111 protein-coding genes (2 of these 111 only partly in view) are annotated in these 111952 nt (G+C 64.5%); 52 read left to right on the plus strand and 59 right to left on the minus strand.

Going from position 1 to position 111952, the window contains the following annotated elements:
- A protein-coding gene (nhaA, locus tag CVS48_RS07480) for a Na+/H+ antiporter NhaA (RefSeq protein WP_100853891.1) crosses the window boundary here: on the minus strand, window positions 1–1135 show its 5' portion. Its footprint begins 95 nt before the window's first position; 1135 of the gene's 1230 nt are visible here — the first part of the coding sequence; the start codon lies at window positions 1133–1135; its stop codon lies off the left edge, out of view.
- A 389-nt stretch (window positions 1136–1524) separates the two neighbouring features.
- On the opposite strand from nhaA, the gene CVS48_RS07485 reads away from it, so the two are divergent.
- Both CVS48_RS07485 and CVS48_RS07490 read left to right on the plus strand, forming a co-directional pair.
- Entirely contained in the window at window positions 1525–1902 is a 378-nt protein-coding gene (locus tag CVS48_RS07485) for a hydrogenase (protein WP_100853892.1), read from the plus strand.
- A complete protein-coding gene (locus CVS48_RS07490; RefSeq protein ID WP_100853893.1) occupies window positions 1899–3062 on the plus strand; it encodes a glycosyltransferase in 1164 nt (387 codons plus the stop codon). The genes CVS48_RS07485 and CVS48_RS07490 overlap by 4 nt, the downstream gene beginning before the upstream one ends.
- A 69-nt stretch (window positions 3063–3131) precedes the next feature.
- On the opposite strand, the gene CVS48_RS07495 is transcribed toward CVS48_RS07490, so the two are convergent.
- The 4 genes from CVS48_RS07495 to CVS48_RS07510 form a co-directional block, all read right to left on the minus strand.
- A complete protein-coding gene (locus CVS48_RS07495; protein ID WP_100853894.1) occupies window positions 3132–3596 on the minus strand; it encodes an HIT family protein in 465 nt (154 codons plus the stop codon).
- The gene (locus tag CVS48_RS07500) at window positions 3593–4042 is read right to left on the minus strand and encodes a GNAT family N-acetyltransferase (RefSeq protein WP_100853895.1); all 450 of its coding nucleotides are present in this window, start codon (window positions 4040–4042) and stop codon (window positions 3593–3595) included. The genes CVS48_RS07495 and CVS48_RS07500 overlap by 4 nt, the downstream gene beginning before the upstream one ends.
- Before the next feature lie 46 nt (window positions 4043–4088).
- Window positions 4089–5555, minus strand: a complete 1467-nt coding sequence (gene pap, locus CVS48_RS07505) for a polyphosphate:AMP phosphotransferase (RefSeq protein ID WP_100853896.1) — start codon at window positions 5553–5555, stop codon at window positions 4089–4091.
- Window positions 5556–5640: 85 nt separating this feature from the next.
- Window positions 5641–6495: an MBL fold metallo-hydrolase gene (locus CVS48_RS07510; protein ID WP_100853897.1), complete on the minus strand. Its 855-nt coding sequence runs from the start codon at window positions 6493–6495 to the stop codon at window positions 5641–5643.
- A gap of 100 nt (window positions 6496–6595) precedes the next feature.
- Between CVS48_RS07510 and CVS48_RS07515 the strand changes: the two genes are divergently transcribed.
- The 3 genes from CVS48_RS07515 to CVS48_RS07525 are packed head-to-tail and all read left to right on the plus strand — an operon-like array spanning window position 6596 to window position 7780.
- Window positions 6596–6931, plus strand: coding sequence for an ArsR/SmtB family transcription factor (locus tag CVS48_RS07515; protein WP_100853898.1), 336 nt, complete (start codon window positions 6596–6598; stop codon window positions 6929–6931).
- Entirely contained in the window at window positions 6928–7359 is a 432-nt protein-coding gene (locus CVS48_RS07520) for a YeeE/YedE family protein (protein WP_100853899.1), read from the plus strand. Before CVS48_RS07515 ends, CVS48_RS07520 begins: the two co-directional genes overlap by 4 nt.
- 1 nt (window position 7360) lies before the next feature.
- Window positions 7361–7780 (plus strand): YeeE/YedE family protein, encoded by a 420-nt coding sequence (locus CVS48_RS07525; RefSeq protein WP_100853900.1) that lies wholly within the window; start codon window positions 7361–7363, stop codon window positions 7778–7780.
- Window positions 7781–7873: 93 nt separating this feature from the next.
- Here the strand turns inward: CVS48_RS07525 and CVS48_RS07530 are convergent, their stop codons facing one another.
- The 7 genes from CVS48_RS07530 to CVS48_RS07560 all read right to left on the minus strand — a co-directional run bounded on the left by CVS48_RS07530 (window position 7874) and on the right by CVS48_RS07560 (window position 16536).
- Window positions 7874–9142: a phenylacetate--CoA ligase family protein gene (locus CVS48_RS07530; RefSeq protein WP_100853901.1), complete on the minus strand. Its 1269-nt coding sequence runs from the start codon at window positions 9140–9142 to the stop codon at window positions 7874–7876.
- 82 nt (window positions 9143–9224) lie between these two features.
- The gene (locus CVS48_RS07535) at window positions 9225–10079 is read right to left on the minus strand and encodes an ABC transporter ATP-binding protein (protein ID WP_100853902.1); all 855 of its coding nucleotides are present in this window, start codon (window positions 10077–10079) and stop codon (window positions 9225–9227) included.
- A gap of 60 nt (window positions 10080–10139) precedes the next feature.
- Entirely contained in the window at window positions 10140–11480 is a 1341-nt protein-coding gene (locus tag CVS48_RS07540) for an ABC transporter substrate-binding protein (protein WP_100853903.1), read from the minus strand.
- A 244-nt stretch (window positions 11481–11724) separates the two neighbouring features.
- Window positions 11725–12789, minus strand: a complete 1065-nt coding sequence (locus tag CVS48_RS07545) for a branched-chain amino acid ABC transporter permease (protein ID WP_100853904.1) — start codon at window positions 12787–12789, stop codon at window positions 11725–11727.
- A 26-nt stretch (window positions 12790–12815) separates the two neighbouring features.
- Entirely contained in the window at window positions 12816–13745 is a 930-nt protein-coding gene (locus CVS48_RS07550) for a branched-chain amino acid ABC transporter permease (protein ID WP_100853905.1), read from the minus strand.
- A gap of 11 nt (window positions 13746–13756) precedes the next feature.
- Window positions 13757–14554, minus strand: a complete 798-nt coding sequence (locus CVS48_RS07555; RefSeq protein WP_100853906.1) for an ABC transporter ATP-binding protein — start codon at window positions 14552–14554, stop codon at window positions 13757–13759.
- Between the two features lie 5 nt (window positions 14555–14559).
- Window positions 14560–16536, minus strand: coding sequence for an AMP-dependent synthetase/ligase (locus tag CVS48_RS07560; RefSeq protein ID WP_100853907.1), 1977 nt, complete (start codon window positions 16534–16536; stop codon window positions 14560–14562).
- Window positions 16537–16704: 168 nt separating this feature from the next.
- On the opposite strand from CVS48_RS07560, the gene CVS48_RS07565 reads away from it, so the two are divergent.
- The 3 genes from CVS48_RS07565 (at window position 16705) to CVS48_RS07575 (ending at window position 18540) form a co-directional block, all read left to right on the plus strand.
- Window positions 16705–17412, plus strand: coding sequence for a Crp/Fnr family transcriptional regulator (locus tag CVS48_RS07565; RefSeq protein ID WP_100853908.1), 708 nt, complete (start codon window positions 16705–16707; stop codon window positions 17410–17412).
- Between the two features lie 68 nt (window positions 17413–17480).
- A complete protein-coding gene (locus tag CVS48_RS07570; RefSeq protein WP_100853909.1) occupies window positions 17481–17942 on the plus strand; it encodes a MarR family winged helix-turn-helix transcriptional regulator in 462 nt (153 codons plus the stop codon).
- Between the two features lie 172 nt (window positions 17943–18114).
- Window positions 18115–18540, plus strand: coding sequence for an organic hydroperoxide resistance protein (locus tag CVS48_RS07575; protein ID WP_100853910.1), 426 nt, complete (start codon window positions 18115–18117; stop codon window positions 18538–18540).
- A gap of 142 nt (window positions 18541–18682) precedes the next feature.
- Here the strand turns inward: CVS48_RS07575 and CVS48_RS07580 are convergent, their stop codons facing one another.
- Window positions 18683–19309, minus strand: coding sequence for a LysE/ArgO family amino acid transporter (locus CVS48_RS07580; RefSeq protein WP_100853911.1), 627 nt, complete (start codon window positions 19307–19309; stop codon window positions 18683–18685).
- Between the two features lie 181 nt (window positions 19310–19490).
- On the opposite strand from CVS48_RS07580, the gene CVS48_RS07585 reads away from it, so the two are divergent.
- Complete coding sequence (locus CVS48_RS07585) at window positions 19491–20390, plus strand: LysR family transcriptional regulator ArgP (RefSeq protein ID WP_100853912.1); 900 nt, start codon at window positions 19491–19493, stop codon at window positions 20388–20390.
- Between the two features lie 19 nt (window positions 20391–20409).
- The gene (locus CVS48_RS07590; RefSeq protein ID WP_100853913.1) at window positions 20410–20907 is read left to right on the plus strand and encodes a copper chaperone PCu(A)C; all 498 of its coding nucleotides are present in this window, start codon (window positions 20410–20412) and stop codon (window positions 20905–20907) included.
- A 95-nt stretch (window positions 20908–21002) separates the two neighbouring features.
- On the opposite strand, the gene gdhA is transcribed toward CVS48_RS07590, so the two are convergent.
- Together gdhA and CVS48_RS07600 are read right to left on the minus strand one after the other, a co-directional pair.
- Window positions 21003–22349 (minus strand): NADP-specific glutamate dehydrogenase, encoded by a 1347-nt coding sequence (gene gdhA / locus CVS48_RS07595; protein ID WP_100853914.1) that lies wholly within the window; start codon window positions 22347–22349, stop codon window positions 21003–21005.
- 479 nt (window positions 22350–22828) lie between these two features.
- A complete protein-coding gene (locus CVS48_RS07600; RefSeq protein WP_100853915.1) occupies window positions 22829–23617 on the minus strand; it encodes an exodeoxyribonuclease III in 789 nt (262 codons plus the stop codon).
- A 131-nt stretch (window positions 23618–23748) separates the two neighbouring features.
- On the opposite strand from CVS48_RS07600, the gene pyrE reads away from it, so the two are divergent.
- Window positions 23749–24447 carry an orotate phosphoribosyltransferase gene (pyrE, locus tag CVS48_RS07605; protein ID WP_100853916.1) on the plus strand — a complete coding sequence of 233 codons (699 nt, stop codon included), beginning with the start codon at window positions 23749–23751 and terminating at the stop codon, window positions 24445–24447.
- 74 nt (window positions 24448–24521) lie between these two features.
- Here the strand turns inward: pyrE and CVS48_RS07610 are convergent, their stop codons facing one another.
- The 4 genes from CVS48_RS07610 to gatC all read right to left on the minus strand — a co-directional run bounded on the left by CVS48_RS07610 (window position 24522) and on the right by gatC (window position 28273).
- The gene (locus tag CVS48_RS07610) at window positions 24522–24770 is read right to left on the minus strand and encodes a hypothetical protein (RefSeq protein WP_100853917.1); all 249 of its coding nucleotides are present in this window, start codon (window positions 24768–24770) and stop codon (window positions 24522–24524) included.
- 102 nt (window positions 24771–24872) lie between these two features.
- Complete coding sequence (gene gatB / locus CVS48_RS07615) at window positions 24873–26330, minus strand: Asp-tRNA(Asn)/Glu-tRNA(Gln) amidotransferase subunit GatB (protein WP_100853918.1); 1458 nt, start codon at window positions 26328–26330, stop codon at window positions 24873–24875.
- A gap of 104 nt (window positions 26331–26434) precedes the next feature.
- Entirely contained in the window at window positions 26435–27961 is a 1527-nt protein-coding gene (gatA, locus tag CVS48_RS07620) for an Asp-tRNA(Asn)/Glu-tRNA(Gln) amidotransferase subunit GatA (RefSeq protein ID WP_100853919.1), read from the minus strand.
- Between the two features lie 3 nt (window positions 27962–27964).
- Window positions 27965–28273, minus strand: a complete 309-nt coding sequence (gatC, locus tag CVS48_RS07625; protein WP_100853920.1) for an Asp-tRNA(Asn)/Glu-tRNA(Gln) amidotransferase subunit GatC — start codon at window positions 28271–28273, stop codon at window positions 27965–27967.
- Window positions 28274–28500: 227 nt separating this feature from the next.
- Between gatC and CVS48_RS07630 the strand changes: the two genes are divergently transcribed.
- The 5 genes from CVS48_RS07630 (at window position 28501) to rodA (ending at window position 34137) form a co-directional block, all read left to right on the plus strand.
- Window positions 28501–29544 carry a rod shape-determining protein gene (locus tag CVS48_RS07630; RefSeq protein ID WP_006216320.1) on the plus strand — a complete coding sequence of 348 codons (1044 nt, stop codon included), beginning with the start codon at window positions 28501–28503 and terminating at the stop codon, window positions 29542–29544.
- 84 nt (window positions 29545–29628) lie between these two features.
- Window positions 29629–30513, plus strand: a complete 885-nt coding sequence (gene mreC, locus CVS48_RS07635; protein ID WP_100853921.1) for a rod shape-determining protein MreC — start codon at window positions 29629–29631, stop codon at window positions 30511–30513.
- The gene (gene mreD, locus CVS48_RS07640) at window positions 30500–31060 is read left to right on the plus strand and encodes a rod shape-determining protein MreD (RefSeq protein ID WP_100853922.1); all 561 of its coding nucleotides are present in this window, start codon (window positions 30500–30502) and stop codon (window positions 31058–31060) included. The genes mreC and mreD overlap by 14 nt, the downstream gene beginning before the upstream one ends.
- Before the next feature lie 15 nt (window positions 31061–31075).
- On the plus strand, window positions 31076–33004 hold the full coding sequence (gene mrdA / locus CVS48_RS07645) for a penicillin-binding protein 2 (RefSeq protein ID WP_100853923.1): 1929 nt from the start codon (window positions 31076–31078) through the stop codon (window positions 33002–33004).
- Window positions 33001–34137 (plus strand): rod shape-determining protein RodA, encoded by a 1137-nt coding sequence (gene rodA, locus CVS48_RS07650; protein WP_100853924.1) that lies wholly within the window; start codon window positions 33001–33003, stop codon window positions 34135–34137. Before mrdA ends, rodA begins: the two co-directional genes overlap by 4 nt.
- 133 nt (window positions 34138–34270) lie before the next feature.
- Here the strand turns inward: rodA and CVS48_RS07655 are convergent, their stop codons facing one another.
- The 5 genes from CVS48_RS07655 to argB form a co-directional block, all read right to left on the minus strand.
- Window positions 34271–35320: an Ldh family oxidoreductase gene (locus CVS48_RS07655; RefSeq protein ID WP_100853925.1), complete on the minus strand. Its 1050-nt coding sequence runs from the start codon at window positions 35318–35320 to the stop codon at window positions 34271–34273.
- Between the two features lie 12 nt (window positions 35321–35332).
- Window positions 35333–36826 (minus strand): DASS family sodium-coupled anion symporter, encoded by a 1494-nt coding sequence (locus CVS48_RS07660; protein ID WP_100853926.1) that lies wholly within the window; start codon window positions 36824–36826, stop codon window positions 35333–35335.
- A 304-nt stretch (window positions 36827–37130) separates the two neighbouring features.
- Entirely contained in the window at window positions 37131–37706 is a 576-nt protein-coding gene (slmA, locus tag CVS48_RS07665; RefSeq protein WP_046803065.1) for a nucleoid occlusion factor SlmA, read from the minus strand.
- Window positions 37707–37763: 57 nt separating this feature from the next.
- Window positions 37764–38510, minus strand: a complete 747-nt coding sequence (locus tag CVS48_RS07670; protein ID WP_050446214.1) for a pyrimidine 5'-nucleotidase — start codon at window positions 38508–38510, stop codon at window positions 37764–37766.
- Window positions 38510–39412, minus strand: a complete 903-nt coding sequence (gene argB / locus CVS48_RS07675) for an acetylglutamate kinase (RefSeq protein WP_006216311.1) — start codon at window positions 39410–39412, stop codon at window positions 38510–38512. Before argB ends, CVS48_RS07670 begins: the two co-directional genes overlap by 1 nt.
- A 263-nt stretch (window positions 39413–39675) precedes the next feature.
- Between argB and CVS48_RS07680 the strand changes: the two genes are divergently transcribed.
- Complete coding sequence (locus CVS48_RS07680) at window positions 39676–40464, plus strand: MetQ/NlpA family ABC transporter substrate-binding protein (protein ID WP_100853927.1); 789 nt, start codon at window positions 39676–39678, stop codon at window positions 40462–40464.
- Between the two features lie 137 nt (window positions 40465–40601).
- Here CVS48_RS07680 and CVS48_RS07685 read toward each other — a convergent pair whose 3' ends face one another.
- The 4 genes from CVS48_RS07685 to CVS48_RS07700 form a co-directional block, all read right to left on the minus strand.
- Window positions 40602–41096: a peroxiredoxin family protein gene (locus CVS48_RS07685; protein WP_100853928.1), complete on the minus strand. Its 495-nt coding sequence runs from the start codon at window positions 41094–41096 to the stop codon at window positions 40602–40604.
- Window positions 41093–41836: a BON domain-containing protein gene (locus tag CVS48_RS07690; protein WP_100853929.1), complete on the minus strand. Its 744-nt coding sequence runs from the start codon at window positions 41834–41836 to the stop codon at window positions 41093–41095. Before CVS48_RS07690 ends, CVS48_RS07685 begins: the two co-directional genes overlap by 4 nt.
- On the minus strand, window positions 41833–42426 hold the full coding sequence (locus tag CVS48_RS07695) for a phosphoheptose isomerase (RefSeq protein WP_013396736.1): 594 nt from the start codon (window positions 42424–42426) through the stop codon (window positions 41833–41835). Before CVS48_RS07695 ends, CVS48_RS07690 begins: the two co-directional genes overlap by 4 nt.
- A gap of 100 nt (window positions 42427–42526) precedes the next feature.
- Window positions 42527–43009, minus strand: coding sequence for a YraN family protein (locus tag CVS48_RS07700; protein WP_100853930.1), 483 nt, complete (start codon window positions 43007–43009; stop codon window positions 42527–42529).
- A gap of 66 nt (window positions 43010–43075) precedes the next feature.
- Here CVS48_RS07700 and rsmI point away from each other — a divergent pair, with 66 nt between their 5' ends.
- Complete coding sequence (gene rsmI, locus CVS48_RS07705; protein WP_100853931.1) at window positions 43076–44011, plus strand: 16S rRNA (cytidine(1402)-2'-O)-methyltransferase; 936 nt, start codon at window positions 43076–43078, stop codon at window positions 44009–44011.
- A gap of 3 nt (window positions 44012–44014) precedes the next feature.
- A complete protein-coding gene (locus tag CVS48_RS07710) occupies window positions 44015–44599 on the plus strand; it encodes a methylated-DNA--[protein]-cysteine S-methyltransferase (RefSeq protein ID WP_100853932.1) in 585 nt (194 codons plus the stop codon).
- A 61-nt stretch (window positions 44600–44660) separates the two neighbouring features.
- Here the strand turns inward: CVS48_RS07710 and CVS48_RS07715 are convergent, their stop codons facing one another.
- Both CVS48_RS07715 and rapZ read right to left on the minus strand, forming a co-directional pair.
- Window positions 44661–45623, minus strand: coding sequence for a septal ring lytic transglycosylase RlpA family protein (locus CVS48_RS07715; RefSeq protein WP_100853933.1), 963 nt, complete (start codon window positions 45621–45623; stop codon window positions 44661–44663).
- Window positions 45620–46492, minus strand: coding sequence for an RNase adapter RapZ (rapZ, locus tag CVS48_RS07720; protein WP_100857552.1), 873 nt, complete (start codon window positions 46490–46492; stop codon window positions 45620–45622). The genes CVS48_RS07715 and rapZ overlap by 4 nt, the downstream gene beginning before the upstream one ends.
- A 184-nt stretch (window positions 46493–46676) precedes the next feature.
- Between rapZ and CVS48_RS07725 the strand changes: the two genes are divergently transcribed.
- Together CVS48_RS07725 and CVS48_RS07730 are read left to right on the plus strand one after the other, a co-directional pair.
- Window positions 46677–47486, plus strand: coding sequence for a c-type cytochrome (locus tag CVS48_RS07725; protein ID WP_100853934.1), 810 nt, complete (start codon window positions 46677–46679; stop codon window positions 47484–47486).
- A gap of 13 nt (window positions 47487–47499) precedes the next feature.
- Window positions 47500–48780, plus strand: coding sequence for a cytochrome c (locus CVS48_RS07730; protein WP_100857553.1), 1281 nt, complete (start codon window positions 47500–47502; stop codon window positions 48778–48780).
- Between the two features lie 6 nt (window positions 48781–48786).
- On the opposite strand, the gene CVS48_RS07735 is transcribed toward CVS48_RS07730, so the two are convergent.
- The 9 genes from CVS48_RS07735 to CVS48_RS07775 all read right to left on the minus strand — a co-directional run bounded on the left by CVS48_RS07735 (window position 48787) and on the right by CVS48_RS07775 (window position 56301).
- A complete protein-coding gene (locus CVS48_RS07735; RefSeq protein WP_100853935.1) occupies window positions 48787–50226 on the minus strand; it encodes an aminotransferase-like domain-containing protein in 1440 nt (479 codons plus the stop codon).
- 22 nt (window positions 50227–50248) lie between these two features.
- Window positions 50249–51175, minus strand: a complete 927-nt coding sequence (gene hprK, locus CVS48_RS07740; protein WP_006216298.1) for an HPr(Ser) kinase/phosphatase — start codon at window positions 51173–51175, stop codon at window positions 50249–50251.
- A 19-nt stretch (window positions 51176–51194) separates the two neighbouring features.
- Window positions 51195–51650 (minus strand): PTS sugar transporter subunit IIA, encoded by a 456-nt coding sequence (locus CVS48_RS07745; protein WP_100853936.1) that lies wholly within the window; start codon window positions 51648–51650, stop codon window positions 51195–51197.
- 378 nt (window positions 51651–52028) lie between these two features.
- Window positions 52029–52367: a ribosome hibernation-promoting factor, HPF/YfiA family gene (gene hpf, locus CVS48_RS07750; RefSeq protein ID WP_050446225.1), complete on the minus strand. Its 339-nt coding sequence runs from the start codon at window positions 52365–52367 to the stop codon at window positions 52029–52031.
- 223 nt (window positions 52368–52590) lie between these two features.
- Window positions 52591–53385, minus strand: coding sequence for an LPS export ABC transporter ATP-binding protein (gene lptB / locus CVS48_RS07755; protein WP_050446226.1), 795 nt, complete (start codon window positions 53383–53385; stop codon window positions 52591–52593).
- Between the two features lie 34 nt (window positions 53386–53419).
- Window positions 53420–54040 (minus strand): lipopolysaccharide transport periplasmic protein LptA, encoded by a 621-nt coding sequence (lptA, locus tag CVS48_RS07760; RefSeq protein WP_100853937.1) that lies wholly within the window; start codon window positions 54038–54040, stop codon window positions 53420–53422.
- On the minus strand, window positions 54037–54669 hold the full coding sequence (gene lptC / locus CVS48_RS07765) for an LPS export ABC transporter periplasmic protein LptC (RefSeq protein ID WP_100853938.1): 633 nt from the start codon (window positions 54667–54669) through the stop codon (window positions 54037–54039). Before lptC ends, lptA begins: the two co-directional genes overlap by 4 nt.
- 37 nt (window positions 54670–54706) lie before the next feature.
- On the minus strand, window positions 54707–55315 hold the full coding sequence (locus tag CVS48_RS07770) for a KdsC family phosphatase (protein ID WP_419191450.1): 609 nt from the start codon (window positions 55313–55315) through the stop codon (window positions 54707–54709).
- Window positions 55312–56301, minus strand: coding sequence for a KpsF/GutQ family sugar-phosphate isomerase (locus CVS48_RS07775; protein ID WP_100853940.1), 990 nt, complete (start codon window positions 56299–56301; stop codon window positions 55312–55314). The genes CVS48_RS07770 and CVS48_RS07775 overlap by 4 nt, the downstream gene beginning before the upstream one ends.
- A gap of 107 nt (window positions 56302–56408) precedes the next feature.
- Here CVS48_RS07775 and purT point away from each other — a divergent pair, with 107 nt between their 5' ends.
- From purT to CVS48_RS07815, 8 genes are all read left to right on the plus strand, one after another.
- Entirely contained in the window at window positions 56409–57626 is a 1218-nt protein-coding gene (gene purT, locus CVS48_RS07780; RefSeq protein WP_100853941.1) for a formate-dependent phosphoribosylglycinamide formyltransferase, read from the plus strand.
- Between the two features lie 195 nt (window positions 57627–57821).
- Complete coding sequence (locus CVS48_RS07785; protein WP_100853942.1) at window positions 57822–58367, plus strand: GbsR/MarR family transcriptional regulator; 546 nt, start codon at window positions 57822–57824, stop codon at window positions 58365–58367.
- A 128-nt stretch (window positions 58368–58495) separates the two neighbouring features.
- Window positions 58496–60070, plus strand: a complete 1575-nt coding sequence (locus CVS48_RS07790) for a cytochrome ubiquinol oxidase subunit I (protein ID WP_100853943.1) — start codon at window positions 58496–58498, stop codon at window positions 60068–60070.
- Window positions 60071–60084: 14 nt separating this feature from the next.
- Window positions 60085–61239, plus strand: coding sequence for a cytochrome d ubiquinol oxidase subunit II (gene cydB, locus CVS48_RS07795; RefSeq protein ID WP_100853944.1), 1155 nt, complete (start codon window positions 60085–60087; stop codon window positions 61237–61239).
- Between the two features lie 14 nt (window positions 61240–61253).
- A complete protein-coding gene (gene cydX / locus CVS48_RS07800; RefSeq protein WP_042796116.1) occupies window positions 61254–61379 on the plus strand; it encodes a cytochrome bd-I oxidase subunit CydX in 126 nt (41 codons plus the stop codon).
- Between the two features lie 77 nt (window positions 61380–61456).
- Window positions 61457–63130: a thiol reductant ABC exporter subunit CydD gene (gene cydD, locus CVS48_RS07805; protein WP_242001345.1), complete on the plus strand. Its 1674-nt coding sequence runs from the start codon at window positions 61457–61459 to the stop codon at window positions 63128–63130.
- A complete protein-coding gene (gene cydC / locus CVS48_RS07810; RefSeq protein WP_100853946.1) occupies window positions 63127–64824 on the plus strand; it encodes a thiol reductant ABC exporter subunit CydC in 1698 nt (565 codons plus the stop codon). Before cydD ends, cydC begins: the two co-directional genes overlap by 4 nt.
- Window positions 64825–64878: 54 nt before the next feature.
- Window positions 64879–65430: an adenine phosphoribosyltransferase gene (locus tag CVS48_RS07815; RefSeq protein ID WP_100853947.1), complete on the plus strand. Its 552-nt coding sequence runs from the start codon at window positions 64879–64881 to the stop codon at window positions 65428–65430.
- 482 nt (window positions 65431–65912) lie between these two features.
- Here the strand turns inward: CVS48_RS07815 and CVS48_RS07820 are convergent, their stop codons facing one another.
- A complete protein-coding gene (locus CVS48_RS07820; RefSeq protein WP_100853948.1) occupies window positions 65913–66803 on the minus strand; it encodes a LysR family transcriptional regulator in 891 nt (296 codons plus the stop codon).
- A gap of 393 nt (window positions 66804–67196) precedes the next feature.
- Here CVS48_RS07820 and CVS48_RS07825 point away from each other — a divergent pair, with 393 nt between their 5' ends.
- Both CVS48_RS07825 and CVS48_RS07830 read left to right on the plus strand, forming a co-directional pair.
- Window positions 67197–67580 (plus strand): DUF4148 domain-containing protein, encoded by a 384-nt coding sequence (locus CVS48_RS07825; RefSeq protein ID WP_100853949.1) that lies wholly within the window; start codon window positions 67197–67199, stop codon window positions 67578–67580.
- Between the two features lie 467 nt (window positions 67581–68047).
- Window positions 68048–69160 (plus strand): porin, encoded by a 1113-nt coding sequence (locus CVS48_RS07830; protein WP_100853950.1) that lies wholly within the window; start codon window positions 68048–68050, stop codon window positions 69158–69160.
- Between the two features lie 162 nt (window positions 69161–69322).
- On the opposite strand, the gene ilvA is transcribed toward CVS48_RS07830, so the two are convergent.
- Entirely contained in the window at window positions 69323–70831 is a 1509-nt protein-coding gene (gene ilvA, locus CVS48_RS07835) for a threonine ammonia-lyase, biosynthetic (RefSeq protein WP_100853951.1), read from the minus strand.
- Window positions 70832–70988: 157 nt separating this feature from the next.
- Between ilvA and CVS48_RS07840 the strand changes: the two genes are divergently transcribed.
- Window positions 70989–71525, plus strand: coding sequence for a YqaA family protein (locus tag CVS48_RS07840; RefSeq protein WP_100853952.1), 537 nt, complete (start codon window positions 70989–70991; stop codon window positions 71523–71525).
- Window positions 71526–71657: 132 nt separating this feature from the next.
- On the plus strand, window positions 71658–75617 hold the full coding sequence (locus tag CVS48_RS07845; protein ID WP_100853953.1) for a DUF3683 domain-containing protein: 3960 nt from the start codon (window positions 71658–71660) through the stop codon (window positions 75615–75617).
- Window positions 75618–75760: 143 nt separating this feature from the next.
- Here CVS48_RS07845 and CVS48_RS07850 read toward each other — a convergent pair whose 3' ends face one another.
- Together CVS48_RS07850 and CVS48_RS07855 are read right to left on the minus strand one after the other, a co-directional pair.
- Entirely contained in the window at window positions 75761–76729 is a 969-nt protein-coding gene (locus tag CVS48_RS07850) for a Bug family tripartite tricarboxylate transporter substrate binding protein (RefSeq protein ID WP_100853954.1), read from the minus strand.
- A 161-nt stretch (window positions 76730–76890) separates the two neighbouring features.
- Window positions 76891–77610 carry a YggS family pyridoxal phosphate-dependent enzyme gene (locus tag CVS48_RS07855; RefSeq protein WP_100853955.1) on the minus strand — a complete coding sequence of 240 codons (720 nt, stop codon included), beginning with the start codon at window positions 77608–77610 and terminating at the stop codon, window positions 76891–76893.
- Window positions 77611–77810: 200 nt separating this feature from the next.
- On the opposite strand from CVS48_RS07855, the gene CVS48_RS07860 reads away from it, so the two are divergent.
- Window positions 77811–79052, plus strand: a complete 1242-nt coding sequence (locus tag CVS48_RS07860) for an aminotransferase-like domain-containing protein (RefSeq protein WP_100853956.1) — start codon at window positions 77811–77813, stop codon at window positions 79050–79052.
- A 150-nt stretch (window positions 79053–79202) separates the two neighbouring features.
- Window positions 79203–80219 (plus strand): amino acid ABC transporter substrate-binding protein, encoded by a 1017-nt coding sequence (locus tag CVS48_RS07865; protein ID WP_100853957.1) that lies wholly within the window; start codon window positions 79203–79205, stop codon window positions 80217–80219.
- 37 nt (window positions 80220–80256) lie between these two features.
- Here the strand turns inward: CVS48_RS07865 and CVS48_RS07870 are convergent, their stop codons facing one another.
- The 3 genes from CVS48_RS07870 to dprA all read right to left on the minus strand — a co-directional run bounded on the left by CVS48_RS07870 (window position 80257) and on the right by dprA (window position 82899).
- On the minus strand, window positions 80257–80730 hold the full coding sequence (locus tag CVS48_RS07870; protein WP_100853958.1) for a hypothetical protein: 474 nt from the start codon (window positions 80728–80730) through the stop codon (window positions 80257–80259).
- Window positions 80727–81635: a hydroxymethylglutaryl-CoA lyase gene (locus tag CVS48_RS07875; protein ID WP_100853959.1), complete on the minus strand. Its 909-nt coding sequence runs from the start codon at window positions 81633–81635 to the stop codon at window positions 80727–80729. Before CVS48_RS07875 ends, CVS48_RS07870 begins: the two co-directional genes overlap by 4 nt.
- A gap of 151 nt (window positions 81636–81786) precedes the next feature.
- On the minus strand, window positions 81787–82899 hold the full coding sequence (gene dprA, locus CVS48_RS07880) for a DNA-processing protein DprA (RefSeq protein ID WP_100853960.1): 1113 nt from the start codon (window positions 82897–82899) through the stop codon (window positions 81787–81789).
- Window positions 82900–83210: 311 nt separating this feature from the next.
- Here dprA and def point away from each other — a divergent pair, with 311 nt between their 5' ends.
- Together def and fmt are read left to right on the plus strand one after the other, a co-directional pair.
- The gene (gene def / locus CVS48_RS07885; protein ID WP_100853961.1) at window positions 83211–83723 is read left to right on the plus strand and encodes a peptide deformylase; all 513 of its coding nucleotides are present in this window, start codon (window positions 83211–83213) and stop codon (window positions 83721–83723) included.
- A gap of 33 nt (window positions 83724–83756) precedes the next feature.
- Window positions 83757–84698, plus strand: coding sequence for a methionyl-tRNA formyltransferase (fmt, locus tag CVS48_RS07890; RefSeq protein WP_100853962.1), 942 nt, complete (start codon window positions 83757–83759; stop codon window positions 84696–84698).
- Between the two features lie 4 nt (window positions 84699–84702).
- On the opposite strand, the gene CVS48_RS07895 is transcribed toward fmt, so the two are convergent.
- Genes CVS48_RS07895 through CVS48_RS07915 form a run of 5 tightly spaced genes read right to left on the minus strand, consistent with a single transcriptional unit; the run spans window position 84703 to window position 87754 of the window.
- The gene (locus tag CVS48_RS07895; protein ID WP_100853963.1) at window positions 84703–85224 is read right to left on the minus strand and encodes a class IV adenylate cyclase; all 522 of its coding nucleotides are present in this window, start codon (window positions 85222–85224) and stop codon (window positions 84703–84705) included.
- Window positions 85225–85248: 24 nt separating this feature from the next.
- On the minus strand, window positions 85249–85875 hold the full coding sequence (locus tag CVS48_RS07900) for a pyridoxamine 5'-phosphate oxidase family protein (RefSeq protein ID WP_100853964.1): 627 nt from the start codon (window positions 85873–85875) through the stop codon (window positions 85249–85251).
- 21 nt (window positions 85876–85896) lie between these two features.
- Entirely contained in the window at window positions 85897–86523 is a 627-nt protein-coding gene (locus CVS48_RS07905; RefSeq protein WP_100853965.1) for an HAD hydrolase-like protein, read from the minus strand.
- Between the two features lie 32 nt (window positions 86524–86555).
- The gene (locus CVS48_RS07910; protein ID WP_419191449.1) at window positions 86556–87140 is read right to left on the minus strand and encodes a hypothetical protein; all 585 of its coding nucleotides are present in this window, start codon (window positions 87138–87140) and stop codon (window positions 86556–86558) included.
- Window positions 87141–87166: 26 nt separating this feature from the next.
- A complete protein-coding gene (locus CVS48_RS07915) occupies window positions 87167–87754 on the minus strand; it encodes an LOG family protein (RefSeq protein ID WP_050448759.1) in 588 nt (195 codons plus the stop codon).
- A gap of 231 nt (window positions 87755–87985) precedes the next feature.
- Between CVS48_RS07915 and CVS48_RS07920 the strand changes: the two genes are divergently transcribed.
- Window positions 87986–88537, plus strand: coding sequence for a ferritin-like domain-containing protein (locus CVS48_RS07920; protein WP_100853967.1), 552 nt, complete (start codon window positions 87986–87988; stop codon window positions 88535–88537).
- A gap of 103 nt (window positions 88538–88640) precedes the next feature.
- Here the strand turns inward: CVS48_RS07920 and rimO are convergent, their stop codons facing one another.
- Together rimO and CVS48_RS07930 are read right to left on the minus strand one after the other, a co-directional pair.
- A complete protein-coding gene (rimO, locus tag CVS48_RS07925; RefSeq protein ID WP_100853968.1) occupies window positions 88641–89957 on the minus strand; it encodes a 30S ribosomal protein S12 methylthiotransferase RimO in 1317 nt (438 codons plus the stop codon).
- Between the two features lie 131 nt (window positions 89958–90088).
- On the minus strand, window positions 90089–90721 hold the full coding sequence (locus CVS48_RS07930) for a LysE family translocator (protein WP_100853969.1): 633 nt from the start codon (window positions 90719–90721) through the stop codon (window positions 90089–90091).
- 92 nt (window positions 90722–90813) lie between these two features.
- Between CVS48_RS07930 and rsmB the strand changes: the two genes are divergently transcribed.
- The 7 genes from rsmB (at window position 90814) to CVS48_RS07965 (ending at window position 100269) form a co-directional block, all read left to right on the plus strand.
- On the plus strand, window positions 90814–92151 hold the full coding sequence (gene rsmB, locus CVS48_RS07935; protein ID WP_100853970.1) for a 16S rRNA (cytosine(967)-C(5))-methyltransferase RsmB: 1338 nt from the start codon (window positions 90814–90816) through the stop codon (window positions 92149–92151).
- A gap of 39 nt (window positions 92152–92190) precedes the next feature.
- The gene (locus tag CVS48_RS07940; RefSeq protein WP_100853971.1) at window positions 92191–92781 is read left to right on the plus strand and encodes a DUF4390 domain-containing protein; all 591 of its coding nucleotides are present in this window, start codon (window positions 92191–92193) and stop codon (window positions 92779–92781) included.
- Window positions 92778–95093, plus strand: coding sequence for a sensor histidine kinase (locus tag CVS48_RS07945; RefSeq protein WP_100853972.1), 2316 nt, complete (start codon window positions 92778–92780; stop codon window positions 95091–95093). Before CVS48_RS07940 ends, CVS48_RS07945 begins: the two co-directional genes overlap by 4 nt.
- Before the next feature lie 11 nt (window positions 95094–95104).
- Window positions 95105–95797, plus strand: coding sequence for a response regulator (locus CVS48_RS07950; protein WP_100853973.1), 693 nt, complete (start codon window positions 95105–95107; stop codon window positions 95795–95797).
- Complete coding sequence (gene trkA / locus CVS48_RS07955; protein WP_100853974.1) at window positions 95794–97173, plus strand: Trk system potassium transporter TrkA; 1380 nt, start codon at window positions 95794–95796, stop codon at window positions 97171–97173. The genes CVS48_RS07950 and trkA overlap by 4 nt, the downstream gene beginning before the upstream one ends.
- A 52-nt stretch (window positions 97174–97225) precedes the next feature.
- Complete coding sequence (locus CVS48_RS07960; protein WP_100853975.1) at window positions 97226–98695, plus strand: TrkH family potassium uptake protein; 1470 nt, start codon at window positions 97226–97228, stop codon at window positions 98693–98695.
- Window positions 98696–99027: 332 nt separating this feature from the next.
- Entirely contained in the window at window positions 99028–100269 is a 1242-nt protein-coding gene (locus tag CVS48_RS07965; protein WP_100853976.1) for a YbdK family carboxylate-amine ligase, read from the plus strand.
- A 37-nt stretch (window positions 100270–100306) separates the two neighbouring features.
- Here CVS48_RS07965 and CVS48_RS07970 read toward each other — a convergent pair whose 3' ends face one another.
- The gene (locus tag CVS48_RS07970; RefSeq protein WP_100853977.1) at window positions 100307–101242 is read right to left on the minus strand and encodes a methyltransferase domain-containing protein; all 936 of its coding nucleotides are present in this window, start codon (window positions 101240–101242) and stop codon (window positions 100307–100309) included.
- A 594-nt stretch (window positions 101243–101836) separates the two neighbouring features.
- Between CVS48_RS07970 and CVS48_RS07980 the strand changes: the two genes are divergently transcribed.
- On the plus strand, window positions 101837–102304 hold the full coding sequence (locus tag CVS48_RS07980; protein ID WP_242001344.1) for a ComF family protein: 468 nt from the start codon (window positions 101837–101839) through the stop codon (window positions 102302–102304).
- Window positions 102305–102449: 145 nt separating this feature from the next.
- Window positions 102450–102920, plus strand: a complete 471-nt coding sequence (locus CVS48_RS07985) for a tRNA (cytidine(34)-2'-O)-methyltransferase (protein ID WP_100853978.1) — start codon at window positions 102450–102452, stop codon at window positions 102918–102920.
- A gap of 201 nt (window positions 102921–103121) precedes the next feature.
- Here the strand turns inward: CVS48_RS07985 and CVS48_RS07990 are convergent, their stop codons facing one another.
- Genes CVS48_RS07990 through CVS48_RS08010 form a run of 5 tightly spaced genes read right to left on the minus strand, consistent with a single transcriptional unit; the run spans window position 103122 to window position 106627 of the window.
- Window positions 103122–104114, minus strand: coding sequence for a Bug family tripartite tricarboxylate transporter substrate binding protein (locus CVS48_RS07990; RefSeq protein WP_100853979.1), 993 nt, complete (start codon window positions 104112–104114; stop codon window positions 103122–103124).
- A 49-nt stretch (window positions 104115–104163) separates the two neighbouring features.
- Complete coding sequence (locus CVS48_RS07995) at window positions 104164–105288, minus strand: NAD(P)H-dependent glycerol-3-phosphate dehydrogenase (protein WP_242001343.1); 1125 nt, start codon at window positions 105286–105288, stop codon at window positions 104164–104166.
- A gap of 15 nt (window positions 105289–105303) precedes the next feature.
- Window positions 105304–105849, minus strand: a complete 546-nt coding sequence (gene secB / locus CVS48_RS08000; protein ID WP_100853980.1) for a protein-export chaperone SecB — start codon at window positions 105847–105849, stop codon at window positions 105304–105306.
- Window positions 105850–105887: 38 nt separating this feature from the next.
- Window positions 105888–106145 carry a glutaredoxin 3 gene (gene grxC / locus CVS48_RS08005; RefSeq protein ID WP_100853981.1) on the minus strand — a complete coding sequence of 86 codons (258 nt, stop codon included), beginning with the start codon at window positions 106143–106145 and terminating at the stop codon, window positions 105888–105890.
- 59 nt (window positions 106146–106204) lie between these two features.
- A complete protein-coding gene (locus CVS48_RS08010) occupies window positions 106205–106627 on the minus strand; it encodes a rhodanese-like domain-containing protein (protein ID WP_167400963.1) in 423 nt (140 codons plus the stop codon).
- Window positions 106628–106811: 184 nt separating this feature from the next.
- Here CVS48_RS08010 and gpmA point away from each other — a divergent pair, with 184 nt between their 5' ends.
- From gpmA to CVS48_RS08035, 5 genes are all read left to right on the plus strand, one after another.
- Window positions 106812–107564 carry a 2,3-diphosphoglycerate-dependent phosphoglycerate mutase gene (gpmA, locus tag CVS48_RS08015; protein ID WP_050445786.1) on the plus strand — a complete coding sequence of 251 codons (753 nt, stop codon included), beginning with the start codon at window positions 106812–106814 and terminating at the stop codon, window positions 107562–107564.
- Between the two features lie 7 nt (window positions 107565–107571).
- Window positions 107572–109170 carry a murein hydrolase activator EnvC family protein gene (locus CVS48_RS08020; RefSeq protein WP_100853982.1) on the plus strand — a complete coding sequence of 533 codons (1599 nt, stop codon included), beginning with the start codon at window positions 107572–107574 and terminating at the stop codon, window positions 109168–109170.
- 69 nt (window positions 109171–109239) lie between these two features.
- On the plus strand, window positions 109240–110685 hold the full coding sequence (locus CVS48_RS08025) for a S41 family peptidase (protein ID WP_100857556.1): 1446 nt from the start codon (window positions 109240–109242) through the stop codon (window positions 110683–110685).
- Entirely contained in the window at window positions 110682–111437 is a 756-nt protein-coding gene (locus CVS48_RS08030; protein ID WP_100853983.1) for a HesA/MoeB/ThiF family protein, read from the plus strand. The genes CVS48_RS08025 and CVS48_RS08030 overlap by 4 nt, the downstream gene beginning before the upstream one ends.
- Before the next feature lie 152 nt (window positions 111438–111589).
- Window positions 111590–111952, plus strand: partial view of a GGDEF domain-containing protein gene (locus CVS48_RS08035; protein ID WP_242001342.1) — the 5' end (the start) only. It continues 837 nt past the right edge of the window; 363 of the gene's 1200 nt are visible here — the first part of the coding sequence; the start codon lies at window positions 111590–111592; its stop codon lies off the right edge, out of view.

Here is a 111952-nt window from a genome sequence, read left to right on the forward strand (position 1 = left end):
TCAGCACGCCGATCTTGGTGGCGTCGATGGTGGCGGCATCGGTGAAGGCCAGGGCGCCAATGAAGAGGCTCATGGTGAAACCAATGCCGCAAAGCATCGACACACCATATACCTGCGTCATCGTCGCATGGCGCGGCAGGCTGGCGATGCCGCTCTTGATGGCCAGCCAGGCGAAGCCGAACACGCCCAACTGCTTGCCCAGGAACAGGCCCAGCGCCACGCCCATGGGTACGGGCTGCGCCAAGCTGGACAGGCCCATGCCCGCGAACGACACGCCCGCGTTGGCGAATCCGAAAATCGGCACGATCAGCAACGCCACGGGCTTGTGCAGGGCGTGCTCCAGGTCATGCAGGGGGGAATGGGCCTCCGGCTTGCCTTGGTTGCGCGGCCGCAGCGGGATGGTCAGCGCCAGCGCCACGCCGGCCAAGGTGGCATGCACGCCGGACTTCAGGACGAAATACCAGAGCACGGCGCCGATCAGCAGGTAGGGCGTCAGGCGCAGCACGCCGGCGCGGTTCAGGCAGAACAGGCAGGCCAGCAGCGCGCCCGCCATGCCCAGCGCGAACACTTGCAATTCCGACGTATAGAACAACGCGATGATGACGATGGCGCCCAGGTCATCCAGGATGGCCAGCGCGGTCAGGAAGATCTTCAAGGACGTCGGCACGCGGCTGCCCAGCAAGGCCAGGATGCCCAGCGCGAACGCGATGTCGGTCGCGGCAGGAATGGCCCAGCCGCGCAGGGTTTCGGGGCTGCCCAGATTGATCAGCACATAGATCAGCGCGGGCACCGCCATGCCGCCCACGGCGGCAACGCCCGGCAGCACGATGCGGCCGACGCCACGCAGTTGGCCGTCCATGACCTCGCGCTTGATCTCCAGGCCCACCAACAGGAAGAACACCGCCATCAGACCGTCATTGATCCAATGCAGCACCGTTTCCTTGAGCACGACGGGGCCGGCTTCGAAGCCCAGCTTGGCCCCCAGCACATCGAAGTAAACAGGGGCGGCCGGGCTGTTGGCGATGATCAAGGCGACCAGCGCGGCGGCCATGAGCACGTAACCGCCCAGCGCTTCTGAACGCAGGAACGCCTGGAGGAAGGAGACGGGGCGATGGGGCGTGGCCTGCTGGTTCAATGAGCGTCCTTTGTGTGATTTGTTAACATCGGAAATTGTGCTGAATTTTACCTGAACGGACTGTCAGGCTGGCGGGCGCACGGCGATGCCGACTTGATAAAGAGCGGGGCAACTGTATGCCAACGTCGGCGAAATTCCTTCCTTTCTCAGAAATTCCTGAGTAAGCAGCTTTGGCTGCCATTGAGCCGGCAGGGCTGAACGTCCTGCCTTTGGACGCTTGCTCTGCGGGTCGCACGGATGACTTCCGGGCAGATTTCAACTAAATTCCGATTCTCGGTGCGTCAAGTTGTAATAGGCGTGTCAATTAATTTCGATTATCAGAATTTTCTTGAACATTTTGCTCAGTTCCTGGCTAACAGCAGCGGGCTGGCAACCTTCGCTAGCCCCTCATGCCTCTTGATCCTCTTTCCGTGCTGATGTACCGGCCAGCAACATCCAGTGTCCGCCGTCTGGTGGACATCGGTCGCGCTCTGCCTTCTCCGGCCGTATCCGCTCCGCATGGGGCCTACGAAGTGCTGCGCCTGACGCCCAGCATGCGCCTGTTGACGTGGCGGCGCGAAGGCGCGCGCTTCGATTTGTCTGGCACAGGCCGAATCCAGGTGTGGGCTGGCACGCGATTGGCGGCGTCCGAGTGCGCCGACGACTGCCGCATACATGGCATTCCACCCCTTGAGCAGGACGACGTGGCCTATCTGGAAGCCTATCTTTTGGCCCGCGACCGCGCATGGAACAATTCCAACTCGCCCGAAAATTCGACGCTCCGATGACGCCACCTGTCTTTGATTCGCCGACCGGCAAGGCCGGCGCCCGTTTGCGCATCCTGCATACGGAGGCCGCCACCTCGTTCGGTGGGCAGGAGTTCTGCATCTTCAAGGAGATGGTCGCGATGCGCGACCGTGGCCACCATCTGGAACTGGTCTGCCAGCCGGGCGCGGAACTGGGCGACCGACTGAGCCAGGCGGGGTTCACGGTGCACCGCATCGTGATGGACGGCCCCGGCAATTTCCTGCGTGGCGTGGCGTTCGTGCGCCGTTTGTTGCGGCGCGAGCGCTTTGACGTCCTCAACACGCACAGCCGCCGTGACACCGTGCTGGCGGCGCTGGGCGCAAGGCTGGCGGGTACGCCGCTGATCGTGCGTACGCGGCATCTGGCCAAGCCCATCAATTCGCTCTATGCCTATACCTGGCTGGCGCATCGCGTCATCGCCGTCAGCCGGTATGTGCGCAGGCAATTGCTGGATGGCGGCGCGCGGCCGGAATCCGTTGCGACGATCCATTCGCCGGTGGTGCTGCCGCAGGTGCGCGAAGGCGTAAGCCTGAGGCAGGAACTGGGCTTGCCGCAAGATGCGCTGGTGGTGGGTTGCGTGGCCGTCATGCGCGCCGAAAAGGGCCACGGTGACCTGATCGACGCATTCGAACAGATTTCCGCCCGCTTTCCGACCGCGCATCTGGTGCTGGTGGGCGACGGCATGCCGCTCTTCGAGCAGCTGCAGGCCAAGGTGGCGGCGCTGGGGCTGGCGCAGCGGGTCCATTTCACCGGTCGGCGCCACGACATCGGCAATGTGCTGATGGCGTTCGACGTTTTTGCTCTGGCGACGCACCGCGAGGCCTTGGGCACCGTGTTCATTGAGGCCGCGGCGATGGGCTTGCCCGTTATCGGCACCAACGTGGGTGGCGTCCCGGAAACCATGCAAGCCGGCGTGACCGGCCTGCTGGTGCCGCCGCGCGATCCCGCCGCGTTGGCGGCGGCGCTGGCGTCGCTGCTGGGTGACCCGGGCTTGCGGCGCCGGATGGGCGACGCGGGCCGGGAGCGCATCCGGGGCGAAGGATTGTTTTCCGCCGAGCGCATCGCGGGGCAGGTCGAGCACGCTTATACCTCGTGGCTGGCTGAACGAGGATGCCCTGACCGCGAGGCGCGGTCGGCGTAGGTACGTAATGAATGCAATGGGCGGAATGGGCCGACGCGGCGTTCCGGGGCCCGGCGCTCGGCCCGACACTCAATGCATGAGCAGCGCGTTCATGCTTTCCACCACACGATTGCGGTAGCGCGGCAGCAGGGCCTGCGTGCGCGCCTGGCGGTCGGTCCATTCCGAGGTTTCCGCGCCGGCGGCGATACGCGGCGCGGCCCAGATCGGGTCCGGAAAGTGGCGGTCACCGCGCCACCGCGGAATCACATGCCAGTGCAAGTGGGGCACCATGTTGCCCAGCGACGCCAGATTGATCTTGTCAGGCGCCAGCACCGATTGCTGCGCCTCTTCCACCGCGTACACCGCGCGCATGAGCAGGTCGCGGCCATGCGTGGACAGGCTGGTCATTTCGGCCAGATGGCCGTTCCAGATCACGCGGGTAAAACCCGGGTAGTCCGCGTCGTTGACCTCGATGACGCGCAGGTGCGGCCCGCGCCACAGTAGCGAGCCGCCATCCTCCAGGCATAGCGGACAGTTCGGGTCGCGAGCGCTCATGCCATCACCTTGCGGTACTGGATGAAGCCGGAGCGGTCCGCGATGCGGTCGTACAACTGCATCGCGGACGCGTTGGTTTCGTGAGTCAGCCAGTACACCCGCGAAGCGTTCGCGGCGGCGGCTTCGGCGTAGACGTGTTCGATCAGCGCGCGGCCCGCGCCCGTGCCGCGCACGTCCGCGTCCACGTACAGGTCCTGCAGGTAGCAGTAGTCGCCCGCCGTCCAGGTGGACCGATGAAAAATCCAGTGCACCATGCCGATGGCGCGACCGCCGCTGTAGGCCAGCGCGGCATGCATGGGTTCGGCGGGGTTCAGCAGGCGCGCCCAGGTGTTGCGGGTTACGGCGTCATCGATGTTGACGCGGTAAAACGCCTGGTAGCCCTTCCACAACGGCAGCCAGACGTCAAAGTCGGCGGCCACGACAGGGCGGATTTCAAGGGTGCTCATTGCGCGGGGTCTCCTGGCGGATTCGGATTCGGATTCAGATTCGGGTTCAGAGTTGATCTTCCATGGCTTGGACGATGTGTCGCAGCACTTGCACGCGAGCGTACCGCTTGTCGTTGGCCGACACCAGATGCCAGGGGGCATGGGCGATGTCCGTGCGCGTCAGCATCTCGTTGGCGGCGGCTGCATAGTCCTTCCATTTTTCGCGATTGCGCCAGTCATCCGGCGTGATCTTGAAGTTCTTGAAGGGCGATTTCTCGCGCTCCTTGAAGCGTTCAAGCTGCACGTCTGCCGTCACCGCCAGCCAGAACTTCAGCACGATCGCGCCGCTTGCCGCCAGTTGTTCCTCGAAGTCGTTGATCTCGCCATAGGCGCGCCGCCACTGCGCGGGCGCGGTCAGCTTTTCCACGCGCTCGACCAGCACGCGGCCATACCAGGACCGGTCAAAGATGGCGACACGGCCGTGGCGTGGCAGGTGACGCCAGAAGCGCCACAGGTAGGGACGCGACAGCTCGTAGCTGTTGGGCGCGGAGACGGGCGTGATGTCGAACTGGCGGGCGTCCAGCGCGTGCGTCACGCGCCGGATGGCGCCGCCCTTGCCGGCGGCGTCCTGGCCTTCGAAGACCAGCACCAGCGAGCGATCCAGGAATTTCCGGGACCGTGCCGCGCGCGCCAGCCGGCCTTGCAACAGGCCAAGCTCGGATTCGTAGTCGTCCTTGTCGATCTTGGCCTCGTAATCCAGCTTGCCCAGGCGGTCGACGATGCGCGCGGGGCGGGAATGCGCCAGGAACGATTGCGGGATGCGCGGCACGCTGCGCTGGCGCATGGCCGCCAGCACGGCCTCGGCCGTGCGTGCCGAACGCATGTTCTCGTCGGCGCTGGGGATGACGACCCAGGGCGCATGCCCGCTGTCCGTGTGGTTCATCACGACTTGGCCGGCGTTGCGGATGCGGTCGTATTTTTTGTAGACCTTCAAGTCCACCGGGCTGACCTGCCACGAGGTTTCGGGGCTGGCCAGCAGGCGCTGTGCGCGTTCCTGCTGGGCATCGGCCGACAGGTGGAACCACAGCTTGACGATCTGCACGCCCTCCATGGCCAGCATCGCTTCAAAGTGGCGGATGGCGGCGGCATGCGCGTCGATGTATTCCTGGTTGGGTTTCTTGCGGGCCGCCTCGATGACCAGCGGCGCATACCAGGACCCGAACACGATGCCGGTGCTGCCCTTGGGCGGCAGGTCTTTCCAGTAGCGCCAGAACGGCGGACGTTCGAGTTCTTCGCCTTCGGGCGGGCCATACGCCAGGGTCTTGATGTGGCGCGGGTCCATCCATTCGTTCAGCAGATTGATCGTGGCGCCTTTGCCGGCGCCGTCGATGCCCGCCACCACCACCAGCAGCGTCTTGTCCGCCTTTTCCAGGCGCTGGTATTGCGCATTGAGCAGGGCGACGCGCAGCCGCGTCTCCAACGATTTGAATTCGTCCTTGGACAGGATGGGGTCGGCTTCGGCTTCTGCGAACATGGGGATCGGTCTGGTCGGCTGTGGATCGACCGATCTTGAGGGATTCGCCCGCGCCGCGCAAGCACGGAACGCGCGACGTGGGGGCCTACAAGCTGTCGACCGGAATCTTCAGATAGCGCACGCCGTTGTCTTCGGGCGGCGGGAAATGGCCCGCCCGGATGTTCACCTGGATAGCGGGAAGAATCAGCGTCGGCATGGACAGGGTGGCGTCGCGCCGCGTGCGCATGGCGACAAAGTCGTCTTCGCTGATGCCGTCGCGGACATGGATATTGGCGTTGCGTTGCTCGGCCACCGATGTCTGCCAATTGGCGTCGCGGCCATTGGGCGGATAGTCGTGGCACATGAAGAGCCGGGTGTCGCCGGGCAGCTTCAGCAGGCGCTGGATCGAACGATAAAGCTCGTGCGCGTTACCGCCCGGGAAATCGCAGCGCGCGGTGCCCACGTCGGGCATGAACATGGTGTCGCCCACGAACGCGGCGTCGCCGATCAGGTAGGCCATGTCGGCCGGCGTGTGGCCCGGCACGTGGATGGCGGTGGCCTCAAGCTTGCCGATCGGGAAGGTTTCACCGTCGGCGAACAGGCGGCCGAACTGCGAGCCGTCAAGCTGGAACTCGGGTTCCAGGTTGAAGATCTGCTTGAACACGCCCTGCACGGTGCGGATGCTTTGCCCGATGGCGATGACGCCGCCCAGCTTGCGCTGCAAGTAGGGCGCGGCGGACAGATGATCGGCGTGGGCGTGGGTTTCCAGCAGCCATTGCGTGTCCAGCCCGTTCTCCCGCACGTAGTCCACCACCCGGTCCGCGCTGGCAGTGTTGCTGCGCCCGGACTTCGGGTCGTAGTCCAGCACGGAATCGATGATGGCGCAGGCGCTGCCGTCATGCACCACGTAGGTAACGGTGGCGGTGACGGCGTCGAAGAAGGCTTGGATATGTGGATTCATGGCGGCCCGTGAATATCAATATATGTATTTAAATAATATTGCTGAATAGTCTATCTGTAAATATAATGATTGCTCGATTTTTTCATTTCCAGCCCACGCCATGAATGCCTCCCTGACCGAATGCGAGCTTGCGACCTTGCGAGAATCCGCCGCCCAGGCCTGCACGCTGTTGAAGGCGCTGGCCAACGAAGATCGCTTGCTGTTGCTGTGCCAATTGGTGCAGAACGAACGCAACGTGGGTGAACTGGAATCCCTGACCGGCATCCGCCAGCCGACCTTGTCCCAGCAATTGGGCGTGTTGCGCGATGAAGGCCTGGTGTCGACGCGCCGCGAGGGCAAGTACGTCTACTACCAGATGGCCAGCTTCGAAGTCAGCCAGGTCATGAAAACGCTATCCAGTTTGTACTGCGGCCGCGCGATGGAGTCACTCACATGAACCCGGACTGGTCTTCCTTTACCCCCGTCACGGCCACGGTTGGCGGCCTGCTGATCGGCGCCGCCGTCGTGCTGCTGATGACGGGCGCGGGCCGCATCGCCGGCATCAGCGGCATTTTGGGTGGCCTGCTGCCGCCGCAACGCGATGGCGTGTGGCGGCTGGCGTTTCTGGTGGGGCTGTGCGCCGCGCCGTGGCTATACACGCTGGGCGCCGCGCTGCCGGCCATTGTGGTCGAAGCCGGCACGCCGCGCCTGATCGTGGCGGGCCTGCTGGTGGGCATCGGCACGCGCTACGCATCTGGCTGCACCAGCGGCCACGGCGTGTGCGGGCTGTCGCGCGGATCGCCGCGTTCGCTGGCCGCCACCGCGCTCTTCATGGCGGCGGGTTTTGCCATGGTCTATGCCACGCGGCATCTGATGGGGGTGTGACATGACTGCGCTGATCGCTTTCGTATCGGGCTTGGTCTTTGGCTTGGGCCTGATCGTGTCCGGCATGGCCAACCCGGCCAAGGTGCTGGGCTTTCTGGATCTGGCGGGCGCATGGGATCCGTCCTTGGCGTTTGTGATGGGGGGCGCGGTGCTGATCACGGCCGCGGGCTTCGCCGTGCTGCGCCGCCGTCGCGCCAGCCTGACCGGTGAGCCGCTGCGCTGGCCCACCGCCACCCGCATCGACCTGCGCCTGGCATTGGGCAGCCTGGCGTTCGGGGCGGGCTGGGGCTTGGCGGGCTTCTGCCCGGGGCCGGCGCTGGTGGCCGCGGCGGCGGGCGTGCCGCAGGCCTTGATCTTCGTGGCCGCCATGCTGGCCGGCATGGCGATCTATTCCGCGCTTGAAGCGTTAAGAAGCCGGTAGGCCACGCTGGCCCGCCGGCTTGCTGAATGGCTGCGCCGTTCCTGCTTGTAAAGCGGCTGCGTCATTCCTGCCCCTGCAACGGCTGCGCCGTTTCTATTCGTAGGTACGCACATCGTCGATGACTTTGCCGTCGTTGGGCAGGCCGTCGGCGTCCACCCATTCGACATCCGCGCGCAGCTTGGTCACGTCGCGTACCGAGTCCGCGATGCGCTTGGACAGATCGTCGCCGCGCACGCGCGATTCCACTTTCAGCACCATGCGGTCCGATCCGGTGGTGCCGCTGATGACCAGCCGCGCCCGCAAAATTTCCGGATGGCGGCGCGCCACGTCCGCCACCTGCGACGGGTGCACGAACATGCCGCGCACCTTGGTGGTTTGATCGGCCCGGCCCATCCAACCCTTGATGCGCGTGTTGGTGCGCCCGCAAGGCGAAATGCCGGGCAAGACCGCCGACAGGTCGCCCGTGCCGAAGCGCACCAGCGGGTAGTCCGGGTTCAAGGTGGTTACGACGACTTCACCGACCTCGCCGTCGGGCACCGGTTCACCGGTGCCGGGGCGCACGATCTCCACGATGATGTCTTCCCCCAGCACCAGCCCTTGGCGGGCGGGCGTTTCGAACGCGATCATGCCCAGGTCGGCGCTGCCATAGGCCTGATAGCCCTCGATGCCGCGCGCCGCCAGCCAGTCGCGCAGTGACGGCGGGAAGGCTTCGCCCGACACCAGTGCGCGCTGCAATGAATCCAGCTTCACGCCCAGTTCGTCCGACTTTTCCAGGATGATCTTCAGAAAGCTGGGCGTGCCCGTGTAGCCGCTGGGCGCCAGGTCCTGAATGGCGCGCACCTGTTGTTCGGTCTGGCCGGTGCCGCCCGGGAACACGGTGCAGCCCACAGCGTGCGCCGCCGTTTCCATCATGGAGCCGGCCGGAGTGAAGTGATACGAAAAGCAGTTGTAGGCCAGTTCGCCGGCGCGAAAGCCCGCGGCGTACAAGGCGCGCGCAAAACGCCAGTAGTCGGCGCGCGCGCTTTCCGGTTCGTAGATGGGGCCGGGCGAGGCGAAGACGCGCATCGCCTCGCCCCAGCCGATGGCGGAGAAGCCGCCGAAGGTCTTGCCGGGGCCGGTGGCGGCGGCGGCGTCGTCGCGGCTGTGCTGCTGGCGTTCCAGCAGTTCATGCTTGCGCAAGACCGGCAGGCGCGCCAGCGCCTCGCGCGACGTGATGGTGGCGGGGTCGACGCCGCGCAGTTGCTCGGCGATGGCCGGCGCGCGGGCTATCGCCCGGGCAATCGCGGCGGGCAAGGCGGCCATCAGCTCGCGCTCGCGTTGCTCGGGCGCTCGGGTTTCCAGGACATCGAAAAACTCGGACATGGGATCGCACCCTCTCGTGTGCCGTACTGCGGTGTCGTTGCCAGCGGCGGCGCGGTGTGTGCCGGCGTTGCCGCTCCAGGGATCAGGCCAGCCAGCGTTTGCGGCGGCGGTAGAACTTGTTTTCGCGAAAGCTCTTGCGTTCGCCACTGGAAATACCCAGGTAGAACTCCTTCACGTCCTCGTTTTGGGCCAGGTCCTGCGCGGCGCCGTCCATCATCACGCGCCCGTTTTCCAGGATGTAGCCGTAGTCGGCATAGCGCAGCGCAATGTTGGTGTTCTGCTCCGCCAACAGGAAGCTCACGCCTTCGCGCTGGTTCAGGTCGCGCACGATTTCGAAGATTTCTTCCACGATCTGCGGCGCCAGCCCCATCGAGGGCTCGTCCAGCAAGATCATGTTGGGGTTGGCCATCAGCGCGCGGCCGATGGCGGTCATCTGCTGTTCGCCGCCCGACGTATAGCCGGACTGGCTGGTGCGGCGTTGCTTCAGGCGCGGGAAGTATTGATAGACACGTTCCAGCGCCGCGGCGGTGTCGGCGCGGTTCATGTTGCGCGTGTAGGCGCCCGTCAGCAGGTTTTCTTCAATGGTCAGGTGGGCAAAGCAGTGCCGCCCTTCCATCACCTGCACGACGCCCCGCTTGACCAGTTCCGAGGGCGACAGCCGTTCGATGCGCTGGCCACGGTATTGGATATGGCCCTTGGTGACGTCGCCGCGTTCGCCCTTGAGCAGGTTCGAAACGGCGCGCAGCGTCGTGGTCTTGCCCGCGCCGTTGGCGCCCAGCAAGGCCACGATCTTGCCTTCCGGCACTTGCAGGGACACGCCCTTGAGTACCAGGATCACGTGGTTGTAGATCACCTCGATGCCGTTCACGTCCAGCAGCACGTTGGGGGCGGCGGCGGTGGGGGCAGCGGTGTTTGCAGCGTGTGTTGCAGCGGTCATGACGATTCCTGCGGCGTGGTGGCGGCCGACGCCCGCCAGGGCGCCGGCCGCCGGTTCACATCAGTTCTCGCAAGTGCGGGGCGTGATGTTCTTTTCCTTGGCGTACTTGGCCGCGGCTTCCTTGACCATCGGGTCCAGGATGGCCTTGTCGGACTGATACCAGTCAGACACCACCTTGAACTTGGCGCCGTCCCACTGCACGATGCGGGCCCAGTCATCACCCATGTGGTTGTTGCACGAGGTCTTGACCGGACGCATGATCTGGCCAAAGCCCAGCTTGTCCAGCTTTTCCTGCGTCAGGTTCAGGTTCTCGAAGCCCCAGCGCACTTGCTCGGGCGTCATGGCCTTGCCCTTGCCGTACTTCTCTTGCGCCGCGCGGATCGCCTCGACTTGCAGCATGGAAATCATCATGCCGCGCGTGTGGGCGATGGTGTCCAGGGTGTTCTTGGCCGTTTTGTCCGAGCCCTGGCCCTTGTCGTAGACGAACTTCTTCAGGTCGTCGTAGACCTTGTCGCTTTCGGCGCCGCTGTTGTGCACGGTGATGGCGTTGTAGCCCTTGGCGACATCACCCAGGTCTTTCACGTCGCCTTCGGAGCCGGCCCACCAGATGGCGTACATCTTGTCGCGCGGGTAGCCGCTGGCCTGCGCTTCGCGGATGGCGGTCGGCGTCATGATGCCGGCGCTCCACAGCAGCACGTAGTTCGGGCGCGCCTGGCGGATTTGCAGCCAGGTGGATTTCTGTTCAACGCCGGGAGCGGTGACCGGATACAGCACCAGCTCGAAGCCTTCCTTGGCGGCGCGCTTTTGCAGCAGCGGGATCGGTTCCTTGCCATACGGCGAGTCGTGGTAGACCAGGGCGATCTTCTTGCCCTTGAGCTTGTCCATGCCGCCTTCTTTCTTGGCGATGTCCTGGATCATCACGTCGGCGGCGGTCCAGTACGTGCCCAGCAGCGGGAAGTTCCACTGGAACACGCTGCCGTCCACCGATTGCGACAGGCCGTAGCCCATTGTTTCGACGGGCACCTTGTCCTGGATGGCCTTGTCGCTGACCGCGAACGTGATGCCGGTGGACTGGGTGTCGAAGCCCGAGGCCCCGGTGCCCTTGCCCTTCAGGCGTTCATAGCATTCCACGCCGCGATCGGTGGCGTAGGACGTTTCACATTCTTCGTACGTGATCTTGACGCCGTTGACGCCACCGTCGCGCTCGTTGACCAGCTTCAGGTAGTCCAGCTTGCCGTCGGCCCAGGGAATGCCCAGCGGCGCGAACGACCCGGTGCGATACACCAGCAACGGAACGAACTGCTCTTCGGCCGCCATTGCCGGCGTGGCTACGGCGCCGACGGCGCCGGCTGCGGCTACCAATGCCGCCGCCAACTTCAGGTTAAGACGCTTCATCTCCATTTACCTCCTGCGTGGTGCTTGGGTCAGTAAACCCTGGGACACCGGGATTGGCCCGGTCTTGAGCCGGGTATTCAGGATGGTCGCCGTGGCGCTTGTGCCGCCCCGACAGCCGTTGATCAATAAGCTCTTATCGCGTGTTGCTTCAGTGCCTCCGAGTGGGCCCGCGGCGGATCCGGCTTTGCCGGTCCCCAGCGGGGCCCCCTTGAGGGGGAAGCGCCAACGGCGCTTCGGGGGTGGGTCACCTTCAATGAGGGAATGGCCAGATGCGGAGCTTTTCCTTGCCGATGCTCCACAGACGCGCCAGTCCATGCGGTTCCGCAATCAGGAAGAACACGATCAGCGCGCCGAACACCATGTGCTCGATGTGCGCGGCGGTGTCCACCGACAGCGGAATGCCGAGTGCGTGCGGAATGTTCGACAGCGCCACCGGCACCAGCACGATGAAGGCCGCGCCGAAGAAGCTGCCGATGATCGAGCCCAGCCCGCCGATGATGACCATGAACAGCAGTTGGAACGAACGGTTCAGGTCAAAGGCCAGCGGTTCCCAGGAACCCAGGTGGATGTAGCCCCACAGCGCGCCTGCCACGCCCACGATGAACGAGCTGACCGCAAACGCCGTCAGCTTCGCGTACATGGGACGGATGCCGATGACCGAGGCCGCCACGTCCATGTCGCGGATGGCCATCCACTGGCGGCCGATCGCGCCGCGCACCAGGTTCTTGGCCAGCAGGCTGAAGACCACCACCAGAATCAGCACGAACAAGTACTTTTCCAGGGCGGACTGCACCGGCAGGCCAAAGGCCGTAAGCGGGGGCACCGACACGCTGCCCGAGGACGAGTAATTGGTGAAGAAGGGAATGCGCAGGAAAGCCCAGTCCACGAAGAACTGCGCGGCCAGCGTGGCCACCGCCAGATAGAGACCCCGGATGCGCAGGCTGGGGATGCCGAAGATCACGCCCACCAGGGTGGCAAAGCACCCGCCCAGCAGAATCTGAAGAAGCAGCGGCATGCCGGGAAAGCGCACGCCGAAGTTCCAGGCCGCATACGCGCCCACCGCCATGAAGGCGCCGGTGCCCAGCGAGATCTGGCCGCAATAGCCAACCAGAATGTTCAAGCCCACCGCCGCAAGCGACAGGATCAGGAACGGAATCAGGATGGCGCGCAGCAGGTAGTCGGAAGACAGCGCCGGCACGGCAATGAACGCCACCGCCAGCAGCAGCCAGATGAAGATGCGGTCCTGGCGAATCGGGAAAATCTGCTGATCCGCCCGGTAGCTGGTTTTGAACTGGCCGTTTTCGCGATAGAACATGTTTTTATCCTAGAGGGCCTGGTGGTTTACACGCGGTCGATGATCTTCTCGCCGAACAGCCCTTGCGGACGGAACAGCAGGAACACCAGCGCCAGCACATAGGCGAACCAGATTTCGATACCGCCGCCCACGAGCGACCCCAGGTAGACCTCGGACAACTTTTCCCCCACGCCAATGATCAGGCCGCCCAGAATGGCGCCCGGCACCGACGTCAAGCCGCCCAGAATCACCACCGGCAACGCGCGCAGCGCCGCGGTGGACAGCGTGAATTGCACGCCGAACTTCGACCCCCAGATAATGCCGGCCACCAGCGCCACCAAGCCCGCCACGCACCACACGATGACCCAGATGCGGTTCAGCGGAATGCCGATGGATTGCGCGGCCTGGTGGTCGTCGGCCACTGCGCGCAGCGCGCGGCCGGTGGACGTGTATTGGAAGAACAGCGCCAGCGTCGCGACCAGCAAGGCCGCGATGACGGCTGCGGTCAGATCTTCCAGGTTGATCAACAACCCACCTTCAAAGACCGAGTCCAGGATCAGCAGCGGATCCTTGGGCATGCCCACGTTGATGGAATACACCGAACTGCCGAACGTGATCTGGCCCAGGCCGTCCAGGAAGTAGCTGATGCCCAGCGTCGCCATCAACAGCGTGGTGGCTTCCTGGTTGACCAGGTGGCGCAGCACGTAGCGTTCGATGGCCACCGCCAGCACGAACATCACCATGGCGCTGACAATGAACGCCAGCACGTTGGCCAGGATCAGGTTGTCAAAGCCGAGCCAGCGCGGAATCCATTCCGAAAAGCGCGCCATGGACAAGGCCGCCACCAGCACCATCGCGCCCTGCGCGAAGTTGAAGACGCCGGAGGCCTTGAAGATCAGTACAAAGCCCAGGCCGATCAGCGCATACATCATGCCGCTCATCAAGCCGCCGAATAAGGTCTCTAGAAAAAATCCCATGTCTGTCCGCCTTAGTGCGACACGCCGAGATAGGCGCGGATGACGTCTTCATTCGCGCGGACTTCGTCCGGGCGGCCATCGCCGATCTTCTTGCCGTAGTCCAGCACCACCACGCGGTCGGAAATATCCATGACCACGCCCATGTCGTGCTCGATCAGCACGATGGTGGTGCCGAATTCGTCATTCACATCCAGGATGAAGCGGCTCATGTCCTGCTTTTCCTCGATGTTCATGCCGGCCATGGGCTCGTCCAGCAGCAACAGGCGCGGTTCCATCGCCAGCGCGCGGCCCAGGTCCACGCGCTTTTGCAGGCCGTAGGGCAGACGGCCCACCGGCGTTTTGCGATAGGCCTGGATTTCCAGGAAGTCGACGATGTTCTCGACGAATTCGCGGTGCTGGGTTTCTTCGCGTTCGGCCGGACCCAGGCGGAACGCCTGCGAGAGCAGGCCGCACTTCATGCGCAGGTTGCGGCCCGTCATGATGTTGTCCAGCACGCTCATGCCTTTGAACAGCGCCAGGTTCTGGAACGTGCGCGCGATGCCCATTTCGGCGGCGCGCCGTGGGTTCATCTTCGAGAAGCGTTCGCCGCGAAATTCGATGCCGCCTTGCTGCGGCGTGTAGACGCCGTTGATGACGTTCAGCATCGAGCTTTTGCCGGCGCCGTTGGGGCCGATGATGGCGCGAATCTCATGCTCTCGCACGTTGAAGGAAATGTCCGTCAGCGCCTTCACGCCGCCGAAAGACAGGGAGATGTTCTGCATGTCCAGCATGACGTCGCCGATACGCTGGTCGCGGTCGTTGTTGCTCATGATCTCTACGCGGCTCGGGCTGTGATGGCGGGGAACGTCTTGACGGGTCGGATCTTCAGGTCGGCCGAGATCTTGCCGGTGCGTCCGTCTTCGAACTTCACTTCGGTTTCGATGAACTGCGACTGCTTGCCGCCGAACAGCGCGTCGATCAGCACGCCGTACTTCTGTGCAATGAACGCGCGGCGCACCTTGCGCGTGCGGGTCAGTTCGTCGTCGTCCGGGTCCAGTTCCTTGTGCAGGATCAGGAAACGGCTGACTTGCGAGGCGCACAGTTTCGGGTCGGTGGCCAGGTCGGCGTTGACCTGCTCCACGCATTCCGCGATCAGTTGGTAGACCTCTTCCTTGGCGGCCAGGTCGGTGTAGCCGGCATACGGCAGGCCCCGGCGCTCGGCCCAGTTGCCCACGGCTTCCAGGTCGATATTGATGAACGCGCAAACGTCGTCGCGGTCGGCGCCAAAGGCCACGGCTTCCTTGATGTGCTGGAAGAACTTGAGCTTGTTCTCGATGTACTTCGGCGCGAACAGGCTGCCGTTGGCCAGCTTGCCGACGTCTTTCGCACGGTCGATGATCTTCAACTGCCCGTCGGTATCCAGGTAGCCCGCATCGCCCGTGTGGAACCAGCCGTCGGCGCTGCGCGCTTCGGCCGTGGCGTCTGGGTTGCGGTAGTACTCCTTGAACAAGCCGGGGCTTTTCACCAGGATCTCACCGTTGTCCGCCACGCGGATTTCAACGCCTGCCACCGGCGGGCCGACGGTATCGTCGCGCACCTTGCCGTCGGGCTGCACGCACACGAACACCGACGTTTCCGTCGAGCCGTACAACTGCTTCAGGTTGATGCCGATGGACCGGTAGAACACGAAGAGGTCCGGGCCGATGGCCTCGCCCGCCGTGTAGGCGACGCGCACGCGGCTCATGCCCAGCGCATTGCGCAAGGGGCCATAGATCAGCGCGTTGCCGATGGCGTAGCGCAGGCGGTCCCAGGCGTTGACGGATTCGCCGTCCAGGATCTTGGTGCCGACACGACGCGCCAGGTTCATGCAGGCGCCGAACAGCTTGCGCTTGATGTAGCCCGCGTCTTCCATGCGGATCATCACGTGCGTCAGCAAGCCTTCCAGCACGCGCGGCGGCGCGAAGTAATAGGTGGGGCCGATGTCGCGCATGTCGATCGCCACGGTGTCGGGCGATTCGGGGTGGTTGACGGTAAATCCCGTGACCAGCAACTGCGTGTACGAAAACATGTTCTGGCCGATCCAGGCGGGCGGCAGATAGGCCAGCACGTCTTCCTGGTCGGTCAGCTTTTCCATGTCGGACACGGCGCGCGCGCGGTCGATCAGTGCATGGTGCGTGAGCACCACGCCCTTGGGCTTGCCGGTGGTGCCCGAGGTATAGAACATGGCGGCCGGGTCGTGCGGCTGCACGGCGGCGATGGCCTGGTCCAGGTATTGGGGATGCTGCGCGGCGTATTGCTGGCCCAACGTCTCCAACTGCTCATAAGACTGCAGCATGGGGTCGGAGTAATGGCGCAGCCCGCGCGGGTCGTCGAACACCACGTGTTTCAAGGCCGGGCATTGCTCGCGCACTTCCAGCATCTTGTCGACCTGTTCCTGGTCTTCCACGACGGCCACGCTGATCTCGGCGTCTTGCAGCACGTAGACCATTTCCTGCGCGACGGCGTCCTGGTAGAGCGGTACGGGAATCGCGCCCAGCGATTGCGCGGCCATCATGGCCATATAGAGGCGCGGGCGGTTCTCGCCGATAACGGCAACGTGCATGCCGGGCCGTATGCCCAGTGACGCGAATCCGTTCGCAACATGGCGCACATGCGCCGCCACCTCGGACCACGTCAGGGTTTGCCAGATTCCCAGATCTTTCTCTCGAATCGCGGGCCGCGACCCACGAACATTGGCATGCGCGAACAGCAGCGCTGGAAAGGTGTCCAGCGCCGCCGGCACCTGTGCGGATGCGGGCGATGAATGTGCCACGTTGTCTCCTCCGGTTTGGGCACACCGTGCCAGGCGCCGCGGGAGCGACTATGGCGAGAAGGGGCTTGACCAGTTGGTTTTAGATTTACGGCAGGACTTAAGGTATAAGGTTGGGTTGCTACCAACTGTCACCATCGCGACATTCAAGGAACTTTTAGGGTATTCCCGATGCAGCTATCCGACTCCCTTCAACTTGCCGCGGCGTGGTTTCGCGTGCTCAACGCCGAGCAGCAATCGCGCGTCGAGCGGGACCTCTCTGTGCAGCAAGTCGTTGCCGGATCGATCATAGAGCGCAAAGGTGAACTCGCACAGGCTTGGATTGGCGTATTGGCCGGTTTGGTCAAGGTGTCGGTCGGCAACGCGGAAGGCAAGGTGGCGTCGTTGACCGGCGTACCCGCTGGCGGCTGGATCGGCGAGGGCTCGCTGCTCAAGCGCGAAGACCGCAAGTACGACATCGTTGCGCTGCGTGATTCCGTCGTGGCGCGGCTGCCGGCGCCCACGTTCGATTGGCTGCTGGACACCAGCATTCCCTTCAACCGCTATTTGCTGCATCAATTGAACGAGCGCGTGGCGCAGTTCATCGGCAAGGCGGAGTACGACCGATTGCTGGACCCTGACGCGCGGGTAGCCCGCTGTCTGGCCGAGCTGTTCAACCCTTTGCTGTATCCCGGCATGGGCATGCGCCTGACCATTACGCAGGAAGAGGTCGGCTATCTGGCCCGGGTGTCGCGCCAGCGCGCCAACCAGGCGTTGCGCAAGCTGGAAGAGGCAGGCCTGCTGAATGTGGAATACGGCGCCGTGCGCGTGCTGAACCTGGATGGCTTGAAACAATACGGGTCGGACCGCAGCACCGTCGACGGCGAGCAAGCGGCCTGAACGCGCGGGGCGCGACATCTTTAAAAAAAACCCTTGACGTTAAATAGTGCGCTATTTAATATTGCACAATGAAATCTCGATCCAAAGCCAAAAGCGCATTCAACCCGCTGCTGCTGGACAGCCAGTTGTGCTTCGCCCTGTACTCGACTTCGCTGGCGATGAACAAGGTGTACCGCAAGCTGTTGCGCGGGCTGGACCTGACGTATCCGCAGTACCTGGTAATGCTGGTGCTGTGGGAAGGCGATGACATCACTGTGACGGATATCGGCGACCGCCTGTTCCTGGACTCGGCTACGCTCACGCCGTTGTTGAAGCGCCTGGAAGCGGCGGGTTTGGTGACGCGCAAGCGCGCCGTGGACGATGAACGCCAGGTGATCGTCGGGCTGACGGAACAGGGTCTAGCGCTGCGAGAGCGCGCCGAAACCGTGCCGCATTCGGTGGCGTCCGCCGCGCAATGCACGCTGGACGAGGCGCAGGGCATGATGAAAGCGCTGCACGCATTGCGGGTCAAGCTGGTCGAAAGTATTTGAAGTGTGGGGTGATGCGTGTCATCATCCGGTCTAATAAGTAGTGCACGATATAGTTGTGCGCTATTTAAATAGCAAAACGGATTTGCAGGTTTGCAAGTCTTCAGTAAACGCCGAAGCGGGAGGGCCCGCCAGGCCTGGCAGTTCAACTTTTATCCTACAAAGGAAACGCACCATGTCTATCGAAAAAGTTCTGTATCGCGCCAATGCCACCGCAACCGGCGGCCGTGAAGGCCGTGGCGTCAGCGATGACGGCAACCTGGACGTCAAGCTGACCACGCCGCGCGAGCTGGGCGGTTCGGGCGCTGCCGGCACCAACCCCGAACAACTGTTCGCCGTCGGTTATTCCGCCTGCTTCCTGGGCGCCATGAAGTTCGTGGGTGGCCGCGACAAGATCGCCATTCCGGCTGACGTGTCGGTGAACGGCATCGTGGGTATCGGCGCCATCCCGACCGGCTTCGGCATCGAAGTCGAACTGAAGATCTCGCTGCCGGGCATGGATCGCGAACAGGCCGAAAAGCTGGTCGCCGCCGCGCACATCGTCTGCCCGTACTCGAACGCCACGCGCGGCAACATCGATGTGACGTTGACGATTGTCTGATCCGCTAAGGTTCGGCCGGTCAGTGTGATCGGGTCACGTTGATTTGCTCACGTTGATCCGGTCGCTTGATGACGAAAGTTGATGGCGAAAGCGCCACCCCTCCTTCACAGGACGGGTGGCGCTTTTTTTTGGGTGGCGTTTTTTATACGCCCTTGAACGCCAGGCTGATGGCCAGCCCGATCATGACCACGGCAATCACGCCATCCAGCACGCGCCAGGCCAAGGTGCTGGAGAAGAACGGCGCGAACAGGCGTGAACCGATGCCCAGCACGGCCAGCCACAACACACTGGCGGTGAAGGCGCCGGCGGCAAACGCCATGCGGGCGTCGTCGAACCCGTGGGCAAGCGAACCCACCACCACCATGTCCAGCCAGAAATGCGGGTTCAGCAGCGTGAAGCCCAGCGCGCCAAGCATCGCGGCACGGCGCGAGGGCGCCACGTCCCGCGCGGCGGCCAGGCCGCCCGTTGCCGACAGGGCACGGCGCGCGGATTGAAGCCCGTACCAGGATAGAAAGGCAACGCCGAACCACAGCACGGCGGTGGTCAGCCAGGGAAACCAGGTGGTCAAGGCTTGCAAGCCCGACACGCTGGCGAAGATGAACACGGCATCAATCAGCGCGCAGATGGCGACCACGCTGAGCAGGTGCGCGCGCATCAAGCCCTGACGCAGGATAAAGGCGCTTTGCGCGCCCACGACCGCGAACAGGCCCAGCCCGGTGGCCGTTCCGCTGGCCCAGGCTGTAAGGAAGAGGGGGGATGTGGCGAACATGATGCAAATACCTGTGACTGCAGCGCCTGTGGCGGCGCTTTGATGTGGGTGCTGAAGCTGCGGTGCGGCGCCGCGCGTGTCGCGCGGGGGGCATTGCGCAGTTCGGCAATTGCGTATTTTCCCTTGCCGTATTAATGAAATACAGCTAATTTTCCTTCACTATATTAAGCAGAACTAATCCATGAAAATTGACCACGGCAACCTGCGAGCGCTGGCCGCGGTAGTGCGCGAAGGCAGCTTTGAGCGGGCCGCGCTGTCCTTGAGCGTGACGCCGTCGGCGGTATCGCAGCGGATCAAGGCGCTGGAAGACCGCATGGGCCGCCTGCTGGTCCAGCGCACGGTACCCGCCGCCGCCACGGTCGACGGCCAGGTGCTGGTGCAACTGGCCGAGCAGACGGCGCTGCTGGAGCACGACGCATTGAATCGGCTGGGTGTGTCCGACGACGACGTGCCGCACGCCAGCATCCCCATCGCGGTCAATCACGACAGCCTGGAAACCTGGTTTGTCGAAGCCGCGTTGCTGTTTTCAACCCGCACGCGCGCCACCTTGGACATGCAGTCCGAAGACCAGGACCACACTGCCGCGCTGTTGCGCAACGGCTCGGTGCTGGGCGCGGTGACGACGCTGGCCGATCCGGTCCAGGGGTGCCGGATCCATTCGCTGGGCAGCATGCGCTACGTGGCCACCTGCACGCCCGACTTCCACAAGCGCTATTTCGCCCAAGGCGTCAACGCGCAGACGCTGGCGCAGGCGCCGGTCTTGGTGTTCAACCGCAAGGACGCCTTGCAGGCACGCTTTGCACACAAGATCTCGGACCCGGCGCCCTGGCAGCCACCCGTCTGGTGGGTGCCGTCCACGCGCGCTTTCGTGCAAGCCACCCTCGGCGGCCTGGGCTGGACCATGAACCCGCTGCCCTTGGTGCAAGAGCACCTTGATGCGGGTCATCTGATGCTGCTTCGGGGCCGCGCCTGGGAAGATGTGCCGCTGTATTGGCAACATTGGCGGGTAAACTCCGAGGCGATGGAAGCCTTGACCGATTCGGTTCTGTCGGCCGCCCGCAGCTTGGTCCGGCGGCGTTAACCCACTAGGAGACACCCCCATGAACATCCGCAAATTCGCATGCATTGCCGCGCTGAGCCTGTGTACGGCCGGTTCGGCGTGGGCGAAGGACTATAAGGTTGGCCAGATCGAAATCGACGATGTCTGGGTGCGCGCGTCGGCGCCGGGCCAGTCCAATGGGGCGGGGTATATGGACATCGATAACGACGCCAAGACCGAAGACCGCCTGCTGTCGGTGTCGTCCGACGCCGCCGAGCGCGTCGAACTGCACACCGTGCTGACCGAGAACGGCGTGTCGAAGATGCGCCAGGTGGAAGGCGGCATCGTGGTGCCGGCCGATGCCGAGGTCAAGCTCAGCCCGGGCGGCTATCACGTCATGTTCATCAAGCTGCGCGCGCCGTTCAAGGATGGCGCCACCGTGCCCGCCACGCTGAAGTTTGAAAAGGCTGGCGAAGTCGCCGTGCAATTCAAGGTCAAGCCGGCGTCGCACAATCCGGGCATGAGCATGAACCACGATCACGGCGCCATGAAGCACTAAGCGTGTGTCATTGACGACGGAATAACAAGAATGGCGGCCTGATGGGCCGCCATTTTTTTTGGGCCGCCACGCTTATGTGACGGCCAGCGCCAGTATCAGTAGAGGCCCTGCTGGCGCATTGCGTCGGCAACCTTGACGAAGCCGGCGATGTTGGCGCCGTCCAGGTAGTTGACGTATTCGCGTTCGCTGTGGCCGTGGCGCACGCAGTTTTCGTGGATGTCGCGCATGATGGCGTGCAGGCGCGCGTCCACCTCTTCGCGGGTCCACGACAGGCGCGCGGAGTTTTGCGCCATTTCCAGGCCCGACACCGCCACACCGCCCGCATTGCTGGCCTTGCCCGGCGCGTACAGGACGCGCGCGGCGATGAATGCCTTGGCGGCATCCAGCGTAGCCGGCATGTTGGCGCCTTCAGCCACGCACAGCACGCCATTCTTGATCAGCGTTTGCGCGTCGGCCAGTTCCAGTTCGTTCTGGGTGGCGCAGGGCAGGGCCACGTCCACCGGCACATGCCACGGGCGCTTGCCCGCTTCGTACTTCAGGCCAAATTGCTGGGCATAGGTATCCAGGCGGCCGCGCAGGTCGTTCTTGATGTGCATCAGCGCCACCAGCTTTTCGTGCGTGAAGCCGGCGTCGTCCACCACGGTGCCGTTGGAATCCGACACGGTCACCACCTTGGCTCCCAGCGACATGGCTTTTTCGATGGCGTACTGCGCCACATTGCCCGACCCGGACACGGACACGCGCAGGCCGTCGAACGACTTGCCCACCCGCTTGAGCATTTCTTCGGCGAAGTACACGGTGCCGTAGCCCGTGGCTTCGGGGCGGATCAGGCTGCCGCCAAAGGTCAGGCCCTTGCCGGTGAAGACGCTGGCGGTCGAGTTGGACAGTTTTTTCATCATGCCGGCCATGAAGCCGACTTCACGCGCGCCCACGCCGATGTCGCCGGCCGGCACGTCGGTGTCGGGCCCCAGGTGGCGATACAGCTCAATCATCAATGCCTGGCAGAAGCGCATGACTTCGGCGTCGGACTTGCCCTTGGGGTCGAAGTCGGACCCGCCCTTGCCGCCGCCCATGGGCAGCGTCGTCAGCGAATTCTTCAGCGTCTGTTCAAACGCCAGGAACTTGAGGATGGACAGGTTCACCGACGGGTGAAAGCGCATGCCGCCCTTGAACGGGCCGATGGCCGAGCTGTGCTGGATGCGGAACGCGCGGTTCACCTGGGCCTGGCCCTGGTCATCGGTCCAGCACACGCGGAACTGGATGACCCGCTCCGGCTCAACCAGGCGCTCAAGCAGGGCGTGGTCGGCGTAGTGAGGGTGCTTTTCGATGAAAGGCCACAGGCTATGCATGACCTCCTGGACGGCTTGCATGAACTCGGGCTGCTGCGGGTCGCGCGCGGCGACGCCACGCAGGAAGTCGTCCAGACTCTGCACTTTCAACATGATTTCCTCGGGGGTGCTACGAATGGGTGCGTTCTGCGCCATTGTGGGGCGCGGATTAATTATTCTGGTGCATAAACAGCACCGTCATGGTGCGCAAGTGTATGGGAAATTTGTTGCCCTGCGCAAAGGTGCGAGAACGTCTTAGTGCGTTGAAAAGAAAGCGTATTTTCTTTTCATAAAATGGGGACGCATGTATAGAGAATTGCGGCCTTGGTGCGGGAAAATGGCCAGAATTTCAGGGCAGGCGTTGATTTCGCTGGGGATTTTAATGTGTCCCCGTTTTGTGGCAATTAAGGCGGAGAGCTGGAATCGCCCTTAGACCCCGCAAACAAAGGGGTTTGCCGCCAAGTCACGGGTTGGTAACCGCCTCACGGATAAGCTATACGTCCCTGATTATTTTTTTGATCGGAACGTGATGTCTGGCGCCCGTGGCGCCGGTCGACATCGGCGGACGCGCCGCGCGCGCCCGCTTTCACCTATCAAAGCGTGGTGTCGTAATCGATCGTCAACGGCGCGTGGTCGGAAAAGCGCTCGTCCTTGTAGATGGCCACGTTGCGCGCGCGGGCGGCAATGCCGGGCGTGGCGATCTGGTAATCGATCCGCCACCCGACGTTCTTGGCCCAGGCCTGGCCACGGTTGCTCCACCAGGTGTACTGGTCGGGGCGGTCATCGATGGTACGGAACACGTCCACGAAGCCGCGCTTGTCGAAGACATCGGTTAGCCACGCGCGCTCTTCGGGCAGGAAACCCGAATTCTTCATGTTGCCCTTCCAGTTCTTCAGGTCGATTTCCTTGTGCGCGATGTTCCAGTCGCCGCAGATGACGAACTCGCGGCCGGTGGTTTTGTGCTCGTGCATCAGGGCGTCGATCCAGGGAGCGAAGCGGTCCAGGAATCGGTACTTGGCCTGTTGGCGTTCGTCGCCGCTGGAGCCCGAGGGCAGGTAGGCGCTGACCACCGACAGGTTCTTCCAGTCGGCGCGGATGATGCGGCCCTCGGGGTCGAATTCTTCGCAGCCCAGGCCGATGTTCACGCGCTCGGCGGCGTTGCGCAGGTAGATGCCCACGCCGCTGTAGCCCTTTTTCACCGCGTGGTGGAAGTGGCCGGTATAGCCAGGCGGATGACGCAGGTCGTCAGTCAGGTCCGACTCGGCGATCTTGATTTCCTGAAGGCAAAGTATGTCCGCCGCATGCTTTTCCATCCAGGGTTGCAGGCCCTTGCGGAAAGCGGACCGGATGCCGTTGAGATTGATCGACGTGATGCGCAGCAAAGCGAAACTCCTGTAAAGCGGCCCGGGGGCCGGAACAATGCCAGGAATTTAACCGACTCGGCGCCGTGGGCAGGGAATAGCCCCGACAACGGATAAAATGCGGGGGTTTGCCATTCACCGGACCCACTCGCATGCCCGCCGCCACTCCTGCCACCCCGTCTTCCGCCACGCCTCAAGAATTCGTCCGCTTCGCCCTTGATGAAGGCGTGCTGCGCTTTGGCAGCTTCAAGGTCAAATCGGGTCGGATCAGCCCGTACTTCTTCAATGCCGGCCTGTTCAACAGCGGCCGCGCGGTCGGCAAGCTGGCGCAGTTCTATGCCCAGGCGTTGCTGGATTCCGGCGTGCAGTTCGACATGCTGTTCGGCCCGGCGTACAAGGGAATTCCGCTGGCAACCGCAACGGCGGTGGCGCTGGCAGGGCACCCGGCGATGGGCGGCCGCAACGACGTGCCGTTCGCCTACAACCGCAAGGAAGCCAAGGACCACGGCGAAGGCGGCACCCTGGTCGGCGCGCCGCTCAAGGGCAAGGTCGTCATCATCGACGACGTGATCACGGCGGGCACGTCAGTGCGCGAATCGGTGGAAATCATCCGCAACGCGGGCGCCGAACCGGCCGCCGTGCTGATCGCCCTGGACCGCATGGAACGCGCCGGCCCGGATGACGCGCTGTCCCCCCATTCCGCCGTGCAGGACGTGGCCAAGACGTACGGCATTCCGGTGGTGGCGATTGCATCGCTGTCGGACATCATGGCCCTGCTGCAAGACGACGCCTCTTTCGCGGAAAACCGCGATGCGGTACAGGCGTATCGGACGAAGTACGGGGTGAAGTAAGCGGTTTGGATGGGCACCGGGCCGCTGCCCCGCGCCCGGTCATCCATAGCGCGCCACGGGCTCGGCGACGGTTTTCATCGCTGGTCCTCGGTTACCCAGGCGCGGAGTTGTTCGTCCGAGATGCCTCGGTTTAAGGCGAAGCCCCGCAACGCCAGGATCGCGTCGTACATGTCTTCGGTCATATCAGGATTCGCCGGGCGAATGTAGGCGCGTGCCTTGCCGTCCTTCACGATGACGATGCGCGCACCGTTCTGTGCAGCCACGATCAACGTCTCAAGCTGTTTTGCAACCGCTTCCTGCGGCACTTCGATGTAGTCAGACATTGGGGATCTCCGATCAAGAATTGGCCATCCCCATTCTTGGCAAAAGAAAAGGCCGCGGCAATGTGCCGCGGCCTTTTGTCGGACTGATCCCTGTCTTGGCTATCAGCCGCCCAGCTTTTCCTTGAGCAGGTCGTTCACTTGCTGCGGGTTGGCCTTGCCGCGTGCGGCTTTCATGATCTGGCCCACCAGTGAATTGAACGCCTTTTGCTTGCCGGCCCGGTACTCTTCGACGATGGCCGGGTTGGCGGCCAGCACGTCGTCGATCATGGCGCCGATGGCGCCCGTGTCGCTGATCTGCTTCAGGCCGCGTGCGTCGATGATGGCGTCGGCGTCGCCGCCGTTTTCACCGGCCCACATGGCGCCGAAGACTTCGCGGGCGATCTTGTTGGAGATCGTGCCGTCGATGATGCGGCTGATCAGAGCCGCCAGCGCGGGTGCCTGCACGGGCGAATCGGCGATGCTCTTTTCGTCCTTGTTCAAGGCGGCGGAGACTTCGCCCATGACCCAGTTCGCGGCCAGCTTGGCCTGGCCCGCCGGCAGTGCGTTGGCCACGGCCTGGAAGTAGGCGGCCAGATCGCGGCTGACCGTCAGTTGGGCGGCATCGTAGGCGGGCAGGCCGTATTCCGATTCGAAGCGGGCGCGTTGCGCGGCCGGCAGTTCGGGCATGGCGGCGCGCACTTCATCGACCCATGCGCTGGAGATCACCAGCGTGGGCAGGTCGGGGTCGGGGAAGTAGCGGTAGTCGTGCGCGTCTTCCTTGCTGCGCATGCTGCGGGTTTCGTCGCGGTCGGCATCGTACAGGCGGGTTTCCTGCACGACCGTGCCGCCGTCTTCGATCAGTTCGATCTGGCGGCGCGCTTCGTAGACGATGGCGCGTTCCAGGAAGCGGAACGAGTTGACGTTCTTGATTTCGGTGCGGGTGCCGAATTCTTTTTGGCCGACCGGGCGCACGGACACGTTGGCGTCGCAGCGGAACGAGCCTTCCTGCATGTTGCCGTCGCAAATGCCCAGCCACACGACCAGGCTGTGCAGCGCGCGGGCGTAGGCCACGGCTTCGGCGGCCGAGCGCATTTCGGGCTCGGTCACGATTTCCAGCAGCGGGGTGCCGGCGCGGTTCAGGTCGATGCCGCTGGCGGGCGAGCCGTTGGCCAGCGTGAAGTCGTCGTGCAGCGATTTGCCGGCGTCTTCTTCCAGGTGGGCACGCGTCAGGTTGACGGTTTTTTCTTCTTCGCCGACAAAGAACGACAGCGTTCCACCCACCACGACGGGCAGTTCGTACTGGCTGATCTGATAGCCCTTGGGCAGGTCGGGGTAGAAGTAGTTCTTGCGCGCAAAGACCGAGCGCGGCGCGATGGTCGCGCCCACGGCCAGCCCAAAGCGGATGGCGCGTTCAGCCGCGCCCCGGTTCATGACGGGCAGGCTGCCCGGCAAGGCCAGATCCACTTCATTGGCATGCGTGTTGGGCGCCGCGCCGAATTGCGTGCTGCTGCCCGAAAAAATCTTGGAGTCGGTGGAAAGCTGGGTGTGCGTTTCCAGGCCGATGACGATTTCCCAGTTCATTATCTGTAGTTCCAATCAGTAGTGCCGCGGCTGCGGCGCCGGGCCGCCCGAAACGCCGGCAGTCCCCAGGGGGGACCTCGGACGTAAGGGGCGTGGGGGCATCATCACAGCGGGGACCGCTTGTGCCAGTCCGAGACTTGTTGGTAGCGGTCGGCGATGGCCAGGAGCCTGCCTTCATCGAAGTAGTTGCCGATGATCTGCAGGCCGACCGGACGCTTGCCGTTGTCGCCGCCAAAGCCGCAGGGGATCGACATTGCGGGCAAACCGGCCAGGCTCACGCCCAACGTGTAGACGTCGGCCAGCCAGTCGGCGGTGGGGTCGTCGCGGTTGTCGCCGATGTTCTTGGCGACCGACGGCGTGACCGGGCCCATGATGACGTCGCACTGGTCGGCGTAGGCGCGCTGGAAATCTTGCGCGATCAGACGGCGCAGGCGCTGTGCCTGCAAATAATAGGCGTCGTAGTAACCGTGGGACAGCACGTACGTGCCGATCAGGATGCGGCGCTTGACCTCGTCGCCGAAGCCTTCGGCGCGCGAGCGGCTGATCATCTCGTTCAAATCGCCGTATTGCTTGGTGCGGTGGCCGTAGCGCACGCCGTCATAGCGGGCCAGGTTGCTGGACGCTTCCGCCGGGGCAATGACGTAGTACGCCGGGATGGCCAGTTCCGTGCGGGGCAGGGAGACCGGCACGCGCACGGCGCCCAGCGCTTCGAACTGGGCCAGCGCGGCTTCCACCGCGGCGGCCACATCGGCCGCCAGGCCGGCGCCGAAATATTCTTCGGGCACGCCGATGCGCAGGCCCTTCAGGGGCTGGCTGCCGGCAGCGTCGAACTTTCCTTGCGCGGCGTCGAAGTCGCGGCGGACGCGGCCGGGCTCGTTCACGGCGGCATCGCACTTTTCAAGGCTGGTGGCGTCGCGCGGATCAAAGCCGCTGATGACGTCCAGCAGTTCAAGCAGGTCGCGGCTGCTTTGCGCCAACGGGCCTGCCTGGTCCAGGCTGGATCCGAAAGCCACCATGCCATAGCGCGACACGGTGCCGTAGGTGGGCTTGATGCCGCTGACGCCGCACAGCGCGGCGGGCTGGCGCACCGAACCGCCGGTGTCGGTGCCGGTGGCGGCGGCCACCAGGCGCGCGGCCACCGCGGCGGCCGAGCCACCCGACGACCCGCCCGGAACGGCGGCGTGGTCCCAGGGGTTCTTCACGACGCCGTAGGCGGAATTCTCGTTGCCGGAGCCCATGGCGAATTCGTCGCAGTTGAGCTTGCCGATGGACACGGCGCCCGCCAAGCCCAGGCGCTCGACAACGGTGGCGTCGAACGGGCTGACGTAGCCGTCCAGCATCTTGCTGCCGGCGGTGGTGCGCCAGCCGCGGGTCACGAAAGCGTCTTTGTGGGCGATGGGCACGCCGGCCAAGGGGCCGGCCGAACCGTCGGCCAGGGCGGCGTCGGCGGCGCGGGCCTGGGCCAGCGTCAATTCAGCGTCAATATGTAAAAAGCAATTCAGGCCGCTGGCCGCATCGGCGGCCGCCAAGGCGCTTTGCGCCAGTTCGACGGCGCTGACCTGGCGTTGGGCGAGGGCCGCGCGCAAGGCGGCGATCCCCTCGAATTGGGTATGCAAGGCAGGTTTTGTCATGGCTTAGTCGAGGACTTTAGGAACCAGGAACAAGCCTTCCTGGGCGTCGGGGGCATTGGCCAGCAGCGCCTGGCGGCGGGCCTCGGAGCTGGCCTCCGTCACGGCGTCTTCACGCAGGCGCAGCACAATGTCCTCATGGGCGGACAGGGGGTGGGCCAGCGGTTCGACGCCTTGGGTGTCGACGGACTGAAGCCGTTCTATCAAGTGGAGAATGCCGTTAAGCTCCGCCTGCGCAAGTGTGCGCTGGTCGGGGGTCAATTCGATTCTGGCCAGCCGGGCAATGCGGGCCACATCTGTGTCATTAAGCGCCATAGGGATTGCAAAATCGATAAGCGAAGGCCGAAGGGCGGGACTGGGCAGTATGCATGCGCCGAACCCGTTACAAAGCTTGAATAGCCTGCATTTATGCGCTATTTCCGGTGAAATTATAAGTTATGATTCACGGTTTAATCGCCGTGATGACAGGCGGACCCGACCTTTTTCGGGCCATACGCCCCCCGGCATGAACCCAATTCCCCCCAGAATTTAGCTGAGCTCCCATGTTCGGATTCCTGCGCAGTTATTTTTCCAGCGATATGGCGATCGACCTCGGTACCGCCAATACGCTGATTTACGTCCGCGGCAAGGGCATCGTGCTCGATGAGCCCTCCGTGGTCGCAATCCGTCATGAAGGCGGGCCTCACGGCAAAAAGATCATCCAGGCCGTCGGCCACGAAGCCAAGCAGATGCTCGGCCGAGTTCCCGGCAATATTGAGGCCATCCGGCCCATGAAGGACGGCGTTATCGCCGACTTCACGGTCACCGAACAGATGCTCAAGCAGTTCATTCGCATGGTGCACCCCCGCAACATGCTGGCGCCCAGCCCGCGGATCATCGTCTGCGTGCCTTGCGGCTCCACCCAGGTTGAACGCCGCGCCATCCGCGAATCGGCCTTGGGCGCGGGCGCGTCCCACGTCTTCCTGATCGAAGAACCCATGGCCGCGGCCATCGGCGCCGGCCTGGCCGTGTCCGACGCCAGCGGCTCCATGGTCGTCGACATCGGCGGTGGCACCACGGAAGTGGCGGTCATCTCGCTGGGCGGCATGGTCTACAAGGGTTCCGTGCGCGTCGGCGGCGACAAGTTCGACGAGGCCATCGTCAACTACATCCGCCGCAACTACGGCATGCTGATCGGCGAACCCACGGCTGAATTGATCAAGAAGGAAATCGGCTCGGCATTCCCGGGTTCCGAAGTCCGCGAGATCGAAGTCAAGGGCCGCAATCTGGCCGAAGGCGTGCCGCGCAGCTTCACGGTCTCGTCCAACGAGATCCTGGAATCGCTGACCGATCCGCTGAACCAGATCGTCTCCGCCGTAAAGATCGCACTGGAACAAACCCCGCCGGAACTCGGCGCCGACATCACCGACAAGGGCATCGCCCTGACCGGTGGCGGCGCGCTGCTGCGCGATCTTGATCGCCTGCTGCAGGAAGAAACCGGCCTGCCCGTCGTGGTGGCCGACGACCCCCTGACCTGCGTCGTGCGTGGTTGCGGCGAGGCGCTGGAACACCTTGAGAAACTGGGCGCCATCTTCATCAACGACTAATACCGCCCGCCAGCCCGGAGCCCCGCTTTTTTCCGGCTCCGGCCGCTGCGGGGGCTACGGACGCGGGCGTCCGGGCTGAGATTCATGCAACGACAAGGGACCCCCCCCCTATTCAGGCGCGGCCCACCTGCGGAGGTGCGGCTGGTCGTTCTGGTCGTCCTTGCTTTGGTTCTGATCATCATGGATTCGCAATGGCGCATGCTGGAACCGGCGCGCCGTACGATTGCCGTGGCGCTGTACCCGTTCCAGCGCGCCGTCATGGCGCCGCGCGATCTGGTCCAGCAGGTCAACGAGTGGGTCAACGCGGCCAACCTCATCCGCAGTGAAAACGAAGCCTTGCAGCGCCAGCGCATCGAGCTGGCGCAAGTGGCGTCGCACGCCGCGCAACTGGCCGCCGAAAACGCGCAATTGCGCCGCCTGCTGGGTGTGACCGATACCGTGGCGCAATCGGCCGTGGTGGTCGAAGTCATGTACGAACCCACCAACGCGTTCACGCAACGGCTGGTGTTCAACAAGGGCAGCAAGGCGGGCTTGGCGCCGGGCATGCCGGTTATCGACGAAGGCGGCGTGGTCGGCCAGATCGTGCGCGTGACGCCGATGACGGCCGAAGCCGCCCTGGTTACCGATGAGCAAGTGTCCATTCCCGTGCAATTGCTGCGCAACGGCCTGCGCCTGATCGCGTTCGGGGGCAATTCGCCCGGCAAGATGGAAGTTCGTTACCTTGCCGCCAATGCCGACATCAAGGAAGGCGATACTATCGTCACCAGCGGCGTCGGCGGTCTGTTTCCCGCCGGCCTGCCCGTGGCCAAAGTGACTTCGGTCGAACGCGACACCGCTTCCGGTTTCGCCCGCGCCGTATGTGAACCGCTGGCCCACCCCGAACGCTATCGCCACTTCCTGGTCTTGCAGGTGGATGTGGCCCGCGCCGAGTCCAACCGTCAGGAGGTCGATTCCGGTGGATCGGACTAATCAATCGCAACCCAGGCGCCGTCTGGGCACGCCCAGCAACGTACACCCCGACCGCCTTTCCGGGCCGGCACACGGCGTGTTTGTCTGGGGGACAGTGCTGCTGGTGTGGCTGGTGTCGTTGCTGCCTTGGCGGTTGTGGCAGGGCGCGCCCGATGTGCTGCTGCTGATCATCGCCTTCTGGTGCGTGCACGAACCGCGCCGCGTCGGTCTCTTCACCGCGTTCTTCTTCGGCTTGCTGATGGACGTGCACGACGCAGGCCTGCTGGGCGAACATGCCTTGTCCTACACCCTGGTCGCCTATGGCGCCGTGGTGCTGCATCGCCGGCTGCAACGGTTCGATCTCTGGAGCCAGGCGATGCACATGCTGCCCGTGTTCTTCGTCGCCCGTTTCCTGACGCAGATCATCCACGCCTGGCTGGCGGGAAAGTGGCCGGGCTGGGACTGGTGCATCAGCGTGGCCATCACGGCCGCCTTGTGGCCGTTGGCGGGCTGGGTCCTGCATCTGCCGCAGCGTGGCGCCGACGACGCTGAATCCTCCTCCGCCTGATGGCGGCGATGCCTGATGTTTGAATTCAAGAAAACCGGCCAGCAGCAAAAGCAGCGCTTCCGCCTGCGTGCCTGGGTGGGCGGCGTGTTCGCCCTGGTGTGCTTCGGCGTGCTGATCGGCCGGTTCTGGTATTTGCAGGTCGACCGTTACGAAGGCCTGTCCGAACGCGCGGACCGCAACCGTATCGCGGTGGTGCCGATTCCGCCTCGGCGCGGCGAGATCCTGGACCGCAACGGCGAAGTCCTGGCGCGCAACTACCGCACCTACACGCTGGAAGTGGTGCCGGCCCATGCCGGCAACATGAACGAGCTGTTCGAGCGCCTGACCGAAGTCGTCTACATCAGCCCGGCGGATCAACGCCGCTTCAAGCGACGCGCGGCGGAATCCAGCCGTTACGCCAGCCTGCTCTTGCGCAACAACCTGAATGACACCGAGGCGGCCTGGTTCGCCGCGCACGCTTTCCAGTTTCCGGGTGTGGAATTGCGGGCGCGCTGGGTGCGCGAATATCCGCAAGGCGTGTCGGCCGCGCACGTGGTCGGCTATATCGGCCGCATCGCCGAAGGCGACAACGAAGAGCTCGAGCGTGCCGGCCAGTTGGGCAACTACCGTGGCACCGACGTCATCGGCAAGAAAGGCATCGAAAAGACCTGGGAAGAGCAACTGCATGGCCGCACCGGCCTGGAAGAGGTCGAAGTCACCGCCGGCGGCCGCCCCATGCGCACGCTGCGGCGGATTGATCCGGTGCCGGGGTCGGACATCATGCTGTCCATCGACCTGGGCCTGCAGAAGGTAGCCGAAGAAGCCTTCGGGACGCAGCGCGGCGCGCTGGTCGCCATTGACCCGGACACGGGCGAAGTGCTGGCCTTTGTGTCGCAGCCCTCATTCGATCCCAACCTGTTCGTGGACGGCATTGATGTCGATAACTGGCGCATGCTTAACGAATCGCCGGACCATCCGCTGATCAACCGCCCGCTTTACGGCACCTACCCCATCGGCTCTACCTACAAGCCGTTCGTGGGCCTGGCGGCCCTGGAACTCGGCAAGCGCCGCGCAACGGACCGTATCTCGGACCCCGGCTACTACGAATTCGGCGGACAGAAGTTTCGTAACGCGGGCGGCGCGGCCTACGGCATGACGGATATGCACAAGGCCATCGTGGTGTCGTCCGACACCTACTTTTATTCGCTTGGCCCCGAGATCGGCGTCAACGCCTTGCATGATTTCACCAAGCAGTTCGGCTTTGGCCAGATCACCGGCATCGACCTGGAAGGCGAGAAGCGTGGCGTGTTGCCGTCCACCGACTGGAAGCGCGCGGCCTACAAGGACAAGGACCGCCAGCGCTGGTACGCGGGCGAAACCATTTCGGTGGCCGTGGGCCAGGGCTACAACTCATTTACTTTGTTGCAACTGGCGCAGGGCACCTCGACCTTGGCCAACAATGGCCTGTTCCGCCGCCCGCACCTGGTGCACGCGGTGCGCGACTCGCGCACCGGCGTCGCCAAGCCCACCGTGTCCGTGCCCGACTACCGCATCCCGCTCAAGCAGGCCAACGTGGATGTGATCAAGAACGCCATGGCTGACGTGGTGCGCTCCGGCACGGCGCGCCGCGCGTTCGCCAACACGCCTTACCAGGCCGCCGGCAAAACCGGCACCGCCCAGGTGTTCAGCCTGCGCGGCGGCCATTACCGCGCCAGCGCCATCGACGAACGTCTGCGCGACCACGCGCTGTTCATGGGCTTCGCGCCGCTGGAGCACCCTCGCATTGCCGTGTCCCTGATTGTCGAGAACGCCGGCTGGGGCGCCAGCGTGGCCGCGCCGGTGGCGCGCAAGGTCTTCGACTATTGGCTCGCCAAAGACCGCCAGGACCGCATCGTGAGGCCCGATCGCGGCGACCCCCTGGCGTCCGTCGAAACCATTACCGACGAAGTGGTGCGCCAACAATGAAACGCCTTGGCCTCATCCTGCTGCGCATTTTCACGGCGTTCGACTGGCCGCTGCTGGCCATCCTGCTGATGTTCGCGGCGCTGGGCCTGACCGTCATGCATTCGGCGGTGGGTGGCACCGATTGGCGTTTCGCCGAGCAATCGCGCAACTTCATCATCGCGTTTTTTGCGATGTGGACCATGGCGCTGATTCCGCCCAAGTGGCTGATGAAGCTGGCCTTGCCGTTTTACGTGGTGGGCGTGGTGTTGCTGCTGGGTGTGGAGTTCTTTGGCGAAACCAGCAAGGGCGCGACGCGGTGGCTGGATTTGGGCGTGACCCGGATCCAACCGTCCGAGATGATGAAGATTGCCGTGCCGATGATGCTGGCCTGGTATTTCCAGCGCCACGAAGGCGCCGTGCGCATCCGCGATTTCCTGGCCGCCGCCGCGATGCTGGCCGCGCCTTTCGGGTTGATCGTGTTGCAGCCTGACCTGGGCACGGCGCTGCTGGTGTTCGGCGCCGGCTTTTTCGTGATCTATTTCGCGGGCCTGTCGTTCAAGCTGTTGGTACCGGTCATGCTGGCTGGCATCATCGGCATCGGCACGCTGGTGTACTACGAAGACCAGCTTTGCGAACCAGACGTGAACTGGGTCGTGCTGCACGACTACCAGAAGCACCGCGTCTGCACGCTGCTGAACCCCAGCTCCGACCCCTTGGGCAAGGGCTTCCACACGATTCAATCGATGATCGCGGTGGGATCGGGCGGCGTGTACGGCAAGGGCTACATGAAGGGCACGCAGACCCATCTGGACTTTATTCCCGAACGCACCACCGACTTCATCTTCGCCGTCTACGCCGAGGAATTCGGCCTGTACGGCGGCATTGCGATCTTGGTGCTGTACGGCCTGATGATGGCGCGCGGCCTGACGATCGCGTCCCGCGCATCATCGCAGTTCGGCCGGCTACTGGCCGGCGCGCTGACGATGATGCTGTTCATATACGTGTTCGTGAACGTCGGGATGGTGACGGGCATCCTGCCGGTTGTCGGCGTACCCTTGCCATTCATGAGTTACGGCGGGACCGCGCTATTCACGATGGGCATCGCGTTCGGCATCATGATGAGCATCAGCCGACACCGATCCACCAAAACCTGACACCGCGCGCCGCGCGGTGGAAGGCGCGGGATGGCGCGGGATGGCGTAGGATGGGTGCAGCGCGCCACCCCCTACCCAAAAACGCCATCCTCCGTCGCGCGAAACCCATCATCTCCGCAAGCACGATCCCCCCTCAAGGCAACGCCTCAGGCACCCCCAAATCCGTCGCCAGCTTCGTCAGCCCGTCCCAGATCCGGCTGTCGAACTCGACCGAATCCGCATTCACCGCCCGATTCCGGGCTTCGTATTCCCCCGGATACTGCACGCTTTCCACACCCGGTTGCGGCTTGCAGGCGTGCAAATAATCGATGAACGCACCCACTTCCATCGAGCGCCAGTCCGTATTGAAGTCCACCTGCGGATCCAGCAGCAGCGCGAACATATTGTTCGTCGCCACGCCGTTGCGCGGGTGTTCGGGCTGGATCGTGCCGCCGCCTGACAACACACCCGCCAGCAGTTCGGCCACCAGGCCCAGCGCGTAGCCCTTGTGGCCGCCAAAGGGCAGCAGGGCGCCCGGCGGGTCGGCGAACAGCGCGCCGGGGTCCGTCGTGGGGTTGCCGTCCGCGTCGATCAGCGACCCGGGCGGTGCCTGTTCGCCCTTGGCCGCCAGCACCCGCGCCTTGTTCACGGCGATGGAACTCGTCGCCATGTCCACGATGAAGGGCGCGCGCCCACCGGGCAGCGGCCCGGCAAAGCACAGCGGGTTGGTGGTCAGGCAGGCTTGCGCGCCGCCAAACGGCGCCACGGTGGGCGCGCGGTTGATCACGTTGGTGAACGCCAGCAGGATCAGGCCCTTGGCCGCCACCATTTCGCCAAAGTGGCCCATGCGGCCCAGGTGATGGCTGTGGCGCAGGGTCACGATGCACTGCCCGTGTTCCTGCGTGCGTTCGATGGCTTTTTCGATGACGACCTTGCCCACATATTGGCCCAGGCCGTGGTGGCCGTCATAGGCCAGCATGGCGCCGCGGTCATTGACCAGTTCAGGGCGCCCATCCGCCTGCGCCAGTCCCTGGGACAGCACGCGGCGATAGTTGGTCAGGATCGACAGGCCGTGGCTGGTGTAGCCGACCCGGTCGGACTCCACCAGGTGTTCGGCCACGTCGCGCGCGATGTCTTCCGGCACGCCTTGTGCCATCAGCACGCGGCGGCCGTATTCATTGGCTTGGGCTAACGAGAGTTTCATGACGCGTTCTCCTTACAGCCAGCCGAGCCAGCGCCAGTAGGTCATGCCCATCAGCAGCATCAGCAGGTAGCCAACGATGGTGACGATGATGCCGACTTTCGCGAACTGCTTGGCGTTGAAGGTTTCCGTGCCCAGGCACACCATGTTCTGCGGTGCGTTGATCGGCAGGATGAAGCCGTAGCTGACGACAAAGCCCAGCAGCATCGTCATGCCCAGGCGGCTGAAATCGCCGGGCAGCGTGGCCAGCACCGAGATCAGGATGGGCAGCATGGCCGAGGTCAGCGCGGTGGCGCTGGCAAAGCCCAGGTGGATGATGATCAGGAAGGCGGCCAGCACGGCGAAGATGGCCAGCGGCCCAAGATGGTCCAGCCCGGTGTGCGCAACCACCTGGTTGCCCAGCCATTGGCCGGCTTGTGTGGTCAGCAGGGCAGTGCCCAGGCTGATACCCACGCCGAACACAATCACGGTGCCCCATGGAATGCGCGACTGCACGTCTTTCCACGTCATCACGCCAAAGCGCGGCAGCAGCAGCAAGACCAGGCCGAAGTAGGTGGTCGACGTCGTGTCGAACTTGTGCAGCTTGCCTTCGGTTGCCCAGAACAGCAGCAGCATCAGCGACACACCCATCAGGCGCTTTTGCGCGCCCGTCATCGGGCCCAGTTCAATCAGCGACTTTTCGACCGCTTCCTTGCCCCCGGCGATGCTGTCGCTTTCCGGCGGCAGCAGCTTCAGCACCACGACGATCAGCACTGCCGACATGATCAGCGACCACGGGGCGCCGGCGATCAGCCAGTCCGACCACGCGACGCGCTCGCCCAGCATCTTTTCCATGAAGCCGACGGTCAGCAGGTTTTGCGCGGCGGCGGTCTGGATACCCACGTTCCAGATGCTGGTGGCTTGCGCCACGATGATCATGATGCCGGCCGCGATGTTCGAGCGCTTGTCCACGCCGAAGGCGGCGATGACGCCCATCATGATCGGCACGACGGCCGCGCTGCGCGCGGTGGCGCTGGGCACGACCAGGCTCAGCACGATCGTCACGGCAATACATCCGATCAGGATGCGGCGCGTGCTGGTGCCCACCCGCGACAGCGTGACCAGCGCAATGCGCCGGTCCAGCCCGGTGAACGTCATGGCGGCGGCAATGAACAAGGCGCCGGTGACCAGCGCCAGCGCCGAGTTGGCAAAGCCCGTGAGCGCCATGCTGATGGCGGCGGACGTGCCATACAGCACGTTCGGGTCTTTGATTGTCGGAGCCGTGCCCAGCAGGAAAGCCATCAGCGTCGTGATCATGATCGCGCTGGCTTCGTAAGACACGGCTTCGGTAATCCAGACCACCACGGCGAATGCCAGGATAGCCAGCATGCGGTGGCCCGCAACCGGCAGGTCGGCGGGCAGGGGCATCATCAGCACCCCGATCATCACCAAGACGCCGGCGATGAGTCCGATGGGTATTTTTACTTTCTTGGGGGCTTGCGAGGCAGGGACAGCGGCTGGCGCGGTCATATCCATCTCCGGTTGAGGTCAAACCGCCGACACACTTCCCGCGAGCACGGGTTTATCTAATTCGATGTGTCGACGCTACAGGACGATCGTGACGGCATTGAGGAAAACCCGCATTGATGTGGATCAAGCTGATGGAAATCTGGGCTTGAGCAAACCCATCCGGGGCATTATGCTCGACCGCCTTTGTTGGTCGCAAGCCGGCACTGTTGCATGAATGCACACGAATTGTGCCAGCGCCCTGCGGTGTTGGCACCTGATTTCTACTTGAATTCGTTCGTGTTATGCCGCTAATGGGGGGCGTCGCTTAGCCCAGCGCCAGGCGCAGTTGTTCGTCCAGGTGCAGCGTCGGCGCTACGCGCCAGCCGCTTTGCGCATAGCGCAGCCAGCGGCCCAACACCAGATGCGTCAGCAGGCTGGCGTGCGCGGCCACATTGGCGTCCGCCGGCAGGCCACCGTCGGTGATGGCGATGCGCAGCGATTGCTTCAGCGACGTTTCGATCCGGTCGTTGATGTGGTTGATGCGCTCTTGCAGCCGGTTGTCTTCCGTGACCAACGCGTCGCCGGTCAGCACCCGCGTCATGCCTTTGTTGCGCTCGGAAAACGTCAGCAGCATGGCCACGGTCTTGTGCGCTTGCGGCACGCCGTAGGGTTCCACGGTGGCAATCTGGTTGACCAGCGTGAAGATGCTGGTTTCGATGAATTCGATCAGCCCTTCGAACATTTGCGCCTTGCTGGCGAAATGCCGATACAGCGCGGCTTCCGACACTTGCAGGCGCGCGGCCAGCGCGGCCGTGGTGATGCGGGATGCGTGCGGTTGCTCCAGCATCTCGGCCAGGGTCTGCAGAATCTGGGTCTTGCGCTCGCCGGGTTTGCTCGCCATGGAAGGGACTGCTCTCGCGCAGGCTTGGACGGTGAAGGGAAGGGGAGGAGCGCGCCGCTATCCCCGCAGGGGACGCCGACGTAACAACAAATCACTGACGGAGTTTACCCGCAAGTCGACATAGGGCGGACGATGCGATTGGCCGCGCGAAAAGGGCGTGCCGGGGTGATACACGTGCACCGTGCGCACACCCACGCTGCGCGCGCCGCGCAGGTTGGCCAGCGTGTCTTCGACCAGCACGGCGCGGTGGGCGGGCACGCCTTCGCGGGCCAGCACGTAGCGCAGCAGCGCGGGCGACGGCTTGGGCCGGAATTCACCGTGCAGTTGCATGTGTTCGATGGCCCACAGGCTATCAAACTGGTTCAGGATGCCCAGGCGTTCCAGCACGGAACGCGCATATCGCAGCGGCGCGTTGGTCAGCAGCACCTTGCGGCCGGGCAGGCGGCGCAGCTTGTAGGCCAGCGCCTTTTCGCTACGCACCAGCGGGTTGACGTCGAAGTCGTGGCTGCGGTGCAGGAAGTCGTGCGGGTTGACGCCGTGGTGGCGCACCATGCCGATCATCGTGGCGCCGTAGCGGTGCCAGTATTGCCTGCGCAAATCGTTGGCGGTGTCGACGTCTACATTCAGCGCCTCGGCCACCGCCATGGTCATGCCCAGGTCAATCTTCGGAAAGATGGCATGCGAGGTGTCGTGCAGCGTGTTGTCCAGGTCGAACAGCCACAGGCGTTCGGAAACGCCCGTGGCCACGCGGCGCGAGCGGCGCAGGCGCACCGCCGGCCGCAACAAAAGGCGCTGTGCTCGCATCAATGCGAGCTGATCATCGTACCCACGCCTTGGTCGGTCAGGATTTCCAACAGCAGGCAGTGCGGCACGCGGCCGTCGACGATGTGCACGGAATTCACGCCGTTCTTGGCGGCGTCCAGCGCCGACGAGATCTTGGGCAGCATGCCGCCCGAGATGGTGCCGTCGGCGAAGAGCTCGTCGATGGTCTGGGCCGACAGGCTGCGCAGCAGCTTGCCCGCCTTGTCCAGCACGCCCGGGGTGTTGGTCAGCATCAAGAGCTTTTCGGCGCCCAGCACTTCGGCCATCTTGCCGGCGACGACGTCGGCGTTGATGTTGTAGGCGGTGCCGTCTTCGCCATAGCCGATGGGCGAGATCACGGGGATGAACTGGTCGTCTTGCAGGGCCTTGACCACGGCAGGCTCAACCAGCGTGATGTCGCCCACGAAGCCGATGTCGATCGGTTCGGCGGGGTTGTCCTTGTTGGCCATCAGTTTTTTCTGGGCCTGGATCAAGCCGCCGTCCTTGCCGGTCAGGCCCACGGCCTTGCCGCCGACCTCGTTGATCATCATGACGATGTCTTGCTGGACCTGGCCGCCCAGCACCCATTCAACCACTTCCATGGTTTCGGCATCGGTCACCCGCATGCCCTGGATGAAGGTGCCTTGCTTGCCGATGCGGCGCAGCGCGTCGTCGATCTGCGGACCGCCGCCGTGCACCACCACCGGGTTCAGACCCACCAGCTTGAGCAGCACGACGTCGTGCGCGAAGCTGCGCTGCAAGCGCTCTTCCGTCATGGCGTTGCCGCCGTACTTGACCACGATGGTCTTGCCGTGGAATCGTCGGATATACGGCAGTGCTTCAGACAGCACAGCGGCTTTGACAGCGGGGGACGAAACGGCAGCAGGGTCGGGGGTGTCGGTCATGGCAGCTAAGTCGGCAAATAAGTATGAGTGGTTAGAAAAAATGCCTGCACAACATCGCGTTCAAAACGCGGTAGCGCAAGCATACGCCGGATTGTAGTACCCCCGCGTTTCATATGTCTAAAACCCATGTCCATATGCCCGACAAATAACCGGCATTCAGGTAAATTGGGTGCGTTTTCCAGACAGCGGGACCCCGCACAAGGGGGTGAATCCGGCTCGCTGAGAATCAGTCCCCTATTTTCATCCTATAAAAGAGGCAACACATGCGTTTGAACTTCGTCCGGTCTGCCCTGGTGGCATCGGCCTTCCTGGTGGCGGCCCATGCCGCCCATGCAGAAAAAGTGGTGGTGGGCGCGACCCAGGTTCCCCACGCCGAAATCCTGGAAGTGGTGAAACCGCAGTTGGCCAAGCAGGGCGTCGAGCTCGATATCACCGTGTTCAGCGATTACGTGCAGCCCAACCTGCAATTGGCGGACAAGCAGTTGGATGCCAACTTCTTCCAGCACAAGCCGTATCTGGATTCCTTCAATAAAGATCGCAAGGCCACGCTGGTGCCGGTGGCGCTGGTTCACGTCGAGCCCTTTGGCGGATATTCGAAGAAGATCAAGAGCTTGACCGAGCTCAAGGACGGCGCCACGGTCGCCATCCCGAACGATCCGTCCAATGGCGGCCGCGCGCTGGTGCTGCTGCAAAAGCAGGGCGTGATCAAGCTGAAGGACCCGTCCAACATCCTGGCCACCGCCGCCGATGTGGTCGAGAACCCCAAGAAACTGAAGTTCCGCGAACTGGAAGCCGCGATGCTGCCGCGCGCGCTGGACGATGTGGATCTGGCCTTGATCAACACCAACTACGCGCTGGAAGCCGGTCTCGTCCCCACGAAGGATGCGCTGTTCATCGAGGGCGCCGATTCGCCCTACGCCAACATCCTGGTTACCCGGTCGGACAACAAGGACGCACCCGGCATCAAGAAGCTGGTTGACGCGCTGCACTCGCCCGACGTGAAGAAATTCATCCAGGAAAAGTACAAGGGCGCGGTCATTCCGGCGTTTTGAACCCGGTAGATCCCGCTTGATCCCGGCTGATTCGGCCAGGCAAAAACAAAACCGCCCATTGGGCGGTTTTGCTTTGGGGGCGGGGAACGGAGCAACTTGGAAGCGCGCAGATAACCCAATGCGCAAACCCAGCGCGATCAGCCTGCCGCCAGCGCCTTTTCCACCGTAGCGTGGAATTCGGCCACGTCGTATTCGCCCAGATAGCGCTTGATGATGTGACCCTGCTTGTCGATCAGGAAGGCGGTCGGGGTCAGCCGGATGTCGCCGAACGCGCGGGCGATATCGCCCTTGGTGTCCAGCGCGACCGGGAACGGCAGCTTGCGCTGTTCGGCGAAGTTCAGCACGAAGTTGGGCGGGTCGTAGTTCATGGCGACCGCCACGGCTTCGTAGCCCTTCGCTGCGTATTCCTTATAGGCGGCGATGGCTTCCGGCATCTGCTTCACGCAAGTGACGCAGCTGGTTGCCCAGAATTTGACCAGCACGACCTTGCCGCGCAGGTCCTGCATCGAAAAGGTTTTGCCTTCCAGCGTGGTGAAGGTGACGTCGGGCGCGGTCTGGGCAGGGCGCCAGACGAACCAGGCGCCGATACCTACCGCCACCAGGACGGCCAGGGCTACGATGGCTTTTTTCATTTGATGGGCATTGCTTCAACGCCATTGCTCGTGCCGGCCGCGTTGTTGTCGCTGGGTGCTGCGCCGGCGCCGCTTTGAATAGGCGCTTTGGTTTCTGTGGAGGCGTCCCGGGTGCTGCTGTTGGACAGCCGGATCGCTTCTTCGCGGCTGATGGTCTCGAACAGTTTAACCACCTTGACCACGCCACCGACATCCGCCGTGGCGTTGGCCGCGTAGTCGCCTTCGGCCTGGGTCAGCTTGCCCATCAGGTAGACGACGCTATTGTCGGTCGTCAAGGCAATGGTGCCGGACGGCACGTACTTGGTGTTGATCAGCGCGGTCTTGACCTTGGACGTCAGCCACGTGTCGTTCGAGCGCGTGCCGAACGAGGCGATGGGGCCGACGTTCAACTGGTTGATGACCTGTTTGACGTTTTCGATGCCTTGCGCAATGGTGGTCGCTTCGGCTTTGGCCTGCTCGGAGGGCACGTCGCCCGTCAGCAGCAGGTGCCCGCCATAGGCCATGGCATTGACGCGGGCGGTGTCGCCCAGCTTTTGCGAGATCTGGCTTTGCGCCTTGAAGGCAATGTTCTGGTCTTCAAGCTGGACACCGGAGGTGCGGCGGTCGGTAACCACGACCGCCGTGGTGGCGGCCGCGCCGCCCACGATCAGCGGCGCGCATGCCGACAGCGACAGCGCGGCGGTGGACAGTGCCGCCGCGAGCATCAGGGGGCGAACTGCGGTTCTGACGTCAGAAATCATTCGGTGTCTCCAAGCAGAAGAGCGTCGATGCCGTCGCACAGCGCGTGCAGCAGCAGAATATGGACTTCCTGGATCCGCATGGTGCGGTCGCTGGGAACACATAGATGGACGTCCATCGGCGTAATGAGTTCCCCCATGACGCCGCCGCCCTTGCCCGTCAGGGCCAGCACGTGCATTTCGCGGGCGCTGGCGGCTTCCATGGCGCGCACCACGTTGGGGGAATTGCCGCTGGTCGAGATGGCCACCAGCACGTCGCCGGCCTGCCCGAAGGCGTTGACCTGGCGTTCATAGATTTCATCAAAGCCGTAGTCGTTGCCGACGGCGGTGAGAATCGAGGTGTCGGTGTTGAGCGCGATGCCCGCCAGGGGCAGGCGCTCGCGTTCGAAGCGGCCCACCAGTTCGGCGATGAAATGCTGCGCATCGGCGGCCGAGCCACCGTTGCCGCAAGCCAGAATCTTGCCGTTGTTCGCCAGGGCGCCGAATAGCACGTCGACCGCCACTGCCAGCGGTTCCGCCAGGACGTTCATACTTTGTTCGCACGCAGCCATGGCGTCGCGAAAGTGCGACGTCATACGAGAGGTCATATCCATGGGCGCGATTATCTCACGGGGCCGTCGCGCCGTTCTGTCCATGCGTAACGACTGTGCGGCACCTCGTTACCGGCGTGTCCAGACCCGGCGCGCGCCGGGGCTACGGCAGCACAAAGGCGCCGCGCAGCCACTGCGGATGGCCGGCGTCGAACACCACCGCGTCGAAGCGGGCAGGGGGCACCACCCCTTGCCAATGCCGCCGCGCCAGTTCCGGCAGCCAGTGCGCGGCCGCGCGGGCCAGCCGAGCCTGCTTGTCGCGGCCGATGCTTGCCGCCGCCCCGCCGTAGCGGGTGTGCGCACGGGCGCGGACTTCGACGAAGACCAGCGTGTTGCCGTCGCGCATGACCAGATCGATTTCACCGGCCCGCGTCCACAGGTTGCGCGCTAGCAAGACCAGGCCGCGGGCTTGCAGCAGGCGCAGCGCGGCGTCTTCGTGATGGTCGCCCCGGCGTTGCATGGGCGAGCGCCGCACCGGCGTGTCGCCAGGCGCCGCCGGCCGCCGGGTACGTCGCCGCCGTTTGTCCGCGCGGCGCCTGGCAAGCAGCGCCAGTTCGCAGGTCAGGCGCAAGATATCGTCCGTCATGCAGGCTCCGAAGATGGCGGGGATTGGCGGCTACACTGACATGGTTTTCCGTGTCAGTAGGCTGCAATGAATCAAAATGTCTCACCCCCGCCCGGTGGCGATGCCTGGAGCCGCGTGGCCGACCGCGTGGCGGGGCAGCATTGGCCCGCGTCGACGCTGTACGTCGTGGCCACGCCGATCGGTAACCTGGGCGACTTGGGGCTGCGGGCCTGGCATGCCCTGCAACGCGCCGACGTGATCGCCGCCGAAGACACGCGCGCCAGCCGCACCTTGCTGGACGCCTGGGGCGTCAGCACGCCGCTCATGGCCGCGCACCGCCACAATGAAGCCACCGCCGCCCAAGCCATCTGTGAACGCCTGGCCCAAGGCCAGCGCGTGGCGCTGGTGTCCGACGCGGGCGCGCCCGCCGTCAGCGACCCCGGCGCGCGCGTGGTGCGCGCCGTGCGCGAGGCCGGCTTCGCGGTTGTGCCCGTGCCGGGGCCCAGCGCCGTCATCGCGGCGCTGATGGGCAGCGGCGTGACCACCGACGAAAATCCCGCCTATGCGTTTGCCGGTTTCCCGCCGCCCAAGGCCGTTGCCCGCCAGCGCTGGCTACGTTCGTGGTGCGCTTTGTCCGCGCCCGTGGTGATGTTCGAATCCCCCCACCGGCTGGCCGCCACGCTGGCGGACCTTCTGGAAGTCTGCGGCCCCGACCGGCAATTGACCGTGGCGCGCGAGCTCACCAAGCGCTTTGAAGAAATCGCCACCATCACGATGGGCGAAGCGGCGGCCTGGCTGGCCGCCGACGCTCACCGCGAACAGGGTGAATTCGTGCTGATCGCGCATGCCGCCGTCGAGCAGGAAATCGACGTGGACGCCGATCCGCGCACCGACGTGTTGCTGGACGCGCTGTTGGAGTCGCTGTCCGTGCGCGATGCCGCGCGGGTCGCCGCCAAGGTCACGGGCCAGCCGCGCGACGTGTTGTACAACCGGGCGCTGTCGCGCAAGAAGTCGGCGGAGTAAGCCATGGCGTACCCAACAATCGTGTCGAAAAAACCCGCCGATCCGCTGGAAACCTTGGCATACCGCGACATGCCCACCCCCTTGGGGGAACTGCGCCTGGTCGCCAGCCCGAAAGGCCTGCGTGGCGCCTGGTTCACGGACCAGGAATCGCTGCCATCGCCTGACGGCTGGGCGCACACGGACACCGATCCCATCCTGGAGCAGGCGCGTCGCGAACTGGACGAATGGTTCGCGGGCAAGCGCCGCGCGTTCGACGTGGCGCTGGACCCGGTCGGCACCACTTTCCAGCACAAGGTCTGGCAGTCACTGTGCGCGCTGGATTTCGGCAAGCTTGCCAGCTATGGCGACCTGGCCCGCAGCGTGGGGCGGCCCAAGGGCGCGCAGGCGGTCGGCGGCGCGGTCGGCCGCAACCCCATCATCATCATCATTCCGTGTCACCGCGTGATTGGCGCCGATACCTCTCTGACGGGGTTTGGCGGCGGGCTCCCGCGCAAGCAGGCGCTGCTGGCCCACGAAGGCAACCGCTATGTCAGCCGCAACCCGCGCGCGCGCCGCGTCTGCGACGGGCAAGCCGAGCTGCCTTGGTGAAGCTGCCTCGGTGATGCTGCCTCGGTAACGCTGCCCTGGTAAGCCCGAAAGCCGCCCGCGTTTACTGCGTGGCGATGCTGGGCAGGATGCCGATGCGGTCCGACACTGTCGGCACCGCGTTCAACGCGCTTTGGCGATCGGGGTAGGGCCCGATCCGGACCCGGTACAGGTTGTTCGATTGATCCACCTGGGCGGGCGGCGCGCCCACCGAGCTCAGCTGCGGATTGATGCGGGCAACCAGCGATTGCGCATTGCCGGGCTGGCTGAATGCACCCACTTGCAGATAGACATTGCCGATGCCGGCTGCGGGCGCCTGGCGTACCGGGGCCGAACCCGCGGCGGGGCCGGGCAAGGGTTCAGCCGTCAAAGCCACCGGCGCGGCGCTCAACGGCGCCTGGACGGGCAAGGAGCCCGTGGCGGAATCGGGTTCCGGCGCCGGCGCCGCGGGCGTGCCTTGCGAGGCCAGGCGTCGGATCTCTTCCTGCGGAATACTCTCCACCACAACCTGGCCGCTACCCGGTCCGATGATGCCCAGCTTGTAGGCGGCCACGTAGGACAAATCCATGATGCGGTCGCTATGGAACGGCCCACGGTCGTTTACGCGCACGATGATCGTCTTGCCGTTGACCAGGCTGGTGACGCGCGCATAGCTGGGAAGCGGCAGCGTCGTGTGGGCCGCCGTCATGGCGTACATGTCGTAGGACTCGCCGATGGACGTGGAATTGCCGTGAAACTTCTTGCCGTACCAGGATGCCAGGCCGCGCTGCTTATACGCTTGGCCGCTGGTGTCCGGCACGTAGCGCTTGCCGAAAACCACATAGGGCCGGTTGGCGCCGCTGGCATAGGGTTCGATACGGGGCACCGCATCCGGCACCTGGTCCAGATTCGACGGCGGGTTGGCGTCCGGGCCGTCGTCCTTGTAGTACCCACCGCCCTTTTTGCGTCCCCCGGTGGAAGAGCAACCGGCCACGGCAATGGCCAGCAACAGCATCAGGATCAGGTGTAGCGGGCGAGACAGGGTCATGCGGATTCGGTGGGCAATTGGTTTCGGTGGCGCACCAGCAAGGGATCGTGGTCGGCGAAGCGCAGCGCCAACTGCTCCACCACATAGACCGAGCGGTGCTGGCCGCCCGTGCAGCCGATTGCCACGGTGAGGTAGTTGCGGGTGTCTTGGGTGTATTGCGGCAGCCAGCGGTTCAGGAAGCCGGCGATGTCGTCGACCATCTGCCCCACTTGCTCGTAACCGGCCAGCCAGGTGGCCACGGGTTCGTCGCGGCCGGTCAGCGGTCGCAGGTTGCGGTCGTAATGCGGGTTGGGCAGGCAGCGCACGTCGAACACCAGATCGGCGTCGCCGGGCACGCCGCGCTTGTAGGCGAAGGACTCGAACGTCAGCACCAGCGGTGCGCGGTCGGCCTGGATCAGGTCACGGATCCAGGCGCGTAACTGGCCCGGGGTCAGGTCCGAGGTGTCGATCACATGTTCCTGCTCGCGCAGCGGCGCCAGCAGTTCACGTTCCAGCGCAATGCAGTCGGCAAGCGAAGGCGGCGTGCCGCCGCGTTGCAGGCGATCGGTAAGAGGATGGCGGCGGCGCGATTCGGAGTAGCGCTGCACCAGCGTCGAGGTGTTGGCGTCCAGGAAGACCACGCGCAGGCTGGTGCCCATGGCGCGCAACGCGGTGACCACGTCGGGCAGTTCGGCGAGTTCGCCGGGCGAGCGGACGTCGATGGCCACGGCCACGCGCTCCAGGCCTTCGTCGCGTGCGTTGGCGATGAATTCGGTCAGGAATCGCACAGGCAAGTTGTCGACGCAGGTGTAGCTGGCGTCCTCAAGCATGCGCAAGGCAACGGATTTTCCCGAACCAGAGATACCGGTGACTAGGACGACTTTCAACATGGACATGATTGTGGCACGCTTTTCCAGGACGATGCAGGCGGGATGACATCTGATATGGCCGTAAATCGGGAATCTGCGCCTGTACCCTTTCTTGCTCCATCGCTTAAGCTTACGGGCCGGATACTTGATCGATTCACTGACCAGCCCCGCCGTCTTGCTGTCGGGGGATAGGAATTCGACCTAGATGTTAGCGCTCATTTCCTTTCGTAGTGTTTCACTGCCGCGGTTTGGGGCGATTTTCCGCGTGTTGGCGGCGGCTGCTGTTGTCTTTACGACAAGCCCCCTGAACGCGCAGCCAGCGGCGCCCGCCACGTCGGCTTCCGCCCCCGCCAGCGCGAGTCCCGATGCATCGACGCTTGATACCTTGCAGCCCGACACCATGGCGGCCCGCGTCGCGGCCTGTACCGCCTGCCATGGTGCGCAAGGCCGGGCCGGCGCCGACGGCTACTACCCACGCCTGGCCGGCAAGCCGCAGGAATACCTGTACCACCAGTTGCTGAATTTCCGCGACGACCGCCGCCAGTACCGGCCCATGTCGCATCTGCTGGCGGGTCTACCCGACGACTACCTGCGTGAGATGGCCGCGTATTTTTCCGAGCAGCATGTGCCCTATCCGCCGCCGGCACGCGCGGAGGTTTCCGGCGCCACGCTGGAGGCCGGCCGCAAGCTGGCCTTGCAGGGCGACGCGGCGCGCGGCCTGCCCGCCTGTGCGTCCTGTCACGGCGCCGCGTTCAGCGGCCTGATGCCCGCCATCCCTGGTTTGCTGGGCTTGCCACGCGACTACATCGGTTCGCAGATCGGCAGTTGGAAGACCGGGCTGCGCCGCGCCGCCGCGCCGGACTGCATGGCCGACATCGCCAACAAACTCACCCCTGTCGACATCAGCGCCCTGGCGGCGTGGCTGTCGTCACAGCCCATCACCGAGCCCTATGTGCCTGAAAGCGCGGGGTCGCTGCGCTTGCCCGCGGAATGCGGCAGCCAGGCGCAACGCTGATCCGGGGGCCATGATGAAACTGCTGAAGAAAATCCTGACTCTGGTGTTGGTGGTGCTGATTGCCACGGTGGGCGGCCTGTACTGGCTGGGCACCCGCGACGACACCAGCACGGGCCCCGCCGCCACGGCGGACGCAGGCACGTTGGTTGAGCGCGGCCGCTATCTGGCGCAGGCTGGCAACTGCATGGCCTGCCACACCAGCCGCGGCGGCAAGGCGCTGGCGGGCGGCACGCCCATCCCCACGCCATTCGGCACGGTGTACGGTCCGAACATTACGCCTGATGAGAAAACGGGCATCGGCACCTGGACCGCTGATGACTTCTGGCAAGCGCTGCACAACGGTAAATCGAAGGACGGCACGCTGCTGTATCCGGCTTTCCCATACACGGAATACACCCGTATCACGCGAGCCGATGCCGACGCTCTGTACGCCTACCTGCGCAGCGTGCCGCCGGTCAGCCAGCCCAACCGCCCGCCCGACATGGCGTTCCCGTACGACCAGCGCGCTTTGCTGGCCGCGTGGCGTGCGCTGTACTTCAAGCCGGGCGTGCAAGAGGCCGACGCGGGGCAATCGGTGCAATGGAACCGGGGCCGCTATCTGGTCGAAGGCTTGGGGCATTGCGCCGCCTGCCATACGCCCCGCAACAGCCTGGGGGCCACCCGGTCGTCCGAGGCGTTCACCGGCGGCATCATTCCCGTGCTGGATTGGTATGCGCCGCCGCTCACCAACGATAGGCAGACCGGCATGGGCCGCTGGACGGCGGCCGACATCGCCGCCTTGCTCAAGACCGGCATCTCGGCCCATTCGAGCGCCAGCGGTCCGATGGCCGAAGTGGTGCTGGGCAGCACGCAGCACCTGACGGACGACGACGCGCTGGCGATCGGCGTCTACATCAAGTCCCTGCCGGCCACGCCGGCTTCCACACCGCGCTCAACGGCGGCGGCTGCGCCCGCGGCAATGGAATTGGGCAGCAAGATCTATCGCCAGCATTGCGCGCAATGTCATCAGCCGCAAGGGCAGGGCAGCGGCACCGCGTGGCCGGCGTTGGCGGGTAACCCGACGGTGACGGCGCCGTCACCGGTCAATGCCATACGAATGGTGCTGGATGGCGGCTATGCCCCCGCCACGGCCGCCAATCCCCGGCCGCATGGCATGCCGCCGTTTGGCCAGATCCTGAACGACAGCGACATCGCCATGCTGGTGTCCTACATCCGCAATAGCTGGGGCAACGAAGCGGGCGGCGTCACCGCGCTTGAGGTCAAGCGGGCGCGCGCGTCGTCCACCTTGAACTAGGGCTGGCTAACGCTGCGCGGCCAACCGCGCGCGGGCCTGATGCTGATGCGCCAGGTCACCCAGCACGCGGATCGCCTCTTCATGGGCTGCGTCCCAGGGATGGCCGTAGTTCAGGCGCATGGCGCTGGTGAACTGGCTGCTGGCCGAAAAAATCGGCCCTGGCGCCACGCTCACGCCGTGCGCCAAGGCCTCGCGATGCAACGCCAGCGCATCCACCGCCGCGGGCAGTTCCACCCACAGGAAGAAGCCGCCTTGCGGGCGAGTCACGCGCGAGCCAGCGGGAAATGCATGGGCGATGGCATCGGCCATGCGTGCCTGCTGCGCGTGCAAGGTCTGACGCAAGCGGCGCAGATGGCGGTCGTAACCGCCTTGTTCCAGGTATTCGGCGATGGCGCCTTGCGCCGGGCCCGACGCGGACAGCGTCGATGACAATTTCAAGCGCTCTACGCGCCGAGAGTATCGGCCCGCCGAGGCCCAGCCGATGCGGTAGCCAGGCGCAAGGCATTTGGAAAACGACGAGCAATGCAGCACCAGCCCGTCTTTGTCGTAGGCCTTGGCCGGCACCGGCCGCACGGCGCCGTAATACAGTTCGCCGTACACGTCGTCTTCGATCAGCGGGATGTCGTGGCGGCGCAATAGCTCAACCAGTTGCCGCTTCCTGTCTTCCGGCATCAGGCTGCCCAGCGGGTTCTGGAACTGCGTCATCAGCCAGCAAGCCTTGGGGGCATGCCGTTTGATGGCCGCCTCCATGGCATTCAGGTCCACGCCCGTACGCGGATGGGTCGGCACTTCCAAGGCCTTGAGGCCCAGGCGCTCCAGCGCCTGCAAGGCGCCATAGAACGTGGGCGCCTCGACCATGACGATGTCGCCGGGTTCGGTAACGGCCCGCAGACAAAGGTTCAGTGCTTCCAGCGCGCCGTTGGTGATGACGATGTCGCTGGCAGGCACGTTCATGCCGCCGATCAGGTAGCGCAGCGCGATCTGGCGGCGCAGCGCCGGGTTGCCGGGGCTCAGGTCTTCGACCGTATCCAGCGGGTCCTGGCGTTTCAGGTGCGCGGCCATGGCGTGCGCCAGGCGCGGCAGCGGGAACAGCAGCGGGGAAGGAAAGGCGGATCCCAGCGGCGTCACGTCGCGGTTGCGCACGGAGTCCAGGATGTCGAAGATGCGTTCGCTGATGGCGAGTTCGGTTGATTCGCCGTCTGGGCTGGATGCGCCGGGTTCGGGTGGCAGCGATTCGGCGGGGGCGTGCACGTAATAGCCCGAGCGCGGTTGGGCACGGATCAGGCCGCGGGCTTCAAGCAGGTAATAGGCCTGGAATACCGTCGACGGGCTGACGCCCCGCGTGGCGCAAGCATGCCGCACGGAAGGCAGCTTGTCGCCGACGCGCAAGACGCCGTCGCGGATCGACTTGGCGATCTCGCCGGCCAGGGTTTCGTACAGGCTCACGGTGCCGCAAGGCGACGCGCGTTCACTTGCTGCTTTGGAGGATAGCCATGGCCTGGCGTTCCATGAACTCGCCCAGCGTATCGATGCCGCGCAGCTTCAGTATGGTGTTGCGCACGGCGGCTTCCACCAACACGGCCAGATTGCGGCCGGCAGCCACTTGCAGCATCACCTTGCGCACGGGCAGGCCCAGCATGTCTTGCGTGATGTCTTGCAGCGGCAGGCGTTCGAACTTGTCTTGCGCGGTGGCGCGCACCAGATGCACGATGAGTTTCAGGCGCATTTTCCGGCGCACGGAGGTCTCGCCGAAGATGGTGCGGATATCAAGCAGGCCCAGGCCGCGAACTTCCAGCAGGTTCTGCAGCAGTTGCGGGCAATGGCCTTCGATCATGTTGGGCGCGGTGCGGGAAAATTCCACGGCGTCGTCGGCCACCAGGCCGTGTCCGCGCGAAATCAGTTCCAGCGCCAGTTCGCTCTTGCCCAGGCCCGATTCACCGGTGATCAGCACGCCCAGACCCAGCACGTCCAGGAACACGCCATGCACGGTGGTGGTGGGCGCCAGCTTCTTGCCCAGGTAGATGCGCAGCAGGTCGATCAGTTGCGCCGCCGCCACCGGGGTAGACAGCAGCGGCACCTGGTGCTGGTCGCATTGGTCCACGAGATCTTGCGGAGGCGTCAGGCCATCGGCCAGCAGAATGGCGGGCACGCCGCCAATCAGCAGCTCGTCCATGTGGTGCATGCGGCGGCGCAGGTCGAAGCGGGTGTAGTACGCCAGCTCTTCCTGCCCGAACACCTGGATGCGGGACGGGTGGATCAGGTTCAGGTGGCCAACCAGGTCGGCGGCCGCCATGCCGTCATCGGGAATGGCGCGGTCCGCGGCGCCTTGGCCGGATATCCAGTTAAAGGGGATTTTGTCGGCGTTGTCGTCGACGAGTTCCTGCACCGTTAGCATGGCTGCGTGTCCGCGAGGGTCAGAGTTTGCCGGTCGTGAGCATTTTGTGGACGATGGCCGAATCGGGCTCGGTGGCCAGCGCTTCACGCAATGCCTTGTTCGACATCAGCTGCGCAAGTTCAGCCAGGATGTCCAGGTGCTGTTGCGTGGCCGTTTCCGGCACCAGCAGGCAAAGCAGCATCGACACCGGTTGCCCGTCGGGCGCGTCGAACGAAATGGGCTGGGCCAGGCGGATGAATGCCGCCAATGCCTGCTCCAGTCCTTTCACGCGGCCATGCGGAACGGCCACGCCCTGCCCAAGGGCAGTGGAGCCAAGACGTTCCCGGGCAAACAGGCTGTCGAACACGAGCGCGCGTGCCAAGCCATGATTGTTTTCAAAAAGAAGGCCAGCTTGTTCGAACGCCCGTTTCTTGCTCGTTGCGAGCATATCGAGCACGACGTTGCCGGCGGGTAGGATGCGCGACAAATGATTCATCGGATCATTATATGGTTATATGACGCAGTGCAATAAATTGGCCTTGCGTCGCGCCCATGCACTGGGCGGCGAACGGTACGGCAAGAGCGACAGCATAGTCTGATCACGCCGCATTGTGGGCGTTACGGCATGCGGGCCAACCCGGGGGCGCGGGACTCGGCCGCAAAACGCGCAGGAATGCGCGATGCAAAGACCTGGGGCACCAATGGGGGCCGAGGATTTCGGGGACAAATCTTGGGGGGATACTGCGGAGGGTACTGCGGGGGAGTTTTGCCGATGCCCCGGCTGGACTGACGTCTAGCGGGACACCGGGACTTAGGCAGGATTTTTACAATCGCTGTTTAGCGTATCGCTCAGAGCGAGTGATCATGAAGCGCGTTACTGCTGGGGTGGCGAAAGGTTCGCCGCTTGCCGCTTCACGGACTCCGCTGAGTGACTTCGTACCTTGTCCTTGTGCTTGATGACCTGACGGTCGACTTTGTCAGCAAGAAGGTCTATGGCCGCATAGAGATTTTCATCGGTTGCTTCACAATGAATGTCCTTACCGCTTAGACGCATGGTGATTTCGGCTCTATGCCGCAGGGGCTCTACCGAGAGCATGACCTGGGTATCGATGACGTGATCGAAATGCCGCAGCACTCGCGCCAGTTTGTTCATGACATATTCCCGGATTGCCGGGGTGACGTCGAGGTGACGACCGCAGATGCTCAGGTTCATAGTGTGCTCTCCTTCTAAAAGAGAAAAAATGGTTGCGCGAAATGCGCGGTGAGGTCGTTAGGCGTTCTCCTTGATTGGGTGGCTACGTTTAGTACTAGTGTATAGACTCGGGCCGATAAAACAAGCTGAGCTACCGCAAGAACATGGCATTTTTATGGCGGAGCCCCTAGGGTGTATTAACCCGTTCCCGCAGGGGGTCTAGGGGTCTTCCCCAATGCGCTGGCTACATGCGGAAGTGCTCGCCCAGATACACGCGGCGCACGGCCGGATCGCCCACAATTTCGTCGGGGTGGCCGTCGGTCAGCACCTTGCCTTCGCTGATGATGTAGGCGCGGTCGCAGATGCCCAGCGTTTCGCGCACGTTGTGGTCGGTGATCAGCACGCCGATGCCGCGGCCCTTCAAGAACCGCACGATGCGCTGGATTTCAATGACGGCAATGGGGTCCACGCCGGCGAAGGGTTCGTCCAGCAGGATGAAGCGCGGGCTGGTGGCCAGGGCGCGCGCGATTTCCACGCGGCGCCGTTCGCCACCCGACAACGAAATGGCCGCATTGCTGCGGATATGGCCAATCTGCAGCTCTTCCAGCAGGGCCTCCATCTGCTCATTGATCTTGGGCGTGGAAAGCGGACGGCCATCGGCGCCCACTTGCAGTTCAAGCACGGCGCGGATGTTCTGTTCGACCGTCAGGCGGCGGAACACGGACGCATCCTGGGGCAGGTATGACAGGCCCATGCGCGCGCGCTTGTGGATCGGCATCGCGGTAATGACGGCGCCGTCGATTTCAATGCGCCCCGCGTCCGCGGGCACCAGGCCCACGATCATGTAGAAGCTGGTGGTTTTGCCGGCGCCGTTGGGGCCAAGCAATCCCACGACTTCGCCACTGACCACGGACAGGGACACATCCTGCACCACGGTCCGGCCGTTATAGGTCTTGCGCAAACCGGTTGCGCGCAGGCTGCCCTGCTTGACCCCGGAAGGGGCGGAGGTCACGGGGGTGGGCACAGAAGGTTGGTTCATCGTGGGTGCGAGTGGTGTTGCGTGGGGGGCGCTTTCAGCGCCCTTTCTTGGCGGCTTGCTGCTTGCGGCATTCCGCGACGGCGGCATCGGACTTGGCGCGCGGTTCGGCAACCGAACGCACGCGGCCGCCCGCCGCAGCAGAGTTGGGGCCACCCTGGGCTTCGTAGGTGCCGGTTTTTTCGTTGTAGCGTATCCGTTCGCCGCGAATCGTGTCGAACGGTTTGCCACAGACGTAACGGACGACGACAGCCTGCCCGATCAGATCAAACGTGCTCTTCGTGCCATCGTATTCGGCGCGCAAGCCCTTGCCTTCGATAAGCTCAAAGGTATCCGGGCGTTCCTGGCGGATGGTCACGACCTTGCCCTTGTTGGCGGTGGCCGTGCCGTACTGGCCGCCTTGGGCGTCCTCGTGCATTTCCAGCGTGTCGGAGGTCAGCGTCATCAGGCCGCGCGTCATGTTGACGTTGCCGGTGAAAACGCTTTGCTTCTTGACGTCGTCGTAGTGCAGCGTGTCCGACAGGATCAGCGTGCTGGGCTCTTCGGCCGGCTTGGCCGCGGGTTCCGCCGCGTAGGCGGGCGCGAGCACCGAGGCCGACAGCAGGACGGCGCCCAGCAGGCGGGTCGTCGGGGCAAAGAGAGTCCGAAAGTCGGTCATGGTTTCTTTTGGTCAGTGTTGTTGGCGGGAATCTCGGTGCGGCGCTGTCGCTTGCCTTCGGAACCGGCAATCTCAACATCCGTCGACGCGGACACCTGCAATTGGCGTGTCTTGTTGTTGTAGTGCATGCCCTTGCCATTCATGCGCGAACGGCCCTTGAGGACCTCGGCGGGCAGGTCGGTGAAGACCACGTCTTCATCGGGCAGGATGATCAATTGCTGGCTGCGCACGTCGAGCACGTCGTTGTTGGCGTCGGGCTGGCGGTGCACATGGGCGTCGCCATTCATGACGATGCGCTTGCCACCTTGCTCCATCACGGCCGTTTTCGATACGCCTACCGTTACCGGATTGGCCTCGCGCTGGCCCACCGCGCGCGGGGCGGTGATGTGATACGAATCGTCGTCGGGGAAGTGTTCCGCGTATTCGCCTTCCAGCCGGTTGATCGGGCGGCCGGTGGGGTCCGTGCGCAGCATGACGAAATCGCGCGACCAGGCGTCCATCTCGTGGGTGATGCGGCGGGGTGGATCCACCTGGATGGCCCGCTGCGCGTAATCGGCGGCCCACCAAGAACTGGTAACCAGCACAAGCAGCAGGAACAGCGCGATCAGGGAAGGAAAACGTTCTTTCATCAGTGTCGCCGCAAGGGCGTGTCGGGGTTCGTGGCCGTCATTGGATGGCGCCAGGGCCCAGCAGGCCCGGCGCCGCCAGGAACGCGCCCAGGCGTCCCTGGGATGCCAGGAGCAGGTCGCAGCATTCGCGCACCGCGCCGCTGCCGCCGGGCTGCGTGGAGACCCAATGCGCCGCCTGGCTGACGTAGCCGGGTGCGTTGGGCACGCTGGCCGCAAAGCCGGCACGCTGCATGGCCGGCAGGTCGATGATGTCATCGCCCATGTAGCCGGTTTGATTCAGTTGGACACCGGCGCGCTGCGCAAGTTCGGTCAGCGCCGAACCTTTGTCGCGCACCCCCTGGATGACTTCAGAGATGCCGAGTTCCGCGGCGCGACGCGCCACGATGGGGCCAGAACGGCCCGTCATCAGCGCCACGCCCAGCCCGCCTTCCATCAAGAGGCGCAAGCCATGGCCGTCCAGGGCGTGGAACCGCTTTTGCAATTCGCCGCCTTCGCCGTAATAGAGGCTGCCGTCGGTCAGCACGCCGTCCACGTCGAACACCATCAGACGCACGGCGGCGGCGCGATCGCGCACGGTGGCGGGGATGCGGGCCAGGACCAGCGCTTCGGCCGGGTGAGTCACGGAAGCAGGAAGAGTCATAGTCATACCACTTTAGCGGCCATCAGATCATGCATATGCAAGGCGCCCAGCAGCGCGCCGTCGGTGTCCAGCACCAGCATCTGGCTGAGCCGCAGCTGGTCCATGTGCTGGGCGGCCTCGACCGCAAGCGCGTCAGGAGAGATGCTGCGTGGCGAACGGGTCATGCCCGCCTCCACGGTCAAGTTTCGGATATCGCCGTGCCGGGCGATCAGGCGGCGCAAATCGCCATCAGTGAAGATGCCCAGCGGTCGGCGTTGGGCGTCGGTGACGACCGTCATGCCCATGCCCTTGTCGGACATCACCTCAAGCGCTTGCGACACGGGCGTGCCGGCCAGCACGATAGGCAGGGCGTTGCCCTGGCGCATGACGTCGCGCACCAGGGTCAGCAGGCGGCGACCCAGCGCGCCGCCAGGGTGGGATCGCGCGAAATCCTGCGGGCTGAAGCCGCGCGCCTCCAGGCAGGCGACCGCCAGGGCGTCGCCCAGGGCCAGCGCGGCCGTGGTGCTGGCCGTGGGCGCCAGGTTGAGCGGGCAGGCTTCCTGCGCCACGCTGCCGTCCAGATGCACGTCGGCCAACAGGGCCAATTCAGATTGCGGGTTGCCGGTAATCGCTACCAGCTTGGCGCCCATGCGCCGGGCCACGGGCAGGATGGTCAGCAGTTCCTGGCCCGCGCCGGAATACGACACGGCAATCACCACGTCATCCTGAGTGATCATGCCCAGGTCGCCATGCACCGCTTCCGCAGCGTGGACGAAGAAAGCGGGCGTGCCGGTCGAGGCGAACGTCGCGGCGATCTTGCGCGCGATGTGCCCGGTCTTGCCGATGCCGGTGACCACGACGCGGCCCCGGCAGGCCAGCAGCAGGGCGACGACCTGGGTGAATGAGTCGTCCAGCCGCGCCGCCAGGTCCAGCAGGCCCTGGCTTTCGACTTGCAATGTTCTGCGTGCAGATGCTAGCGCGGCATCGGACGATGTGATGGGATGATCAGTCATTCAGGGATTTTAATATCAGTGGGCGGGTTTGCCCCCGTCAGGGGCGTATGGCATCCTGGCGGAACTTTTTTCAACGGCTTTCAAATCCTTTTATCCCGGCCCATTCCATGTCCAGCATCTCCAGCCCCGTCCTTGGCACGCCCCTGTCCCCCCTGGCCACCCGAGTCATGTTGCTCGGATCCGGCGAGTTGGGCAAAGAGGTCATCATTGCCCTGCAAAGGCTGGGCGTGGAAGTCATTGCGGTGGATCGGTATGCCGACGCGCCGGGCCATCAGGTGGCGCACCGCGCGCATGTGGTCTCCATGACCGACGCGGACGCCCTGAAGAAGATCATCGAGCAAGAGCGGCCGCACGTTATTGTCCCCGAAATCGAGGCTATTGCCACCAGTTTGCTGGTGGAACTGGAAACGGCGGGCGTGGCCCGCGTGACGCCGACGGCCCGCGCCGCCCAATTGACCATGAATCGCGAGGGCATCCGGCGCCTGGCGGCCGAGACGCTGGGGCTGCCCACGTCCCCCTACCGTTTTGTCGACACCGAGGACGAATTGCGGGCCGCCATCGACGGCGGAATCGGCTATCCCTGCGTCATCAAACCGGTGATGTCGTCGTCCGGCAAGGGCCAGTCCGTGATCAAAAGCGCCGATGACGTGGCGCAATCGTGGCGCTACGCCCAGGAAGGCGGCCGGGTGGGCGGCGGCCGGGCCATTGTTGAAGGCTTCATCCGCTTCGACTACGAAATCACGCTGCTGACGGTGCGCGCTCGTGGCGCCGACGGCACGGTCGAAACCCAATATTGCGAACCCATCGGCCACAAACAGGTCGACGGCGACTACGTGGAAAGCTGGCAGCCGCACCCCATGTCGCCCGCCGCGCTGGCGCGCGCCCGGGAAATCGCCCTGGCTGTCACGTCCGACCTGGGCGGCCTGGGCATCTTCGGTGTTGAGCTGTTCGTGGCGGGGGACCAGGTGTGGTTCTCGGAAGTCAGCCCGCGGCCGCACGACACCGGCATGGTCACCATGATCACCCAGAGCCAGAACGAATTTGAACTGCACGCGCGCGCCTTGCTCGGCCTGCCGGTGGACACCAGCCTGCGCCAGCCGGGCGCCAGCAGCGTTATCTATGGTGGCGTGGACGCCGCCGCCGTGTCGTTCCACAACGTGGCCGAAGCGCTGGCCGAACCGGGCACGGACATCCGCCTGTTCGGCAAGCCGGAATCCTTCGTCAAGCGCCGCATGGGCGTGGGCCTGGCCGTGGCCGAGGACGTGGCTGCCGCGCGCGCCAAGGCCAAGCGCGTTTCCGCCGCCGTCGCCGTCAAGGCCGGCTGACCTGCCCGATTGAATCCCGCAGGGGCTTTGCCCCTGATGACAGCCACCGCGCCCTCGCGCCCGGTGGCTGTTTGCTTTTGACGCCATGGTTTGCGCTATCACACAGTTTGTTCGATAATTTCAGAAATTTCTGAAAGTGGCGTAACTGAATTTGTCGGCGACGCCGCCGTGTTGATTCTTTGGCGTCGATAGCTCATGGTTCTTACCCCTCAAAACGAACGTTTCGTCCTGCACTTTGGCGAAATGGGCAGCCGTTGGGGCGTGAACCGCACCGTCGGCCAAATCTACGCCCTGCTGTTCCTGCACCCCGAACCGCTGAATGCCGACGAAATCGCCGAGACGCTGGGCTTTTCGCGCCCGAACGTCAGCCTGGGGTTGAAAGAGTTGCAGTCGTGGCGCCTGGTCAAGCTGGTGCACCAGGTGGGCGACCGCCGCGACTACTTCGAGACGCCCAAAGACGTCTGGGAAATCTTCCGCATCCTGATGGAAGAAAAGCGCAAGCGCGAGATCAATCCCACCCTGACCCTGCTGCGCGACACCTTGCTTGAAACACCATCAGGGCCCAATGACGCCTACGCGCAACAACGCATGACCGAAATGCTGGAGCTCATCGAACTGTCTTCCGGATGGTTCGATGAGGTTCAACGCCTGCCCCCGGAGACCTTGCAAAAGCTCATGCGACTGGGTTCGCAAGTGCAAAAGGTGCTTGGCTTCGCCGGCAAACTGCGGGGCAAGGACTGAGCTGCCATGCGCCCGAACTTTTCAGGAAACCGCTATGAAGTTGTATCCATCGCCCTTAACATGGCGCCAGAGTCGGCCTGGGAACCATGCCGGTTGCCGCGGTGTCTCGACTGCTTGGGAGCGCCCCAATGATTGATCTTGATGTCGTCAACCTGTCGCGATTCCAGTTTGCCGCGACCGCGCTTTACCACTTCCTGTTCGTCCCTCTCACGCTTGGCCTGTCGTTCATCCTGGCCATCATGGAAAGCGTGTACGTCATGACCGGCCGCCCCATCTGGAAACGGATGACCATGTTCTGGGGCACGCTGTTCGGCATCAACTTCGCGCTGGGTGTGGCCACCGGCGTGGTGATGGAATTCCAGTTCGGTATGAACTGGTCCTACTACAGTCACTACGTTGGCGATATTTTCGGCGCGCCGCTTGCGCTGGAAGGGCTGATGGCCTTCTTCCTGGAAGCCACCTTCGTCGGCCTGTTCTTCTTCGGCTGGAACCGCATGTCCAAGGTCAGTCACCTGGTGGTGACCTGGCTGGTGGCGTTTGGCACCAACTTTTCGGCGCTGTGGATCCTGATCGCCAACGGCTGGATGCAGAACCCGGTGGGCGCCATCTTCAACCCCGACACCATGCGCATGGAGATGACCGACTTCGCCTCGGTGATCTTCAACCCCGTGGCGCAGGCGAAGTTCGTGCACACGGTCAGCGCCGGCTACGTGGCGGGCGCCATGTTCGTGATGTCGATCAGCGCCTGGTATCTGCTGAAGGGCCGTCATACCGACCTGGCCAAGCGCTCGATGGCGGTGGCCGCCAGCTTCGGCCTGGCGGGTGCGTTGTCGGTGGTGGTGCTGGGTGACGAAAGCGGTTACCTCACGACCGAGCACCAGAAGATGAAGATCGCGGCCATGGAGTCCATGTGGCATACCGAGCCCGCGCCCGCGTCCTTCAACCTGATCGCGATTCCCAACCAGGCCGAGCGCAAGAACGACTTCGCCATCGAGATCCCGTACGTCATGGGCATCATCGGCACCCGTTCGCTGACCACGCCGCTCCTGGGTATTGACGACCTGATCCTGCGCGCCGAAAACCGCATCCGCGACGGCATGGTGGCGTACGACGCCTTGCAGAAGATCCGCGCCAATCCCAAGGATGTCGACGCGCGCATGGTCTTCGACAAGACCTGGCCGGACCTGGGCTACGCCCTGCTGGTCAAGCGCTACCAGGAAGACATGACGAAGGTCACCGAGGCCGACATCAAACAGGCCGCGCTCGACACGGTGCCGAATGTGGCGCCGCTGTTCTGGGCGTTCCGCATCATGGTGGCGGTGGGCATGTACCTGATCCTGTTCTTTGGCGTGGCCTTCTGGCTGGCGTCGCGCGGGCGTCTGGACAGCCGCCGGGGCCTGCTGAAGGTGGCGCTGTGGAGCCTGCCGTTGCCCTGGGTCGCCATTGAAAGCGGCTGGTTCGTGGCCGAGTACGGCCGCCAACCCTGGGTGATCGAAGGGGTGCTGCCCACGTATTACGCGGCATCCGGCCTGACCATCACCGACCTGGTCATCAGCCTGTCCATCTTCCTGGTGCTCTACACCGTCTTGCTGATCATCGGCGTGAAGGTCATGTTGCACGCCATCAAGGCGGGTCCGAAATCCGATGGGCCGGTGGCGGACAACGCCGCCGCCGATCCTGTGCGCGCCGCCGTGCGCGCCTAAGGGGAGAGAAGCAGATGGATACCCTTATTCCTTTCGACTATGGCACCTTGCGGGTGATCTGGTGGGTGCTGCTGGGCGCCTTGCTCATCGGCTTTGCCGTCATGGACGGCTTTGACCTGGGCGTGGCCGCCTTGCTGCCGGTGGTAGCCAAGACCGACGCCGAACGCCGCATCGTCATCAACGTTGTCGGCCCGGTATGGGAAGGCAACCAGGTCTGGCTGATCACGGCGGGCGGTGCCATCTTTGCCGCCTGGCCCTTGCTGTACGCCGCGTCATTCTCCGGCTTCTACCTGGCGATGATGCTGGTGTTGATTGCGCTGATCCTGCGCCCCGTGGGCTTCAAGTACCGCAGCAAGATGGAAGGCACGCGCTGGCGCAATAGCTGGGATGGTGTGCTGTGTTTCTCGGGCGTGGTGGCCTCGCTGGTGTTTGGCGTGGCAATGGGCAACATCATCCTGGGCGTGCCGTTCACGTTCGACCCGGTGACGCTGCGGCCCATCTATGAAGGGCATTTCTATCAGCTCTTCGCACCGTTCGCTTTGCTGGCCGGCGTGCTCAGCGTGGTGATGCTGGCCATGCATGGCGCGGTGCTGCTGGCCTGGCGCACCGACGACCCCGTGTCGTCCCGCGCGCGCAACTGGGGCCGTCTGGCGGGCTTGCTGACCGCGGCACTGTTCGTCGCGGGCGGGTTCTGGGTTGCCGGCGGTATTGGCGGCCACACCATCACCAGCGCGGTCAACGCGAACGGGCCGTCGGATCCCATGCTCAAGACCGTGGCGGTGCAGACCGGCGCCTGGATGGCCAACTACGCCACCTGGCCCTTGATGTGGATCGCGCCCGCGCTGGGCGTGGCCGGCGCGCTGCTGGTGGTGTTGCTGTTGACCGTGCGCGCCAACGTGCTGGCGTTCCTGGCGTCGTCGCTGTCGATCACCGGCGTGATCCTGACGGTGGGCTTTGCGCTGTTCCCGTTCGTCATGCCGTCCTCGACCAAGCCGCAGGCCGGCCTGACCATCTGGGACGGATCGTCCAGCCAACTGACGCTGTGGATCATGGTGATCGCGGTTGCCGTGTTCCTGCCGATCGTCACGCTTTACACCGCATGGGTGTATCGCGTGATGCGCGGCAAGGTCACCCATGAATCCGTGGGCGACACGCCCAACTCATACTAAAAGGAGCCCACCCCATGTGGTATTTCTCGTGGATACTCGGTCTGGGTTTGGCGTGTGCGTTCGCCATCCTCAATGCAATGTGGTTCGAGCTGCGCGAAGGTCATACGCATGACCCGCGCGCCAGCCGTAACGACGAGTGAGCGGCGGCGCCAGCAGCCTCGAGCACGATCCTTCGGCCAGTTTGCAGAAACCGCCGCGCGAGCAGTCGCGGTGGTTGATGACGCTTGCCAAGTCGGCCAGGCTTCCGTTGATGCTGGCAGGCGCCGCGCCGCTTGTCAGCGGCGCCTTGCTGGTGGTTCAGGCGTGGTTGCTGGCCAGCGTGCTGGACGCGGCGATCATGCAAGACGTGCCGCGCCAGGAACTGCTGATCAGCATTGTCGGCATCGCCGCCTTGATGCTGGTGCGCGCCACCATTACCTGGGCGGGCGAGCGCGCGGGCGCGGACGCGGCCGAGCGCATCAAGCGCCACGTGCGCCAGTCGCTGTTTTCGCGGATGGTCGCCAAGGGGCCGTACTGGAGCCGTGGCAAGGCGTCCGGCGAATTGGCCAGCGCGGTGGTGGATCAGGTTGAAGCGCTGGATGGGTTCTTTGCCAAGTACCTGCCCGCCATGGCCGCCGCCGCCATGTTGCCGGTGGCGTTTTCGGTGTTGCTGCTGCCGGTGGATGTCATTGCCGGGCTGGTGCTGCTGATCACCGCGCCCCTGATTCCCCTGTTCATGGCCCTGGTCGGGTGGGGCGCGCAAGGCGCCAGCCGCCGCCATCTGCGCGCCTTCGCCCGCTTGTCCGGCTTCTTCGCGGACCGTCTGCGTGGCTTGTCCACGCTGAAGCTCTATGGCCGCGCCGACGCCGAAGCGGCCTCGGTCGTGGCGGCCAGCGATGCGTTGCGCCAACGCACGATGTCGGTGCTGCGCATTGCGTTCCTGTCGTCGGCCGTGCTGGAGTTCTTTGCGGCCTTGGGCGTGGCGGGCGTGGCCGTGTATATCGGCTTGACGTACCTGGGCTTTCTGGATGTGCGCTGGTCGCCGCTGACGTTGCAGGCGGGCTTGTTTTGCCTGTTGATGGCGCCGGAGGTCTACGCGCCGCTGCGCCAGTTCGCGGCGCATTATCACGACCGCGCCACGGCGCTGGCCGCCGTCACGCAGATCGCCGTCTTGTTCGATGGCCTGCCGCAAGAGGATGCCGAGTCCAAGCCGATGCATGGCACCCCTGGCACGGCGGCGACGTCGTTAGGCGCGGCGGGCCTGGCGGTGTCAGGCTTGACCGTCCTGGCGCCGGGCAGGGCGCACGCCGTGTTGTTCGAGGCCTCGCTGACGCTGGCGCCCGGCGAGCACGTGGCGTTGATGGGGCCTAGCGGCATTGGCAAGTCCACCTTGATCGAAGCCATCGCGCGACTGCGCCCAGGTAAAGGTGATATCCGTATCGACGGCCAGCCCTTGGCCGACTGGGACGAAGCCGCATTGCGCGGCCGGGTCGCCTTGATTGGGCAGACGCCGCAACTGCTGGCCGGCTCCATCGCCGACAACATCCGGCTGGGCTGTCCTGGGGCGTCCGACGGGGATGTGCAGGAAGCCGCGCGCCGCGCCTGTGTGCTGGAGTTCACGGCCGCGCTGCCCCAAGGCCTGGACACGCCGCTGGGTAGCCGGGGCCAGGGATTGTCGGGCGGGCAGGCGCAGCGCGTGGCGCTGGCGCGGCTGTTCCTGCGTGACCCTGGCCTGATCCTGCTGGACGAACCCACGGCGCATCTGGATGAAGCGACTCAGGCGCGGCTGTTGGATGAAATCCTGACATTCTCCGTCGGCCGTACCTTGCTGCTGGCCACGCACTCTGCGGCGGTCGCGGCGCGCCTGGGCCGTGTCGTGCGGGTGGTGGGCGGGAAGGTGGAAGACGCATGAAGAATCTGTTGTTGCTGTTGCCCTTGTATGCACGCCGTAAAAGCGGGCTTTTACTCGCATTGTTCTGTGCGCTGGCAACCGTTGCCGCCGGCGTTGGGCTGCTGGGCGTCTCCGGCTGGTTCCTGACCGGCGCCGCGATCGCGGGCGCAGGCGGGGCCTTCAATCTGTTTGCGCCGTCCGCGCTGGTGCGCGGGCTGTCCTTTCTGCGCATCGTGTCCCGTTATGCGGATCGCGTGGTGGGTCATTCGGCTACCTTGCGTCTGCTGGCGGACTTGCGTGCCACGGTGTTCGGCGCCTTGATCCGCTTGACGCCTCGTCAACTGGCGCGCTATCGCAACGGCGATCTGGTCGCGCGCATGACGGGTGACGTCGATGCCTTGGACACGGTGTTTCTGTTTGTGTTGGCGCCCTTGGCGACGGCCGTGCTGGCCGGTGCAGTGCTGACCGCCGTGTTGGGCATGTGGGTGCCTGCCGCCGCGCTGGCTTTCGCGCTGGCTTTGTTGACTGCCTGTGTGCTGGTGCCCCTGTGGCTGCTGCGCGCCGCGCGCAAGCCGGGCGCGGCCGCGCAGGAAAGCGCGGCGGGATTGCGCGCGGCAACCCTGGATGCAGTGGATGGCCACGCGGACATGGTGGCGTTGCACGCGCAAGCGCAGACGGCCGAGCATTTCGAACGCTTGTGCGAGGCCAGTGCGCGGGCTCGCCGCAGTCAGGCGCGCGTTGCCGCAAGGGGGCAGTGGTTCTTGCAGGTGGCGGCGGGGGTGTCGGTGCTGGCATTGCTGTGGTTCGGCTTGGGCACGCACGAAGCAGGCGGCATCGAAGGGCCGGTGCTGGCCGGGCTGCTGCTGGCCGTCATCGGCATTTTTGAAGTGGCGGGGCCGATCATGCGGGGAGCTTCGCGCATGGGTTCGGCCATGACGGCGGCGGCACGCATCCGCGACGTTACGCAGGCGCAGCCCGACATGCACGACCCGGCCACGCCGCGAAGCTTGCCGGCCGGCGGGGTGCTGGAATTGGATGGCGTCAGCTTTTGCTATCCCGCCCGGTCGGCGGGCGTCAGCCCGACGGTGCTGGATAGTATTGATCTGCGGGTGGAACCGGGCGAGCGCGTGGCCATCCTGGGCGCCAGCGGCGAGGGCAAGTCCACCTTGTTGCACTTGATTCTGCGCTTGGAAGACCCGCAGGCAGGGCGGGTACGCTTTGGCGGATGCGACGCGCGTGACGCCATGCAAAGCGACTGGCATCGGCGCATTGCCTTGCTGTCTCAGGATGCGCCCGTGTTTCTGGGCACCTTGCGCACCAATCTGCTGATCGGCGACGCCACGGCCGACGACGCGGCCTTGTGGCGCGCCTTGGACGCTGCCCGGCTGGGCGACTTTGTGCGCGGGCTGCCGGAAGGGCTGGACACCTGGGCGGGAGAAACGGGGTCGCAATTGTCGGCTGGGCAGGCGCGCCGCCTGTGTCTGGCGCGCGCATTGCTGTCGCCGGCTGCTGTGATCGTGCTGGACGAACCCACCGCCGGCTTGGACGCGGTGGCGGAAGCGGATTTCTTCAATGACCTGGAACGCGCGGTGCAGGGACGCACCGTGGTGCTGGCTACGCATGCGGCATTGCCCCCGGGCGCGGTGGACCGTTGCCTGCAATTGCGCAATGGACGATTACATGACGTGTCATCGCCGGCGGCAATCCTGGCTTAAGCGCGGTGGCAAGGTTATAGTTCGCCTTGCTTCAATTCTTCAGGCCCGCCTTTCATGCAGACCGACAACGCCGAGACCATCCGGCGCACCATCCGCAGCGTTCCGGACTGGCCCCAACCTGGTGTCACCTTCCGCGACATCACGCCCGTCCTGCAGGACCCGCGGGCGTTTCGGGTTCTGATCGATCTGTTCGTTTACCGCTATATGCGCCAACGCCTTGACCTGGTGGCGGGTGTGGACGCGCGCGGTTTCATCGTGGGCAGCGTGCTGGCCTATGAACTCAACCTGGGTTTCGTGCCGGTGCGCAAAAAGGGCAAGCTGCCTTTCCGTACCGTGGCCGAGGAATATTCGCTGGAATACGGCAATGCGGCGGTTGAGATGCACACGGATTCCGTGCGCACCGGCCAGCGCGTACTGCTGGTCGACGATTTGATCGCCACGGGCGGCACGATGCTGGCCGCGATCAAGCTGCTGCAACGCCTGGGCGCGAATGTGGTGGAGGCTGCGGCCATTATTGATCTGCCTGATCTGGGGGGTTCTGCGAAAGTCGCCGCAACAGGCACGCCGCTGTTTACGGTTTGCCAGTATGGGGCGGGTACGCCTTAGGGGTACTGTTGGCGGTTGCTTGATGGGTTTCGCGCGAATTAGGGCGGGGTTCTTGGTGGCGGGTTCTCGCGCTGCACCCATCCTACGAGTTGCTGTTTGTTCGCCGCTGCTGATGGGTTTCGCGCGAATTCGGGCGGGGTTCTTGGTGACGGGTTCTCGCGCTGCACCCATCCTACGAGTTGCTGTTTGTCCGCCGCTGCTTGATGGGTTTCGCGCGGATTGCGCCGGGGTTCTCGGCGCCGCTCTCTCGCGCTTCATCCATCATACGGTTGTCGGTAGGATGGGTGTGGCGCGCGACGGTGTGCATTGAAAATTTGATGCTGATCGCGCGAACCCATCAGGCAGCCGTCGCGTTGTGGCTGAATTGGCTATGTGTTCATCGCTGCGGTGTGGCTGAATTTTCTGTTTATTCACCGCCGCTTGATGGGTTTCGCGCGAATTGCACTGGGGTTCTTGGCGCCGGCTCTCGCGCTGCACCCATCCTACGAATCGGACAGCCTGGGTTGGATGAAATCCAGGAACGCCTTGGTTTTGGCGGGCAGCATGCGCGAGGGCAGCAATGCGAATAGCGGCAGGGGCGTGAGGCTCCAATCGGGTAGCACGCGCACCAGGCCCGCTTGATTGATGGCGCGTTCCATCGCGTCGAATACCAGCAGCGGCGTAATGCCCAAGCCCTGGCCGGCAAGACGCCCCAACATGCCCACATTGTTCGCCGACAGCCTGCCCGACACCTGCACGCGCTCTACCTTGTCGCCCGAATGCAGCATCCAGAACGACGATTCCTCGCGCATCGTGGGGCGCAGGCATTCGTGGTGGGTCAGGTCGGCCGGTACGCGCGGCTCGCCATAGCGGGCCAGATAGTCCGGCGACGCATACAACTGGTGCGCCATCAGCACGATCTTGCGTGAAATCAAACTCGAATCGGGCTGCTGCCCGAAGCGCAGGATCAGGTCGAACGGATTGCTGATGGGGTCGATCGGACGCATGCTCAGATCGAAATCGCATTCGATGTCGGGGTGCTGCTCGCGAAATTCGCGAATGACCGCGGGCAAGAACAATTGCGCCAGGCTGGTGGGCAGTGAAATGCGCAAACGCCCTTTGGGCTGCACCGCCATGTCCAGCAATTGGTCATGCGCAATGCGCGCTTCTTCGACGATGTGCCGGCAGCGTTCAAAGTAAATGGCGCCGGCTTCGGTCAGATCGATTTTGCGCGTGCTGCGATTCAGCAGCCGCATCCCGACGCTGCGTTCCAGTTCACTGACGCGGCGCGAGAGCGTGGATGTCGGAATATTCAAGGCTTCGGCGGCGTGGCTGAAGTTCTTGCGCTTGGCGACTTCGACAAAGAGCGCGATGTCGTTAAGCTGGATATCCATGGGGCCTCGAGTCTCTAAATTCCATTTCTGGCAGGTTTGTATGATAAATGGATTTATTGTCCCGCCAGCGAAAATGTCTATTCCCGCGCGACGAGCATCTTCTTGCCGGGGCTACCAGGTCGAACTTCCCCGGCCAGGCTTGCGCCAAGCTGAATACCCATAAGGCTCGCGGCGTGTCGCCGCTCCAGGGTAGTGCGCAGAAATCGCGCAAATTCCCACGGCATTCGCCGGATACAACATGCAATTGTCCCATTCGTGAAAAGATGTTCACCAAAATAAGGGTTTTTACTAAGCTCGAAACCCCAGATACTTCGTCCCAGCAATCAAACAGTCACATAGCCGTTGCCATTCTGGCAGCAGACGCTGTGCAAGGTTTAGGATGGAGTCATCACAATGAAAGCCCTAGCAACCGCACTCATGGTCACCGCAACCCTAGTCGGCATGTCCGCCGCTCACGCTGATGGCAAGACGCGTGAACAGGTTCAACAAGAACTGCAAGCCGCCAAGGCCGCCGGCCAGGTCACGTTTGGCGAACTGGATTACCCGCCCGCCGCCGTGCAGCAAACCAGCCTGACGCGCGATCAAGTCCAACAAGAACTGCAAGCCGCCAAAGCCGCCGGCCAAGTCACCTCTGCCGAGCTGGACTACCCGCCCAAGGCCGCCGTGTCGCAATCGGCCGGCAAGTCGCGCGAACAAGTTCGCCAGGAATTGGCTGAAGCCAAGGCCCGCGGCGAATACACCTTCGGTGAATTGGACTACCCGCCCAAGGGCAAGTAAGGTTGCAAGCCCGGCTTGCGCGGGCACCCGGATGGTCACGAAACCCCTTGAGACGCCAAGGGGTTTTTTTATCCTCGCTGACGCAACGGCTTCCGCGATGGCGTGGTGATGTGGGGCGCCGCTGTGGTGTTTACGCCGCAAAACTGTACGCCGCTACCAACAACTGCTGTCAAAAAATCCCGCGCCGTGACGCCATCGCGCCGCCTGCCACCGGCAATAGCGAGTAAACATTCGTATTTGTTTTCAAGGCGTTAAGGCGCATCCCCAGGCGTTCTGACGTTTCAGCCGGCTGTCATTATCCCAGCCGTGGAAAGTAGTTCGTCAAAACCGGTGTTACTTCAAGTTGCACCAGGCCGGACACTAGATGTAGTGCAGACGCCGCTTGCGGATTGCAGCGGCACGCAGAAGCCCGTCGCTTGGACGGCGCGACTGCGCATGCCTTTTATCTCGCCATTTTGGGGACTTATATGAAGAAGACGCTATTGGCCGTTGCGTTGCTGGCAGGCTCTGCCGGCGCCGCGCAAGCCGCCGACTCCGTAACGCTGTACGGCTTGATCGACGCGGGTATCGGCTACGAGCAAGTGAAGTTCAATGGGGCCAAGCAAAGCCGTTTTGGCGGCGTTCAAGGTGTCAGCAGCGGTTCGCGTTTCGGCCTGCGCGGCACGGAAGATCTGGGCGACGGCCTGCGCGCCGTGTTCACCCTGGAAGGCGGCTTCGGTCCCATGAACGGCAAGTCGGCGCAGAACGGCCGCCTGTTCGGTCGTCAAGCCACCGTGGGCCTGGACAGCGATTCCTGGGGCCGCCTGGAATTCGGTCGTCAAACGAACCTGGCGTCGAAGTACTTCGGTTCGATCGACCCGTTCTCGATCAGCTACAACACCGCCAACATGGGTACGACGTTCGGCAGCGCCAACACGATGCGCCTGGACAACATGGTGCTGTATCAAACCCCCAGCCTGGGCGGCTTCAAGGCCGGCATCGGCTATTCGTTCAGCGCCGATGACACCGTCAGCGACACCACGCAGACCGGCTTCGCCACCGGCGACAACAACCGTGTGCTGACCGTTGGCATGCAGTACGTGAACGGCCCCTTGAACCTGGCCGCGGCCTATGACCGCTTCGATCCGACCAACGATCGCGTTGGCGGCAAGAGCGCGGCTCGCATCCAGGAATACATCATCGGCGGTTCGTACGACTTTGAGGTCGTGAAGCTGGCGGCCGCTTTTGGCCAGACCCGCGACGGCTGGTTCGTGGGTCAGAACATGGGCACCACGCCGGAAGGCATGAACACGCTGGGCTCGTTCAAGCTGGCCGACGGCTTTCGCGCCAACTCGTACATGATCGGCGCCACCGTGCCCTTGGGCCGCCACGCCGTGTTCGGTTCCTGGCAGCGCGCGACCGCCGGCAACGACAAGCTCACGGGCGATGACGCCACGTTCAACGTCTACAGCCTGGGCTACACCTACGACTTCACCAAGCGCACCAACCTGTACGCCTACGCCTCCTATGGCGACAACTATGCGTTCCAGCACGACGCGCGCGACACCGCCGTTGCCGTCGGCGTGCGCCACCGTTTCTAAACGACGGGGCGCCTGACCGGACCCTGCTGAATGCGCGGCTTATCTCCGTACGCCGCCGAGTGACAGCAACCCCCGCCTGGGTCCGGCCGGGCGCATTCGACGCTCAGAAGGGAAGGGCCTCCATCTGGAGGCCCTCTCGCATTCTGGCGCTGTGTTTGTTGTCTACAGGAACAGCTTGTAGGCCGGGTTCTCGGTTTCGTTCCAATGCGGGTAGCCCAATTCGGCCACAAACGTGCGGAACTGCTTCTTGTCCGTGGGCGGCACCTGGATGCCGATCAGGATGCGCCCGTAGTCCGCGCCCTGGTTCCGGTAATGGAAGAGGCTGATGTTCCAGTCCGGGTTCATCGCGTTCAAGAAACGCATCAGCGCGCCGGGGCGCTCGGGAAACTCAAAGCGATACAGCAATTCGTTGCGCGCCAGCGCTGAACGCCCGCCCACCATGTGGCGCAGGTGCGTCTTGGCCATTTCGTCGTGGGTCAGGTCCAGCGTGTCGAAGCCATGGCGACGGAAGTTGGCCGCGATCTTGTCAGGCTCGGTCGCGGACGACACCTGGATACCGACGAACACGTGCGCACGGTCCGCGTCGGAAATACGGTAGTTGAATTCAGTGACGCTGCGTTCACCGACCAGTTCGCAGAAACGGCGGAAGCTGCCGCGTTGCTCGGGCATCGTTACCGCAAACACGGCTTCGCGCATTTCGCCGACTTCGGCGCGTTCGGCCACGAAGCGCAGGCGGTCGAAGTTCATGTTGGCGCCGCAGGCAATCGCCACCAGCGTCTTGCCTTTCAGATGGTGCTCGGCCGCGTACTGCTTGGCGCCGGCCACTGCCATGGCGCCCGCCGGTTCCAGGACGCTGCGCGTGTCCTGGAACACGTCCTTGATGGCGGCGCAGATCGAATCCGTGTTGACCACCACGAAGTCGTCCACGTACTGGCGCGTGAGCTTGAAGGTTTCCACGCCCACCATCTTGACGGCGGTGCCATCCGAAAACAGGCCGACGTCGTTCAACTGCACTCGGCGACCGGCGCGCACGCTGCGCAGCATGGCGTCGGAATCTTCGGTCTGCACGCCAATGATCTTGATCTCGGGCCGCAGTTGCTTGATGTAGGCCGCGACGCCGGAGATCAGACCGCCTCCGCCGATGGCCACGAAGATGGCGTCGATCGGCCCCGGGTGCTGGCGCAAGATCTCCATGCCTACCGTGCCCTGGCCGGCGATCACGTCGGGGTCGTCAAAGGGATGGACGAACGTCAGCTTCTCTTTTTTCTCAAGAATCTGCGCATGCGCGAAGGCGTCGGTGAAGCTCTCGCCCGCCAGGACCACTTCGCCACCCAGGCGGCGCACCGCGTCGATCTTCACTTGCGGGCTGGTGGTGGGCATGACGATGACGGCGCGGCAACCCAGGCGGCTGGCGGCCAGCGCCACGCCTTGCGCGTGGTTACCGGCCGAGGCCGCGATGACGCCCCGGTTCAGCGCGGCTGGGGTCAGGTTGGCCATCTTGTTGTAGGCGCCGCGCAGCTTGAAACTGAACACCGCCTGAGTATCTTCGCGCTTGAGCAGCACCGTGTTGGAAATCCGCGCGGATAGCTGGGGCGCGGCTTCCAGCGGTGACTCGACCGCTACGTCGTAAACCTTCGAAGTCAGGATGCGTTTCAGATAATCAGTGGACATGGACCGCGCAAGAGCAAGAGTGAGGACTGGGCCAGATTATTGCAGGGAATGCCGCGCCGCCAGAAAAGGTTTGTCGTGGCGATGGCGCGGCGGCGCCAAGGGCGGCCGATTCGATTCCTGATCTTCATTGGACCGGGCGCGGCTACACTCGCTCCTCATGGAAGAAAGCCTTTTATCCGCTGTTCAGTGGTTGCTGGGAATGTTGGCGCTGCCCTCGGTGGGCTTGTCCGCCATTTTTACGGTATCGCTCGTTTCCGCCACCTTGCTGCCGCTGGGCTCCGAGCCGGCGGTGTTTGGCTACATCAAGCTGTCGCCCGACATGTTTTGGCCGGCCATCCTGGTGGCGACGGCCGGCAACACCGTGGGCGGGGCGATCAGCTACTGGATGGGCGTGGGCGCCGAAAAAGCCGTGCATCGCTGGAAGGAAAAACACCCGCACCCTCATCCCGACGCCACCGAAAGCGGGCGGATGCGGGGCCGCTGGAATGAGCGCGCCCACGATTGGCTGCACCGCATGGGCCCGCCGGCCTTGCTGCTGTCCTGGTTGCCCGCCGTGGGCGACCCGCTGTGCGCCGTGGCGGGCTGGCTGCGTTTGTCGTTCTGGCCCTGCATGCTTTATATGGCCATCGGCAAATTCCTGCGCTATCTGGTCATGACGGCCAGCCTGCTGTGGTTCTTCCCGGGCCAGATCTAAGCACTGACGTTGAACTTAAATGGGGACGGGTAACGCCGGTTTCCTCGTGCCATTGGCCGGCTTCCCAGGGTTATTTGGGGTCAAGTCCGGCCAATGGCATAAAATAATTTTTTATGGGCCCCTCTTGCCGCCATGAACGCCCCACTCGCTAGCCACATTTTGAACGGGGCGATGCCGCCCGCGACACCCGCGCGACTGCGCGAAATCCCCTACAACTACACGTCGTTTTCCGACCGCGAGATTGTCGGCCGGCTACTGGGCGATGACGCCTGGAGCTTGCTGACCGACCTGCGCGGCGAGCGCCGCACGGGCCGTTCCGCGCGGATGCTGTACGAAGTGCTGGGCGATATCTGGGTGGTGCGGCGCAATCCGTACCTGCAGGACGACCTGCTGGACAATCCCAAGCGGCGCAAGCAGTTGATCGATGCCCTGCACCATCGCCTGGGCGAGATCGACCGCCGCCGCGAACCGGGCATACCCACCGAAGCAGGCCATGATCCGCATCGCGACGAAAAGGTGGTTGGCCTGTTGGCCCGCGCCCGTTCCGCGATTGCCGCCTTCGAAGGGGAATTCGACCAGACCACCATGATGCGCAAACAGGCGCAGAAGGTGCTGGGCCGCATCACCGCGCGCGACAACATCAAGTTCGACGGCCTGTCGCGTGTATCCCACGTGACGGACGCCACCGACTGGCGTGTGGAATACCCGTTCGTGGTGCTGACGCCCGATTCCGAAGATGAGATCGCCGCGCTGGTCACCGCCTGTATCGAGCTGGGCCTGACCATTGTTCCGCGTGGCGGCGGCACGGGCTATACCGGCGGCGCCATCCCGCTGACCTGGAAATCGGCCGTCATCAACACCGAAAAATTCGACAAGCTGGGCAAGGTCGAGTCCTGTATCTTGCCCGGGCTGACCGAGCCCGTGGCCGTCATCCACGCCGGCGCCGGCGTGGTGACCAAGCGCGTGTCTGAAGCGGCCGAAGCCGCGGGCTTTGTCTTCGCGGTGGACCCGACCTCGGCCGAAGCGTCGTGCGTGGGTGGCAACATCGCCATGAACGCGGGCGGCAAGAAGGCCGTGCTGTGGGGCACCGCGCTGGACAACCTGGCCTGGTGGCGCATGGTGGATCCGGACGGCAACTGGCTGGAAGTCACCCGCCTGGAACACAACATGGGCAAGATCCATGACGTGGACACGGCGCGCTTCGAACTCAAGTGGTTCGATGGCAAGGGCAAGCCCGGCGAGCGTCTCTTGAAGACCGAACTGCTGGAAATCAAGGGCCGCGTGTTCCGCAAGGAAGGCCTGGGCAAGGACGTTACCGACAAGTTCCTGGCCGGCCTGCCCGGCATCCAGAAGGAAGGTTGCGACGGCCTGATCACGTCGGCGCGCTGGGTGCTGCACCGCATGCCGCGCCACACGCGCACCGTCTGTATGGAATTCTTCGGGCAGGCGCGCGACGCCATCCCGTCGATTGTCGAGGTCAAGGGCTACCTGGACGGCGAAGGCAAGGCGCGCGGCGCCATCCTGGCCGGCCTGGAGCACCTGGACGAACGCTATCTGCGCGCGGTCGGCTACGCCACCAAGAGCAAGCGCGGCGTGCTGCCCAAGATGGTCTTGATTGGCGATATCGTCGGTGACGACGATGACGCGGTGGCCGCCGCCGCCAGCGAAGTCGTGCGCCTGGCCAACACGCGCCATGGCGAAGGCTTTGTGGCCGTGAGCCCCGAGGCGCGCAAGAAATTCTGGCTGGACCGCTCGCGCACCGCCGCGATCGCGCGTCACACCAACGCCTTCAAGATCAACGAAGACGTGGTGATTCCGCTGCCCCGCATGGGCGAATACACGGATCACATCGAACGCATCAACATCGAACTGTCGACCAGCAACAAGCTGAAGCTGCTGGGTGCGCTGGACGCCTACCTGTGCACGCCGCTGCCCATCGGCAAGGCCGACGATGCGGACATCGACAGCACCCGTGCCGAAGTGTTGGCCGAACGCACGCGCCAGGCGCTTGAGCTGCTGGGCAGTGTGCGCCAGCGCTGGCAATGGCTGCTGGACAACCTGGACCTGCCGCTGGCGCAGGCGCTGCCTGAACTGCAAGCGCTGGGCCTGGGCGACGTGCAAGCCGCGCTGACCGACCGCCTGGCCGCGCAACCCACCGCGCGCCTGTTCGACGTGGTGCAGGACCGCACGATCCGCGTGTCCTGGAAGACCGAAGTACTGCCAGGCTTGCAGCGTGCATTTTCGGGCGCGGCGTACAAGAAGATCGTCGACGAGCTGATCGCCATCCATGGCCGCGTGCTGAAGAGCCGCGTGTTCGTGGCGCTGCACATGCACGCCGGCGACGGCAACGTGCACACCAACATCCCGGTCAACTCGGACGACTACGAGATGCTGCGCGAGGCCCACCAGGCTGTCGACCGCATCATGCAGATTGCCCGCGACCTGGACGGCGTGATTTCCGGCGAACACGGCATCGGCCTGACCAAGTATGAATTCCTGACCGAAGCCGAGCTGGCGCCGTTCCAGGACTACAAGCGCCGCGTCGACCCCAACGGCCACTTCAACGCGGGCAAGCTGATGCCCGGCGCCGATTTGCGCCACGCCTGGACGCCCAGCTTCAACCTGATGGGCCATGAGTCGCTGATCATGCAGCAAAGCGACATCGGCGCCATCTCGGAATCCATCAAGGACTGCCTGCGCTGCGGCAAGTGCAAGCCGGTGTGCGCCACGCACGTGCCGCGCGCCAACCTGCTGTATTCGCCGCGCAACAAGATTCTGGCGACCTCGCTGCTGGTCGAAGCCTTCTTGTACGAAGAGCAGACGCGGCGCGGCGTCAGTCTGAAGCACTGGGAAGAGTTCGAAGACGTGGCGGACCACTGCACGGTTTGCCACAAGTGCTACAACCCCTGTCCGGTGGATATCGACTTCGGCGACGTGTCGATGAACATGCGCGCCGTGCTGCGCCGCATGGGTCGCAAGTCTTTCAACCCGGGCACGGCCAGCGCCATGTTCTTCTTGAACGCGAAGGACCCGGCCACCATCAACGCCACGCGCAAGGCGATGGTGGGCGTGGGCTACAAGGTCCAGCGCGCCGCGCATGACTTGTTTTCCGGATTGGTGAAGAAGCAGACGGCCAAGCCGCCGGCCACCGTGGGCAAGCCGCCGCTGCGCGAGCAGGTCATTCACTTCGTGAACAAGAAGATGCCGGGCGGGTTGCCGAAGCAGGCTGCGCGCAAGCTGCTGGATATCGAAGACGCGAACTACGTGCCGATCATCCGCGACCCCAAGGCCACGACCGCCGATACGGAAGCCGTGTTCTATTTCCCGGGTTGCGGTTCAGAGCGCCTGTTCTCGCAAGTGGGCCTGGCCACGCAAGCCATGCTGTGGCATGCGGGCGTGCAGACGGTGTTGCCGCCAGGTTATCTGTGCTGCGGCTATCCCCAGCGCGGCAACGGCATGACGGATAAGGCCGAGCAGATCATCACTGATAACCGGGTGCTGTTCCACCGGGTCGCCAATACGCTGAACTACCTGGACATCAAGACGGTGGTGGTTAGTTGCGGCACCTGCTATGACCAGTTGTCGGGCTATGAATTCGACAAGATCTTCCCGGGCTGCCGTCTGATCGACATCCACGAGTATTTGCTGGAAAAGGGCATCAAGCTGGAAGGCGCCAAGGGCGTGCGCTATATGTATCACGACCCCTGCCACACGCCGATGAAGCTGCAAGAGCCGATGAAGACGGTGCGGGCGCTGGTGGGCGATGAGGCCATCAAGAGCGACCGCTGCTGCGGGGAATCGGGCACGCTGGCGGTCAGCCGGCCGGATATCTCGACGCAGGTGCGTTTCCGCAAGCAGGAAGAATTGCTGAAGGGCGACGCGGCGCTGCGCGGAGACGGTTTCGCGGGCGACATAAAGGTGCTGACGTCGTGCCCGTCGTGCTTGCAGGGGCTGTCGCGCTATGAGGGCGACGTCAAGATGGAAGCGGATTACATCGTTGTCGAGATGGCCCGGCACATTCTGGGTGAAGGGTGGATGGAAGATTACGTGAAGCGCGCGAACGCGGGCGGGATTGAGCGGGTGCTGGTGTGATGGGTTGCGCGCGAAATTGACTTGGGATTTTCTTGGCGATTGTGCGCGCTTCACCCATCTTCGCGGTACCTGGCACCTTCCCGACATCAAAAAAAACCCGCGTCAGCCTAAGCTGAACGCGGGTTTTTTAACGGCTGACCGGATTATTCCAGCTTGATGTTCGCCTTCTTGATCACGTCTGCCCACGCGCTGCGCTCTTGTTCGGCGTAGGCCTTGAAGTCTTGCGCGGACATCGGCATCGGGATCACGCCCATGTCCAGCATCTTCTTGGATACGGCGTCGCTTTTCAGCGTGGCGTCCAGGTCGGCCGACAGCTTCTTCACCACCGCTTCCGGCACGCCGGCGGGGCCGACCAGGCCTTGCCAGGCGTAGGCCGTGAAATTGGCCACGCCTTGTTCTGCCATCGTCGGGGTGTCGGGCAGCACCGACAGGCGTTCCGGCGTGGCGGCGGCCAGGACGCGCAGCTTGCCGGCCTTGACGTTCGGCAAGCCGGAAGCCAGGTCGATAAACATCACATCCACCTGTCCACCCAGAAGATCCTGGATGGCGGGGGCCGCGCCCTTGTAAGGTACGTGCAGCAGGTCCGCCCCGGTGCGCTGCTTGAAAAGCTCAAGCGCCAGATGGTGCGGCGAGCCCGCGCCGGCCGAGGCCGCGCTCAGCTTGCCCGGTTCTTTCTTCGCGGCGGCCAGCACGTCGTCCACCGTCTTGTACGGCGAATTGACGTTCACGGCCAGCAGCAGCGGGAACTTGGCGATGCCGCCGATGTAGGTGAACTTGGCCGGATCGTAGGACAGCTTCGCGTACAGCGACGAATTGAATGCCAGCGTGCCTGAATCCGCCGTGCCGACCATATAGCCGGTGGGGTCGGCTTGCGCGATGGCGGTGGCGCCGATGATGGTGGCCGCGCCCGGGCGGTTTTCCACCACGATGGTCTGGCCCAGCGGCTTTTCCAGGCCGCTGGCGACCGTGCGGGCGACCACGTCGGTGCCGCCGCCTGCCGGGTACGGCACGATCCAGCGGATCGGCTGGGTGGGCCAGGATTGGGCGGAAGCCGTGGCGGCGGCCAGCGACAGGGCGGCCAGCGCCAACAGGCGCCGTGCGGGATGGTGCATGGGGTGTCTCCTCGTGCGGGATCAAAGATTGAGCGCGACGCGGGCGCTTCTTGTTCTGCGCCGTCAGTCCGCGCTGCTATTTTTTGCGCCGCTATTATGCTCGCGTTCCACGCGAAAAGGGGGCCGGCCGGCCCCCTGTTTTCCCGCATGCGCGTGTCGTGCTACTGCGGATCCGGGTATGTGCGGGCGCCGAAGATCGCCGTGCCGATACGCACTTCGGTCGAGCCTTCCTCAATAGCCAGTTCAAAGTCGCCGCTCATGCCCATCGACAAGCGCTCCAGCGAGACGCCGTCGATGTTCTCGGCACGCAGGCTGTCGCGCAGCTCGCGCAGGGCGCGAAAGCAGGCCCGTACGGGTTCTGGGTCGGACGAGTTCACCGCCAGCGTCATCAGGCCTTGCACGCGCAGGGTGGGAAACTCCGCCGCAATGCGGCGCAGGAACGCGGATACCTCTTCGGGCGCCATGCCGAACTTGCTGGGCTCGGTCGACGTCTTCACCTGGACCAGCACGTCCAGGGTCCGGCCCTCATTGAGCAGGCGGCGGTGCAGGGCCTCGGCCAGATCGGTGCGGTCCAGCGACTGCACTTCAGTGGCGTCGCGCGCGGCGTCCTTGGCCTTGTTGGTCTGCAAATGCCCGATCAGCACCCATTGCAGGCCTTGCCCGGCCAACGCGGCCGCCTTCTGCCGGATTTCCTGGGTCTTGTTTTCGCCGAAACGGGTCAGGCCCAGCGCCATGGCTTCGCGGATTGCGTCCACCTCGAAGGTCTTGCTGACGGGCAGCAGCACCACGCTGTCCGGGCTGCGCCCGGCGCGCGCGCAGGCGTCGGCAATGCGTTGGCGGATGTGGGCGATGCGCCCGGCCATGGTGTCTACGACGGTCATGCAGCTCTCTTGCAGGAACAGGATGTCCCATAGTGTAGGACTGTGCGGGACGGTTTCGCCACACCGCGTGCGACCGTCGTTGACCCTGCGTAATCCGCAGGCTTAGAATTTGCAGAGATTTGTTTATATTTCAATGTTCTATGCCCTCCGGCGCCGCCCCAGCAGGCGACACGGTTCTTCCCCTTCCCAGTCTCCCCGCCATGTCCAGCGCAGCGCCTGAATACGCCTTTGCCACGCCGTTCCTGAATCCCCCCGCATCCCCCATCCGATCGCTCATGCCGTATGCCTTGCGGCCGGGCACGATTTCGCTGGCGGGCGGCTACCCCGCGCAAGAACTGTTCGACGTCGAGGGCCTGTCGATCGCATCCACCCAGGTGATGTCGCGCCTGGGCGCGTGCCTGCAGTATTCCAATATTGACGGCCAGGCCAGCCTGCGCAACGAATTGGCCCGCTTGACGACCGCGCGCGGCCTGCAGTGCAACGCCGACACCGAACTTGTCGTGACGGGCGGCTCGCAGCAGGCCCTGGCGCTGCTGACCCGCGTGATGCTGCAACCCGGCGACCACGCCATCATTGAATCGCCCGCGTTCCCCAATTCCGTGCAGGCCTTGCGCTACACCGGCGCCACGGTGCATACGGTTGCCTCGGGCCCGGATGGCATCGACGTGGATGCGCTGGATGAGCTGGCCGCGCGCGTCAAACCCAAGATGGTCTGTGTGGTGGCGTCGTTCTCGAACCCTTGCGGCGCAACGATCTCGCGCCAGCGCCGCCTGCGCTTGCTGGAACTGGCCGTCAAGCACCGCTTCCTGATCGTCGAAGACGACCCCTACAGCGAACTGCGTTTTGCCGGCGAAGCGGTGCCGCCCATCGCGGCCTTGGCCGAGGGCGAAGCCCGCCACTGGGCCGTGTACCTGGCCAGCATGTCCAAGACCATGGCGCCAGCGCTGCGTATCGGCTGGCTGATTGCCCCGGCCGAAATTCGCCGCCGCTGCGTCAGCGCGAAGGCGGCCGACGACATGGCGTCATCCGCATGGATCCAGGAAGTGGTGGCGCAGTACCTGGCCAATGGCCGCTACGACGAACACGTGCCGCGCATACGCGCCGCCTATGGCTTGCGCTGCGACGCCATGGCCGAGGCCTTGGCCCGCGAGCTGGACGGCCGTGTCAGCTTCAGCAAGCCCGAAGGCGGCATGTTCTTCTGGGCGCGCTTGACGGGTGACGTGGACGCGACCCGCCTGTTGCCCTACGCCATCGAGCACGAAGTGGTCTATGTGCCGGGCAAGGCGTTCTATGCCAACGCCGAACAGGCCGACCTGTTCGCCATGCGCATGTCGTTCGCCACCATGAACGAAAGCCAGATCGCCCAGGGCATGGTGCGCCTGGGCCGCGCGCTGGATGCCTGCCAAGCCAACGAGCCTGTGTCGATTTCGCTGGCGGCGTGACGGCATAACCGCATCGCTGCAAAGCGGCGCTCGCTTGCGGGCCGCCGCGCACATACCTTAATAAGCGCTTGTTATTTGGCGCGGGCGCTTCATGTCTATAAGCTTCTTGCCTCGGCGCGTCCCCGCGCCCGGTAACACAGGAACCAGGTCATGAACATTGCAAAAGGGTTGGTGGGCGCGGCGCTCTTGATGGCGGCGGCGCAAGGTGCGCAGGCGGCAACGTTGGACGTCGTGCGCGAGCGCGGCGCCGTGGCCTGCGGCACCACCACGGGCTTTGCCGGCTTTTCGGCGCCCGATGCGCAAGGCAAATGGCAGGGGCTGGACGTAGACGTTTGCCGCGCCATTGCCGCGGCGGTCTTCGGCGACGCCAACAAGATCAAAATCGTGCCCTTGAATTCGCAGCAGCGTTTCACCGCGCTGCAATCGGGCGAAGTGGACGTGCTGACGCGCAACACCACCGTGACGCAGCAGCGCGATACCGCGTTGGGTATCATCCACGCCGGCATCAACTTCTACGACGGCCAGGGCTTTCTGGTGCCTAAGTCGCTGGGCGTGAAAAGCGCCAAGGAAATCAGCGGCGCCACCATCTGCCTGCAAACGGGCACGTCCAACGAAAACACGCTGGCCGACTGGGCGCGCGCCAACAACGTGACGTACAAGCCGGTGGTGATCGAAACGTTCAACGAGGTGGTCAACGCCTTTGCCACGGGCCGTTGCGATGTGTTCTCGACCGATGCGTCGGGCCTGGCCTCGATCCGTATTTCCAAGCTGCAAAATCCCGACGATTACCTGGTGCTGCCCGAGATCATCTCGAAAGAGCCGCTGGGCCCCTTCGTGCGCCAGGGCGACGATAAGTGGCTGAACATCGTGCGCTGGTCTCTGTCGGCCATGATCGAAGCCGAGGAATACGGCGTGACGTCCAAGAACGTGGACGAGCAGGCCAAAAGCGCCAACCCCAACATCAAGCGCATTCTGGGTGTGACGCCGGGCAGCGGCGCCAATCTGGGTCTGGACGAAAAGTGGGCCTACAACATCGTCAAGCAAGTGGGCAATTACGGCGAAAGCTTTGAGCGCAATGTGGGCGAAGGCAGCCCGTTGAAGATCAAGCGTGGCCTGAATGCGCAGTGGACGCAGGGCGGTTTGATGTACGCGCTGCCGATCCGTTGATCGTCCGATGGCGCTGTGGCTAGCGCAGCGCCGTCATTCACCCCTGCCGGTACAACTGCGCTATTTTCACGAAAGCCACGCGCAGTTCCCGGGTGCCGCCCTGGAGGATCACGGGCCGGCCCCGGTGCGTGAAGATCACCAGCCGTTTTGAAAACAGCATCGGTACGAAGCGGGCGTAGCGCACGTCTTCCCACGCGACTTCCCGGCGGGTGAACCACGACTGGCGCAGCCCGCGCTCGTCGATCGTGGTGATCGACACCTGCATGTGCCAGGACACGAACAGCAGCCCCACAAAGCACAGCACCACCACGACGGCCAGCAGGGTGTCGAAGGGCTGCGCGGGGGCGCGGATGGCGGTGGTGACCACCTGCACGCCCAGCACGGCCAGGATGACCCAGGCCAAAATCCTTACCCAATCCGGCCACGCCTGCCCTGACAAGGGCAACGGCCCGATCTCGCGCAGCAATGCCGCGCGGTCTTCCAAAGACGGGGCAGGGGCGGGCTGGTTCATGCGGCCCGTTTGGCCGCGATGGCATTGCCCGCGCGGCTGGAACCCTTGCGGTTCAGGTGGGCCGACATCCATTGGCCGATATCGACCACGGCGTCGAAGTCCACGCCCGTGTCGATGTCCAGGCCGCGCAGCATGTACAGCACGTCTTCGGTGGCGACGTTGCCGGTGGCGCCCTTGGCGTAGGGGCAGCCGCCCAGGCCGGCGACCGACGTATGGAAGATGGAAATGTCGGTTTCCAGCGCCGCCAGAATGTTGGCCAGCGCCTGGCCGTAGGTGTCGTGGAAGTGGCCGGACACGCGCGCCGGGTCAACCACGCGGGTGACTGCCGCCATCACGTCGCGCACGCGCTGCGGTGTACCCACGCCGATAGTGTCGGCCACGTCGATCTCATCGACCTGCATGGCCAGGTAGCGCTGCGCCACGTCCACCACGGCCTCGACCGGAACCTCGCCCTGGTATGGACAGCCCAGCGCGCAACTGATGCTGCCGCGCACGCGGATGCCGGCTTCGCGTGCGGCTTGCACCACGGGTTCAAAGCGGGCGATGGATTCGGCGATGGAGCAGTTGATGTTCTTTTGCGAGAACGCTTCGCTGGCGGCGCCGAAGATGACGATTTCGTCCGCGCCAGCGGCCAGCGCGCCTTCAAAGCCCTTCATGTTGGGCGTCAGCACCGAATAGATGGTGCCCGGGCGGCGCTCGATGCGCGCCATGACGTCGGCGCCGTCGGCCATCTGCGGCACCCACTTGGGTGACACGAACGACGCGGCTTCCACATTGGGGAAGCCCGCGGCCGACAGGCGGTTGATCAGCTCGACCTTGATCTCGGTCGGCACGAATTCCTTTTCATTCTGCAGACCGTCGCGGGGCGACACTTCGACGATCTTCACGCGGGAGGGCAAAGCCATGTCTCTTCCTGGTTCGATTTGGGTGACGCGGCGCGCAAGGCTGCGGCGCCATCGTCAATATTAGCGCCATCGGAACGCGCGCTGCCCAAGCGGGTGATGTGTCTATGAGCCGCGCGCAAGGTACGTGGGTTGAGAGCCCGCGCACCGGCTCCTAGGTCAGCCGCTGGTACCGCCCATCATCCAGACGGGCGATGCGGCCCTGCAATTCCAGTTCCACCAGTTGCGCTTGCAGATCGCCAACGGCCAGCCCCGAGCGGACCTGGATGGCGTCCAGGTGCAGCGGATCAAAGCCCAGCGCCTCCAGCACGGGGTGGCTGGGCAATGCGGGGGCGGGCGGGGCCGCACGGCGTGCGGTGGGCGTGGGGCCGCCGCCAAGTTCGTCGGTGATGTCAGCCGCCGTTTCCACCAGCTTGGCGCCTTGGCGGATCAGGGCATGGCAGCCGCGCGACAAGGGCGAATGGATGGAACCGGGAATGGCGAAGACCTCGCGCCCGCTTTCGCCGGCCAGCCGCGCGGTGATGAGAGACCCGCTTTGCTTGGCGGCTTCCACCACCAGCACGCCGCGCGCCAGGCCCGCCACGATGCGGTTGCGCTTGGGAAAGTGCGGCGGCAGGGCGCCCGTGCCCAAGGGGAATTCAGACACCAGCGCGCCATGCGCCGCGATGCGGTGCGCCAGATCACGGTGACGCGCGGGGTAGATGCGGTCAATCCCGGTGCCCATGACGGCGACGGTGCCCGCGCCAGCTGCCCCCGCGTCCAGCGCCCCTTCGTGCGCCGCGGCGTCGATGCCCAGCGCCAGGCCGCTGACCACGCGCCAGCCATGTCCGGCCAGATGGCGGGCGAACGCGCGCGCGATCTCCTGGCCGCCCGGCGTGGCGTTGCGTGCACCCACGACGGCAAGCGACGGTCCTTGCAGGAAGTCCGGGTTCCCCACCACATACAGCAGGATGGGTGGGTCGGCGATGGTCAAGAGGTTCTGTGGATAAGCAGGGTCGGCCAGCGTCAGGATGTAGCGGTCAGGGCCTTGCACCCATTGCAGCGCGCCTTCCACCAGGGCCGCCATGTCGGCCGGCATGGGCGCGGCCAGTTGGCGCGCCAGCGCGTCGGGCAAGTGGCGGGTCAGGGCGGTGGCGCGCTGCGCGTAAATCTGCTCGGGCAGGCCCAGCGCGCTCAGCAGCGTACAGGCGGTGGCGGAACCCACATTGGGCTCCAGGGACAGCCGCAACCAGGCGGACAGTTCGTCAACAGTATGCGTAAGCGGCATGAGGCGGGCAGGAAGGTGGAACCAGGGTGGGTAACCAGGGCGGGCAACCAGGGTGGGCAAGTGTCGCATGCAAGGCGCGATGCGCGTCGGCGGGGCAGGGATGAAAGCGTCCAGGCAGGGGCCATGTGATGCAACGGTGGTGGGTCTGGCCAGGATCCTGGATCGCCGTTGAAAAGGGGGCGGACCCGCCTCATCAACAAGCGGGGACGCAGCAATTCCGCAATGCCGGACTTAGCCGAAAACTATTAGAAATCAAGACTCTAATGAATTAAACTCTTGCCTAAGTATCAATTATTGGCGATCCCCTTTCAATGGCTTTACTTCCTATCCTTCGCTATCCGGACCCGCGCTTGCACAAAAAGGCCAAGCCGGTAGCCGAAGTCGACGACCGCATTCGTCAACTGGTGCGCGACATGGCCGAAACCATGTACGACGCGCCGGGTGTCGGCCTGGCCGCAACCCAGGTCGACGTGCATGAGCGCGTGGTCGTGATCGACGTGTCCGAGGACAGCAATGAACTGCTCACGCTGATCAACCCCGAGATCACGTGGCGCAGCGATGACCACAAGATCTACGAAGAAGGCTGTCTGTCCGTGCCGGGCGTCTACGACGAGGTCGAACGCGCCTCGCGTATCCGTTGCAAGGCGCTGGACATCGACGGCAAACCCTTCGAGTTCGACGCCGACGGCCTGCTGGCCGTGTGCGTGCAGCACGAGCTGGACCACCTGGAAGGCAAGGTCTTCGTTGAATACCTGTCCAACCTCAAGCAGAACCGCATCAAGACCAAGCTGAAGAAGGCCGAGCGCGAAGCGCTGCGCGACTGATTCCCGTTTTCCACTCTTTGGTCTGACATCCCCATGCGCCTAGTTTTTGCCGGCACGCCGGAATTCGCCCGTATCGCTTTCGACGCCTTGCGGGCCGCGGGTCACGAGATTGCCCTGGTGATGACCCAACCCGATCGTCCCGCCGGGCGTGGCCTGAAGCTGACGCCCAGCCCGGTCAAGCAGGCCGCGCTGGACGCCGGCATCCCCGTCGCCCAGCCGCGCAGCCTGCGCCTGGATGGCCGTTATCCCGACGAGGCCGCCGAGGCGCGCGCGCTGCTGGAGCAGGTGGCGCCCGACGTGATGGTGGTGGCCGCCTATGGCCTGATCCTGCCGCAATGGGTGCTGGACCTGCCGCGCCTGGGTTGCCTGAACATCCACGCCAGCCTGCTGCCGCGCTGGCGCGGCGCGGCGCCGATCCAGCGCGCCATTGAAGCAGGCGACACACAAACGGGCGTGACCATCATGCAGATGGATCAGGGCCTGGATACCGGCGACATGCTGCTTGAGCGCGTGGTGCCCATTTCCGCCGATACCAACGCCGCGCAATTGCACGACGCCTTAGCGCTGGCAGGGGGCGAAGCCATTGTGGATGCGCTGAACGCCTTGGCTCAAGACGGCCTGACCCCGCGCAAGCAACCCGAAGCCGGCGTGACCTACGCCGCCAAGCTGGACAAGGCCGAAGCCGCGCTGGACTGCACCCAGCCCGCCGAATTGCTGGCGCGCCGCGTGCGCGCCTTCAACCCCGTGCCCGGCGCCAGCATCCGCCTGGCCGGCCTGCCCGACCCGGTCAAGGTGTGGCGCGCGCAGGCGCTGGACATGGCCGTGACGGCTGAGCCCGGCAGCGTGTTGCGCGCTGACGCGAACGGTATCGACATCGCCACCGGCGCGGGCGTGCTGCGCTTGCTGGAATTGCAGAAGGCGGGCGGCAAGCGCCAGCCGGTGGATGTGTTCATGCGCGGCTGGCCACCGGCCTGAACCCTCAGGGCTGGCGGCTGCCGGCCAGCAAGTCCAGGTAGGCGCCCGCCACCAACTGGGTGGGCGCTACCCCCAGCCCCGCCATCAAGGTGCGGGCTTCTTCCATGCCGGCGTCGGTGCTTTCGCCGTCGCGCAGCACCACTTCCAGTTCCAGGAATTCCCCCAGGCCCTCGACCCGGTCCAGATGGATGCGGGTGCGTCCGGCCATGAATACCACACGGTGTTTTTTCACGCGGCCGATGGCGCCATAGGCCAGCGTCAGGGTCTCGCGCAGGGTGTCGGGTGATTCCGTGGGGGAGATTGAGTAGAAGCTCTCTTTGGGGCCGGTGTCGTCGGCGCGGCGGTAAAAGATCAGTTCGCCCGTGCCGTCGGCAAACGCGCGCAGCTTCAGGCGGCCATGGGTGCAGGTGAAGAAGGTGTCGTCTTGTTCCAGGGACGCGGGCTCTTGCCCTGATAGCGCGGCGGCCAGGGGTTCCAGCGCGGCGATGCTATCGACACGGGCCTTGATTTCGACGTTGCGTGCCATGTGTGCGGACCCCCAGGGCCGATATCAGTACAAGGTGCCCGCAACGCGCGCGGGCAGGTCGCGGTCGTAAGCCACGCCGTCGAAGGTGCCGGCCGTCAGGTCCGACAGGATGCGGCCGGTGCTGGGCAGCGCGCTGCGCGGCACTTGCGTGGCCGGGTCCCACAGGCGCGAACGCAGCAGGGCGCGCGAGCATTGGAAGTACACGGTCTGCACATCGATGATCAGCACCGAGCGCGGCAGCTTGCCGTCCATGGCAAAGCGTTCCAGCAGGGCGGGGTCGACGCTGATGCGCGCCGTGCCGTTCACCCGCAACGTTTCGCCCACGCCCGGCACCAGGAACAGCAGCGCCACGCGGGGATCGGCCAGCACGTTCAGCAGGCTGTCCATGCGGTTGTTGCCACGGCGGTCAGGCAGCAACAGCGTCTTTTCGTCTTCGACCACCACGAAGCCGGCGGGGTCGCCGCGCGGCGATGCATCCAGGCCATCCGGCCCGCAAGTGGCCAGCATCGCGAACGGCGCCGCTTCGATGAAGGCGCGGTAGTGCGGGTGCACATGGTCCACTTCCTTCTTCAACGAGGCCTCGCCGGGCTCCCCGTACAGCGCCTGCAGCGCATCAGGGTTGGTGACGAGATGAGCGGGGTCGGTGTGCATGGCGGGTTCCGGTGGGCGGGGTCAGGCCAGGATGGCGGGCAGGTCGGTAACGGCTGTAAAGAGTTCGTCGGGCTTGCGTTCGCGCAGGGCGTCCATGTGGTTATAGCCCCAGGCGACCGAGCCGACACGCACGCCTGCCTTGCGGGCGGCGTCGATGTCGCGCATTTCGTCGCCCACCAGCAGGAAGCGCTCGGGGGCCACTTCATGGCGCCGCATCAAGCGGTCGATCTTGGCGGCCTTGCCGAACAGGTCGGTGCCGCATTCATAGTCGTCAAACAGCGCGGCGGTGTCGGCGCCCAGCACGCGCTGCACGTTTTCAATGGAGTTCGAACTGATTACCGCCAGGCGCATCCCGCTCGCTTTCAACTGCGCGAGCATGTCAGGGATGCCGTCGAACAGGTGCACGCTGGGGTCGATGTCCTGCATCAGCGTGCGCACGTGCGTCATGATTGCCGGCAGCTTCCACAGCGGAATTCCCAGGTACTTCAGGATTTCAGAGGCTTCGCGATGACGCAGGTTTTCGCGTTCGGACAAGTCGATCTTGCGAAAGCCGTATTTGTCGGCCACCGTGTTCAGAATGGAATTGAACCAAGGCATGGTGTCCGCCAAGGTTCCGTCGAAGTCGAATGCAGCGATGTCGTATTTCAAGTAATCAATCCGTTTGCCGGCTTGCGGCGGCGCTACAAGCCGTTGGGGTGAAGCAAATAGTGCACCACCGGCGCCAGGGCTTCAAGCGGCGGCGCGCTGGCCACGACACGGGCGGCGTTGGTCCAGGGGTAATCCAGGCCCAGCAGCCAGCCGAACACGGCGGGCATGTCGGCCGCCGGCAGCGTGACCATGGTTTCGATGGTGATGGTGAGGTCGGTCGCGCGATAGGGTTCCGGCTGGAACTTCCAGTCGTACCGGCCACAGCCCACGCGCACATTGCCCGTGGCCTTTTCGGTCATGCCGACGATCCAGTCGCACTGGTAGTCGGGCAGTCGCGCGTCGGCCGCGGGGCGCGACAGGTAGAACGTGTAGACGTTTTCGTAGGTTTGCCCGAACTTGCGGACCAGCGTGTCGGCAATTGCCGCCAAGCCGTGGGATTCGGGCGGAAACGCAATGGCCTGCGTGCGCAGGGCCATTTTCAGCACGGCGTCGGCGGCGAATGCGCGCGCCATGTGGTGGGGGCGGTTTTCGTCCTTGGCGTGGAAATACGCGCGCAACACGGACTCGGTGCTGGAGGGGGACAACGAATCGGAGGACATTGCTAGGGCTTCCGTCATGGTCTCAAGTGTGTGGGTGTGGGACATCAGGCCGTGATGGGATCGAACCACTTCGAGACGTTGGGCGGCTCGTAGATGGCGTAGCGATCCAGCAGCAGGGCGGGGTCTTCTTCCACGACCAGCATGTCGCGATGCTGGGGGCGGATGAAGGCTTCTTCGACGGCGTGGTCCACGAACTGCACCAGCGCATCGTAATACCCCGCGATATTCAACAGGCCGCAGGGCTTCTGGTGCATGTTCAATTGCGCCCAGGTCCAGACTTCAAAAAACTCTTCAAGCGTGCCGGCGCCGCCAGGCAGGGCGATGAAGCCGTCTGACTTCTCGATCATCATCGCCTTGCGCTCGTGCATGTTCTGCACCAGGTGCAGTTCGGTCAGGCCGCGATGCGCCTGTTCCTTTTTCTGCAGCAGTTCGGGGATTACGCCAATGACGCGGCCACCGGCGGCGAGCACCTCGTTGGCCACCACGCCCATGATGCCGACGACAGACCCGCCGTACACCAGCCCCAGGTCGCGCTTGACCAATTCGCGGGCCAGCACGCGGGCCTGCTCGATGTAGTCCGGGCGGGTGCCGGGATTCGAGCCGCAATATACGCAGATGTTCTTCAGGTTCATAACAGGTTCGAGATGGCCGGGCCCGTTACAGATTGCGTCACGGGCGTTCCGGGAAGTCGATAGTTTACGAGAAGGTCAGCGGGCGCGTTTGGGGGGCTCCAGCCAGTGCAAATTGGTGGCAGGAGCAATGTTTGGACACAGCAAGTTCCGCTGTGATCGGTAGACTGAGTTGTTCGGTACGACTGGAAATCCAGCGTCGTAGGGCTTTCACTAACTAGAGGAGCGAACGATATGGAACAAGCAACCCGAACCCCCCAGAAGGCCAGCCGCCCATTCGACATGGACGTGAAGGCGATCCGCGCCAAGGCACGCCAAGACATCGAGTCCGGCGCCGTCACGGACACCTATCGCGCCGACCGCGAAACCGTGCTGAAACTGCTGAACGAAGCGTTGGCCACGGAAATCGTCTGTGTGCTGCGCTACAAGCGCCACTACTTCATGGCCCGTGGCTTGAACGCCGAACCGGTGGCCGCGGAATTCGCCGAACACGCCACGCAGGAACAGGACCACGCCGACCGTCTGGCCGAGCGCATCGTGCAGCTGGGTGGCGAGCCGAACCTGTCGCCCAAGGGCATCCTGGAGCGCAGCCATTCGGAATATGTCGAAGGCAAAAGCCTGCAAGACATGATCAAGGAAAACCTGATCGCCGAACGTATCGCCATCGACAGCTATCGTCAGATGATTGAATACATCGGTGATCAGGATTCCACCACGCGCCGGATGCTGGAAGAGATCCTGGCGGTGGAAGAGGAACACGCCGACGATCTGGCGGATTTCCTGTAAAGCAACAGCCGCATTGCGCGGCGATGGCGCCCGCCTGACGGGCGCGGTCAAAACAAGAGGGGCGCGCCGCCAAGGCTGGCGGCGCGCCCCTGCCTTATCAGATTCAGATCGCCTCGCCCCAGAGGTCGTATTCGTCTGATTCGGTGACGCGCACGCGCACCAGGTCGCCCGCTTTCAGCGTTTTTTCCGAACTGACGTACACACAGCCGTCGATCTCAGGCGCGTCGGCGCTGCTGCGGCCAATGGCGCCGTCTTCGTCCACTTCATCGATCAGCACGTCGATCTCGCGGCCCACCTTGCGGGCCAGGCGCGCGGTCGAAATGCCCTGCTGCAATTCCATGAAGCGTTCCCAACGGTCTTGCTTGACCTCGTCGGGCACGGGGTTGTCCAGCAGGTTCGCGGGCGCGCCTTCCACCGGCGAATACTGGAAACAGCCCACGCGATCCAACTGCGCTTCCTGCATCCAGTCCAACAGGTACTGGAAGTCTTCCTCGGTCTCGCCGGGAAAGCCCACGATGAAGGTGGAGCGGATGGTCAGGTCGGGGCAGATCTCGCGCCAACGCTTGATGCGCGCCAGCGTCTTGTCTTCGAACGCCGGGCGCTTCATGGCTTTCAGGATGCGCGGGCTGGCGTGCTGGAACGGAATGTCCAGGTACGGCAGGATCTTGCCCTCGGCCATCAGCGGAATCACTTCGTCCACGTGCGGGTACGGGTACACATAGTGCAGGCGCGTCCAGACGCCCATTTCGGACAAGGCCAGACAGAGCTCCGTCATGCGCGTCTTGACCGGGCGACCGTTCCAGAAGCCGCTGCGGTACTTCACATCCACGCCATACGCACTGGTGTCCTGCGAGATCACCAGCAGTTCTTTCACGCCGGCCTTGACGAGGCGTTCGGCTTCACTCAGCACATCGCCGACCGGGCGGCTGACCAGGTCGCCGCGCATCGACGGAATGATGCAGAAGCTGCAACGGTGATTACAGCCTTCCGAGATCTTCAGATAGGCGTAGTGGCGCGGCGTCAGCTTGATGCCTTGCGGCGGCACCAGATCCAGATAGGGGTTGTGGTCCTTCTTGGGCGGCGCGGCGTCATGCACAGCGCGCACCACCTCTTCATACTGCTGGGGACCGGTCACCGCGAGCACGCTGGGGTGCACCTTGCGAATCACCGATTCCTCAACGCCCATACAGCCGGTGACGATGACCTTGCCGTTCTCGGCCAACGCCTCGCCAATGGCTTCAAGCGATTCGGCCTTGGCGCTGTCGATGAATCCACAGGTGTTGACGACGACGACGTCCGCATCGTTGTACTCGGGCGTGACTTCGTACCCTTCGGTGCGCAGTTGGGTCAGGATGCGTTCGGAGTCGACCAGGGCTTTAGGGCAGCCCAGGCTGACGAAGCCGACTTTGGGGGAAGACATGGAATACCTCGGTGGGCGCGAGCCGGCGCCAATGATCAAAATCTGCGCAATTTTAGCGCGGCAGAGCGGGGGCCGTTATTTTAGGGGCAAACGGGCTGCGCCGGCGTTCCGTTCCCATTTCTCCGATCTATTTACCCCACCCCTCGCCGATACAACGCCAACATCCCCGCCAGCCCCATCATCACTCCCCCACAAACCCGATTCAGCCACCTCAACCCCGACCCCCTAAACACCCGCACCAGCTGCGCGCCCAATGCCGCATAAACCAGCATCGTCAGCACATTAATCGTCCCTAGCACTCCCGCCACGATGGCGTACTGCATCAACAGCGGCGCTTGCGGATCGATAAACTGCGGCAAGAACGCCGACATGAATAACAGCGCCTTGGGATTCGTCAGCGCCACCAGAAAGCTGCGCACGCCCAGCGCCAGGCCAACCGGGCGGTCGTCAACCGCAGTGGCGCTTGGCAAGACCAGCGCCGAATCCGACCGCAGCATCTTCCAGCCCAGATACGCCAGATACGCCGCGCCGACCCATTTAATGATCTGAAAGGCGACTTCAGAGGCGGCCAGCACCACGCCCAGGCCGGACGCGACCGATCCGACCAGGATCAAATCCGCCAGCACCGCGCCCGCCATGCCCCAGCCGGCGGCGCGCACGCCGTGGCGCGAGCCGTTGCTCATGGCAAGCAGGGTGGTGGGGCCGGGCGTCATGATGGCGACGGCCGAGGCCAGGATGAACAGCAGCAGCGTGGTGGTGGACATAAAGCGCTCCTAGGCAGCGGCCAGTTTGACGCTGCCAGCGCCAATCGTCCAGGTCCGGCTACCATATCGGTCTTATCCTCAGAATTCCCACCATGTCCACGCGTTCCGACTCCCCCCATCTTGCTCCCCCGCTTTCCTCCGTTCTTCTTTCCAGCGCGGGGGTGGTCGAGGGCGTGCTGGACGGCCGTTCCCTGACGGACGCGTTGACCGACGTCAGTGTTGCCCTGCGTCCGGCCACCCAGGCGGTGTCGTTTCATGCGATGCGCTACCTGGGTTGGGCCGATGCCGTGGGCCGGGAATTGGTGCAGCGCTATCCCAGCGTGTTGTTCGAATCGCTGCTGCTGGTGTCTTTGACGCTGCTGAAAGAAGAGGGCGAAGCCGCCGCGCAGTTGCCGGGCATGCCGGTCTACGCGGCCCACACGGTGGTGGATCAGGCTGTGACGGCCGCCTCCAACACCCGCAGCCTGGCGTCGTTCAAGGGCATGCTGAATGCCTGCCTGCGCCGTTTTCTGCGCGAACGCGCGGCGCTGGAAGCCGCGGTGGCCGACAGCCCCGAGGCGCAATGGAACCACCCCGGCTGGTGGGTCAAGCAATTGGGTATCGCCTACCCGCAAGACTGGCAGCGGATTCTGGAATCGGCCAATGTGCCGGCACCCCTGACTTTGCGCGTCAACCGCCGCCGCGCCAGCCGCGAACAGGTATTGGCCGCCTTCGAAGCCGCAGGCCTGGAAGCGCAGCCGGTTGGCCAGGCCGGCGTGGTGCTCGGTAGCCCCAAGCCCGTGACGCAGTTGCCCGGCTTTGCCGAAGGTTGGTGGTCGGTGCAGGACGCGGGCGCGCAGTTGGCGGCTGAGCTGCTGGCGCCCACCGACGGCATGCGGGTGCTGGACGCCTGCTCGGCGCCTGGCGGCAAGACGGCGCATCTGCTGGAACTGGCCGATATCGACCTGGTGGCGCTGGACGCCGACGGCGAACGGCTGGAACGGGTAGAGCAAAACCTGGACCGCCTGGGCCTGGCAAGCAAGCGCGTGCACCTGGAAGCGGCCGATGCCGCCGACCCGGACGCCTGGTGGGACGGCAAGCCCTTTGACGCGGTGCTGGCGGACGTGCCCTGCACGGCCTCGGGCATCGTGCGCCGCCACCCTGACATCCGTTGGCTGCGGCGGGAAAACGATGTGCGCCGCACGGCCACGTTGCAGGCCCGGATTCTGGACTCCCTGTGGAAAACCGTCGCGCCCGGTGGCCGTCTGCTGTATGTGACGTGCTCGGTCTTCCCGATTGAAGGGGCGCGCCAGGCGCTTGAGTTTTTGCAGCGCCATCCCGAGGCCCAACGGTTGGACGCGCCCGGGCAGTTGCTGCCAGTTGCGCTCAATGCAACACCCGTCGAGCAACATGACGGCTTTTTCTATGCCTTGTTTGCCAAGCAGTCCTGAATCACCAAGAATAGGGGCATAACGGTGTTGCGGTGTCGTATGTCCATTATTTCGCGTTTATTTCTAGGGTTGTTGCTGGTATCTACCTTGCTTTCCACGGTGCCGGGCGGCGAGGTGCATGCCGCCGAACCGCAGGTGACGCGGGTTGAGCCGGCGGTGCGCAATGGCAAGCTTGAATTCGATGCGGATATCGAATTTGAACTGAATCAGCAGTTGCGGGATGCGGCCCAACGCGGCATCCCCTTGTATTTCACGGCCGACCTTACCGTGACGCGTGAACGCTGGTGGTGGTTCGACGAGTCGCTGGTGGACACCTCGCGCACCTGGCGCGTCATCTATAACGCGCTGACGCGGCAATGGCGCGCGGGCGTGGGCGAACTGTCCTTTCCGGTGGCGTCGCTGGACGATGCAATGAGCGTCATCCGGCATATACGCAATTGGTCGGTGGCGGACGCCGACGACTTTGATGCCGACGTGCTCTACGGCGGACAGCTTCGGCTGCGGCTGGATACCTCGCTGCTGCCCCGTCCGTTTCAGGTCAACGCTTTGAATAGCAGTTCGTGGGCGCAGAGCACGCCCTGGATGGACTTCTCGTTCACGCTGAGCGACAAGGAGAAAGATCCCTCATGAGGCTGTTGCTCCGGCTGGCCCTGATGGTAGGTGCCGTAAGCGGCCTGGCGTTGCTGGGTTTGCTGGCATGGTCCACGGGCAACGCCTCGCGCTTTGCGCGCTATTACGACACGCTGCTGGTGTTGAACGGCATCTTTGCCCTGGCGCTGTTTGTCTGGGTGGTGGCGCTGACGGTGCGGCTGGCGCGCCAGATCCGGCGCCGGCAGTTCGGCGCGCGGCTGACCGCGCGCTTTTCCCTGGCGTTCGCGCTGATCGGCGTGGTGCCTGGCGCCCTGATCTACACCGTGTCGGTGCAGTTCATGTCGCGGTCCATTGAATCGTGGTTCAACGTGCGGGTGGATACGGCGCTGGAAGCCGGCCTCAACCTGGGCCGCGCGGCGCTGGACTCGCTGCTGGCTGACCTGGATGCGCGTGCGCGCTCCATGGCCGTCGAACTGAACCGCAATACGGACAGCGGCGTGACGCTGGCGCTGACCCGGCTGCGCGAGGCCAACGGTGTGCAAGAGGCCATGGTGTTCACGGGCAGCGGCCGCATGGTGGCGTTTTCCACCAGCCAGTACGGCCAGTTGCTGCCCGCCATGCCCCCGTCCACCGTCATGAACCAGCTTCGGCTGGCGCGCGGCTATTCCGCCGCCGAAGCGGACGACCCCGTCACGGCGGGCGCCGAAGGCGGACTGCACTTGCGTGTGGTGATTCCGCTGACCGGGCCAGAACGTTACGACAACCTGCTGGGCTCCGCGTCCGAGCCGCGCTGGCTTCAATTGCTGCAGCCGGTGCCGGAGCAGATCGCGCACAACGCCAATCTGGTGCAGCAGGGGTTTCGGGATTATCAAGAATTGGCGCTGTCGCGGCTGGGGCTGCGCAAGCTTTACGGCATCACCCTGACCTTGGCCCTGCTCTTGGCCGCGTTCGGCGCCATCGCCGTGGCGTTGTCGCTGTCCAAGCGCCTGGTGCGACCCTTGCTCAGCCTGGCGGGCGGCACGCAGGCGGTGGGCGTGGGCGATTACCGGCCGCTGCCCGAGCCCCCGGAGCGCGACGAAGTGGGCCAGTTGACGCGCTCGTTCAATGCCATGACGCGCCAACTTGATGAAGCGCGCCGCATGGTCGAGAGCAATCGCCAGCAGTTGGAGCGGTCCAACGTCTATCTGGAAAGCGTGCTGTCGAACCTGTCCTCCGGGGTGCTGGTGTTTGACGAGTCGTTCCGAGTCACCACCGTCAACCAGGGCGCCCAGACCATTCTGGGGGCGGACCTGCGTTCGGTGATCGGCCGCCCGCTGGAAACGGTGGACGGCATGCTTGAATTTGCGAACATTGTTCGACAGGCGTTTTCCACGCATGCGGCGGTGGGATCGGAACGCCAGCATTGGCAGCAGCAGTTCGAGATCAAGCCGGGCCAGGGCGAAGCGGCCACCGCGCCGCAACCGCTGACTTTGCTGGCGCGCGGCACCCATCTGCGCGTGGACGGGCGCGGCAACGGCTATCTGGTGGTGTTCGACGACATTACCGAAGTGATTTCCGCCAACCGCACCGTGGCCTGGGGCGAAGTGGCGCGGCGCCTGGCGCATGAAATCAAGAACCCGCTCACGCCCATCCAGTTGTCGGCCGAACGGCTGGCCATGAAGCTGGAAGGCAAGCTGCAACCGGCGGAAGCGCAGATCGTCCAGCGGTCCACCAATACCATCGTCAACCAGGTGGCTTCGCTGAAGCAGATGGTGGACGATTTCCGTGAATACGCCCGCACGCCGCCGGCTGTGATGCAGCGCATCGACTTCAACGCGCTGGTGGCCGACGTGCTGTCGCTGTATGGCTGGGAGCCCGATGGCGGGGCATCCCGCATCACCGGCAAGGCCATGAACCTGGATGTGACGCTGGCGCCGGGCCTGCCCGACATCGAGGGCGACCCGACCCAGCTGCGGCAGGTCATCCACAACCTGCTGTCGAACGCGCGCGACGCGATCGGCGAACTGGGCGGTGAGGGGCGGGTCAGCGTGACGACGCAGTTGATGCGCAGCGAGCAGCCCGACCGGGCCGACCAGCAAGCCTTGAGATTTACCGTGGCAGACACCGGGCCGGGCTTTCCGGCGCAGGTGATGCAGCGCGCGTTCGAGCCCTACGTAACCACAAAGTCCCACGGGACTGGGTTAGGATTGGCAATCGTACGCAAGATTGTGGAAGAGCACGGTGGACGTATCGACCTTGCGAACCGCAAGGAAGGGGGGGCGCGGATTTCCATCTTGCTGACCCGGTTGGCGACCGGGGCAGATACTATGGACGCGACCGCGCAAGAAAAGGATAATGCGGCTACGCAATAGGTGGATGCTTTATGGCCAGAATTCTGGTGGTTGACGACGAAGTCGGTATACGCGAGCTTTTGTCAGAGATCCTTTACGACGAAGGGCACACGGTCGAACTGGCCGAGAACGCGGCGCAAGCGCGCGCGGCACGCCTTCGCATGCGTCCTGATCTGGTGTTGCTGGATATCTGGATGCCCGACACGGACGGCGTAAGTTTGCTGAAAGAGTGGGGCTCGCAAGGCCTGCTCGACATGCCGGTGATCATGATGAGCGGCCACGCCACCATCGACACCGCGGTCGAAGCCACGCGCATCGGCGCCATGGATTTCCTGGAAAAGCCCATCACGCTGCAACGGTTGCTCAAGACCGTGGCGGCGGGCCTGGCGCGCGGGCGTGCACCGCAACCAGCGCCTGTCGCGGCGCATTCGGCGGCCGCCAACACGGCCGTGGCGCTTGAAGACGAGCTGGATCCTCCCATTTTGACGGCGGCGCCCGCCAATGAAGTGCCGCTGGCGTCCAACGGCCAACTGGGCACCATTTCGCTGGACCAGCCCTTGCGCGAAGCGCGCGACGAGTTCGAACGCATCTATTTCGAATACCACCTGGTACGCGAAAGCCACAGCATGACGCGCGTGTCCGAGCGCACCGGCCTGGAACGCACCCACCTGTATCGCAAGCTCAAGCAATTGGGCATTGAGTCGGCGCGCAAGCGCAGCACATGAAAATCCTGATCATGGGCGCTGGTCGCGTAGGCACCAGCGTGGCCGAAAACCTGGTGTCCGAAGAAAACGACATCACCGTGGTGGATACGGACCCCACGCAGCTCCGATACCTGCAAGAACACTTCGACCTGCGTGTCGTCCATGGAGACGGCTCGCAGGTGTCGGTGCTGGAAGCCGCCGGCGCGGCCGATACCGACCTGTTCATCGCCTGTGCGGCCTCTGACGCCGCCAACATGGTGGCGTGCAAGATCGCCCGCCAACTGTTCAACATCCCCCGTCGCATTGCCCGAATCCGCTCGGCCGAATTCCCGGAACACCCGGAACTCATGAGCGAAGAGGGCTTTTGCATCGACGCGCTGATCAGCCCCGAACGCAGCGTCACCACCTATCTGCATAGCCTGATTGAATTTCCCGAAGCGCTACAGGTCGTGGAATTCGCCGAAGGGCGGGTCTGTGTCGTGACCGTGCGCGTGGGACACGGCAGCCCGATGGCGCATTCATCCGTCGACAAGCTGCGTGACGTCTGGCCGGACGTGAAGGCGCGCGTCATTGACGTGCTGCGCGGCGGGCGCCCGCTACGGGCCGGCAGCGGCACGGTCATTGCCCCGGGCGACGAGGTCGTCCTGGTGGTGGATTCGCGCGACGCGCGCCGCGCCGTGCGCCAATTGCGCGATGCCGAGCGCGCCGTGCGCCGCGTGATGATCGCGGGCGGCGGCAATATCGGCCTGCGCCTGGCGCGCCAGTTGGCCGAAGAAAAATACAGCGTCCGCATCATCGAACGCGACCTGAAGCGCTGCGAATACCTGGCGACGCAACTGCCCGACAGCGTGCTGGTGCTACACGGCAGCGGCACGGACGAAGCCTTGCTGGAACGCGAGAACATCGAAGACATGGATACCTGGCTTGCCCTGACCAGCGACGACGAGGACAACATCATGTCTTCGCTGCTGGCCAAGCGGCTGGGCGCCCGCAAGGTGATCGCGCTGATCAACCGCCAGGCCTATGGCGAACTGATGCAGGGCAGCCATATCGACATCGCCGTGTCGCCTTCGCAGGCAACGATGAGCGAATTGCTCCGCCACGTGCGGCGCGGTGACGTGGCCGCCGTGCACCGCTTGCGCCAAGGCGTGGCCGAGGCGCTGGAAGCCATCGCCCACGGCGACCGCTCCACGTCCAAGGTGGTCGGCCGGCCAGTGGGCCAGATCAGCCTGCCCAAGGGGGCCAGCATTGGCGCACTGGTGCGCGGCGACGAAATCATCCTGCCGGATGCCGACACCATTATTGAAACGAACGATCACGTGATCGTCTTCGTGCCCTCGCGCCGGCAGATGCCGCGCGTGGAAAAGCTGTTCCAAGTTTCGGCGTCCTTCTTCTGATGCGCACCTTGCCCATGCTCCGCCGCGGGCCGAGCGCCGCCGGATAAGTTCCATGAAGCGCATTCTCGGAACCCTCTATATCCTTGGGCTGACCATGGTGATGTTTGCGCTCACCATGCTGATCCCGCTGGTGATCGCCTACCTGGGCGGCGATGCGGCGCGCGACGCTTTCCTGCACGGCTTCCTGCTTTCGTTGGGCATCGGGGGCGGTCTGGCCGCCCTGACGCGGCGCAGCCGCTGCGAGCTTCGCGCGCGTGACGGCTTCGTGCTGGTGTCCGCGGTGTGGGCCGGCCTGCCGTTGCTAGCGTCGATCCCGCTGCTGCTCTACTTTCACCGGGCCGGCTTGCCGCTGTCTTTCACCAGCGCCTATTTCGAGGCCATGTCTGGGTTGACCACGACGGGCGCCACGGTGCTGACCAACCTGGACGCCTTGCCGGCATCCATCAACCTGTGGCGCGCCACGCTGGTCTGGATTGGCGGCATGGGCATCCTGGTGCTGGCGGTGGCGATCTTGCCGCTGCTGGGGGTGGGCGGCCACCAGGTGGTGCGGGCCGAAACGCCCGGCCCCATGAAGGATGAACGCCTGACGCCCCGCATCGCCAGTACCGCCAAGGCGCTGTATGCGGTGTACTTCGTGTTTTCGATCCTGTGCTTCCTGGCCTACCGCGCGGTGGGCCTGTCCTGGTTTGAAGCCTGGTGCCACATGGCCACCACCATGGGGCTGGGCGGCTTTTCGACCTGGGACGACGGTTTTGCCCACTTTGATTCGGTGGCCGTGGAAATGGTCGCCATGGTGTTCATGGTGATCGCGGGCATCAACTTCGCCACCCATTTCATCGCGTTCCGCCAGCGCAGCTTGCGCGCCTATGCGCAGTGCCCGCAAGCCATTCCCTACCTGGTTGTCATGCTGGGTGCAGGCGTCGTCATTTCGGTGTTCCTGTACATCAAGGGCGTCTACGACGAGCCTTTGGAAGCGCTGCGCTTTGGCATGTTCAACACCATTTCCATGGCTACCACCACCGGCTACGCGAATACCGACTTCGCCCAGTGGCCCCTGTTTGCGCCGCTGACCATGCTGCTGCTGTCGGGCTTCGCCACGTCGGCCGGGTCCACGGGGGGCGGTATCAAGATGATTCGGGCGATCTTGCTGGTCAAGCAGGCCCGCAATGAACTGGTGACGATGCTGCACCCGCATGCCATCAGCCCGGTGCGCATCAACGACCGGGCGGTGGAAGGGCGCACCATGTCGTCCGTGCTGGCCTTCATGCTGATCTACGGGCTGTCCATCGCCGTGTTCACCAGCCTGCTGCTGTTGTCCGGGCTGGACCCCATCACGGCGTTCTCGGCCATATTTGCCACCATCAACAACACCGGCCCCGGGCTGGGGCCCGTTGGGCCCATGGGCAGCTTCGCGGTGCTGTCCGATTTCCAGATCTGGGTCTGCACCTTCGCCATGCTGATCGGCCGCCTGGAATTGCTGACCGTGCTGGTGCTGTTCACCCCCATGTTCTGGCGCAAATAAGGGGGCGCTGACCCCCAAAGCCTCTCCGGAATAACCCGATAAAGGGTTATCCCACCCCTCTCCGAAAACCGCTTGTCTGCTGCGATTCCGGGCGCCATCGCTTGGCAACCCGCGTCGTTCCTGACTTGTAAGCGCTTGCTCACTTATCTTCAGAGGGCAAAACCGTGTGCTACGCGATGTTGCACACAAATGTCACGATTTTCAATCGTATTGCCACAAACCTGCGGCTATCATGCATTCCACAAGCCGCCGTCTAGTGCCCCCCGGGAAGTTACCGGGCTTCAAGGTCGAACGGCGCGTCCCCTCATATCAAACATTCAAAGGAGTCCGGAATGGAACCGATCCCGTTCATTTCGTCGGCCCCCAACACCCTGGGCATCGAACTAGAGTTGCAACTGATCGACCCCCGCAGTTTTGACCTTACCGCCGCCTCTGACGAATTGCTGGCCCAAATGGCCAACCACCCCATTGCCGACCGCGTCAAACCCGAGATCACGCGGTCCATGATCGAACTGAATTCCTCGGTGCACGAGCACCCCATGGGCCTGTTGGCCGAAATGCGCGAGATGCGCGATGCCTTGGTCGAAGCGGCCGACGCGGTTGGCGTGTCGGTGGCCGGCGGCGGCGCCCACCCCTTCATGCGTTGGCAGGAACGGTCCATTTCGGACACTCCGCGCTTCCAGTACCTGGCCGAAATGTATGGTTACCTGGCGCGTCAATTTACGGTCTTCGGTCAGCACATCCATCTGGGCGTGAAAAGTGGCGATGACTCCATCAAGCTGTTGCGCCGCCTGTCGCCCTACGTGCCCCACTTCATCGCGCTGTCTGCCTCGTCGCCGTACTGCGAGGGCGTGGACACCCTGTTCTCGTGCTCGCGCCTGAACGCCGTCAATAGCTTCCCCCTGGCCGGTCATATGCCGCCCGACGTGAAGGACTGGTATCAGTTCGAGGCCCATCTGTCGCAACTGCGCGCCTACGGCCTGGCCGAAAGCATCAAGGACCTGTATTGGGATATCCGCCCCAAGCCGGAATTCGGCACGGTCGAGATCCGGGTCTGCGACACGCCCTTGACCGTGGAACGCGCCTGCCAGATCGCCGCGTTCGCCCAGGCTCTGGCCGTGCTGCTGATGCGCGAGGACGACCCCAGCGACAACGCCTGGCTGTCCTACCGCAGCAACCACTTCCAGGCCTGCCGTTTTGGCTTGCAGGGCAGTTACGTGACGCCGGACGGCCAGCGGCTGCGCCTGATGGACCACCTGCGCACGCTGTTCCAGCGCCTGATGCCGGTGGCCGAAGAGCTGGGCACGGGCGACATGATCGCCACGCTGCGCGACGAGGCCATGCGCAGCGGCAACGATTCGCGCTGGCTGCGCAGCCAGTTCCATCGCCTGCGCGACCTGCCGTTGATGGTTGACGCCATGACGCACGCCTGGCGTGGCGAAACGGTGGCCGCCCCGCCAGCTGAGCCCACCGCCGTGCTGCGCCGGCGCATCCGGGCAAATTCCGAACCGATGCAGCCCTTGTCGGCGTCGGAACCCGGTGTCAGCGTGCCGTTGCCGGAACGCTTGCACTAAGTAGCAGTCGTAGTTAGCAGTAGTGGTGGCCCCTGTTTCAGGGGTTACCGCGATGCCGGCCGCCGATGGCGCTGACGGACAGGCGGGTCTCGCCCGCCACCGTGCGATGCGCCGCGGCGCGCCAGGCATGGCCGTACGCCACTTCAATGCTTAACGCGATCAGGCCGTCGGGCCGGCGCTGTGCTTCCAGCGCGGCGCACAGACGGTTGCGCCAGTCTCGTCCGACCAGCCCGCCGCGCCGGCCTTCGGCGGGGTTGCCGCCCAGTGCGCGCACGTCGGCCAGCAGCTTTTCCGGGCTGCGGTAGGTCAGCGTCAGAATTTCCTGGTCCATGACAGGGTCAGCGAAGCCGTTTTCCACCAGCAAGTCGCCAAAGTCATGCATGTCCACGAAGGACGGCGTGGCGGTGGCCAGGCCCGCATCGGTCAGCGCTTGCCGCAATTCGCGCAGGGTGGCCGGCCCCAGACAGGAAAACATCGCCAGCCCGCCCACCTTCAGGATGCGGCGCCATTCCGCCAGCACAGCATGCGGGGCGCGGTGCCAATGCATCGCCAGGTTGGACCACACCAGCTCCAATGATTCGGGGGCCAGCCCGGTTTCCGCCAGGTCGGCGTTGACGAAGCTGGGTGCGGCGGGCCCGCGCCGGGCCAGCTTGCCGATCCAGGCGCCCAAGCCCGCGGGGGCATGACGCTTTCTAGCCAGTTCCAGCAGCGGCTCGCAGTTGTCCAGGCCGGTGTAGCCCGCGTCGGGATAGCGCTCGCGCAGCAGGGGCAGGTTGTCTCCCGCGCCGCAGCCCGCGTCCAGCATGGCTTGCGGCTGCACGCGGATGTATTGCAAGCGGCCCAGCATGCGGCGCGCCACTTCGCCATAAAGGAACTGGGCGTCGGACAAGTCGCCACGGCGGGCGAACTGCCGGGGAACGTCGGCGCTGACGATGGGAAGGGTGGGTAGCGGTGCGGATTCTGGCAGGGACATTTCGGTCGCGCCCGCGTCTTGGCCGCGGGGCGGAACATGGTTTCATGAGGAATGGCATCCATTATTGCGCATCCCGGCCGACGAATTCGATTGCCCCTACAGGCCATGGGGCGGCGGCTTTGGTCCCGCGTGGGCTGCGATTGTCCACTGTGCGGGGCGCGAGTGGCGGGCGCGCGCCTGTGCGGCGGCTGCGCGGAGGACATCACCGCCGCGCCTCTGGGCGGGCGCCCGAGATGCCCGCGCTGCGCGTTGAGGTTGCCGGTTATTGCTTCGGCGGTGGCCTCGGCGTTGATCACGGACGTGGCTTCGGGCACAGCCTCAGCCCCAGATCCAGATCCAGCCCCAGATCCAGATCCAGCCCCAGATCCAGATCCAGCCCCAGATCCAGCCCGGGACTCAGCCCGGGACTCAGCCCGGGACTCAGCCCGGGACTCAGCCCCAGCCGCAGCATCGGTCCCAGATTCAGATCCAACTTCAGCCTCAGCCCCGGCGCTGGTACTCGCACCGGCCCCAGCCCCACTTCCGGCGCCAATTTGCCCCGCCTGCCTCGGCGCGCCGAGGGCCTATGGGCGGACGATCGCGGCCTTTGACTACGTGCCGCCCGCTGACGCGCTGATCCGGATGCTGAAGACGCAACTGCGCCTGAGCATGGCGCCGGTGCTGGCCTGTCTGCTGGCCGACGCCATCCGGCACGAACCAAATCTGCTTCCCGACGGCGTCTTGCTGGCACCCATACCCGCCAGCCGCGCGTCGCTGCGCGCACGCGGCATGAATCCGGCGGCAGAAATCGCCCGCAGCCTGGCGGCCGAACTGAACCTGCCGCTGGTCCGGCAAGCGCTGCGGCGGCGCCGGGAAACGCCCAGGCAGACGACGTTGGGCCGCCACGCACGGCGCCAGGTCGCGGCCGGCCTGTTCAACGCCTCTTCAGTAGTACGAGGCCGCCACGTGGCGGTGGTGGACGACGTCATGACCACCGGCAGCACCGTGCAAGCCGCCGCGGTCGCGCTGTTGGCGGCGGGGGCGGCCGGGGTGACGGTGCTGGTGGTTGCCCGCACGCCGTGATGGCGCAGGCGCCGGCCTCGTCACCGAGCGGGGCGAAGCTCCGAGCCGTCAGCCCGCCTCCCACACAAATCGGCGACAATCCCGCCACGTCGCCACGCTGGCGCCGCAAGCCGTCCTTGTCTCCCGTCCTGCTTCCCAATTCGCCATGTTCCACGTCATCCTCGTCTGCCCCGAGATTCCCCCCAACACCGGCAACGCCATCCGGCTGTGCGCCAACACGGGCGCCCAGTTGCATCTGGTGCGTCCGTTGGGTTTCGAATTGGATGACGCCCGCATGCGGCGCGCCGGGCTGGACTATCACGAGTGGCAGCCCGTGCGGGTGCATGACACCCTGCAGGAAGCGCTGGATGACACGGGGGCCGACGCCTCAAGCATTTACGCGCTGACCACGCACGCGCAGCGCAGCGTGGCCGACATCGCCTTCAAGCCCGGCGACGTCTTCGTTTTCGGCCGCGAAACGGCCGGCTTATCCGACGAGCATCAAGCGATGTTCCCGCCCCAGCAGCGCCTGCGCCTGCCGATGCGCGCCGGCCAACGCAGCCTGAACCTGTCCAACGCCGTCGCCGTCACCGTCTTCGAAGCCTGGCGCCAACAAGGCTTCGAAGGCGGATCGTGAATGGGCGCCGCGCGCCACGGCCCGCCCAAGAACGCCACCTTCCGTTGATCGTAGGATGGGTGTAGCGCGCCACAGCCTGCCCAAGAACGCAGCCTTCCAACGCGCAAACCCATCAAACAGCGGCGAAACCAAACCGCTCTCTCCACAAAGCAGCGGCGAATAAAAGCCATCGCCCCCGCCGCTCCTAACCGCGCAAACCCATCAATCCAGCGACAGCTTCAAGCGCTCAATCACCTGATCCCACCGCGCTTTTTCATTCTTGATCCGCTCCACCAACGCCTCGGGCGTCGACGCCGCCGGGGTGAAATACTGCAACGCCAACTGCTTGCGCACGGCCTCGCTATTGATCACACGCGCCAACTCGCTATTCAACCGCTCGATCACCGGCGTCGGCGTCCCCGCCGGCACCAGCACCGCATTCCACGAAATCGCCTCAAAGTCGGGATAGCCCTGGGACGCCATCGTCGGCACGCCGGGCAAGGCCTCGCTCGGTTGCAGGCTGGTCACCGCCAACAGCTTCACCTTGCCGTCGCGCGCCTGCGGCACGGCAATGGCGGGCACCATAAACCCAGCCTGCACGTCGCCGCCGATGATGGCCGTAATCACCTGCGGGAAGCCTGAATACGGGATGTGCGCCAGGTCCACGCCCGCGCTTTCCTTGAACATCTCCATCGCCAGATGCGCCGAGCTGCCCGGCCCCACCGATCCGTAGTTCAACGAATTGCCGCGTTCCTTGACCAGCTTGACGAAGTCCTGGACGTTATCGACCTTCAGGCTGCCGGGCACGACCAGCACGTTCGGGCTGGTGCCCACCAGGGTGACCGGCGCCAGATCCTTCAGCGGGTCGTAGCCCAGCGTTTTCTTGTACAGCGTGGGCGCGGTCACCAGCGGGCCGTTGATCGTGTAAAGCAACGTGTACCCGTCCGGCTTGGCCTGCGACACCACGCGCGTGCCGATGTTGCCGCCCGCGCCGGGCTTGTTGTCGATGACGATGGGCTGGCCCAGCGCCTGCGACAGCGGCTCGGAGATCGTGCGCGCCAGGATGTCCGGCGACGAGCCGGGCGGAAACGGCACGACCATATGGATGGGGCGGTCGGGCCAATCGGCATGGGCGGCGGCCGGCAGCACGGCGGCCAGGCTCAGGCACAGGCCGCGCAGAAGCGGGCCGACCCGGAATTTGCGGGTTTGCGTCATGACGGATGTCTCCTCGGGATGGGGCGTGTGTGTTGTTGTTAGAGAGGGGTCAAAGATGGCCGCCCAGCGTATCGTCCAGCGCGCCGTTGGCGCTGCTGGTGGCACTGAGGTTGGCATTGACGTCGGCACTTTCATCGCGCGGGTCGCGCGCCAGCAGCGCCGACACCGCGGTCATGGGCGCAACGCCGTCGAACAGCACGGCGCAGACGGCTTCGGTAATGGGCAGTTCGACATTGATGGCGCGGGCGCGGTCGCGCGCCGCACGGGCGCAGCGCACGCCTTCGGCGGTAATGCCGCTGGCCAGGATGTCGGCCAGCTTGCGGCCGGCGCCGATCTCCAGGCCCACGCGACGGTTGCGCGAGAGCTCGCCCGTGGCGGTCAGGACCAGATCGCCCAGGCCGGTCAGCCCGGCGAAGGTCTCGCCGCGCGCGCCCAGCGCCACGCCGAAGCGGGTCATTTCGGCCAGGCCGCGGGTGATCAGTGCCGCGCGGGCATTGGTGCCCAGCGCCAGCCCGTCACCGATGCCGCAGGCGACCGCGATGACGTTTTTCAAGGCGCCGCCGACCTCCACGCCAACCAGGTCGGAACTGGCGTAGACGCGCAGCGCCGCCCCGTGGAAAGCAGAGGTGGTGGCATCGCGCAGCCCGGTGTCGGTGCTGGCCACGGTCAGCGCCACGGGCAGGCCTTGGGCGACTTCGCGCGCGAAGGACGGGCCGGACAAGGCGCCGCCGACCGCGCCGGGCAGGGCCTCTTGCACGATCTCGTGGGGCAGCCTGGCCGTGTCGGCCTCAAAGCCCTTGCACGTCCAGACGATGGGGGTGTCTTGCAGGCCCAGGACGGGCAGGCGGCGGGCCAGTTCGCCGCAGATCGCGGCCAGCCCGGCCACGGGCACGCCCAGCACGATCAGACGACGCGCGTTCGCACCGTCGGCCTCGTCCCGCAGGCTGCGCAGCGTGGCGTCCAGGTCGGACGAAAAATTCAGGGAAGCGGGCAGGGAAATGCCCGGCAGGTAGCGCGCGTTTTCGTGCGAGGCGGCCATGCTGGCGGCCTGCGCGGCGTCGCGCGCCCAGAGCAGGGTGGGGTGGCGGCGGCTGGAGGCCGCCGCCAACGCGGTGCCCCAACTTCCCGCACCCAGGACGGCAACGCGCAAGCGCGGCTGAGCGGGATGGTTCATCGGGGCGCGGCGTGCTTACTGACGGGTGGCGCTGGCGGGCAGGATGATGCCCGAATCGCTGCCGTTGGTATTGCCGTTGCCGTTGGCGGCGCCTTGCTGCTGTTGCAACTCGGCCAGGCGCTGTTCGTACAGGGCTTGGAAGTTGACTTCGGTCAGGTGCAGCGGCGGCATCGAAGTGCGGGTGATCGCATCGGCCACGTTGGCGCGCAGGTACGGGTACAGCATCGTCGGGCAAACAATGCCCAGCAGCGGATCCAGCTGCTCTTCGGGGATGTTGGCCGCTTCGAAGATGCCGGCTTGCGTGCCTTCGACCAGGTACACAACCTTGTCGTTGATGCGGGTGGTGACGGTGACGGTGACCGTGGTTTCGAACACGGTTTCGGCCAGACGCTGGCCGCCCACGGTGATGCTCACTTCAACCTGGGGCGCTTCTTGCTCCAGGAAGACGTGGGGCGCGTTCGGCATTTCCAGCGAAAGGTCTTTCAGGTAGACGCGTTGCAGATTGAACGAGGGCGCGTCGTTGCCGCCTTCTTGCTGGGTGTTTTGGTCTTGATCAGCCATGAGTATTTCCGTTGGTGGGGGGGCAAAAGTAGAGGCGATTAGCCGTTGAGCAAGGGGGCAAGGCCACCCGAGCGGTCCAGGGCCATCAAGTCGTCGCAACCGCCGACATGTTTATCGCCGATGAAGATTTGAGGCACGGTGCGTCGGCCGGTACGTTCGATCATGACATCGCGTTGTGACGGGTCGCGGTCGATCTGGATGATTTCCAGGTCGGTCACGCCACGCTGCTCAAGCAGGGCCTTCGCGCGCGAGCAATAGGGACAGTAGTCCTTGCTGTACATGACGACTTTATTCATAGGCGCTCCTTGCGAGTTCAAGATTGGAGAGATCGGGGCAGCCCCGGGGGCGGCCCGGGTCAGCCCTTTTGGGTGACCGGCAGGCTGGCGGCCGACCAGGCGCGCATGCCGCCTTCCAGCGGCACCGCGTCGGCGAAGCCTTGCGCACGCAGCTTTGCGGCGGCGCGGGCCGAGTCGCGGCCATTGTCGCAAACCACAACCAGCGGCTTGTTCTTCGGCAGCGACGCGGCCTTTTGTTCGATGTCGGCCGCCGGCACATTTCGTGCCTGGGCAATGTGGCCGGCCTGGAATTGTTCGGCGGGGCGCACGTCGATCCACACGGCGTTGCGCTGGTTCACCATCTGGATGGCCTCGCCGGTGCTGACGGCAGAGCCCTTGCGGCCCTTGCGCAGGGCGGGAATGGCCAGCATCACGCCAGAGATCACGGTGACGGCGACGATGAAGATGTTGTTTTTATCGAGCAAGAATTGCAAAAGATCCACGGGTCATCCTGAAGGGCGGCAGCGAGCCGGATATGGGCGAACCCTTGGCCAACCCGTGGGCATCGCGCCAGGGAATTGGACGAGTGCGCCGGGGCAAAATCAAGGGCAAAATCACTCAATTATAAAATGAGCGCATTCTTTAACCATCCTTTAACTTTAACCCGCGCGGAAAGCGTGCCAAACCATGCATAAACTTGTTCTCATGCGCCACGGCGAAAGCCAGTGGAATCTGGAAAACCGCTTCACCGGCTGGACCGACGTCGACCTGACCGAAACCGGCCGTGAACAGGCCCGTAAAGCCGGTGAGCTGCTGAAGAAAGAAGGCTATACCTTCGACCTGGCCTACTCGTCGGTGCTCAAGCGCGCCATCCGCACGCTGTGGATCGCGCTGGATGCCATGGACGCCATGTACACCCCCGTGGGCGTGAACTGGCGCCTGAACGAACGCCACTACGGCGCGCTGCAGGGCTTGAACAAAGCCGAAACCGCCGCCAAGTATGGCGACGAGCAAGTGCTGATCTGGCGCCGTGCCTACGCCATCGCCCCGGAACCGCTGTCGCTGGACGACGAACGCCACCCGCGTTTCGACAGCCGCTACGCCAAGATCCCGGCCGACCAGCTGCCCGCCACCGAATGCCTGAAAGACACCGTGGACCGCGTGCTGCCGTTCTGGAATGATTCGATCGCCCCGGCCATCCGCGCCGGCCGCAAGGTGCTGATCGCCGCCCACGGCAACAGCCTGCGCGCGCTGATCAAGCACCTGGACAACGTCTCGGACGACGACATCGTCAACCTGAACATCCCGACCGGCCAGCCGCTGGTCTACGAATTGGATGATGACCTGCGCCCGATCCGCCACTATTATCTGGGCGATGCCGCCGAGATCGAGGCGGCCATGGCTGCGGTTGCCGCCCAAGGCAAGGCTAAGAAGGACTGATATCTCTATGCGTCGCACGGCAGGGTTGTTGTTGGCGGTCATGTTGACCGGTGGGGTGCTATCGGCTCGCGCCGCGCCCAACGACCTTGCAGGCCGCCAGTCCGACGCCGAGCGTCAGCAGGCGGCCTTGCGCGACCGTATCGAGAATCTGCAAAAGGAAATCGACGGGCGGGAAACCGCCCGCAAGGAAGCCGCCGATGCGCTCAAGCAGTCGGAATCGGCCATTTCCAAGATCAACCTGCGCCTGCGCGAACTGGCCGATGCCGGCCGTCAGGCGCAGACCGAACTGACCGGGCTGGAAAAGCAGATCGGCGAGCAGGAAGCCGTGCTGGCCAAGCGCCGCGTGGAACTTGCCGACCAGCTTCGCACCCAGTACACCAGCGGCCTGTCGCCGTGGACGGCGCTGCTGTCCGGCGACGATCCCCAAGTGCTGGGCCGCAACCTGGGCTACCTGGACTACGTGTCGCAAGCCCGGGCCAATGCCGTCAAGGCGCTTCGGGCGGACATCGATCGCCTGGCGGCCTTGCAGGCGCGTGCCGATGCCCGGCGCGATGAAATCGAAAAAGTCGTGGCTGAAACGTCCGAGCAGAAGGCCGCGCTGGTCGGGCAGCAGAAAGAGCGCGCCACGCTGCTGGCGCAGTTAGAAGGGCAGATCGCCGCCCAGCGCGCCGAAGCCAACAAGCTGGGGCGCGACGACCAGCGCCTGTCGCGCCTGATCACCGATCTGGATGCGGCCATCGCCAAGCAGATCGAAGAAGCCCGTAAGGCCGAAGAGGCGCGCAAAAAGGCCGAAGAGGCCCGCCGTGTGGAAGAAGCGCGCCGCGCCGCCGAAGAATCGCGCAAACGCGCCGAGGCTGAGCGCCGTGCTGAAGAAGCCCGCAAAAAGGCCGAGGCCGACCGCAAGCAGGCCGCCGAATCCGCCGCCCGACGCGACCGCGATAGCCGCGATGCCCGCGACGCGGCCCAGGCCCGTGAACAAGTCGAGGCGGCCTCGCGCCAGAGCCGCGGCCCGGTTGCCGTGGCAGATCCCGACGCCGCCGGATTACGCCCGGCTGAACAAGGGCAGACTCGCCTGACCGATCCGACCGGATCGGCGCGGCAGACGCCTGCCAAATCGCCGGAACCCGCAAAAAATACGGAACCCGCAGCGGCCGACACCACTCCAACCCGCAGTGCATCGGCGCAACAAAGCGCCCGCGCCGCCCCGCTGGGAAGTGGCAGCGGCTTGAAACACGGCTTGGCCATGCCGGTGCGCGGCCAGGTGCAAGGCCGTTTCGGGGTTGACCGCCCGGATGGCGGCGTCTGGCGCGGCGTGGTGCTGCGCGCGCCCGAAGGCACGCCCGTCAAGGTGGTGGCCCCTGGCACCGTGGTCTACGCCGCCTGGCTGCGTGGTTTTGGCAATCTCATCATTGTGGATCATGGCCAGCAGTACCTGACTGTCTATGCTTACAACCAAAGTCTGCTCAAAGGAGTGGGGGATTCGGTGTCAGGTGGCGATACTATTGCTACCGTAGGCGCAACCGGCGGCCAAGTGGAATCCGGCCTATACTTTGAAATTCGCCATCGTGGCGCTCCTGTGGACCCGGCCCAGTGGCTGGCCCAATAGGTTGGTAGGTACAAGTCGTTGGTAAATTACCAAACCGCCATCGGCGAAAACAAAATTCGGGAAGTGTGCATGGGCACTCGCAAGTTTCGCGGTTTCGGTCTGATTGCCATCGGTGCGGTGGCTGGCGTATTGCTTAGCGTAGGGGTAACAGCCGTTGCCCAGCGCGGCAGTCCATTGCCTTTGGACGAGCTCAGGCAACTGAGCAATGTTTTCGCCGCCATCAAGAACAACTACGTCGAAGCGGTCGACGACAAAACCCTGATCGACAACGCGATCTCGGGCATGGTCTCGAACCTTGACCCGCACTCGGCCTATCTGGACGCCGACGCCTTCCGCGAAATGCAGACGGCGACCCAAGGCGAATTCGGCGGCCTGGGCATCGAAGTTGGCGCGGAAGACGGCTTCGTGAAGGTGATCTCACCCATCGAAGACACGCCCGCCGCGCGCGCCGGCGTCATGGCCGGTGACCTCATCATCAAGATCGACGACACGCCCACCAAGGGCATGACCCTGAACGACGCGGTCAAGCTCATGCGTGGCGCGCCCAAGTCGCCCATCACCCTGACCATCATGCGTGCCGATCGTCCCCAGCCCATCGTGCTGAAGATCGTGCGTGATGTCATCAAGGTGCGCAGCGTGCGCAGCAAGATGCTGGACAACGGCATCGGCTATGTCCGCGTTGCGCAGTTCCAGGAAAAGACCGGCGCTGATCTGGCCAAGCAACTGAAGGACCTGGGCGCGAAGGAAGCGCCTAAGGGCCTGGTGCTGGACCTGCGTAACGACCCGGGCGGCCTGCTGACCAGCGCCATCGGCGTGTCGGGTGCATTCCTGCCGCCGGACACCCTGGTGGTGTCCACCGACGGCCGCACGCCCGACGCCCGCCACAAGTACCTGGCCACGCCGTCGGAATATGCCCGCGGCGAAAGCAACTACCTGTCGGGCCTGCCGGCCTGGACCAAGACGGTGCCGATGGTGGTGCTGGTGAACGTGGGCTCGGCCTCGGCGTCCGAAATCGTGGCCGGCGCGCTGCAAGACCACAAGCGCGCCAAGGTGCTGGGCAACCGCACGTTCGGCAAGGGCTCGGTGCAGGTCATCCTGCCGCTGTCCGAATCCACCGCCGTCAAGCTGACGACCTCGCGCTACTTCACGCCCAGCGGCCGTTCCATTCAAGCCACGGGCATTGAACCGGACTACGTCGTTGCCGATACGGCCGACGGCGATCTGTTCCGCCTGCCGCGCGAAGCCGACCTGCAACGCCACCTGTCCAACCCCGAGACCGCCAACGAGGTGAAGTCCAACTCGGCGCAAGACAACGTCGACCTGCCCACCAAGGTGTTCGAGTTCGGTGGCAAGGACGACTTCCAGCTGCAACAGGCGCTGAACGTGCTGGCCGGCAAGCCGGTGCAGAAGGGTTCGGCGCGCGCCCAGGCCAAGGCTGACGCCAAGGCCGGTGGCGGCACGCCCACGCGCATGAAGATCACGCCGACCGGAGTCGAGCCCAGCAAGGACAAATGAACGACCAGCAATTGCTGCGCTACGCCCGCCACATCCTGCTTGATGAGCTGGGTATAGAAGGGCAGGAAAAACTGCTGGCGGCGCGTGTGCTTATCGTGGGTGCAGGGGGGCTGGGTTCCCCCGCCGCCCTGTACCTGGCCACCGCCGGCGTGGGTGATATCACCCTGGCCGACGACGACGTCGTCGAGCTCAGCAACCTGCAACGCCAGATTCTCCACACCACCGCCAGCGTCGGCCGCCACAAGGCCGAATCCGGGCGCGACATGCTCGCGGCCTTCAACCCGCAGGCGCGCGTCCATGCCCGGGTTGAGCGGCTGCAAGGGCAAGCGCTCTCTGATGCCGTCGCGGCGGCGGACCTGGTGCTGGACTGCACCGACAACTTCACCACCCGCTACGCCATCAACCGCGCCTGCGTGCAGCACCGCAAGCCCTTGGTGTCCGGCGCGGCCATCCGCTTTGACGGGCAGGTCAGCGTGTACGACCTGCGCGACGACAGCGCGCCCTGTTACCACTGCCTGTTTCCCGAAGCCGACGACGTCGAGGAAGCCAACTGCGCCACGATGGGCGTGTTTGCCCCCGTGGTCGGCATCATCGGCAGCATGCAGGCCGCCGAGGCCCTGAAACTGCTGTCCGGCGTGGGCGAAAGCCTGTCTGGCCGGCTGCTGTGGCTGGACGTCCGCACCATGCAATGGCGTAGCGTCAACGTGCAGCGCGATCCCGAATGCGCGGTCTGCGGGCATCGCGGGCACTAGGTCACAGCCCCGGATTGGCGGCCCGCCCGCCCCGGCACCGCCACCTCTACAGGCGCCATATTGCCCTTGCGGACAATATTAATGGCCTGAAATACCTGCTATAACGCCAGCCAGCCTACTGAAATCAAAGGTGGCGAAATGGACGTGACCGCGTGGATACAGGACTGAAGTTCAGCTTGCCCAAGTGGCGCCTGACGCGCTGGCTGACCCATTCGGGGCCGGATACCCCCGCAGACATCCGGGCGGCGCTGATTGCCAGCCTATTCGGCACGCTGCCCATTTTTGCGGGCGGCGTCATCAACACACTCATGATTTCCGGCGTGGTCGCCTGGCGGCGCCCCGAGCCTTTGTACGTGTCGTGGCTGCTGCTGGAGGTGGTGCTGGCCATTGTCCGCGTCACGGTCCTGCGCGCGGCCTTGCGCGCCGCGCCCAAGGGCGGCAACACCCACACTGACCTGTATATCTTGCTGGCGCTGGGTTGGGCCTTCAGCGTGGGGTATGGCGTTTTCATCACC

This window comes from Achromobacter spanius, from assembly GCF_002812705.1.
GTDB lineage: Bacteria > Pseudomonadota > Gammaproteobacteria > Burkholderiales > Burkholderiaceae_B > Achromobacter > Achromobacter spanius.

Coding starts and splice junctions, on each gene's coding strand:
- CVS48_RS07485 (WP_100853892.1), top strand. CDS start 1,525: ATGCCTCTTGATCCTCTTTCCGTGCTGATGTACCGGCCAGCAACATCC.
- CVS48_RS07490 (WP_100853893.1), top strand. CDS start 1,899: ATGACGCCACCTGTCTTTGATTCGCCGACCGGCAAGGCCGGCGCCCGT.
- CVS48_RS07495 (WP_100853894.1), bottom strand. CDS start 3,596: ATGAGCGCTCGCGACCCGAACTGTCCGCTATGCCTGGAGGATGGCGGC.
- CVS48_RS07500 (WP_100853895.1), bottom strand. CDS start 4,042: ATGAGCACCCTTGAAATCCGCCCTGTCGTGGCCGCCGACTTTGACGTC.
- pap (WP_100853896.1), bottom strand. CDS start 5,555: ATGTTCGCAGAAGCCGAAGCCGACCCCATCCTGTCCAAGGACGAATTC.
- CVS48_RS07510 (WP_100853897.1), bottom strand. CDS start 6,495: ATGAATCCACATATCCAAGCCTTCTTCGACGCCGTCACCGCCACCGTT.
- CVS48_RS07515 (WP_100853898.1), top strand. CDS start 6,596: ATGAATGCCTCCCTGACCGAATGCGAGCTTGCGACCTTGCGAGAATCC.
- CVS48_RS07520 (WP_100853899.1), top strand. CDS start 6,928: ATGAACCCGGACTGGTCTTCCTTTACCCCCGTCACGGCCACGGTTGGC.
- CVS48_RS07525 (WP_100853900.1), top strand. CDS start 7,361: ATGACTGCGCTGATCGCTTTCGTATCGGGCTTGGTCTTTGGCTTGGGC.
- CVS48_RS07530 (WP_100853901.1), bottom strand. CDS start 9,142: ATGTCCGAGTTTTTCGATGTCCTGGAAACCCGAGCGCCCGAGCAACGC.
- CVS48_RS07535 (WP_100853902.1), bottom strand. CDS start 10,079: ATGACCGCTGCAACACACGCTGCAAACACCGCTGCCCCCACCGCCGCC.
- CVS48_RS07540 (WP_100853903.1), bottom strand. CDS start 11,480: ATGGAGATGAAGCGTCTTAACCTGAAGTTGGCGGCGGCATTGGTAGCC.
- CVS48_RS07545 (WP_100853904.1), bottom strand. CDS start 12,789: ATGTTCTATCGCGAAAACGGCCAGTTCAAAACCAGCTACCGGGCGGAT.
- CVS48_RS07550 (WP_100853905.1), bottom strand. CDS start 13,745: ATGGGATTTTTTCTAGAGACCTTATTCGGCGGCTTGATGAGCGGCATG.
- CVS48_RS07555 (WP_100853906.1), bottom strand. CDS start 14,554: ATGAGCAACAACGACCGCGACCAGCGTATCGGCGACGTCATGCTGGAC.
- CVS48_RS07565 (WP_100853908.1), top strand. CDS start 16,705: ATGCAGCTATCCGACTCCCTTCAACTTGCCGCGGCGTGGTTTCGCGTG.
- CVS48_RS07570 (WP_100853909.1), top strand. CDS start 17,481: ATGAAATCTCGATCCAAAGCCAAAAGCGCATTCAACCCGCTGCTGCTG.
- CVS48_RS07575 (WP_100853910.1), top strand. CDS start 18,115: ATGTCTATCGAAAAAGTTCTGTATCGCGCCAATGCCACCGCAACCGGC.
- CVS48_RS07580 (WP_100853911.1), bottom strand. CDS start 19,309: ATGTTCGCCACATCCCCCCTCTTCCTTACAGCCTGGGCCAGCGGAACG.
- CVS48_RS07585 (WP_100853912.1), top strand. CDS start 19,491: ATGAAAATTGACCACGGCAACCTGCGAGCGCTGGCCGCGGTAGTGCGC.
- CVS48_RS07590 (WP_100853913.1), top strand. CDS start 20,410: ATGAACATCCGCAAATTCGCATGCATTGCCGCGCTGAGCCTGTGTACG.
- gdhA (WP_100853914.1), bottom strand. CDS start 22,349: ATGTTGAAAGTGCAGAGTCTGGACGACTTCCTGCGTGGCGTCGCCGCG.
- pyrE (WP_100853916.1), top strand. CDS start 23,749: ATGCCCGCCGCCACTCCTGCCACCCCGTCTTCCGCCACGCCTCAAGAA.
- CVS48_RS07610 (WP_100853917.1), bottom strand. CDS start 24,770: ATGTCTGACTACATCGAAGTGCCGCAGGAAGCGGTTGCAAAACAGCTT.
- gatB (WP_100853918.1), bottom strand. CDS start 26,330: ATGAACTGGGAAATCGTCATCGGCCTGGAAACGCACACCCAGCTTTCC.
- gatA (WP_100853919.1), bottom strand. CDS start 27,961: ATGACAAAACCTGCCTTGCATACCCAATTCGAGGGGATCGCCGCCTTG.
- gatC (WP_100853920.1), bottom strand. CDS start 28,273: ATGGCGCTTAATGACACAGATGTGGCCCGCATTGCCCGGCTGGCCAGA.
- CVS48_RS07630 (WP_006216320.1), top strand. CDS start 28,501: ATGTTCGGATTCCTGCGCAGTTATTTTTCCAGCGATATGGCGATCGAC.
- mreC (WP_100853921.1), top strand. CDS start 29,629: ATGCAACGACAAGGGACCCCCCCCCTATTCAGGCGCGGCCCACCTGCG.
- mrdA (WP_100853923.1), top strand. CDS start 31,076: ATGTTTGAATTCAAGAAAACCGGCCAGCAGCAAAAGCAGCGCTTCCGC.
- rodA (WP_100853924.1), top strand. CDS start 33,001: ATGAAACGCCTTGGCCTCATCCTGCTGCGCATTTTCACGGCGTTCGAC.
- CVS48_RS07655 (WP_100853925.1), bottom strand. CDS start 35,320: ATGAAACTCTCGTTAGCCCAAGCCAATGAATACGGCCGCCGCGTGCTG.
- CVS48_RS07660 (WP_100853926.1), bottom strand. CDS start 36,826: ATGACCGCGCCAGCCGCTGTCCCTGCCTCGCAAGCCCCCAAGAAAGTA.
- slmA (WP_046803065.1), bottom strand. CDS start 37,706: ATGGCGAGCAAACCCGGCGAGCGCAAGACCCAGATTCTGCAGACCCTG.
- CVS48_RS07670 (WP_050446214.1), bottom strand. CDS start 38,510: ATGCGAGCACAGCGCCTTTTGTTGCGGCCGGCGGTGCGCCTGCGCCGC.
- argB (WP_006216311.1), bottom strand. CDS start 39,412: ATGACCGACACCCCCGACCCTGCTGCCGTTTCGTCCCCCGCTGTCAAA.
- CVS48_RS07680 (WP_100853927.1), top strand. CDS start 39,676: ATGCGTTTGAACTTCGTCCGGTCTGCCCTGGTGGCATCGGCCTTCCTG.
- CVS48_RS07685 (WP_100853928.1), bottom strand. CDS start 41,096: ATGAAAAAAGCCATCGTAGCCCTGGCCGTCCTGGTGGCGGTAGGTATC.
- CVS48_RS07690 (WP_100853929.1), bottom strand. CDS start 41,836: ATGATTTCTGACGTCAGAACCGCAGTTCGCCCCCTGATGCTCGCGGCG.
- CVS48_RS07695 (WP_013396736.1), bottom strand. CDS start 42,426: ATGGATATGACCTCTCGTATGACGTCGCACTTTCGCGACGCCATGGCT.
- CVS48_RS07700 (WP_100853930.1), bottom strand. CDS start 43,009: ATGACGGACGATATCTTGCGCCTGACCTGCGAACTGGCGCTGCTTGCC.
- rsmI (WP_100853931.1), top strand. CDS start 43,076: ATGAATCAAAATGTCTCACCCCCGCCCGGTGGCGATGCCTGGAGCCGC.
- CVS48_RS07710 (WP_100853932.1), top strand. CDS start 44,015: ATGGCGTACCCAACAATCGTGTCGAAAAAACCCGCCGATCCGCTGGAA.
- CVS48_RS07715 (WP_100853933.1), bottom strand. CDS start 45,623: ATGACCCTGTCTCGCCCGCTACACCTGATCCTGATGCTGTTGCTGGCC.
- rapZ (WP_100857552.1), bottom strand. CDS start 46,492: ATGTTGAAAGTCGTCCTAGTCACCGGTATCTCTGGTTCGGGAAAATCC.
- CVS48_RS07725 (WP_100853934.1), top strand. CDS start 46,677: ATGTTAGCGCTCATTTCCTTTCGTAGTGTTTCACTGCCGCGGTTTGGG.
- CVS48_RS07730 (WP_100857553.1), top strand. CDS start 47,500: ATGAAACTGCTGAAGAAAATCCTGACTCTGGTGTTGGTGGTGCTGATT.
- hprK (WP_006216298.1), bottom strand. CDS start 51,175: ATGCTAACGGTGCAGGAACTCGTCGACGACAACGCCGACAAAATCCCC.
- CVS48_RS07745 (WP_100853936.1), bottom strand. CDS start 51,650: ATGAATCATTTGTCGCGCATCCTACCCGCCGGCAACGTCGTGCTCGAT.
- hpf (WP_050446225.1), bottom strand. CDS start 52,367: ATGAACCTGAGCATCTGCGGTCGTCACCTCGACGTCACCCCGGCAATC.
- lptB (WP_050446226.1), bottom strand. CDS start 53,385: ATGAACCAACCTTCTGTGCCCACCCCCGTGACCTCCGCCCCTTCCGGG.
- lptA (WP_100853937.1), bottom strand. CDS start 54,040: ATGACCGACTTTCGGACTCTCTTTGCCCCGACGACCCGCCTGCTGGGC.
- lptC (WP_100853938.1), bottom strand. CDS start 54,669: ATGAAAGAACGTTTTCCTTCCCTGATCGCGCTGTTCCTGCTGCTTGTG.
- CVS48_RS07770 (WP_419191450.1), bottom strand. CDS start 55,315: ATGACTATGACTCTTCCTGCTTCCGTGACTCACCCGGCCGAAGCGCTG.
- CVS48_RS07775 (WP_100853940.1), bottom strand. CDS start 56,301: ATGACTGATCATCCCATCACATCGTCCGATGCCGCGCTAGCATCTGCA.
- purT (WP_100853941.1), top strand. CDS start 56,409: ATGTCCAGCATCTCCAGCCCCGTCCTTGGCACGCCCCTGTCCCCCCTG.
- CVS48_RS07785 (WP_100853942.1), top strand. CDS start 57,822: ATGGTTCTTACCCCTCAAAACGAACGTTTCGTCCTGCACTTTGGCGAA.
- CVS48_RS07790 (WP_100853943.1), top strand. CDS start 58,496: ATGATTGATCTTGATGTCGTCAACCTGTCGCGATTCCAGTTTGCCGCG.
- cydB (WP_100853944.1), top strand. CDS start 60,085: ATGGATACCCTTATTCCTTTCGACTATGGCACCTTGCGGGTGATCTGG.
- cydX (WP_042796116.1), top strand. CDS start 61,254: ATGTGGTATTTCTCGTGGATACTCGGTCTGGGTTTGGCGTGTGCGTTC.
- cydD (WP_242001345.1), top strand. CDS start 61,457: ATGACGCTTGCCAAGTCGGCCAGGCTTCCGTTGATGCTGGCAGGCGCC.
- cydC (WP_100853946.1), top strand. CDS start 63,127: ATGAAGAATCTGTTGTTGCTGTTGCCCTTGTATGCACGCCGTAAAAGC.
- CVS48_RS07815 (WP_100853947.1), top strand. CDS start 64,879: ATGCAGACCGACAACGCCGAGACCATCCGGCGCACCATCCGCAGCGTT.
- CVS48_RS07820 (WP_100853948.1), bottom strand. CDS start 66,803: ATGGATATCCAGCTTAACGACATCGCGCTCTTTGTCGAAGTCGCCAAG.
- CVS48_RS07825 (WP_100853949.1), top strand. CDS start 67,197: ATGAAAGCCCTAGCAACCGCACTCATGGTCACCGCAACCCTAGTCGGC.
- CVS48_RS07830 (WP_100853950.1), top strand. CDS start 68,048: ATGAAGAAGACGCTATTGGCCGTTGCGTTGCTGGCAGGCTCTGCCGGC.
- ilvA (WP_100853951.1), bottom strand. CDS start 70,831: ATGTCCACTGATTATCTGAAACGCATCCTGACTTCGAAGGTTTACGAC.
- CVS48_RS07840 (WP_100853952.1), top strand. CDS start 70,989: ATGGAAGAAAGCCTTTTATCCGCTGTTCAGTGGTTGCTGGGAATGTTG.
- CVS48_RS07845 (WP_100853953.1), top strand. CDS start 71,658: ATGAACGCCCCACTCGCTAGCCACATTTTGAACGGGGCGATGCCGCCC.
- CVS48_RS07850 (WP_100853954.1), bottom strand. CDS start 76,729: ATGCACCATCCCGCACGGCGCCTGTTGGCGCTGGCCGCCCTGTCGCTG.
- CVS48_RS07855 (WP_100853955.1), bottom strand. CDS start 77,610: ATGACCGTCGTAGACACCATGGCCGGGCGCATCGCCCACATCCGCCAA.
- CVS48_RS07860 (WP_100853956.1), top strand. CDS start 77,811: ATGTCCAGCGCAGCGCCTGAATACGCCTTTGCCACGCCGTTCCTGAAT.
- CVS48_RS07865 (WP_100853957.1), top strand. CDS start 79,203: ATGAACATTGCAAAAGGGTTGGTGGGCGCGGCGCTCTTGATGGCGGCG.
- CVS48_RS07870 (WP_100853958.1), bottom strand. CDS start 80,730: ATGAACCAGCCCGCCCCTGCCCCGTCTTTGGAAGACCGCGCGGCATTG.
- CVS48_RS07875 (WP_100853959.1), bottom strand. CDS start 81,635: ATGGCTTTGCCCTCCCGCGTGAAGATCGTCGAAGTGTCGCCCCGCGAC.
- dprA (WP_100853960.1), bottom strand. CDS start 82,899: ATGCCGCTTACGCATACTGTTGACGAACTGTCCGCCTGGTTGCGGCTG.
- def (WP_100853961.1), top strand. CDS start 83,211: ATGGCTTTACTTCCTATCCTTCGCTATCCGGACCCGCGCTTGCACAAA.
- fmt (WP_100853962.1), top strand. CDS start 83,757: ATGCGCCTAGTTTTTGCCGGCACGCCGGAATTCGCCCGTATCGCTTTC.
- CVS48_RS07895 (WP_100853963.1), bottom strand. CDS start 85,224: ATGGCACGCAACGTCGAAATCAAGGCCCGTGTCGATAGCATCGCCGCG.
- CVS48_RS07900 (WP_100853964.1), bottom strand. CDS start 85,875: ATGCACACCGACCCCGCTCATCTCGTCACCAACCCTGATGCGCTGCAG.
- CVS48_RS07910 (WP_419191449.1), bottom strand. CDS start 87,140: ATGACGGAAGCCCTAGCAATGTCCTCCGATTCGTTGTCCCCCTCCAGC.
- CVS48_RS07915 (WP_050448759.1), bottom strand. CDS start 87,754: ATGAACCTGAAGAACATCTGCGTATATTGCGGCTCGAATCCCGGCACC.
- CVS48_RS07920 (WP_100853967.1), top strand. CDS start 87,986: ATGGAACAAGCAACCCGAACCCCCCAGAAGGCCAGCCGCCCATTCGAC.
- rimO (WP_100853968.1), bottom strand. CDS start 89,957: ATGTCTTCCCCCAAAGTCGGCTTCGTCAGCCTGGGCTGCCCTAAAGCC.
- CVS48_RS07930 (WP_100853969.1), bottom strand. CDS start 90,721: ATGTCCACCACCACGCTGCTGCTGTTCATCCTGGCCTCGGCCGTCGCC.
- rsmB (WP_100853970.1), top strand. CDS start 90,814: ATGTCCACGCGTTCCGACTCCCCCCATCTTGCTCCCCCGCTTTCCTCC.
- CVS48_RS07940 (WP_100853971.1), top strand. CDS start 92,191: ATGTCCATTATTTCGCGTTTATTTCTAGGGTTGTTGCTGGTATCTACC.
- CVS48_RS07945 (WP_100853972.1), top strand. CDS start 92,778: ATGAGGCTGTTGCTCCGGCTGGCCCTGATGGTAGGTGCCGTAAGCGGC.
- CVS48_RS07950 (WP_100853973.1), top strand. CDS start 95,105: ATGGCCAGAATTCTGGTGGTTGACGACGAAGTCGGTATACGCGAGCTT.
- trkA (WP_100853974.1), top strand. CDS start 95,794: ATGAAAATCCTGATCATGGGCGCTGGTCGCGTAGGCACCAGCGTGGCC.
- CVS48_RS07960 (WP_100853975.1), top strand. CDS start 97,226: ATGAAGCGCATTCTCGGAACCCTCTATATCCTTGGGCTGACCATGGTG.
- CVS48_RS07965 (WP_100853976.1), top strand. CDS start 99,028: ATGGAACCGATCCCGTTCATTTCGTCGGCCCCCAACACCCTGGGCATC.
- CVS48_RS07970 (WP_100853977.1), bottom strand. CDS start 101,242: ATGTCCCTGCCAGAATCCGCACCGCTACCCACCCTTCCCATCGTCAGC.
- CVS48_RS07985 (WP_100853978.1), top strand. CDS start 102,450: ATGTTCCACGTCATCCTCGTCTGCCCCGAGATTCCCCCCAACACCGGC.
- CVS48_RS07990 (WP_100853979.1), bottom strand. CDS start 104,114: ATGACGCAAACCCGCAAATTCCGGGTCGGCCCGCTTCTGCGCGGCCTG.
- CVS48_RS07995 (WP_242001343.1), bottom strand. CDS start 105,288: ATGAACCATCCCGCTCAGCCGCGCTTGCGCGTTGCCGTCCTGGGTGCG.
- secB (WP_100853980.1), bottom strand. CDS start 105,849: ATGGCTGATCAAGACCAAAACACCCAGCAAGAAGGCGGCAACGACGCG.
- grxC (WP_100853981.1), bottom strand. CDS start 106,145: ATGAATAAAGTCGTCATGTACAGCAAGGACTACTGTCCCTATTGCTCG.
- gpmA (WP_050445786.1), top strand. CDS start 106,812: ATGCATAAACTTGTTCTCATGCGCCACGGCGAAAGCCAGTGGAATCTG.
- CVS48_RS08020 (WP_100853982.1), top strand. CDS start 107,572: ATGCGTCGCACGGCAGGGTTGTTGTTGGCGGTCATGTTGACCGGTGGG.
- CVS48_RS08025 (WP_100857556.1), top strand. CDS start 109,240: ATGGGCACTCGCAAGTTTCGCGGTTTCGGTCTGATTGCCATCGGTGCG.
- CVS48_RS08030 (WP_100853983.1), top strand. CDS start 110,682: ATGAACGACCAGCAATTGCTGCGCTACGCCCGCCACATCCTGCTTGAT.